Source organism: uncultured Gilliamella sp. (assembly GCA_945271295.1).
Taxonomy (GTDB): Bacteria; Pseudomonadota; Gammaproteobacteria; order Enterobacterales; family Orbaceae; genus Gilliamella.
The window spans coordinates 1-115,343 of the sequence record CALYPG010000004.1 but is presented as its reverse complement, the minus strand read 5'-3'; the positions used below and the strand labels follow the sequence as shown (position 1 = coordinate 115,343).

Genomic DNA, 115,343 nt, shown 5'->3' with positions numbered 1-115,343 from the left:
GAAAAGGATGATTATCCAAGAGACTTTTTTTTAGTGAGTTTTCAACTTGAATAGTGCACAGATCTTCATCTAAAAAGTAGATGGAAGTCTCTTCTATGTTATAAATAAAAATCATAGAAAAAATTAGCATGGTCAAAAAATTTAGTCTTAAATTCAAACAACAATCCGCTGATTATGCACTGATAAATGCACACCTTTTTTATAAGTAAACTAACCAATCATTTTGGCATAGGTAATCAACCCTCGATCAATAAACTTGCCCCCAATAAAATTAGTCGCTGCGAATTAACGCCAGAGGAGCAACGGATTATTGCGCTTAGAAAAGAAAAGTAAAAGAAGCTGAAGCTGGCATTCCGGTTAAGGAGCTTTGCCAAAAATATGCCATAGGAAACTCAACTTTTTACAAATGGCGAGAAAAATAGGACGGTATGGACACCTCAGATATCAAGCGATTAAAGGAATTAGAATCAGAAAATCGTAATATTAAACAAATGGTTGCGCAATTGAGTTTAAAATCACAGTTACAGGAAGAAATCATGAAAAAGCTGTAGTGCCAACTAAGGCTCGTAAGAGATGGGCAGAGAAATTACAAACCATTAAATGCCTTACTATAGCCCTAAGTTGTGCAATTGTTGGCTTAAGTCGCTGTGCTTACTATTATCAACCTAAGTTACAGGATGATTCGAGATTATTTCAATACTCAATACGATTATCGACCAGCATTTACGTTGGGGTTTTCCTAAATGTTTTAATCGCATCAGAAAGCTTGGTTATAAATGGAATTGACTATATTGAACGATTTAATCGTATTTATCGAATAGAAATATTGGACTTATATCTTTTTAACAATCAGAAGCAAGTAAGGAAAATAACTGAGGAGTGGTTAACCATTTATAATACCGAAAGACCCATGAGGCATTAAATAATATAACGCCGATTAAATATAAAACACTAAAACATCCGGAGTAATTTTCAACGTGAGTTGTGTACTAAGAATGGGGTATTTACAAGGATATTTTTACTGATGATATCTTTTGGCTTGGTTCGGTGACACTGTAAATAAGGCTGCCATGGATAACGTAAATCCAGTAATTGTTCTACCACGTCAACGGTTTGACAGAATGGGGGAGAACAACAATTTGATTTTATGATAAAACTGGACGTTATAGGAAATATTGGCATGAAAACTTGGAGCGGGAAACGAGGTTCGAACTCGCGACCTCAACCTTGGCAAGGTTGCGCTCTACCAACTGAGCTATTCCCGCATATGAGATGTTAATTAAGTGGTGCCCGGGGCGAGACTTGAACTCGCACGGCCAAAAAGGCCGAGGGATTTTAAATCCCTTGTGTCTACCGATTTCACCACCCGGGCTCAAAACAGATATTTGTTACAACATCGCTTTGAATGCTGTGCATTTTACCCATCTTATTTATTCAGTCAATAAAAAAATGAAAATAATTGATTAATTGCTCAATGTTTGTCTGGTTTTTTAATTAATTAGCTACATTTTGGTATTTTAATAAAATAGGATATAAGCAACTATTCGTCATCAAGTAAATCGCTATGTGCTATCCATAAATATTGACACATTGAAAGTAGTGTTAAAATGGTTGCAATTAATAACGCTATTAAACCTGCATAAATGACTAAATCACAAGGGCGCCAAAGTAACCAAGTTAATGCAGTCATTTGAGCAATGGTTTTAATTTTACCTATTGAGGACACTTTTACATTATTTCGTTTACCCATTTCAGCCATCCATTCACGTAAGGCTGAAATAACAATTTCACGAGAAACAATAATAATAGCCGGAACTGAAATCCACCATGCTTGATAATATTGAGTGATGAGTACTAAAGCGATAGTAACCATAATTTTATCAGCAACAGGGTCTAAAAATGCACCAAATTTGGTTGTTTGGCCTAAGCGACGAGCAAGGTAACCATCTAAAACATCTGTCACTGCTGCTATTAAAAATAATAGTGCAGAAAAAAAGCCTGACCATTCATCAGGGAATAGATAAAATGCCAGCACAAAAAAAGGAATTAAAATAATTCTAAATAATGTTAAGATTGTTGGAAAATTGATTTTCATGTGACATATGCTCTTTTTGTTTTATTAATCAAACCATTAGCGATAGTTAAAAAAACAGTATTTTCTTGATGCTTATGTTGCCTGAAAAATGTTAATTTTTCAATGTGTTATTGTTGTAAATTTAGATAAATTTTTTCAGCTAATGATTTTGAAATACCTTGAACTTGTGCAATTTCATCGATACTCGCATTTTTTAGCTCTCTTAACCCGCCAAAATGCTTAAGTAATGCCTGTCTCTTTTTCGCGCCGATGCCTTCGATATGTTCCAAAGCACTATCTGTCAGTTGCTTAACACCTTTTTTACGTTGTCCAACAATAGCATGATCATGCGAAGCATTACGAATTTGCTGAATTAATAATAGAGCAGGGGAATGTTCATCTAGATAATGTCCAGTGCCATGTGCTTCAAAAAAAAGCGTTTCTAACCCTTCTTTACGTTCCGCACCTTTTGCCACCCCAATTAAAATTGGGTGTGATTTATCCCAATTTACCTCTAATTGTGCAAATACGTGTAATGCTTGATTTAATTGTCCTTTGCCACCATCAATGAATATGATATCTGGTATTTTTTCATCTGGTAGATCTTTTTTGCTATAGCGACGTGTTAAGACTTGTTCCATTGCTGCATAATCATCACCAGGAGTGATACCAGTAATATTATAACGACGAAATTCAGATTTAACTGGACCAGTTTCATCAAAAACAACACAAGAAGCTATAGTATTTTTACCCATAAAATGGCTGATATCAAAACATTCCATACGATTGATTTTATCAATACCTAAGAAGGTTTTAAGCGCATCATATCGTTGTTTTATTGTGGAATTTTCTAGCAACTTATTTTTGACTTCAGTTTGTGCATTTATGGTGGCAATATTTAGTAATTTTAGATTATCACCTTTAGGCTCATCCACCAATTTTACCTGATGCTCGGCTAAAAGTGACAGTGTCTCTTCCATAGGTTGTTTGTCGGAAAGAGAAAAGTTAAGTAAAATCTTTTTCGGGATATTACGATTTTGATTGCCTTGTAGATAAAATTGTCCTAAAAATGTTTCAATCACTTCTTCCAATTCTGTATTAGACGGTACTTTAGGAAAGTAAGAGCGATGACCAAATGTTTGACCATTGCGAATAAATAAAACATAAATACAAGCTAAACCTAATTCATAATGGAAGCCGATCACATCAAGGTTGTCGTTATTATTATAGATTGCTTGTTTTTCATTAATATGCTTGATAGCTTGTAATTGATCGCGCAGTACTGCGGCTTTCTCGAAATTTAACTCACTACTTGCTTTATGCATATCTTCTGTTATTTTTTGTAAAATTTGTTCAGATTGTCCTGATAGAAATAATCTTACATAATTAACTTGTTCTTCATAATCTTCATCACTGACTAAACCCGGTACACAAGGCCCTAAACAACGTTTGATTTGATATTGCAAACATGGACGAGTTCGATTGCGGTAAGTAGTGTTTAAGCATTGCCTTATCGGAAAGGTTTTTTGTAATAAGGTCAATATTTGTTTGACAGCATATCCACTTGGATATGGACCAAAAAATTCGTCTTTTTTGCGATTAATTGCACCTCGATAAAGTGATAGTTGTGGATGTCGTTCTTTGCTGAGTTTAATAAAAGGGTAACTTTTATCATCCTTCAAAAGTACATTATAACGAGGTTGATATTTTTTGATGTATGTTTGTTCAAGCAATAATGCTTCAGTTTCGGTATTAGTTATCGTAAATTCAATTCGATGAATATGACTCACTAATCTATCAGTTTTTATTGTTTTTTTACTGCTATTGAAATAACTTTTTAGACGATTCTTAAGATCTTTGGCTTTGCCCACATATATAATCGTCTCTTTATCATTAAACATCTGATAAATACCTGGTTTATGTGGGACAGTTTTTAAGAAGGCTATTGAATCAAATTGGCTCATATTAGTTTTCAAATGTGAGGGCTTTTTTCTCTATTAACCTCATAATGGTGCTTAATAAACCGTTTATCAAGAGGTATATTAGTCCAGCCACGATAAAAATAGAAAAATCATAGTATTCACCATTTAATAGACCACTATATCCCATAACATCCATTACTGGGATCATTGATGCTAATGCGGTTCCTTTTACTACAAAAACGACTTCATTGGAGTAGGTTGAAAGCGCTCGTTTCAAGGCATATGGTAATACTACTTTCAGCGTTTGGCATTTATTCATACCTAAAGCTTTACAAGCTTGCCATTGACCTTGTGGAACAGACTTTAATGCTCCATAAAAAATTTGCGTAGTATAAGCAGCGCTATTTAGTGTTAAAGCTAAATAAGCACAAAACCAAGGTGAAGAAATGATGTTATAAAAAGTTGGTACTTTACTTAAAATATTACCAAATTGTGATGGTCCATAATAGATTAAAAATAGTTGTACAAGTAATGGAGAACCAGTAAATATCGTAATATAAATACGAATGATTTTAGACGAAATATAAGAATTCAATGATAATAAACAAGAAAAAATAATCGCTAATAGTCCTGCTGATAAAATACCCAAAACGCTCAGACTTAATGTATCAGGAAGACCTTGAATAATGATTTTAAGATAGTAGATAAAATTATCTGACATACTATTACCTATTAACTGAATTAGATTGTTCAAAATAAATTGCTCTTTTTTCAATTCTTTGAATTACTTTTTGGCTTAAAACCGAAATTATTAAATAAATAATCATAGCAATAAAATACCAGATAAATGGTTGATTTGTTCTGGCGATTATCGTTTTTGTTTGCATCATTAGGTCGTCAATAGCTATTGCTGAAACTAATGCAGTATCTTTTAATAAAATTAACCATTGATTACTTAATCCAGGTAAAGCATGACGCCACATTTGCGGCATAATAATGCGAAAGAACGTACGGGATTTGCTTAATCCAAGAACTTGAGCAGCTTGCTTTTGCCCACTTGAAATAGCTTTAAATGCACCGCGCAGTGTTTGTGAAGCATAGACAGCATAAAGTAATGATAATGCAATCACACCACATAAAAATGGATCTGGCTGAGTATTAGTAATATTAATTTGTAAAATAAAAGATGTAATACCAAGAGAGATAGTAATTCCATCATTTAAGGCCTTCAATAACAATGGTAATCCATTATAAATTGCTAAGACAATTAATAATTCAGGTAATGCACGAATCGTTAAATTAAATAACGACATTAACCAGGCAACAGGTTTGAACGGCGCCGATTCTAATAGGGTAAAGACAAAAGCCAAGATCATCCCAATGATTAATGACACAGTTGCCAATGATATTGTGATTAACGTTGCTTGGGCTAATGGTAAAATGTATCCATCAAAAATGGACAAGAGCCAATTCATTCCATTTGCTAAAAAATCTAACATAAAAAAACCATAGTTAAATTAAAAAATAAATTCGCCGCAATATAATGCGGCGAGATCACACTAATATAGTGAATTAAATATATAAAATTATTGGTTAAACCATTTTTTATAAATGGCATCTAACTCACCATTAGCTTTTAGTTTATCTATCGCTTGGTTGAATTGATCTAGTAATTGCTCATTACCTTTACGCAAAGCAATACCTAAACCTTCACCAAAAAATTCACGATCAGTTATTTTATCACTTAATGGCATAATATCTGCATCTTTACTTAGCCAATCACCAGCAACGAATGAACTAGCTACAATTGCATCAATACGTTTAGCTTTCAAATCTAAAAATGCAAATTGATAGCTATCATAACTAACTGGTTTAACATCAGGGTATTTTTCGTTTATATATTTTGAATAAGTGGTACCTTTTTGAATACCTACACGTTTACCTTTTAATTGATCTAAGGTAGTTAATGAGTCTTTTAATGTAATAAATTGAATTGAACTATCATCATAATAAATTTTGGTGAAATCAACTTGTTTTTGGCGTTCAGGAGTAATATCAATACCTGCAATTGCAGCATCAATACGACGTGTTTTTAAACTAGGAATTAAACCATCGAAAGATTGATTAACGATTTTGCAAGAGACTTTCATTTCATCACAAATTTTATTGATTACATCAATATCAAATCCAATGATTTCATTTTTGTCATTAGTAAATTCAAAAGGCGCATAAGTCGCTTCAGTGCCAATAATTAGATTTTCAGCTGCCTGAGCAACAAAAGCTGTGCTTGCTAGTAAGATAGCTAATAAAGTTTTTTTCATATATCCACCCAATTTCATATTAATTAATGCGATAAATAAGATTTAAATTGTTCTGTCTTTGGATGAGCAAAGCTATCTAGTTGTCCTTGCTCAATAATTTTACCTTGTTCCATGTAAATTACTTGTGAGGCAACTTTGCGTGCAAAATCGACTTCATGAGTAACAATAATTTGTGTTATGCCTGTTTGTGAAAGCTCATTAATAATTTCAGCAATTTGTGATGTAATCGCTGGATCTAATGCGGCTGTAGGTTCATCAAACAATAAAATCTGTGGTTCCATCATTAATGCTCTGGCAATAGCTACTCGCTGTTGCTGCCCACCGGAAAGATGAAGTGGATAGCGGTGTGCCATTTCATCAATTTGTAATCGCTTTAAAATCGACATTGCTTTATCACTAGCTTCTTTCTTAGATAGTTTCAATACTTGACATGGTGCTTCAATTAAATTTTCAGTTACTGTTAAATGCGGCCATAAATTATAATTTTGAAAAACCATACCAACATTTTTCCTAAGTTCTCGTACTTTTGGTTCACTGATTTTTTCTGTAAAGTCAAAATGCGAATTTGCGATAGTCATTTCCCCTGAAGTTGGGATTTCAAGTAAATTAAATACTTTTAATAAAGAGCTTTTGCCTGCACCACTTTGACCTAATAAAACAATCGTTTCGCCAAGCGGATAACAAAGAGAAACATCATTTAATGCTTGATGGCTACCATAAAAGCAGTTGATATGCTTTAATTCTATATTCATTATTAATTATTGCTTAATGTTTAAAATTGACTAAATATTACTTTTTATTGCATAAAAATGCAATCTAAAATATGAGACAATGCATTTTTTAGATACAATTTATACTGAAACGTATAGCTGACCTGAAACATTTTGGCAAGAACATTAATTAGGAAAATTAATGTTCATGATTGATAATAGGAATAACAGGGCCTAAATATTTAGGTTCTTTATTAATAATATAAAGATCAATAAAGGTAGCAACACGAGCAAACATTTCTCGAATGCGAACTAATTTCATTTTTCGGGGAGCCGGTACTGCAAAACATTGAGCTTCAATCCCTTGAGCTAAAGCGATAAAGATTGCCCGTTCACAATGAAATTGTTGGGTAATAATTGTAAAGTTATGAGCATCGAAGACTTTATAAGCACGAACCACCGAATCAAATGTACGAAATCCTGCATAATCTAAAACAATTGAATCTTGTGGAATGCCTGCTTTAATTAAATCTTTTTGCATTGTTATTGGTTCATTATAGCTTAGTAAAGCGTTATCACCACTTAGTAATAAGTAATCAACCTTGCCTTGCCAATAAAGATCAATAGCACCATCTATGCGATTTCTGTAAAAACCATTTATGCCACCACCACGTACATATTTTGATGTACCTAGAACAACACCAATAGCTCGGTAGGGGAGTTTATTTTCGTCATGATAGATATAAGGAGCGGTTTTATAACTTATCCAATAATCAAGACCGATAATGATAGACATTATAATCAAACATAAACTAATAAAATAAGTGATAACCCTTTTCAACTTCATACTAAAACCAATCAAAAATAAATACCATTGTCGGGAATATAAACGGTGCTATTAATGAAGTAATTATACCACATAGTACTAACGACAAAGAACTATACGCGCCTTCATTATAGTCAACTTCAATACATCTAGCTGTACCGACAGCATGTGATACAGCACCGATAGATAATCCACGTGCGGCTACTAATTTTATCCGGAAAAAGTTCAATAATTGGTGACCAAATATTCCACCTAAAGTACCAACAAATATAACACAAAAAGCAGCTATGGATTGTATACCACCTTGACTATCAGCAATGGTTACTGCTATTGCTGTTGTAACCGATTTAGGTAACACTGATGCTGCGATTTCATGATTACCACCCAACCAAAAAACGATACTAACACCAGTTATCATTGACGCAATTGAAGCAGTAAAAGTAATAATCATTATAGATTTCCAGCGAGCTTTAATTTGAGGAATTAGCTCATATAATGGGTAAGCTAATGCTACTACAGAATAAGGTAATAACTCATTAATAATTCGTACGTTACCAACATATTCCGTGTAAGTTGTTTGGGTGATTAATAATATAGGAATTAAAATAATAACAGAAATTACTAATGGATTGAATAATGGTGTTTTTATTTTAAATGATAGTTTACGAATAATAAGAAAAACACAAATGGTTAATGGTAACATCCATATCATGATTGATTTTCCTTATTATTAGTTGCAGTAATTGCTGGTTTAATACGAGGTTTGTGCAAAGATTCAGTTAAAAATGCTGTTAAAAATAATACGATTATTGATCCACCAATGCAGCCAAAAATAATTGGTACCCAGTTGTCCAATAATAGTGAATAAGTATCCATTATACCCATTGCTGCTGGAATAAATAGTACTGTCATGTAACGCATAAATAAATTACAACTGTTTTTAATCCAACAAGTAGGAATCAACTGAAATGCTAGTAAGAAGAACAAAATTAATAAACCAATAATACTGCCGGGTATCATTATAGGTAATGTTTTAGAGATGATATTACCGATCCATAAACAAAAGGTTAAGATGATTAACCCTCGTCCGTAACTGAAAAGTGTGTAGTACAAAGAATATAGTCTATGCTTTATTGTAGCGTGTTTAGCTAAAAAGTGTTTCATAATATATAAGTACTAATTATTTTATTTTTTAATGATGAGAAATTATATTGATATATAAAAAGGAATAATAATGTTCGCACGTTATCATACGCCCCTCAAATTCAATTATCCAACTAAATAATAGCAATAATTATATAAATTTTTAATAATTGTTAATTTTTCTGGTTGTTGATTATAAATTTCTGCCAGTTGTTCTAAATGTAATAAATAGTCTCGTATTTTGTTTGTATTAAGCTTGTCACGACAATAATCTTTCCAAATTATTTGTTCTTGTTCGGTTAATGTTTGGGGATAATTACGAGCTTTGTATCTAAAAAATAATGTTGTTAGCCGAGAATCATCAAATGTCATTGACAAAGTGTCTAATAAATTAGGTGATGTAGTTCGAATAGTTTCACAACGTGATTTATCTTGATTATTTAAAAATCTATTGTAAATTTGGGCTTCCACGTCCAGATCGACGGAGTAATCATTATTTGTATTAAATAATTCTCTCATTTTATCTTGTAAAATACTTTGATGCTGTAACAATTTTTGTTGTTTATGTAAGCATTGTTCCACATTAATATCAAATCGTTTAGCATTTTCAGACAATAGAGTTTTAATTGGTGCAACAATAGGACATTTATTAATATGAATTAACTTTAAAGGAATACGTGATTCATCAAGATCAAGGTTTTCAGTTTTGGTATAAAGCTTTTCTCTAATGTATTCGACAGGTAAATCGATAATTGAATCAATATCACCAGTAAGATCGCAAACTATAACAGCATTATTTTGTACAGGATGCCAGGCTATAGGACACACTAATGATAAATTACCACGATAACTACCTAGCATTCCTGAAACATGAACAAGAGGTGTCATATTGACAATATCAATAAGCTCGGCGACTTTATTTTTATTACGTAATGAGAAAAAATAATTAAATAATTTTGGTTGTTTTTCTTTAATTAATTTAGCCATAGCAATAGTTGCATAAACATCGGACATGGCATCATGAGCATGTTCGTGAGTGATATTATTTTCTTTAGATAAATGTTCTAAACGAAAGCTTACCAACCCCGCATCATTTATTGGCCAATTAATACCTTCAGGACGTAAGGCATAACAAGCGCGAACAATATCAAGAAGATCCCATCTGGAATTTCCATTTTGCCAACTATAAGCATAAGGATCATAAAAATTACGATATAAAAGATTACGTGTCACTTCATCATCAAAACGGATATTGTTATAGCCTAATATACAAGTATTGGGTTTATTAAAAGCTTGATGAATTTGCTTAGTAAATTCTGCTTCACAAAGTCCTTTTAGATTGGTTTCTTGAGGCGTTATGCCTGTAACTAACACCGCTTCCGGGTTGGGTAAATAATCTTGAGATTGCTGACAATATATAACTAGTGGTTCTTCAATAATATTAAAGTTACTATCTGTGCGGACGCCAGCAAATTGAGCTGGTCTATCTAAGGCAGGATTAATGCCAAAAGTCTCATAGTCATGGAAGTAAAAAGTTAACTGTCGGTCATTATTTTTCATTATACAGTTGTGCTCATGATTGTTATTTTATTGATTTATTCTCAATAAATTATAATTGTTTTTTTACATTTTTATTTACAAGTAATTAAATATTATTTATTTGTAAACTTGCAAATATTTTAGCTTCTAAAAATTCGCATTACTTAAAATAAAATTTATTATAACTTATAAAAAATAATTACCAATTTTAAGGTTGTTATCTATCTAGGTCTTTATTTTCAACAGGAGGGTGAAGTTTGAATAATATTTGCTAGCTTTTCAAGAGTTAGTCTTAAATACTTAGGCATTGCTTCTAATTCTATTGAGTCCATAAGATTTTTAACATAAAGACCCAATTCAGTATCGCCTTCAACGATTAAACGACGTTGAAAGAATAGGGTATCAGGATCCTGACGTCTGGTTGCTATCATAATGAGATCATTGGCATTTCCAATAAAACTCACATCAGCAATTTCTTCTCGACTTACCACAAGTTTGTTATCAATCAGACTAACAAACCAAATTAATTGCAGATCAACAACTTGAATTTTAAGCCAGCGATTCTCAAGAAAATCAAGATCACCATCTTCAAGCGAATTTTTAAATTGTAATTGCAATAGTTGCTCAATAGCTCTTTTTTTGATCTCGAAGGGTATATAACGTAATGTTAACCCCAGCATTTGTGGGGTTTTATTGACAAATTGTGAGTGGAGAAACTTAAGAAATTGATGCTCTTTTTCAATCATTTAGGCATCTCCAGAAATCATTTTCTCATAAATATCTAAATCTGTATTTAAATGTTCAAAAGTCTCTTCACTTACTTCGCTACGAATTTTCATTTGTAATAAAGCTGTACGTTCAGCACCTATTGCGACTAGACGCATACGTCTTTCTAGATTTTCAGCTTCTAATGCTTTTTTTTCTAAATCTTTAAGACCTGTACGGCGTCGCAAAGAGCCAATAACACGGGACCCAACCTCATGAATAATTTCTTGATCTAAACCATCTTCAGTTGTTTCTTGTAATAAATTATTTTGCATTTTTTCAAGACTTACAATGGCTTCTTCAGCCATATAGCCTTTAACCGTTAAGATTTCATTATCTTGTTGAGAATTATCTAAAATAACCCTTCCACGTAGTAATATCGGTAATATTATTACTGCTGTAATTAATGAAATCAATATTATTCCAGTTGCAATAAATACAAGTTGATAACGTCCCCCAATTGTCATTGGGATAGATAGCACACCAGCAAGCGTAATTGCACCTCGAACGCCAGCAAATGTTGATATTAATAAATCTCTTGTGGTATATGATTTAAAAGCAAGAGGGCGTCGGGTACCAAATGGCATGGTAGGCATATGTTTCATTGCCCATAACCAAGCAAACCTAGTTCCCATTAACACAATGAATACAAATAAAACGATTAAACAAAGTTGCCATACTTCAATTGATGAATCTCTTTGGTTTTCAGCAAAGGTACTAGTCAAAATACTTGGTAATTGAATACCTAATAGAACAAAAACAAAACCGTTAAAAACAAAAGTTAGCATTGACCAGGTACTGTCAGATTGTAAACGCGCTGTCAGCGGGGCGTTTCTCATCATTCCTGATTGATTCACTGTCATACCTGCGCTTACGGCAGCTAAAATACCTGAACAATGGCATTCTTCTGCAATAATATATGCCGCAAATGGTAATAGGAATAGTAATACAATTTGAATAGCCGAATCGTTATGGGTTAATTGATTTATTTTGCGTAGGATTCGTGCATATAGCCAAGTAAATAATACACCAATAGCTAATCCACCAATAGCTACAATGATAAAACTTAGACTAATTTGTAATAAATCGAACTGTATTGATCCTATTGCAATTAGGATAGCAAATTTTAATGAAACTAAGCCTGAAGCATCATTCATTAGCGCTTCACCTTCGATAATTTCCATTTTTTCTTTATCAATACGACCTTTCCCGACAATCCCACTTAATGCAACCGCATCGGTTGGTGATAATACTGCGGCTAATGCAAGAGCAGGTGCTAATTCAATTTCTTCTGGTAACATCCAATAAAGTAGGTAGCCTAAAGCAACAACAGTAATAACGACTAAAACCAATGCAAGCCCAACAATCTCTCTAACATTGTATACAAAATCTTTAACTGACGTTTTGCGGCCATCGGCAAATAATAATGGTGGTATAAATAACACTAGGAATAAAGTCGGATCAAATTTAACATAAATTCCGAAAGCAGCTAATATACATCCAAGTAATATTTGCATTAGTGGTAAAGGAATTTGCATAGGTAGCATTTTAATAAATACACCTGAAAGTGATACAATTAATACTATGAGTAATATTGTTGAAAAAAGTTCCATCGTTATTCTTTGGGTTATTTAAAATTAGTTACTGATTATATCGGAATTTTAACTAAATTTCAGGTAAAAATTTTTAAAATGACTCATTTTTTAGCCAGATGCTTTATTACTCTAAAAAGCAATGTTATAAACTGAGATGGTATTTTTAAATGAATAGTTGGCAAAGAGCTTTTATATTACACACCAGAACTTATACTGAAAGCAGTTTATTAGTGGATCTGTTTGTTGAAAATGCTGGAAAGATAACCGTATTAGCTAAAGGCGCTAGACGGAAAAAATCCCCATTGAAAGGAGTGTTACAACCTTTTACCCCACTAATTGTGCAGTATTTTGGTCATGGAGAAATAAAAATTTTACGCCAAGTGGAAGCTATGGCATTAGCTTTACCTCTTGTTTCAAACTCGTTATATAGTGCTTTTTATCTAAATGAGTTATTGCATCGAGTATTAGTTGCTGATAGTGATACCACTACACTGTTTGAACATTATCTACATAGTTTACAACAGTTGGCAAAACAAGACTCTGCTGAAAATGTGTTGCGATCTTTCGAACTCGCTTTATTAGAAAATTTAGGCTATCACGTTGATTTTTTTCATTGTAGTGTCACTGGTGATGATATCGTTGCCGCTATGAATTATCAATTTCAATCAGAAAAAGGATTTATAAGTAGCTTATTGCAAAATAGTACCAGTTTTACCGGTGAGCAAGTTTTAGCGTTAGGCTATCGTCAATTTGATAATCAAGATGTTCTTAAAGCAGCAAAACGCTTTACTAGGATGGCTTTAAAACCTTATGTAGGTGCCAAGCAATTTAAAAGTAGAGAGTTATTTTTGAAAATATAACGGGTATTGTTGCTTAATTATGTGTGAGGATTTTTTTTGACAATTCCGCCAACTAAGTTGACGGAAAGGTAATTGCTTCTAACTCAATAAACGGGTGATTGGGCATAAGTACCATTAGCTTTATTTGCAGGGAAGGCATTTGGACTTACTTTTTGATAGTTTTTATTGTTATCTTCTAACTGGAATATTGCCGTGCCAATAACACCAATATTTCTTGACGAACCTTCAGTAGTATGATTAGCATAGGCATTAGAACTGTCAGAGAAAGTAAAAGCGGCTACTTCATTATTACTTTTACGGAAGCCTTTAATTACAAGAGTATCAAATGGTCTTAAAATATAGCCACCATTTGAGAATGAACCAGCTTTACCATTAATAACGTCTAATCCATCAACAGTTGCTATGATTTCATAGGTATTACCGGAGTAATTACGGTAGAATAATTGGTAACTTTGTCCGGACTTACCTTGCAGCCTAACATTGTTATTTTGCTTAGTTAATGGCCATTTATTGTCGCGATCATCAAGAAAAGCCATACCAACCCTGCCATTATTTAGCATAACTTCCGAAATCGTTTTTCCGTTATATTGATGCCCTGAATAATTAATAGTAATAACATCGATAGGACTAAAACTGGTGCGTTGCATACTTACTTGTTGAACATGTGATTCAATGCCATCGCCCCATTGAGTACCCAAGGATCTACTAGTAGTGATATCCCGACTAACATCAGATGTTACAGTGTCACTATGGCGACCTGATTGACAACCTGTTATAATTAAAGTCAGCAAAGATAAAATAGTGATAAAATATTTGGTGTATAATTTCTTCATAATGATTTTCATTCCTTTATATCTAGTTAACCAGATGTATCGCAATTATATATAATATTTTTTTAGTTAACTATGCATTTGTTACTCGCATTTATAATTTATTGTTATTAAATAATTCATATTTAATATTTGTTATAAAATCTTGCGTTAATCTAAGATATTCTATTTTAAATCCTTATGATAGGTGGTAAGATACGCCGTCTATTTTATTATTGTATGCATGTGCGCTTTCGTAGGGCGCACCACTGTTATAAGGATTAATTTAATTATGCCAATTATTACTCTTCCTGACGGATCTCAACGTCAATTCGACAAACCAGTTACTGTTTTAGAAGTTGCTCAAAGTATTGGAGCTGGTCTAGCTAAAGCTTGTATTGCAGGGCGTGTGAATGGTGAACGTAAAGATGCGTGTGATGTAATCGATAAAGATGCCACAGTAGCTATAATCACCGCTAAAGATGATGATGGACTGGAAATTATTCGTCACTCTTGTGCTCATTTATTAGGTCATGCAATTAAACAATTATGGCCAAATACGCAAATGGCCATAGGACCAACCATTGAAAATGGTTTTTATTATGATGTTGATTTAGATCACTCTTTAACACAGGAAGATATTGATGCATTAGAAAAGCGAATGCATGAGCTGGCTAAAAAAGATTATGAAGTAAAAAAAGAAGTAGTAAGTTGGGAACGCGCAAGAGAAGTATTTTGGGATCGAAAAGAACCTTATAAAATTGCTATCTTAGATGAAAATATTCCTAAAGATTCAAAACCTGCACTTTATCACCACGAAGAATATATAGATATGTGTCGTGGACCGCATGTTCCTAATATGCGTTTTTGTCATCATTTCAAATTACAAAAAGTTGCAGGTGCATACTGGCGTGGTAATAGTGACAATAAAATGTTACAACGTATTTATGGCACAGCTTGGGCTGATAAAAAGCAACTCGATAGCTATTTGCAACTTTTAGAAGAAGCAGCTAAACGTGACCATCGTAAAATTGGTAAACAACTTGATTTATACCATATGCAAGAAGAAGCACCCGGCATGGTATTTTGGCATAATGATGGCTGGACTATTTTCCGTGAACTTGAAGTCTTTGTTCGTACCAAATTAAAAGAATATGATTATCAGGAAGTTAAAGGCCCATTTATGATGGATCGTGTTTTATGGGAAAAAACAGGTCATTGGGGCAATTATAAAGACTTAATGTTTGTTACCTCATCGGAAAATCGTGAGTATTGTATTAAACCAATGAATTGTCCAGGGCATGTCCAGATTTTTAATCAAGGTTTGAAATCGTATCGTGATTTACCTTTACGTATGGCAGAGTTTGGTAGCTGTCATCGAAATGAACCATCTGGTTCTTTACACGGATTAATGCGTGTTCGTGGTTTTACCCAAGATGATGCGCATATCTTTTGTACTGAGGAGCAAATCCGTAGTGAAGTCAATGGTTGTATAAAAATGGTGTACGACATTTATAGTACTTTTGGCTTTACTGATATTACGGTTAAATTATCAACTCGCCCAGAAAAACGTATTGGTAATGATGAAACCTGGGATTTGGCCGAAAAAGATTTAGCTGAATGTTTGACTGAAAATGGCATTAAATTTGAATATTTACCTGGAGAAGGGGCATTTTACGGTCCAAAAATTGAATTCACATTATATGATTGTTTAGGTCGAGCATGGCAATGTGGTACAGTGCAACTTGACTTTATGTTGCCAGGCCGATTGGATGCAACTTATGTAGGTGAGAATAATGAACGTCATGTTCCGGTAATGATTCATAGAGCAATTTTAGGTTCAATGGAACGTTTTATAGGAATTTTAACCGAAAACTGTGCGGGATTTTTCCCAACATGGCTTGCACCATTGCAAGTTGTGGTTATGAACATTACAGATAACCAAGCTGAATATGCAAAACAATTGACCGAACAATTACAAAAAGTTGGCATTCGAGCAAAAGCAGACTTGAGAAATGAGAAAATAGGGTTTAAAATTCGCGAGCATACTTTAAAACGGGTTCCATACATGTTTGTTTGTGGTGACAAAGAAATGGAATCTGGTACAATTTCAGTTCGAACTCGTCAAGGTAAAGATCTTGGTAGCTTTGAAGTGAAACATGTTATAGAATTGTTGCTTAATGAAATTCATAACCGTTCATTAGAACAAATGAATTAGAAATAAATTAATTTGGAGGAATGAGATATTAAAGTCAGTAAACGTATTCAGTCAACTCGTGCACATAAAATTAATGATGAAATTACTGCACGTGAGGTAAGATTAACAGGTGTCGATGGTGAACAACTTGGTATTGTTAGCTTAGATGAAGCAATAAAACAAGCAGAAGAAGCGACTTTAGATTTAGTTGAAATAAGCCCTAATGCAGAACCACCTGTTTGTCGAATTATGGATTATGGCAAATTCCTCTATGAAAAGAGTAAAGCAACAAAAGAACAAAAAAAGAAGCAAAAGGTTGTTCAGGTTAAGGAAATAAAATTCCGACCTGGTACAGATGAAGGTGATTATCAGGTAAAACTCCGCAGCCTGATTCGCTTTCTAGAAGATGGCGATAAAGCTAAAGTTACGTTGCGTTTTCGTGGACGTGAAATGGCTCACCAACAGTTAGGTACTGAAATGCTTGATCGCATTAAGGAAGACTTGGCTGATTTGGCTATCATTGAATCTTATCCAACTAAGATCGAGGGTCGTCAAATGATTATGGTGTTAGCGCCGAAGAAAAAATAATGGTTCTGCAAGTTAATTTTTGATTTTTATTGAAAATTACACCATTATTTTATTATTATCAACAATGCGAAGTGGGAATTAATAAAATGCCTAAAATTAAGACGGTAAGAGGCGCAGCAAAGCGCTTTAAAAAAACAGCATCAGGTGGCTTTAAGCATAAACAAGCTAACAAGAGTCATATCCTAACTAAAAAATCAACTAAACGTAAACGTCATTTACGTGGTTTGACTACAGTGTCAAAAGGTGATTTAGGTTTAGTTACAGCGTGTGTTCCATACGTTTAAATTATTGGTTAATTATTTAGAGGATATAATTTATGGCTCGTGTTAAACGTGGTGTTATTGCTCGTGCACGTCACAAGAAAATTTTAAAACAAGCGAAAGGTTATTATGGTGCACGTTCACGTGTATATCGTGTTGCTTTCCAAGCAGTAATTAAAGCAGGACAATATGCTTATCGTGATCGTCGTCAGCGTAAACGTCAATTCCGTCAATTGTGGATTGTGCGTATTAATGCAGCTGCTCGTCAATGTGGTCTTTCTTATAGCCGTTTCATCAATGGTTTGAAAAAAGCATCAATTGAGATCGATCGTAAGATCCTTGCTGATATTGCTGTATTTGATAAAAATGCATTTGCAGCATTAGTTGAAAAAGCAAAAGCAGCACTATAATGTCTTGATAAGAGCCGAGTTATCTCGGCTTTTATTTATTAGATGATGATATTAATTTAAAGAATTATTGATTATGAAGTTAGTTATTTTTCGTTTCTTTTTTAGCTTCTTTAAAAATATTCATTTTGAGGCAAATGAAAAACGAAAAATGATTATAAAAGCCTCGACTGAGGCTTTTTTTATATATTGAACAATAAGCAGGAGAACTGTATGTCTCAATTAGTTGAACTAGTAAATAATGCCAAATCCGCTATTGAAAGTGCTAATGACATTAATACGATCGAACAGATCCGAGTGGAATATTTTGGTAAAAAAGGGCATTTTACAATGCAAATGGCTTCTTTACGTGATGTTCCTGCTAGTGAACGACCAGCTGTAGGTCAAAAAATCAATGATGCAAAACAAGAAATTGTTGCAATATTGAATCAAAAACGCAATTATTTAGAACGTCAGGCTCTCAATACTAAATTAGCCAATGAGACGATTGATGTTACTTTACCAGGTAAAACTCTTGAAATAGGTGGATTACATCCGGTCACCAAAACGATAAATCGCCTAATTGATTTTTTTGGTAAACTTGGTTTTGTGGTTGAAACGGGCCCTGAAATTGAAGACGATTATCATAATTTTGATGCGCTAAATATTCCAGCTTATCATCCAGCTAGAGCGGATCATGATACATTTTGGTTTGATGCTAAACGTTTATTACGTACGCAAACTTCTACGGTACAAATTCGAACCATGGAAAATCAAAAACCACCAATCCGCATAATTGCTCCGGGTCGTACTTATCGTAATGACTACGACCAAACACATACACCTATGTTCCATCAAATGGAAGGTTTGTTGGTAGATAAAGACATTAGCTTTAGCCATTTAAAAGGGTTATTACATGATTTTCTTCATTGCTTTTTTGAAGACGATATGGAAATTCGATTTAGACCTGGGTACTTTCCATTTACTGAGCCTTCTGCCGAAGTTGATATTAAAGCTAAAAATGGTAAATGGTTAGAAGTTTTAGGATGTGGAATGGTTCACCCTAATGTATTACGTAATGTAGGTATTGATCCAGAAGTGTATAGTGGTTTTGCCTTTGGTATGGGAATTGAAAGGTTAACTATGTTGCGTTACAGTGTCACCGATTTGCGTTCATTCTTTGAAAATGATTTACGTTTTTTGAAACAATTTAATTAGTTCTGGAGATCAAAACATGAAATTTAGTGAAAGCTGGCTACGTGAATGGATCAATCCAGAAATTAGTAGCGAAACATTAACTGACCAATTAACTATGGCCGGTTTAGAAGTTGATGACGTTGAAAAAGTTGCCGGCGATTTTACCGGTGTAGTTGTAGGTAAAGTTGTTGAATGTATGCAGCATCCTAATGCAGATAAATTGCGTGTCACCAAAGTAGATATAGGTAAATCTGAATTACTTAATGTAGTTTGTGGTGCACCTAATTGTCGTCAAGGATTAATGGTGGCTTGTGCCACTATTGGTGCAGTATTGCCAGGGGATTTTAAAATTAAAGCTGCAAAACTTCGTGGAGAACCTTCTGAAGGCATGCTTTGTTCCTATTCCGAATTAGGTATAAGTGATGATCACAATGGTATTATTGAGTTACCTCATGATGCACCTTTAGGGCAAGATATTCGTGAATATCTAAAACTTGATGATGTTATGATTGATATTAGTGTAACGCCTAACCGTGCTGACTGTTTTGGTATTGTTGGCGTAGCTAGAGATATTTCAGCAGTAAACAATATACCTATGCGTGAAATGCATATGGATGACGTTGCCACAACTATAACTGATACCATATCAATTCAAGTTGATGAACCAAGTGCGGCACCTCGTTATTTAGGTCGAATTATTAAAAATATTAATGTTAATGCAACAACACCACTATGGATGAAAGAAAAACTCCGTCGTGGTGGAATTCGTTCTATTGATGCAGTAGTAGATGTGACTAATTATGTTTTATTAGAACTTGGCCATCCTATGCATGCATTTGATTTAGCTAAAATCGAAAAAGGCATTGTAGTCCGTTATGCCAACACTAATGAAAAATTAGTTTTACTCAATGGTAATGAAGTTACAGTTAATGACAACACTTTAGTTATAGCTGACCACCAAAAAATATTAGCATTAGCTGGCATTATGGGTGGTGAACATTCAAGTGTAACGTCAACAACTAAAGATGTTCTTCTTGAGGCTGCATTTTTTGCACCGTTAGCAATTACCGGTAAAGCTCGTGAATATGGTTTACACACTGAAGCATCTCATCGTTATGAACGTGGGGTAGATTCCGATTTACAAATGGTGGCAATACAGCGAGCAACAAAATTATTAGTTGATATTTGTGGTGGCGATGTTGGTCCTATTATTGATAAAACTAATCTAAATGAATTACCTATTCAATCAGTAATTTCATTACGTCGTAATAAAATAGATCGAATTATCGGTTGTGAGATTGAATCGCAAAAAATAACCGATATTTTGACAAGACTCGGTTGTCAAGTTAAATATAAGGACAATATTTGGCAGGTAAAAACACCTAGTTGGCGATTTGATCTACAAATAGAAGAAGATTTAGTGGAAGAAGTTGCTCGCATTTATGGATATAACAATATCCCAAATGCTAATTTGAAAATAGAAACAGTAATGAAAGCAGTACCTGAAGGACAGATTTCACTTATAAGAATAAAAGAGTTATTAGCTGACTTAGGTTATCAAGAGGCTGTTACTTATAGCTTTGTTGATCCTAAAATTCAACAAATGTTACATCCTGAGCAGCAACAAATAATTTTACCGAATCCAATTTCAAGTGAAATGTCTACAATGCGTTTATCATTATGGTCTGGATTGTTAGGTGCGGTTATATATAATCAAAATCGCCAACAATCTCGCATTCGATTATTTGAAACAGGTTTGCGTTTTATACCAGATGAAAATTCAGAATTTAGTGTACGGCAAGAGTTAGTGCTTTCGGGTGTAGTAACCGGGAGTCTTTATGAAGAACATTGGAGCTTGCCTAAACAGCCAGTTGATTTTTTTGATTTAAAAGGTGATTTAGAATCTATTTTTTCACTTTTAGGTTGTGCTGATGAGATTCAGTTCAAAAAATCAGAACTACCATCTTTACACCCAGGACAAAGTGCTTCATTATATATTAATAATGAGTTGATTGGTTATTTAGGTGTCTTACATCCAGAAATTGAAAAAAAATTATCATTAAATAGTAAAGCGCTTGTTTTTGAGATAAATTTAGCTAAAATTAATGATAAAAAAATTCCTGTTTTTCAAGATCTATCTAAATATCCATCGAATAAGAGGGATATAGCAATTATTATTAAAAATTCTATTCCTGCAGCAGATATTATTTCAGTATGTAAAGATGCTGGTGGTCAGCAACTTATAAAAGTTAATCTCTTTGATGTATATCATAGTGATAATATCAAAGAAGATCAGAAGAGTCTTGCTATCAGCCTGATTATGCAAGATAAATTGCGTACACTTGAAGAAGAAGATATAACAAATATTGTAAGCAGATGTGTCTCAGCCTTACAACATCATTTTAAAGCCCTATTAAGAGAATAATCACTATGACATTAACTAAAGCTGATATTGCAGATCGTCTTGCCGAAAAATTTAGTATTGATCGTCAAGAATCTAAAGTCCTTGTAGAACTTTTTTTTGAAGAGATTCGAGTGGCGTTAGAAAAAGGAGAACCTGTTAAATTATCTGGATTTGGTAATTTTTCTATTCGTGACAAAACTTCAAGACCAGGTCGTAATCCAAAAACAGGTGAAAGTGTTGATATTTCCGCGCGGCGAGTCGTTACATTTAGGCCAGGTATAAAATTCAGAGAACGTATAGAGAAGAATTTAACATTATAATTCTTCATTTATATTTTACTTTTTAAAGTACAAAACCTCTAAATTGTTATTTAACAATTCGGAGGTTTTTTTGTTAGATTTTTGTAAAAATGATTGTATTCATTTACTGATTCGAGGATAATAATGCTTCTCTTATGGAGGCTCTGTGGGTCCTCTTGCAATGTTTTTTTGCTCATCAGGTCAGGTTCGGAAGAAAGCAGCCAAAGTAAAAAATACGTGTGTGGGATGTGGCTGATAGGGTCTCCTCCAGAAATTTTCCTCAATTCAAAAAATCAATTTCTCAGTGTTTGGTATTATATTAAATTTAGATTTAACGCTAATAAAATAAGTTTAATATTAAATAACATTACACTTAATTTCCATTATTCATCTACCAAAAGAACCATTAATTAGCTAATAATGTTAACATTCTATTTGTTGCTTTGTTTTTTTCGGTAGTTTATTAAATACCAGATTATATGACTGCTTTAAAAGGTCAATAACCATAGTTTGATCTATAGGATTAGGTGTATCAAGGATGATAGAGATCCAATGTATCTTATTAGCATAATAACCTTCAGTTATATTTTCATACATTTCAATCATTAACCGGTTATTAGCTGGATCACCTTTTAAGGTAATGATATCTTGGTTATGATTGTTTTTGCCTGCATAGGCAAACATTTTATCTGCAATTAAAAATTGAAAAGCCTGCCATTCTGGTTTAAAGATTATTTTGCTACCTTTTAGATTTAACGCTGCATGTTCTATCCATTGATATTTTGCTAACATATTTATTCCTTTAGAGTATGATTACCATTAGACAAAAATATTATATATTAGTCATTTACAAGTTGGTATTTGGCCTTAAAAAAAGCCAAATGTTATTATTTTGTGGCGGTGAAAACAGCACGTATAGGTGCAGGGTAACCTTCAATTGTTTTGGTTAGATCGTTTGGATCTAGGAAATCAGCTAGAGATTCTGATGTCATCCACTCGGTTTGCCGTTGTTCATTTAAGCTAGTTTGAGAAATATCAACCACTTTAACTTCAGAAAATCCACATTTATGTAACCAATTAATCATGGTCGGTACTGATGGAATGAAATAGACATTACGCATTTGTGCATAACGTTCGCCCGGCATTAACGCTTGATGTTCCTCACCATCGATAACTAATGTTTCTAGTACTAATTGACCACCATTAACCAATTGATCTTTCAATTGCAACAGATGATCAAGTGGCGAACGACGATGGTATAACACACCCATTGAAAACACAGTATCAAAGGCGTTAAGCTTAGGTAATTCTTCAATGCCAAGCGGTAACAAATGAGCTCGTTTATCATTACCAAGTAATTTACGGATGGCTTCAAATTGGCATAAGTAAAGTGCCATCGGATCAATACCTATAGCCAGTTTAGCACCAGCGCCTATCATTCGCCAAAGATGGTAACCGCTGTTACAACCTACATCTAAAACCATTTTGCCTTCTAAACTTTCAATATGATTAATTAAACGTTCCCATTTCCAATCAGAACGCCATTCGGTATCAATATGTACACCATATAAATGAAAAGGGCCTTTACGCCATGGCAGCATATTTTTTAATAACTGGGTGATGCGTTGTTGTTCACCACTAGACAATGGTTGTGCAGTTGTTGCGGTAACACTATGCAATAAATCCAGTTGATTGGGGGTAATTGCTGGTAAATGTTTAATGCTATTTAACCATTGATTAAAACGGCTATCTAAATTTTGCTTTTGCCAATTTGCGAGTTGGGCAGGTAAGACTTCAAGCCAACTAATGAGTTTATTTTTTGCGATAATCTGGTAAAAATCACCAAAATCAATCATGCGTTAATCCTTATTGTAGTTATTAATTTACTATTTAATGGCAATGATGGAACCAAAATTGAAACATTGAAACCAAGTATCCATATGTTTAAATCCGGCATTGGTTAAGCGTTGTTTATGGGTTTCGATAGTATCAGTTAACATAACATTTTCTAACATGTTACGTTTTTGGCTAATTTCAAGTTCACTATAACCATTGGCGCGTTTGAAATCATGATGCATATTAAAGAGTAATTCATTGATGGTGGTATCATTAAAACTAAATTTTTCTGATAACACTAATATACCGTTTGGATTCAAGGCTTGATAAACGTTATTTAATACTTGCTGGCGATTTTCGGTAGTTAAAAATTGTAACGTGAAATTAAGTACCACCATCGAGGCATTGTGCATTGGTATATTGCAGATATCTTCACAGATTACCTTAACCGGTGTTTTTGCTTTGTAAGCATCAATATGTTTTTGACAGCGGTTAACCATCGGTAAGGAATTATCGACCGCAATGATTTGACAGTTATCTTGAGTGATATTACGGCGAATTGATAATGTTGCTGCACCTAATGAGCAACCTAAATCATAAATCATGGAATTAGGTTGGACAAATCTTTCAGCCAACATACCAATCATCGAAATAATATTAGAATAACCAGGAACTGAACGTTGAACCATATCAGGAAAAACTTCGGCTACTTTATCATCAAAAGTCCAATCGCCTAATTTATCGATAGGAGTAGAAAATAGTTGGTCTTTTTTAATATCCATAAAAGTTATTGGTACTAATAGAAAATAATTCTGCTATGATACCATTTTTATAGTTAATTTAGCGGATAATTATGAGTTTTGTTGCTATTATTGCCATTATTGTTAGTCTTTTAATCTCCATCTATTTAGGAAAACGCTGGCAATTTTGGTTCAATTTTGAATTAACTGGCTATTACCAAATAGCTTATTGGATAGTTGTGTTTGTGGCAGGATTATCCTTTATTTTGTCAATAATTTTTAGTGGTATTTCAACCTATTGGCTACCACTAATTAGTAATGTGATTTTTGGCTTAATTATCTGTGCGATTTTTGTCACATTAATCTTTGATGCGATTAGGCGGTTGAGTAAAGGGCATTTTACAGCCAATTTACTCAATAAGATCCTATATATTGCATGTGTAGTTGGCTTATTTATTTTCGGCAATGAAATGGCGATTAATCCAAAAATTGTTGAATATCAAGTTAAAATTGACAAACCAGCTAATGTTGACCATTTACGTTTGGTGCAATTAACAGACATCCATATTAGTGAACTCACCACCCATAAATCTATTCAACTGATGATTGATAAAGTTAATCAATTAAATGCAGATTTTATTGTGATCACAGGTGATACATTGGATCGACGTTTAAAACCATTCACTGAGCTAGGTTTTGATAAGCAATTCCAGCAACTAAAAACAAGATACGGTACCTATATTGTTTTTGGTAATCATGAATATTTAGGCACCACTCAAGCTAATAATAGTGAACAAGATATTATTAAAGCCTTTCAACAAGCTAATATGAAGGTTTTAAAAGATGATATTGTGTATTTGGATGATGTTGGCATCACCTTAATTGGTCGTGATGATTTATCATCTTCGCGTTATGATGTAAAACGGGCTTCACTAGCAGATCTGATTATGTTTGCCGATACTACTACACCTATAATTTTATTAGATCATCAACCCAAAGATCTGGATGAACCCGCTAACTTAGGTATTGATTTAATGATTTCCGGGCATACCCATCGAGGACAAGTATTCCCCATTAATTTAGTCGTAGCGGCAATGTATAAAAATTCTTATGGAATGTTTCAAAACCCAGAGCAGCATTTTACTAGTATTGTCAGTAGTGGTTATGGACTATGGGGGCCACCGATTCGTTTAATGACGCGTTCCGAAATTGTTGTTATTGATATTACTTTTAATAATCAACAAAAATTAACAAATTCACCACAATAAGGAATCCGTTTTGTCATATCAGTTTATTATCAACAATGAACAACTAGCTGCCTTTTGTTTGCAAATAGCAAACAGTCCTGCTATTGCCTTAGATACTGAGTTTGTGCGTACGCGCACCTTTTATCCTCACTTAGGATTAATTCAAGTATTTGATGGTCATGTTGCAGCCTTAATTGATCCTTTAGCCATTACTAATTGGCAGGATTTTATTGCTATATTAATTAACCCTAAAATCGAAAAATATTTGCATTCATGTAGTGAAGATATTGAGGTTTTTCAGCACCAGTTTAATTGTATCCCGACCCCAATTATTGATAGCCAAATTTTAGCTTCATTTTTAGATAATCCTTTGAGTAGTGGTTATGCTAGTTTGGTTAAAAAATATTTAAATGTGGATCTTGATAAGAGTGAAACCCGAACCGATTGGTTAAATCGCCCCTTAACGGAAAAACAATGTGAATATGCAATCAATGATGTGTTATATCTATTGCCATTAATTGAAAAATTAAAAGCATTGTTAATCACCACTAATTGGTTAGAGGCAGCTTACCAAGAATGTCAATTACTTACAGGGCGTAAAGCGATAATTACTAATCCTGAGGATGCCTATTTAACCATCAAAAATAATTGGCAATTAAAAGGTAAAAATCTAGGAGCCTTAAAAAAGTTGGCTCATTGGCGCTATGACATAGCAAAAACTCAGAATATTGCGTTAAATTTTGTAATACATGAGGAAGTCTTATGGAAAATTGCCAATTATTTTCCAACTTCATTAGCTGAATTAGAAAAATTAGGTATGAAGGGCAAAGAAATCCGCTTATATGGTCAAAAAGTTCTGGCTATGTTAACCGAACCATTGCCAGCTGTTCCAGCTATTAAACGCGTTAATACATATCCAAATTATAAACAAATAAGTGAGCAACTTAAGCAAGCCACTCAAACCATTGCGATGCAAACAGGGCTTAATCCTGATCTGTTACTTTCACGCAAACTGATTAATAACTATGTAAAATGGCAAGCTGAACATAAAGCAAAAGAACCCGAAATTATAAGCGGTTGGCGAAAACCATTATTCGCGAAATTTGTGCTATGATTCTTGACCTTGATTGGTTGTAAGCACTAAATAAGATACCAAAATATTTAGTGCTAAGTTTTTTAATAAAAGCTATAACTCAATAGCGTAAAATTAAACCGCAACTTGTTTGGCTAGTTCACTTAGCATGGATTCAACTATTAACGATGATTGCTTGGCGGCTAATTTTAAAAATGACTGGAAGTCAACTGCAGATTCATTATCACCATTATCTGAAATTGCTCTTACTACTACAAATGGTACCTTAAACAACCAACAGACATGACCAATTGCGGCGGCTTCCATTTCCACAGCAATAGCATTAGGGAAGGTTTGCTTAATATTAGCCAGTGTTTGTTTACCATTAATAAACGCATCGCCACTGCCAATAGCACCCTCAACTGCATTTACACCATGTTTTTCAATGCAAAATTTGGCTAATGATTGATAATGTTGATCGGCAGCAAAAGTAACCGGACAGCCCGACATTTGCCCAGGCTGATAACCAAAGGCAGTTAAGTCAACATCATGATAAAAAACATCTTTTGAAACAATAATATCACCAATATTCAGTGTAGAGAATAAACCGCCAGCAGAACCAGTATTAATAACAGCATCGACCTTATAGTTATTTAATAACAAGGTCGTTCCTGATGCAGCTGCTACTTTACCTATTCCGGATTGTAGTAACACAATATCGCAACCGGCTATTTGCCCAAGATGAAAATCGCAACCTAAATAACGTTCAACCTGATAATTGGTGATTTTACTTTTTAATATAGCAACTTCTTCTTCCATTGCTGCAATAATCGCGATTTTCATAGAATCCTCATGCTGTTTAACTAACTTCAATCTAGATGTGCTATCATAATTGCTATACTTAAACTTGACAATATATGAATCTTACGGAGCTATTCATTTGCGCACAATATTCATTACAGGCTGTTCAAGCGGAATAGGGCTTATTTCAGCAATTGCCTTAAAAAAACGTGGTTATCGAGTCATAGCTTCTTGCCGTAAAAGGGCAGACCAACAAAAATTGATAGAGCAAGGCTTTGAAACGGTATTACTTGATCTCGATGATCCTGAGTCGGTTAATCAAGCAGCTCAAGAAGTTTTAACTTTAACTCAGGGTAAATTATATGCATTATTTAATAATGCAGGGTTTGGGGTCTACGGTCGACTAACAACCATTAGCCGTGAACAATTAGAATCACAGTTTGCAACCAATTTTTTTGGTGTTCATCAATTAACCCAATTGTTGCTTCCTGCTATGTTGGAACAAAATGAAGGTCGTATTATTCAAACCAGTTCAATTGTAGGCATTATTGCTACCCCTGGACGCGGTGCTTATTCAGCTAGCAAATATGCATTAGAAGCTTGGTCAGATGTGCTAAGATTAGAATTAGCAAAAACCAATATTAAAGTCAGTTTAATCGAACCGGGACCATTAAAGACCTATTTTTCTAATAATGTTAATCAAACAGAAAAACAGAATCTTGTCAAAAATCCCCCTATAGCTAAACGTTTTACTTTACCTCCAGAAGCAGTGTTACCAGTATTAATTCATGCATTAGAGCATAAATCACCCAAAATACGTTACAGGGTAACCAAAATAACTAAAATTGCCAATCTAGCTAAACGTTTGCTTCCGGATAGATTAATGGATAAAATTTTAGTAAATAAATAACCAATTAAATTTTTCAGGACATTATATGCAAAGCCAATTCATTTTTGATGTTAATGAACAAAATATTAGTGAGATCATAGAGGGATCTTTTAAGCAACCAGTACTATTTTATTTTTGGTCGGCAAGAAGTCCAAATCATGAGGCTATGACGCAAACTTTGAATAAATTAGCCAATGAGTACCATGGACAATTTATTTTAGCCAGTGTTAATTGTGATGACCAACAAATGCTAGCTGCGCAATTTGGATTAAGAGCGATTCCAACTGTTTATTTATTCCAAAATGGTCAACCGGTTGACGGTTTTCAAGGACCACAACCAGAAGAGACGATTAAGGAGTTTTTAACTAAAGTGTTGCCTAATGAAGATGAACTTAAACTGATTGAAGCGCAAAAATTACTTGCTGAGGCCAATTATGAACAAGCTTTACCTTTATTAAGGCATTGTTGGAAGACTTTAACTGATCATCTAGGTAAAGCTAGATCAGATATTGGGTTAATGCTAGCGAAAACCCAGATAGAATTAAAACAACTAAGTGAAGCGAAAGACGTGTTAGCAACCATCCCTCTGCAAGATCAGGATTCAACTTATCATGGTTTACAAGCCGAAATTGAATTGCTTGAGCAAGCAGCCAATTCACCGGAATTACAGCTTTTACAAGCTGAGTTAGCAAAACAACCCGATAATATTGAATTAATGATTCAATTATCGTCACAGCTTATGCAAGTAGGGCGACATGAAGAAGCACTAGAACTACTATATCAACCTTTAACTAAAGATCTTAATGCTGGTGATGGACAAGTGAAAAAAGCTTTGCTTGATTTGTTAGCAGCATTGGGAACCAGTAATCCATTAGCCGCTAATTATCGTCGTAAATTGTATACTTTGTTATACTAAATTAGTGCTGCTTTAGAATTGAATGATTCAACAATAAATTTTTACTGTTGAATCATTTTTATTAATGTTCAATGATTCGAGGAAAATCTTCATTACTACGTAACGTCAATACTTCAACACCATTATCAGTCACTAAAAGGGTATGTTCATATTGTGCTGATAAGCCATGATCTTTAGTTTTAACTGTCCAACCATCTTTCATCGTGCGTGTGCGCCAATCACCGGTATTGATCATCGGCTCAATAGTAAATGTCATGCCTGGTTTTAAAATTACTCCGCCATCATCAGCGTCATAATGAAGTACTTGTGGTTCATCGTGATAGACTTCACCAATACCATGACCACAATATTCGCGCACTGATGAAAAACCAAATTTACTAACATAGTTTTGGATGGTTTTACCAATTTCTTTTAACCGTATGCCTGGTTTAATAATCTTGATTGCTTCATACAGGCTTGCTTGCGTAACCTCACATAATTTTGCTCCAGTCACCGTTGGTTTCCCTGCAATATACATTTTTGAGGTATCGCCATGATAACCATCTTTAATTACCGTTACATCGATATTTAAAATATCCCCATCTTTTAGCTTCTTTTCAAAGTTAGGAATACCGTGGCAGACCACATCATTAATAGAAATACAGCTAGTATGTTGATAGCCACTGTAGCCAATATTGGCCGGAATGGCTTTTTGAACATTAACAATATGGTCATAACAGATTTTATCTAGCTCACCAGTACTAATCCCTGGTTTAACATAGGGTTCAACTATTTCTAGTACTTCAGCTGCGAGTTTACCCGCAATACGCATTTTTTCAATTTCAGTGGTAGTTTTTAACTTAATAGACATTAGATTGTTCCTGTAATTATTATCGCATTATCCTATCATATACCGCAATTTCGTCAAATCATAGCAAGATATGACTCCATTGGTTGGGCTAGCTTAAATTAGTTTTGTAAAAATGTTTAAGGAACACTATACGTTTAAGTATAAAATTTAAAACTGCTGCTTATTGAAATAGTTTAAGTATATAATATTTGATTATAAAAAGAGGCTTTATTACTATGCAATGTCACTATTATCAGCAACAAAAATGTTTATCGTGTAATTGGATCAATTATCCCTATCAGGCACAACTTGAAAAAAAACAGCAGCAATTATTACAGCAATTAACTCAATTCAATCCGCAAAATATTGTTAATCCTTTTGCTAGCGCTGAGTCAGCTTTTCGCAATAAGGCTAAAATGGCTGTCCTTGGCACGGTTGAAAAACCAATATTAGGTATACAAAATGGTGATGAAGCGGTGGATTTATGCGATTGCCCACTTTACTCAAATAGCATGCAAAATATTCTTAAAATTGTGCGAACTTATATCCGTAACCAAGGTTTGGTACCTTACAATATTAATAAGCGCAAAGGTGAATTAAAGTACATTATTGTTACCGAAAGTACAAATCAAGAAACGCAGCAATTTATGCTGCGGTTAGTGATTAAATCCCATAAATTGGTAGAAAAAATTAAAAACTCGTTTAAACAACTTCAAGACAAAATCCATAATTTAGCAGTTGTGTCGATTAATATTCAACCTAATCATGCTGCTATTTTAGAAGGCGATGAAGAAATCGTGCTAACAACTACGCCATTTTTACCGATCATGTTAAATCAGATTCCTCTTTATATAAAACCTAAAAGCTTTTTTCAAACCAATACTCGCGTAGCTGAAAATCTCTATAAAACAGCAAGTGACTGGGTCACGGATTTTCCTATTCAATCTATTTGGGATTTGTTTTGTGGCGTAGGTGGTTTTGGTTTACATTGTGTCAATCAGTTACCTAATCGTAGTATTGAATTAACAGGTATTGAAATTAGCCCGGATGCAATTGCATGTGCATCTAAGTCGGCAGGTAAACTTGGTTTTGAGCAATTATCATTTAAATCCTTAGATGCCACGCATTATGCTATTGCCCAGCAAGCTATTCCTGATTTAGTACTACTTAATCCGCCCAGACGTGGAGCGGGGACCGCTTTGATGCAATATTTAGAACAAGTGCAGCCAACTTTTATTATATATTCAAGTTGTAATTTACACTCATTAGTTGATGATTTAAAAATACTGCCAAACTATCAACTCACTAATGTTCAGTTATTTGATATGTTTCCCCATACAGCGCATATGGAAGTGTTAGTGCTATTAACACTGAAACATTTTAAAAAATAAAATTAGATGATTGATTCAATTATCAGGGAATCAATCATTATGATCTGTATTGCATCTCATTATGTTTATTAGGTTCATTGTTATGAGTCTTTGTGATATTTCTAATTGCATAATTATATATGAGTATTTTGTCATGTATAAAAAATTATCTTGTTATACAATTCAATATATTGCTGATCAACTAATCGATTACTGGCTTGTAAAAATTCCATCGTTATTAACTAAAAGATATTGATGAGCTCTGTTACCCAACAATGATGGTATCAAATCAATTTTCACCTTTAAGATCGTATTAAAATTGCCTATGGTTAATAATAAATTATGTTAATATAAAACAATTCTAATTCTATTTTGGGAAAACAAAATTATGATTCCTGATGTTTCAAAAGCACTCAATTGGTTAGAAAAACATTATACCATCTTGCAGGGTATTCAACGTGGAATTGAGCGAGAAACCTTACGTATTTTACCTGATGGTTCATTATCAAAAACACCTTTTCCTACCAAAATAGGCGCTGCACTTACACATCCTTGGATCACTACTGATTTTGCAGAATCTTTATTAGAATTTATTACACCAGTTAATACCAATATAGATTATATGTTGACATTTTTACGTGATTTACATCGCTATGCTAGTGCGAGTATCAATGATGAAATGATGTGGCCATTAAGCATGCCATGTTTTGTTGCTAATGAGGATGATATTATTTTAGCCCAATATGGTAGTTCAAATGAGGGGCGTTTTAAAACCATCTATCGTGAAGGACTTAAAAATCGTTATGGCGCTATGATGCAAACCATTTCTGGAGTGCACTATAACTTCTCACTACCAATCGCTTTTTGGCAAGCAAGGGATGGAGTTAAAAATACCGAAGAGGGGAGAACTGTTATTTCCGAAGGCTATTTTACCTTAATTCGCAATTATTATCGTTTTGGCTGGGTAATTCCTTATTTATTTGGCGCTTCTCCATCTATGTGTTCTTCATTTATTCAAGATCCTCAAAAGGCCAAAGCTTTTATTGAACAAACCAATGGTAATTGTTATTTACCTTATGCAACTTCATTAAGATTGAGTGATATTGGCTACACCAATAATGCTCAAAAGCAATTAGGTATTACCTTTAATCATTTAGATACTTATGTTGAAGGATTAAAACGAGCAACGCATACCAAATCAGCTGAGTTTAGTTGTTTGGGTATAAAAGTAAACGGTCAATATCGTCAGTTAAATGATAATATATTACAGATTGAAAATGAGTTTTATGCTCCGATTCGACCTAAACGCGTACCTAGAGCTAATGAATCACCATCTGATGCACTGTTACGTGGTGGAATTGAGTATATCGAAGTGCGAGCCTTAGATGTGAATCCTTTTTCAGCGGTGGGAATTACTGATGAACAGATTCGTTTTATTGATTTGTTCTTAATTTGGTGTGCATTAGCACCAGCACCAGAAATGAGTAGTGATGAACTTGAATGTGCTAAACGCAATTGGAATCGTGTTATTATGGAAGGTCGCAAACCTGGACTTGAAATTGGTTTAGGATGTGATAGTTACCGCGAGCCGCTAGCAAAAGTAGGGCATGATCTATTTAGAGATTTACTGCGAGTTGCTGATGTTTTAGATCATCAAGATGAGAAACAAAACTACCGTAAAGTTTGTGAACGACTAAATATAATGTTCGATCAACCTGAATTGACTCTATCAGCAAGAACATTACAAGCTATTAGTGATTTAGGAACTGCCAAATTTGGATTAGTATTAGCTAATCAATATAAAAAGCAACTAATGTCTGAACCACTTGAATTACTTACCGACAGTGAATTTATACAGCAATGTAACTTATCTGTTGAAAAGCAAAAAAAGAAAGAGCAAAGTGATACTATATCATTTGATGAATATTTAAAACAAAAAAATAAAATATAAAAATGTTTAAGCAAAGGGATTACACGTTAAGGTATCAAGCAGATTGTGATGTTGAATTAATTTTGCCAAATCAACATATAATGGTTAATAAACCGTTAATTGATCAGGAACCATTTACCGTTCTGATTTGGAATATTTTTAAGCAAAAAAAGGCTGAAAGCATCCATATATTAGAACAATATGTTAATGAAGCTAAACTCATTTTATTACAAGAAGCTCAAACAACATCAAAATTAATTAATTTTATTACACAGCATAAAAAAATAGCTGATCATGTACCAGCTTATGCTTTTAATGATATTTATGCAGGTGTAATGACAATTTCTAATACATTACCAACAGTACTTTTGTCATTTAGAGAAAAAGAACCGTTTATTCGCGTACCGAAATCTGCTTTAATTACTGTTTATTCCATTGATAATTCAAATCAACAATTATTAGTTGCCAATATTCATGCTATTAATTTTAGTTTTGGTATAAAAATCTATCAACAACAAATGCATATATTATTACATCGTATAAAAGAACATAATGGACCTGTTATTTTAGCAGGGGATTTTAATGCATGGAGTCGACAACGTTTAAACCTATTGTATCATTTAGTAAGATCAATCGAACTTAAACCAGTAAATTTCAGCATCGACATTCGAAAAACATTTATGGGAAGACCATTGGATTTTGTATTTTATCGAGGATTACAATTAGATGCAGCGCAAATAATTAGCACTACCGCATCTGATCATAATCCTTTATTAGTTAAATTTAAATTGGATTTGCGTTCGCAAGATTAATGGTTAAGATATCTCCCTCTTTTATTCTAGGATTTTTCAATTTGTTCCATTCTAATATATCGGTAATTTTTACTCGATAATTTTGAGCAATAGAATAAAGATTGTCTCCTGCTTTAACAAGATAAGTTATCTGCTTTTTCTGCTTTTTCTGCTTTTTATTTGTCTTAATGATGGAATTAAAATTATTATTAACACTGCCACTATATTGAATAGTGCTTGTTTTTATTTCAAATGGCATATTGGAATGCGGTACATCTTGTAAAAGTTCGGTAATTTCAGAAGTTACAAGGTTTTTAGCTTGTAATTTTTGGAATAAATCCTCTGCATAGGTATATGGTATTAGCAAATGAAAAGGACCATTTACTGTTTGTTGAATATAACCAGCATTGAAACTTTTTAAATCATTAAGAGGTATATCTGTATATTGCGCAATTTTAGCTAAAGAAATATTTTTTGATATATCGATTCTAACAAGCGAGTTTTCATAATTGCAATCTGGTAATTTAATACCATATTTTTTATTATTTTTGACAATATCAATAATAGCTAAAATTTTAGGTACATAATGCATAGTTTCTGAAGGAAGATCCAGAGACCAATAATTTACAGGTAATCCACTAGCTTTGTTTTTTTCTATCGCTTTTCTTATCCGACCTTCTCCAGCATTATAAGCCGCTAAAGTTAATAACCAATCTCCATTAAAACGATTATTTAAATTCTGTAATAGAGATATAGCTGAAGAAGTTGAAGCAATAAGATCGCGCCGAGGGTCAAAGGTTCGGCTTTGTTTCAATCCATATTCTCTTGCTGTAATTGGTACAAATTGCCATAATCCTGCCGCATGGGCAGAAGAAGTCGCAAGTGGATCATAAGCACTTTCAATTAAAGGAATCAAAGCTAATTCAACCGGTAACTGGTTGTTGCGCAACTGATTGATTATATAATAGACATATGGCTCAGAACGTAAAGCTATAGTTTCAAATTCCTGAGGATTGCGCAAAAAACGTTCTCTTTCCGCTTTTACACGATCATTTTCTGGAACATTTACATTGATCTGACTTAGCATATACTGCCAAGGATTTTTCGTTATAGATGTAAAATTACTACTATTACTTTTGCTGCTAACTTTTGTCCCGATATTCTGCGTTTTAAAACTATTATTTGTTAGGGAATGATGATTTTGGCAACCATCTAAAAACAAACTTAACACTATAAATATTAATAATTTTCTCATTATCTCATATATTTTAATAAAACCTAAGTCGTATATTATATCAAAAAAATGTCATTTTGGCTTCTAAAAAAATAATAACGATAACCCATTGTAAGAATGAAATTTATTGTGTAAAAATAAATCTATTTTCATTGTTAATGAAAATTATTTCGCTTTATTAACAGAAAAAATACTAAAAAATAACACAATTACTATTTTTAGTATTGATAATAAAATAAATTTTAAGATTGTTCAAAATTGATATCTGTTAAAGTCGGTGCTTCTGCTTTGGCTTTCGCTATGATATCACATCGTTCATTTTCTAAATGTCCTGCATGACCTTTAATCCAAATCCAATTAATTTTATGTGGTTGCACTAATTCATCTAGTTTTATCCACAAATCTACATTTTTGACAGGTTGTTTATTGGCCGTTTTCCACCCATTTTTTTTCCAACCGTGAATCCAATTTAAAATGCCATTACGTAAATACTGGCTATCTGAATATAAATCAATTTGACAAGTTTGTTTAAGTTGTTCCAAAGCAACAATTGCTGCTAATAATTCCATTCTATTATTGGTCGTTCGAAAAAAACCGCCAGATAAAACTTTTTCAGTTTGTTTATATCTTAAAATAACTGCATAACCGCCTGGTCCAGGATTGCCGAGACAAGAGCCATCTGTAAAAATTTCAATTTTTTTTAGCATTGGTAAATTATCTTTTTTAATTTATGATAGTAAATCATCAATAGATGATAGGTTTATAAACAAAAATAAATTGTTGTAATGTGATAATTATAACAAACTGCATAATATTTTGATTTATTCAAGGTATCAACATTAAGTAATTTTGGTGTTAAACTATAACATACCATCCGTATTTTTTCCCAATTGTTAATAAAATAGAGAATAAAGTGATAAATAATTCTACTCGTCAAATTGTTTTAGATACTGAAACAACAGGTATGAATCAAGAAGGCAGTAATCATTATGAAGGCCATAAAATTATAGAAATAGGTGCAGTTGAGGTCGTAAATCGCCGTTTAACCGGCAATCATTTCCATGTTTATATTAATCCTGAACGTCTTATAGATGAAGACGCATATAAAGTTCATGGCATTAGTGATGAATTTGTTAAAGATAAACCTATTTTCAAAAATATTGCTCATGATTTTATTAAATTTATCGATGGTGCTGAATTAGTCATTCATAATGCTTCATTTGATGTAGGATTTATGGATTATGAGTTTCGTCTTTGTGGTCTGGATTTTAAAACCGCTGATCATTGTATTGTTACCGATACTTTGGCTATGGCCAGACGATTATTTCCTGGTAAACGAAATAACTTAGATGTTTTATGTGAACGCTATCAAATTGATAATTCTCATCGAACATTACATGGAGCTTTATTAGATGCAGAAATCTTAGCTGAAGTTTACTTAGCTATGACAGGTGGACAAACCACTCTTTCTTTTGCTACTGATGAAAACAATTTGTCTTTTACCAATGAGGGAGCTATAAATAAAATAGAACGAACAGGTGGATTATTGAAAGTCATAAAAGCTTCAGATTATGAAATTTCTCAACACGAAACTATTTTAAAAAAAATTGATAAAAAAAGTGGTGGGGCATTATGGCATTCATCTTAATGATGGATTTCTATTCAGTTAATCGCATTTATAAAAAATTATGTTGACGTCGATAAAAATAATCTTTAACATCACGCCTACTTTAAGTTACTTATATTAAAGTTATCAATAAAAGCGGAGCGGTAGTTCAGTTGGTTAGAATACCTGCCTGTCACGCAGGGGGTCGCGGGTTCGAGCCCCGTCCGTTCCGCCAATTCTTTTTGGTCAGATTTTATTGACTCCCATAAATATCTATTAATTCTGATTTGATCTTATTATCAGTAAATAGAATTATCTTAATTTGCTTAATATAAAAATTGATACATTTGCTTAATCAAATTCATTGTGCAGAATTTAATGGATTGCATGATAAAATAGGTTCTTGCAAAAGCAAATAAACAACATTAATACAATCATGGTTGGATTGGAGGCATTTGTGTTATGAAAGAAATTATGGCAACTATATTAGCTATTTTTTTTCGTTCCTTCATTGTGATTGTTGAGTATTGGTTTTTTTTCTAATAGCTGTATTGATTTTACTTATTTTTTTTAAATCAATTAACTTCTTTCAACGAGGCTTTCATAAAAAGGGATGTATTATTTTACTAATCAATTTTTTTATCTTTTTTGCTAGTTGGTTTTTTACCGGTTATATTATTTATCCCTTTGATGATAAACCAATACCTCATTTTTTTCTTAAAAAAAATCCTACGTTTCAACTGAAGTTTTATGATATTTATTTACAAGATGGAGGGATTCCTAAATTTGAAAATTTAAGTAAAAAACAGAAACAAAGACAAATTAATTATTGTAAATATCGGTATAATATTCATATAAATAATGATAATGAATTAATTAGTTGTATTAGAAAGATACATCCTTATACTGATGTTAATAACCCTAATGGATGATTCTTGATCAGGAGAAATAATGTTATTTGAACTGTTATCATTTCTTCATCTTATTTATTCTGTTATTTCTGATTAAAATAATATCAAATTGCTGTATTAATTCAAATTAACAACTTTACTAATGTAATAACGGGCACAATTAAGGTATCTAAGTCATGCTTAAAAAATGGGTTTTTATTATTTTAGGTGGTTTGACCTTTGCACTTGGAACTGTCGGAATTTTTGTTCCAATTTTACCCACTGTGCCATTTTATTTATTGACCGCTTATTTTTGGTTAAATAGCTCAAATCGGCTTTATTATTATTTTACTCATACTCGTTATTATCAAATTTATATTCAACAAATGATTTTGGAGAAGAAGGCTACTAAGTCAGGATTGTTTAAAATGTTGATGATGGTATTTCTTGTTTTATTTATTCCATTTATTATTTTTGATTCGTTACATGTCCGAATTATTTTAGTTGTTGTTTTTCTAGCACATCTTATTTTTGGCTATCTTTACTTTCGTAAACGCTAACCCCCTACACTTGATAAAAATACAGGGACAAGCCCTGTATCATTATTGTTAACTATAAATAGTCTTCATTAATTTAAATGTTATTTTTAAAGACTTTTTTTGATTTCAATAGCAAGTAATGGGTTCCACATTGCACCGGTGGCACTCATAACGGCATCTGCGCCACTTTTTAAAAACTGGTGATAATGCTCACTATTACTCACGCCTCCAACGCCAATAATAGTAAATTTTAAATCCATTTTTTGACGATATTTAGCCAAACGACTTACCATATCTAAACCTGCCCAACGTATAGCTTCACCACATATTCCTCCTTCAGGTCTCTTTTCGCCTAAAGCAGGATGGCCTGATGCATCAACAGGTTTTGCTGAAAGAGTATTAATCGCACTTAACCCATCTACAATTGAACCGACCCGGCTGAGTAATGAGATAATCCTTTCATCATCTGGAAAATAAGCAAGTTTTAAAATAAGTGGTCTATCAGGTACTGCAGTTTTAATTTCTTTAACAATTCGTTCAACTTTATCTACATCAAAGCAAAGTAGTTTGCTTGCCCCCTCGTTGGGACAACTTAAATTTGCTTCTAAAATTGGGGCATTGGTTTCTCTGACTAATTTAGCTGCTAATGCATAATCTTTCTCTATTTCACCATTACCTTTTGTACCTTGAAAACTACCAATTACATATTGTCCTTTGCTTGCAGATTTTACAGCATTTTCCATATCAGGTTGCCAAACATCAGGGGAGAAAGAGGGCACACCAAATGAATTAGTAATAGATAAAGGTTGATCATAATTCGTATCTGCCAAAACAGTATCAAGATTACTGGATAATCTACCTTTTGGATGAACGGATAAGACATTTGGTAACGGATGGCATTTTTGTAATTTAGTTCTTACTGTTTTGTATACACATAAATCAAATCCATAAGCAAAAGCGGCTTTGATATAATTGGCATTTAATAATGGTCCAGCCGGAATACCAAATGGTAAGTTCACATCAAGATTTAAAAATTTACTTGGTTTAGTATCGACTTTTTCCGCTTTATCTGATTGTGCAAAAAGTCCAAATGGTCCTTGGGCATAATTATCTTCATAACTAATAGTTGGATTATAAAATGGAATCAACGGTTTCATACTGTCTCCTGTTTGTGGATGATATTGAACTGATGCTTATCAAAAAGATGTGGTGATAATAAAATGTGAAATTTTTTGAGATAAAAAAAATCCTCCATTTAGGAGGATCAATAAATAGATTTGCAAGAGAATAATTTTTAGGTTTTAAGACATGTTGGTATATTACGTTCACAGTTAAATTCTCTTTGCATAAAATTTTACTGCATTTTATCCAATAAAAAATAAAGTTCAAGTCGTAATTTATTATAAATATCTAAGTAAATGAAAAGGTTAAAGTGTTTTTTTTTAGATTTTTATGACGATTTCTTAATTCTTATTATGATTTTTTTCAAAAAGTCAGATAGAACAAGTTCAGCATTACTAACTAACTATGTAATTTATTAATAAATATAGAAAATTGTCTGTCGAAAAATTGATACTTAATTGCATTAATAGGCTTAATGTTATTAAAAATGACTATAAGTGATGTTATGATTACCGGTAACATGTGAAATTTAAAGACAATTAGGTGCAATTTATGAAAAATAATATCGCTTTTAAGCCATTAACATTACCAAATGGTGTGGAATTAAAAAATCGAATAATGATGGCACCAATGACAACGTGTTCTGGTTTTTATGAAGGCTCTGTTACTCATGATTTAATTGAATATTATCAAGCAAGAGCTGGAGAAATTGGCACAATTATTGTTGAATGTGGATTTGTTGATAATAAAGGTTTAGCTTTTCCTGGTGCTATAGGTCTAGATAATGATGAGAAAATTGAAGGATTAGCTAAAATAGCTCAAGTTATAAAAGAAAAGGGTTCAAAAGCTGTGATTCAAGTTTATCATGGTGGACGAATGGTTGAACCTAAATTAATTGGTGGGCAATCCCCTGTAGGACCTAGTGCCATTGCCGCTCCTCGACCTAATGCTCCTACACCAATTGAATTAACACCAGAAGAAGTTGATGCAATGCTTGATAAATTTGGACAAGCTGTTCGTCGAGCTATTCAAGCGGGATTTGATGGAGTGGAAATTCATGGTGCAAATACCTATTTAATTCAACAATTTTATTCGCCAAATTCCAACCAAAGAACCGATAAATGGGGTGGTAGCCGTGATAATCGAGCTAGATTCCCTTTAGCAGTATTAGATATTACCCATGATATGGTTAAGAAATATGCTAACCAAGATTTTATTGTTGGTTATCGATTCTCACCTGAGGAATTAGAAGTTCCTGGTATTCGTTTTGATGATTCAATGTATTTATTGGAAAAATTAGCTGAAAAAGGTATTGATTATGTGCATTTTTCAATGGGAGCAATCCTTAGACCATCAATTGTCGATACGCAAGATCCAACTCCTTTAATAAATAAGTATGTGGCAATGCGATCTGATAAATTAGCTAAAATTCCTGTAGTAGGAGTAGGTAATGTTATCAACCAAAGTGATATAGATGCAGCTATTGACAACGGTTATGATTTAGTCGCGGTAGGGCGAGCATGCATTGCTTATCCTGATTGGATTAACCGCATTGAAAAAGGTGAAAAATTAGAATTAGTTATTAACAGTGATCAACGTGAGGCACTAAAGATCCCTGAGCCATTATGGCATTTTTCTTTAGTTGAAAGCTTGATTCGTGATGTTAACCTCAATGTCAAAAAATTCAAACCGGGAAGTTATCAAGAAAAAGTCAATGATGAATCTTATGAATTCCTCATTAATGTTGAATTAGGTAAAGACTTCATAAAAGATATGCAATTGGTGAATGCTAAAGAGTTTGATCACGAAGTCCTCGATAATTTCTCAGTAATTAAAAATAGAATTATTGATTCAAATAGTCCTCATGTAGATGCAGTTTCTGGTGCCACCACACAATGTGAAGCTTTCAAAAAAGCTGTCACTAAAGCTATGGCAAAATCTAATAAAGAAGCTATTTTAGCTGAAGGTGGTGATCCTAATGATAAATCATATGATATTGTTGTTGTAGGTAGTGGTGGTGCAGGACTTGCCGCGGCAATCAAAGCTCATGATTTGGGGGCTAATGTTATTATTGTAGAAAAAATGTCTGTTATAGGCGGAAATACCAATAAAGCCTCAGCAGGCATGAATGCTGCTGAAACAAAATTTCAAAAACTAAAAGGTATCGTTGACAGTAAAGCACTCTTTTATAAAGAAACCATGACAGGTGGTAAAAATAAAAATAACCCAGAGTTATTGCATTACTTTGTTGAAAATGCCCCAGATGCTATAAATTGGTTAGACGATAATGGTATCGAGTTGAGTGGTTTAACTACAACTGGTGGTATGAGCGTTGATCGCACGCATAGACCAGCAAGTGGGGCTGCAGTTGGCGGTTTCTTAATTAGTGGTTTGGTAAAAAATATTAATAAAAGAGGTATCGAAGTTATGTTAGATACTTCTGTAACCGAAATTGTAACAGAAAATAATAAAGTAGTTGGAGTTAAAGTTTCTGATGAGGATGGCTCAGTTCAAATTATAAAAGCTAAAGCGGTTATTATTGCTACAGGTGGATTTAGTGCTAATAAGGAAATGGTTGAAAAATATCGTCCGGATCTTAAAGGATTTGTAACGACAAATCATAAAGGGGCAACAGGTTCAGGTATTCTAATTTTAGAAAAACTGGGAGCAGGGACAGTTGATATGAGTGAAATCCAAATCCACCCAACAGTTGAGCAGACTACTTCGTATTTGATTTCCGAATCAATTCGTGGTGGTGGAGCTATCCTTATTACTCAAAATGGTAAACGTTTTGTCAATGAATTAGATACGCGTGATAAAGTTTCTGCAGATATTATCAAATTACCTGAGCATTATGCTTACATCCTATTTGATCAACAAGTTAGAGATGAAAACAAAGCTGTTGAAGAATATCTATCTCATGATTTAGTCATCCAAGCCAATACCATCAATGAATTAGCACAAAAACTAGCTATAAATAGTGCCGAATTAATAAAAACAATTGAACGCTATAATCAATTTGTTATTAAAAAACAAGATGATGATTTTGGTCGAACAACCGGAATGCGCCATCCTATAAATAAGGGGCCATTTTATGCAATCAAAATTGCTCCTGGTGTTCATCATACTATGGGTGGCATCACAATAAATACGCAAACACAGGTATTAGATACTCATAAAAATATAATACAAGGTGTATTTGCAGCCGGTGAGGTTGTAGGCGGCGTACATGGTGCTAACCGGATTGGTGGTAATGCGGTTGCTGATATCATTATTTTTGGTATACAAGCGGGTAAACAAGCTACCGATTATATCAATGGCTGATTTATTTTGTTTGATATGGAAAACACGACTTACGAATATAACAAAACTTTACTGGGAACCACGGTTTCATTAACACTTTTAGAACCTAATGAAACTGTAGCTAAAATTGTTTTTAAAACCATTAGTATGCTTGAGGATAAATTGACAGTAAATCGTCAATTATCTGAAGTTATGTCAGTTAATTTAGCTGCAGGAAAACATCCAGTCATAGTTAGTCAAGTTGTGTTTTCTTTAATTGAACAAGCATATAAAGTGAGTCTTATACCTAATAATTGCTTTAATTTAGCAATTGGCCCGTTAGTAAAACTTTGGAAGATTGGATTTAAGGGACATCAAGTTCCCAATGATGAGCAAATTAAACAACAATTATTATTAACTAAGCCAGAGGACATTGAACTTAATTCAGCAATACAATCCGTTTTTTTGAAAAAAGAGGGAATGGAAATTGATTTAGGCGCAATAGCCAAAGGTTATATAGCCGATATAACTAAGATTATTCTATGTAAGCATAATATTCATCAAGCCATAATCAATTTAGGTGGGAATGTACTAACAATAGGACAATCACTTTTAAGTGAAGATGGATATTGGCATGTAGGATTGAGAAAACCATTTTCGTTTAATAATGAGTTAGTGGGTATTTTTAACGTTAATAATAAATCAGTCGTGACCTCTGGTATTTATGAGCGTTTTTTTATTCAAAACAATCGTTTATACCATCATATTTTTAATCCTACAACAGGATATCCATTAGACAATGAATTAGAAAGTGTCACAATTATTTCAAATACCTCACTAGAGGGAGATATTTATTCAACTATTTTATATGGATTAGGCATTGAAAGAAGCAAAAAATTTTTGCAAAAACATCAAAATATATCAGCCATTTTTTTATTAAAAAATAAAACGATAGCATTGGTAAATCATGAAAATATTTCTTTCAAATTGCTAGATAAACAATATTTAATCAGCTATTACTAATATCTAATAAATGAATAAAGGCATTGTATACAACATATAATATTTGCTTATGAATAAAATTTGAGTGATTTAAAATTGAAAAGGAAAATACTATGAATATAGTGAAAAAACCGTCAGTAAAATGGTTTCCATTGATTATTATTATTGCAGTTTCTGCAATATTATGGCTATTTATTTCACCTCCGGAAGGTATAACGATCCAAGGTTGGCGAACTAGTATCGTTTTTGTAGCAACAATTGCCTGTATTGTCGCTGAAATAATGCCGATTGGCGCAATTGGATTATTAGCTATTACTGTATTTGCAATATTAAGACCATCGGGAGCCACAAATGCAACTGAATCAATCAAAATATCTTTAAGTGAATTAAACAGTAGTCTTATTTGGCTTATTGTTATTGCTTTTATGATCGCTCGAGGATTTATAAAAACAGGGTTAAGTAAACGTATTGCTTACTATTTAGTTAAAATTTTGGGGAAAAATACACTTGGATTAGCATATGGCTTGTCAGTGACAGATATCGCATTAGCACCCGCTATTCCAAGTACAACTGCTCGAGCCGGAGGCGTGATTTATCCAATTGCCGAAGCTTTATCAATTAACTTTAATTCTAATCCGAAAGATGAATCAAGAAACCGAATTGGGACATTTTTAATGTTGACCATTAGTCATGTTAATGATATTACATCGGCAATGTTTTTAACGGCATTTACCGGTAATTTATTAGCTGCAAAACTGGTGACCACAAATTTAAATATCACTTTAGGGTGGGCACAATGGTTCATTGCGGCAATTGTACCTTGTCTAGTATCTTTTATTGTTATTCCTCTAGTTATATATTTTTTAACTAATCCAGAACTTAAAAAAACTCCCGAAGCACCTAGAATGGCTGTAGATGAACTCAAAAAAATGGGTGGAATAACCACTAAAGAAATAATCATGGGCATAACGGTGATTTTGTTGTTAGTACTTTGGATTTGTGGTGGTAATTTTGGCATTGAAGGAACTACAACTGCTTTTATTGGTTTGACTATTTTGTTATTAACTGGAGTGTTGAGTTGGGATGATGTAAAAGGTGAAAAATCAGCTTGGGATACATTAATTTGGTTTGCTGCGTTATTAATGATGGCAGGGCAAATTAATAAACTTGGTGTAACTAAATGGTTAGGAGATACTATTGGCAAACTAGTACAGAGTAATTTGGGTGAAAGCAGTTGGATTCTTGTATTGGTTATTTTATGCGTTGCTTATGTTTATTTACACTACTTCTTTGCCAGTGGAAATGCGCACATTGCAGCATTATTCCCTGTGTTTTTATCAGTAGCAATTTCGCTTGGGGTACCAACTTTTATTGCTATTTTTGCATTAGTTATTTGTACTAACTATTTCGGTTCAATTACTCAATTTGCTAATGCTAGAAACCCATTATTATTTGCTGAAGGATTTGTACCAGTAAAAACATGGTGGAAGGTTGGTTTTATATGTAGTGTGGTAAATTTATTAATAGTATTTACTGTTGGAATTTTATGGTGGAAGATATTAGGCTTAAACTAATATCCTATCATATAATATTTATTTCCTTATTTATGTCGTCAACATATGTTGGCGATATTTTATTTAATGACAATTTTATAATAATAACTAATCTAATTATCTATAAAGGTTATTAAAAGTTAGTGCGTTTCAATTAATAATTTCCAGTGATTGACTGAGTTCCAATATTTCTGCTCTTGTTCTAAGTCTAGTAAAATAAGTTTATTATTTTTGATAAATATTTTATTAATTTCTAGGGTAATTTCTGTTAGTTTATTATTAGCTAATTTTAAATGAAAAGCATGTAAATCAAGTTCTGCATTTCGTTGGTTATTGATCAAGATTGATAATCTAAGAATTTGTAAAAGTGGAATGATATGCTTATATTCAAATAGACTAAAATAGGGTAATTCATCGATATTTATTGATTTTCTATGATAACGAACTAGTGTAGCTAATAATAATTGTTGTTCTTCATTAAATCCAGGTAGATTGCTATTTAATAAAATATAACTGGAATGTTTATGAATAGATGAAAAATTAATTTTCAATCCAACTTCATGTAATTGTGCGGCCCAATATAAAATTGCTTCTAAATTAATTGGAATAGTTAAAGATGACTGTTCTTTCCATTGGGAAAAGAGATATTTAGCTGTCTTCACAACTTGCTCAGCATGACGTTTATCAATATTATAATGTTGGGCAAGTGATAGGGCAGTAGTTTGTCTTATATCACCATAATTAGGTTTATCAATTAATTCATATAAAACACCTTCGCGTAATGCACTTGGACTATATTGTAATGCTTCTAACCCTAAAGCATCAAAAACACCATTGAATATAGCTAAGCCACTGACAAAAACAGTTTTTCTTTCTTTAGAAAGAGAAGGATAATCAATTTCTTGAGAAGATTTAAACTCTAGTACATAACTGATTAAATCATTTAATCTTTTAGGGGTAATTATGCCATCACTTACACCAAGATCTAGCAATATATTATAGATACTTTTTATGGTACCAGATGTACCAAATGCAATTGTAATATTTTGTTTTTTTATAATATTTATCATGCATTCTATTTGCTGTTCAGCAGCTAATTTTGCTTGTTGAAAAGCATTTTTATTAATCTGTTGATCTGGGAAAAATTGTTTCGCGTATGTTACACATCCCATAGGGCGACTGTCTACAATTATTGGTTTCAAGCCATTTCCTTTTCCTATTGCAATTTCAGTTGACCCCCCTCCAATATCTATCACAAATTTAGTATCAGATGCGGAAGTAGGTTCCATAATCATGGTACCTAAGTAAATTAAGCGAGCTTCTTCTTGACCGGAAATAATTTCTACCGGATAGGGTAATATCTTTGCTGCTGCAGTTAAAAATTGATGTCTATTTTTTGCAACTCGTAAAGTATGAGTCGCAACAATTCTAACATTGTCAGCAGGGAAACCATTTAATCTTTCTGCAAATAAAGTAAGACAATCTATACCACGTTTAAGACTAGATTCACTCAATTCTTGATTGGAATTTAGCCCCGTTGCTAAATGGACATTTTGTTTATTTTTATAAATAATTTGAATTGCTCCATCAATGCAACGCGCAATTACCATATGAAAACTATTTGAACCTAAATCAATTACCGCATATTCATTAAATTTATTCACTATGAAACATCCTTATTGTGGATTTCTAATTGTTTCAAATAATCGTAAATTGCATGTTGAGCTCTTATTTTTTTCTTATTGCCTCTTTGTACATAGTTATTCATGTTATCTTTATCAATAATACGAGCTTTAACATTATCATTACATTGAATATTGAAAATATCATGAATAGTTGATTTTATACTAGGATCAAAAATTCTTACACCAACTTCAATGCGATTATCTATATTACGAGGCATCCAATCTGCTGACGAAATATATGTATCTTTTTGTCCATTATTTTCAAAAATATAAACACGAGCATGTTCCAAAAATTGATCTACAATACTTGTAACAAATATATTTTCACTTAAATTTGGTATTTTTGGTACTAATACGCAGGTACCTCGCACGATAATTCTTATTTTTACTCCAGCACATGAAGCACGATATAGCTGTTTTATCATTTCTTTATCGGTAATAGCATTAAGTTTGAGATAAATGCCTGCTACTTTGCCTGATTTAGCATTTGCTATTTCACGTTCGATAAATTCATGAAAGCGTAAACGTGTATTTTGTGGTGATACTAATAAATGATTAAAGGATACGGGTTTGAATGGATTTTCAATAAAGTTAAACACTTTAATCACTTCGTCAGTAATAGCCGGATCTGCAGTTAATAATGAAAAGTCTGTGTAGACACGAGCAGTTTTTTCGTTAAAATTTCCGGAACCAATATGAGCATAGCGGACAATTTGCTCCTCTTCCTTACGATCGATTAAAAATAATTTGGCATGAATTTTCAGTTTTGGTTGGGAATAAATGACCTTAATGCCACTACTGATCAATCTTTTTGCCCATTTAATATTCGCTTCTTCATCAAAACGAGCCTGTAATTCAACCACTACCGTCACTTTTTTACCATTATTAGCAGCATTAATAGCAGCATGGATAAAACGCGAATCTTTGGCTACTCGATAGATATTCATTCGTATATGGGTGACTGCTGGATCGAACGATGCTTGACGCATAATTTCTAATACATGACCAAAGGAATAATAAGGGTAATAAAGTAAAACATCTCGATTTTTAATAGTAGCAAAGGCATTTCTAAACTGTTTAAATCGATTATAAGCAAGGCTTGGCAATTTTTTATTTAATAAATTTTTCCCACCTAAATCAGGGAATTTGACAAGATCTTTAAAATTTGGATAACGTCCGCCTTGCATTGCATCTTGTTCGGTTAATCTCAATTTATTAATCAGTAATTCAAATAATGCTTTAGGCATATCCTTTTGATACGTAAAACGTACAGGTTGAGCAGTCAAACGTTGTTTTAAACCTTGGGACATTAATTCAAGTAAGCTATCCAATTCGGTATTTAATTCGTATTCAGCGTCTCGATTAATATTAATGGAATAAGCATTTAATTCAGTTGCATCGAAAAAAACCTTAAAAATATCAGATAAACAATAGCGTAAAATATTATCCAGAAAGATGATTGATTTATTTTTAGTTGAAACTTCAGAAGGTAACAATACAAAACGAGGAACATGATCAGTTGGTAATTCAAGTAAAGCATAACTAATATTATCGTGACAGATGATTTCTACCGCTAAATAAGCATGATCATCTTTTAAAAATTGAATAAGTTCTGTATGGCTATCAAGGAGAATAGGGGTGATGAATTGTCTCAAATTTTGTTTATAATAATTTCTAATCCAATTTTCTTGATACGAAGATAATTGTCGTTCATTAATCAAAAAAATCTGGTTTCGAGCCATTTCTAGTAGTAATTCATTATAAAGTTGATCAAATTGCAATTCTAGTTGAATAACTTTCTGATTAACTTGACGTAATAAATGTTTAGCATTAGATGAAGACGAATGTCCTTGTTCTTGTTCTATTAGGACATATTTTTTTAAGTTAGCAAATTGAACTTTATAAAATTCATCAAGATTACTTGAATAAATACCTAAAAATCGAATTCGCTCAATAAGAGGATTAGTCTTATCTGCGGCTTCTTGTAAAACTCGTTGATTAAAAGATAGCCAACTGAGTTCCTTAGGTATATACATTTTTTCTTCACTCATTTTTTTCTCTTACAATTCATGTAATTCAATTTATTACAGCATAACTTAAGTTAAAAAAAAAGCTAGCAAATAGCTAGCTTTTTTATTTTGTCATGCTTTTGTTAATCAAGTCATCAAATATTGTTATTGATAATTGAACATACAACACAATATAAATTTAATTAAATACGATGAACAGAGGTTGTATTTGTTGTTCCACTTGGTACAAGAGCACCGGATACCATGACAATAATATCCCCTTGTTTTAAACCACAAATTTTCATTGCCATTTCTTTACCTAAACGATAAAAGTCGTCAGTCGAATTAATTGCATCAATTAATATTGGTTCAACACCTTTTGATACAGCTAATTGATTAACGGTTTTTTGACTAGATGAAAGAGCTAAAATACGAGCCTTCGGAAAATAATGACGAACTTCACGAGCTGATTTACCACTACGAGTAGCAACAACGATTAATGGAGCATTTAAGCGTTCTGCAATTTCAACCGCACCACAACAAACCGCAGCTGTAATACGTAAAGTTTCTTCTTTTGAGTTTAATTCTAAAGATGCAGGAATTGTTTTGTCAGTTCGTTTACAGATAGTAGCCATGACATTAACAGTTTCAAGTGGATATTTTCCTTTAGCACTTTCACCCGAAAGCATGACAGCATCAGTACCATCTATGATTGCATTAGCCACATCTCCAGCTTCAGCGCGAGTAGGGCGTGGATTTTTGATCATTGAGTCTAGCATTTGTGTTGCGGTAATAACAGGTTTTGACGCTCTGTTACATTTATGGATCATCATTTTTTGAGCAAAAATAACTTCTTCAACAGCGATTTCAACACCTAAATCACCGCGAGCAACCATAATGCCATCAGAAGCTTCAAGGATTTCATCAAAATTATCTAAACCTTCTTGGTTTTCAATTTTAGATATGATTTTGATATCTTCACCACCATGAGCTTTCAAATGTGAACGAATGTCTTCAACATCTGAACGTTTACGAATAAAAGAAGCAGCGATAAAATCAACACCTTGTTCACAACCAAAGATAAGATCATTTTTATCTTTTTCAGCCAGTGCTGGTAATTTGATAGAAACACCCGGTAAATTAATACCTTTATTTTCACCTAAATCACCATTATTTAAAACAGTACAAATAACTTCGTTGCCTTTAATTTCTTTAACATCCATGGCTATTAAACCATCATCAACTAAAACACGATTACCAGGTTTAAGATCATGGGCAAAGCCATCATAAGTTACGGCAACACGCTCTGAATTACCAATCACAGATTTATCGGTTGTGAATGTGAAAGTTTGGCCTGCAGTAAGTGAGACATCATTACCACCTTCTAATTTAATGGTACGGATTTCAGGACCTTTTGTATCCAACATGATTGCTGCTTTTAATCCAGTTTCTTGCATCACTTCACGTAAGTTTTTTATTCGGTTACCATGCTCTTCATAATCACCATGGGAAAAATTTAAACGCATAACATTCATGCCAGCGTTCAATAGCTTTGTCAGCATTTCTTTTGATTCAGATTTTGGTCCAATGGTACAAACAATTTTTGTCTTTTTCATAATATCATCTACTAAGTTGTTAAGGTTAAAGGTTAAAGGTTAAATTTTAAATAATCCAAGGTCAGAGTATCAGAATGATTGGCATATAAAAGGGCATAAGTAACAGAAGAATAGTTACCGAATTCACATATAATATATGAGGAATAAATCAATTTCATCAATAATATGGAGCCATAAAAATTGTAGTTATTATAGTCTTTACTATTTTCTAAATAAAGTTATTTATGTATAAATATGCTTTATGTTTAAGCAAATAATGTTGTAACTATTAAATTGATTCATTAAACTATTGAATAGGTTTATCTACATTAAGTCTTTAAGTTGATAAATAAGTTTGTCATTATCATTTTTTAAAATTAATTGATCTTTATTTAGCGAGATATGTGCGCCTTTGGAAATAAGTTGTTTGATGGTCAAGTCTAATTTGTCTAATTGTTCATCATTACATAACATCTTAGTCATAGCAATTGCAGATCCTTTGATTATACCATCTTTAAGACTTACTTGACTGCTGAAATGATTACACATTTTACCGGTTATATGCATATTTTCTCCAAAAACTAGTTCAAGCTGATTTTCTGATGAAATATTATGGTTATTAGCTTTGATTAACACAAAACGATGATGCAAAAGATCTGTCTCAGATATTATATTAGATTTATTACATCCTGATAAAACAGTTATACCGACAACTAATGCAACCGCAAGACCGTTTTTTTTCATATAAGCACACTCCTAAGAAAGGTAAGATTTGTTATAATTAAAAGTAATTATTATAAAACTAATATATTTAATTCTTTATGTTAACTCAACCACAATTAAAACTACTCGAATCGATGACTTACCTTGATAAGCAGAAAATAAGTAAATTGATTCGAAAAACTCAAAACATAGATGAAGTCGATTCAGCCATACAGCAGGCGATTATTCATTATGAAGCTCGAGTACAATCGTTACCCAAACAAATTGATTTCCCCAGTAATTTACCGGTAGTTGAAAAAAAAGAGGATATTTATGCTGCTATCAAAAATCATCAAGTGGTAATCATTGCCGGTGAAACAGGTTCCGGTAAAACCACTCAAATTCCAAAAATTTGCTTGGAGTTAGGTTTAGGTGTTAAAGGTTATATAGGACATACTCAACCACGGCGATTAGCGGCACGTTCTGTTGCTAATCGGATTGCTGAAGAGCTGAAAACGGAAATAGGGGATCTGGTTGGTTTTAAAGTTAGATTTTCTGATCATGTAAGCGATACAACATTAATCAAATTAATGACAGATGGCATCTTACTTGCTGAAATTCAAAAAGATAAACTATTATTACAATATGATACTATTATTATTGATGAAGCGCATGAACGTAGTTTAAATATTGATTTTATCTTAGGTTATTTAAAACAATTATTACCTAAACGACCAGACCTAAAAGTTATCATTACCTCAGCTACAATCGATGTTGAACGTTTTTCAAAACATTTTAATCAAGCTCCTATTATTGAGGTTTCAGGACGAACTTATCCTGTTGAAGTTAGGTATCGACCTTGGCTTAATGAAGAAAACGATAGTGAAGATGAAAAAAATAGTGATTTTCAACCTATTGTTAATGCTATTGATGAACTTTCACAGGAAAGTGATGGAGATATATTAGTTTTTTTGACAGGGGAACGTGAAATTCGTGACTTAGCTGATATTCTCAATAAATTTGAGCTACGTAATACTGAAATTTTACCATTATATGCAAGATTGTCGGCTTCTGAACAAAATCGTATATTCCAATTACACTCTAAAAGACGCATAGTACTGGCCACTAATGTTGCTGAAACCTCATTAACTGTTCCAGGAATTAAATATGTTATTGATCCGGGCTTAGCCAGAATCAGTCGCTATAGTTATAGAACAAAAGTACAACGACTACCCATTGAACCTATATCACAAGCCTCAGCTAATCAGCGTAAAGGAAGATGTGGTCGGACTTCTGATGGTATTTGTATTCGTTTATATGATGAACAAGATTTTTTATCACGTCCCGAGTTTACCGAACCGGAAATATTACGTACCAATCTTGCATCAGTAATATTGCAAATGACTTCATTGGGACTAGGGGATATTGCGGCATTTCCTTTTGTTGAATCACCTGATTCTAAATACATTCGCGATGGAATTCGATTATTAGAAGAACTAGGTGCAATTTACACCAAAAATCATCAATATCATTTAACCGAAATCGGAAAAATTTTAGCTCAACTGCCGATCGATCCACGATTAGCGCGAATGCTTGTTGATGCAAGACGTTTAGGTTGTAGTAAAGAAATTATGATTATTACTGCAGCATTGTCAATTCAAGATCCAAGAGAAAGACCTTTTAACAAACAACAAGCATCAGATGAAAAACATCGTCGATTTGCCGACAAAGAGTCTGATTTTATTGCATTTATTAACCTTTGGAATTATATACAAGAACAACAAAATACATTATCAGGTAATCAATTTCGTCGTTTGTGTCATAAAGAGTTTTTAAATTATTTGCGTATTAGAGAATGGCAAGATGTCTACACACAAATAAGACAGACCATTAAGCAATTAGCTTTTCCAATTAATAGTAAAGCAGCTGATTATCGATCAATACATATGGCTTTGCTCAGTGGTTTATTATCCCATGTGGGTATGAAAGAAATTGAAAAACATGAATATATTGGTGCTCGAAATATCAAATTTTCTATTTTTCCTAATTCAGCTCTTTTCAAAAGTCAACCTAAATGGTGTGTAGTTAGTGAGTTAGTTGAAACTCGTCGATTATGGGGTAGAACGGCAGCCAAAATTGAAGCAGACTGGCTTGAACCCATTGCTAAACATTTAGTTAAATATAGTTACAGCGAACCAAGATGGTCTAAAAAGCATGGTACCACTATGGCTGATGAAAAAGTGACTTTATTTGGCTTACCAATTGTCACCAACCGGTTAATCAATTATAGTAAAATTGATCCAGTTTTAAGCCGTTCTCTGTTTATCCGTCACGCACTTGTAGAAGGTGACTGGGTAACGAATCATCAGTTTTATAAACATAATCAAAGATTGATTCATGAAGTTGAAGATCTAGAACATAAATCTCGCCGGCAAGATATATTAATTGATGACGATGAATTATATGATTTTTATGATCATCGGATTGATAAAACAGTTATTTCAGTAAAACATTTTGATTCATGGTGGAAACAGAAGCAAAAAACGGCACCTGATTTTCTTAATATTGAAAAAAGAGAGTTAATAAAACCTTCAGCTCAATTAATCACAACTTCAGATTTTCCTGACTTTTGGTATCAAGATAATATTAAATTACCGTTAACATATCAATTTGATATTGGACATAACCGTGACGGTGTCACGATTAATATCCCAATAGATCTTTTAAATCAAATTAAAAATAATGGATTTGATTGGCAAGTACCAGGATTTAGAAGGGATTTAATCATAGCGCTAATAAAGTCATTACCAAAATCATTACGCCGAAGCCTTGTTCCGGCGCCTAATTATGCTGAAGCATTTATAAGTAGGGTAAATACAACTGATAAACCTTTATTAGAAACGTTAACAAATGAATTTAGGAAAATGACAGGAGTGAAAATTGATGATAATGATTGGCAAATAGAGCAAGTACCCGATTATTTAAAAATGACTTTTGCGATCATTGATAACAATAATAAAGAAATTGCTGCAGGTAAGGATTTAGATATACTTAAAGAGCAGCTTAAAGTTCAAGTACAACAAGCCTTATCATCATTAAAAAACAAGTCAACAAATAATCTAGAACAAACTAATCTAACTGATTGGAATTTTGGTTCATTACCAACTATTTATGAAAAAAAACAAAAAAATTATACGATTAAGGCTTATCCCACAATCATTGATAATCAAAATTCAGTCAGTATTAAATTAATGGATAATCCCCACGATCAACAACGGCTTAGCAAACTTGGAATAAGACGCTTGCTCATGCTTAATATTCCTTCCCCTATAAAATATTTACATGAAAAATTACCTAACAAATCTAAATTAGGGTTATATTTTAATTCGTTTGGTTCTGTGTTAATGCTGATTGATGATTGCATTGCTTGTGGTGTTGATCATTTGATTGAAATATATAATCAACCCATACAAAATTCAACACAATATCAAGAACTACTAAATTATACCAAAGCTCATATTAACGAAACCGTTGTTGATATTGCCAAACAAGTAGAATCAATTTTAACGTTACATTTTAATATTAATAAAAAATTGAAAGGGCGAGTGGATTTGTCATTAGCTTTTGCTTTATCTGATATAAAGAAACAACTCAATAATTTGGTATATAAGGGCTTTGTAGCTAACACAGGATATTTAAGACTACATGATATTCAACGCTATCTATTAGGTATTGAAAAACGCATTGAAAAATTAATGTCAAATACAAACAAAGATAGACAATCAATGGCAATAATTGAAGATATTGAAAACCAATATCAAAATTGGATAATTAGTTTACCCGAAAATCAAAGGTTAAGAGAAGGTGTAAGTAATATTCGTTGGATGATTGAAGAATTAAGAGTAAATTTATTCGCACAACAATTAGGAACACCGTACCCAATTTCAGCTAAACGCATAAAGCAGTACATTGAAAATGTGAAGTCAGAATTTTAAATTAAATTTATATTTAAATTAATAATAAAGAAGGGCGCTAAGCGCCCCAATTATAAAATTTCAAAAAAGTATATTAACGATACAAATCGACAAAAACAGTGATATTTGGACCATTGGTATCTTGAGCTATTCGTGCAATATGATAATACTTAGCCCCATTATCTATAGCACGTTTCCCTGCTTGATAGGAAATTTCTTGATCTGTTACATAATAACCACGGAATTTGATAGTATCAAAGGCTACCATTTTAGCTGCAGTTGCATCATTTAATTCTTGAATCTTTCTACCATCAGGAAGTGTGACAGTGTAACGAGTAATCCGTTGTGGTTCAGCAGCAACAGTTGATGTTGTAGATTCTGAACTTGCAGTAGTTGCTGTTTTAGTATCACTAGTCGTGGTTTTATCAATAACTTTATTATTAAATTTATCAGCATAGAATTTTTCATTAAAAGCTGATGGTGAATAATAGCCAGGTCTTTCAACTTGCATTGCGGCTTCACCACCTTGAGCTAGAGCTAGTTGACCCGCTTCAGAATCATATGGAATAGCATTTTCAGGTTGTAATTTACGTTCAGGTGCATCTTTTTTGAATAGATAAGCTGCAATTTGTAAATTACTTCCTAGTTGTGAACGGCTATCAATATAAAATGCATATGCACCTTTTGCTGATGCTTCTTTGGCTATAGCTTGATTTATTTCAAGTTCATTTGTAAAGTAACCTCGGATACGAACAATATCAAAAGGTTCAAGTCGAATAGCTTTAGTTTTTGGGTATTCAAATACACCTTCAAATCGACGAATATTTTCAACTTTCTCAGCTGCTTTTGGCGCATCAGCTTTATATAATTTAGCGTAGACTATACGTAAAGTATCATTTGAAGGACTTATATTAGTGGTAGTGATGTAAAAAGCGGCTGCTCCTTCTTTATCAGCTGCTTTGGACATTGCCATTATATAGTCATTATTGGTATAAAACGCTCCACGCACAGAAATTTCTTTAAAAGACTGTAAGCTCGTTGCTTGTTCTTCATTCAATTGTTGTGCGGCAAAAGAACACATAGGAATAATTGCTATAGCTGTAGCAATGATAGTTTTCTTTATACTTCTCATATTTGATAGACCTTATAATAAATTTCACATGATTATAACACATAATAAATTCAATTACATAAATCGATCAATGCATTTAGATTTCTAATAACTATATATTTTCCTCGAGCTGATAATATTTGTTTTTCTTGAAATTTAGATAAACTTCGACTGACTGTTTCAATAGTCAAGCCCAAATAATTAGCTATATCAGCTCTACACATTGTTAATTTTATATTTAATGAAGTATGCCCTCGTTGTTCATAACGTGAATAAAGAGAGTATATAAAAGCAGCTAAGCGCTCATCAGCCTTTTTTTGTGAGTAACAAAGCACTAATTTCTGATAATTATAAATATCGCTACTTAAAAGCTTAAAAATCATATCTCTAACATTTTTATTGGTCTCAACTAATGACATTAATTCTTCATAATTTAGTTCACAAACCAAAGTATTAGAAAGAGCTTTTATATTATTGTTATAAACCTTGGTCGATATCGAATCTAATCCAACGATATCTCCAGGTAAATAGAAACCATTTATCTGTTCTTTATTATCTGGAGTTATATCATAAGTCTTTAAAGCGCCAGAATGTATAATATAAAATTGAGTAAATTCAGTATTTTTCTTTACTAAAATTACATCTTTTAAGTAAGATTTTTTCCGTTCTAAAACGGTACCTAAGGTATTATTGTATAACATAGGAAGACATAATGATCCGATACTACACAACTGGCAGGGGACCGAGTAGCTATTTGAACGTAATGGCTTATAAAAGTTTGGCATATGTTTATATATATATTAATACAAGAGAAATGATAAGAATATCATTTTTAAGAAAAAACAACAATTGTATAAAAAAAAGAAGGTAGTGGCGAAGAATGTAATAAAGTAAAGGGGATATTATTGAATGTTATGTAGATGATATAACACACGCCAAAAACGCTATATATAAAAATAAGCCGAGTAGCTAAATAACACATGCAATTTAACATAATATACATATTATGAAGTTAACTATTTGAATTATATATATTATTTTTTGATGATTTATTTATTTTTTATAATTACTGTGACATAAATCACAATACAAATATTTAATTTTTGAATTACAAATTATATTCGTTATATTAAATGAACTACTTGTTTATTTAAAGTAGTGGATTGTTACCGAGTTATTCGGGCAAAACCTAAAAAATAGATAATTATATCTATTTTTTAGGTTTTTTTTTGTCTCAGTTTTAGCAGCTTTTTAGTCATTTATAAATTAATTAAACGATAATTAGGAAAGAGAAAATGAGATATTTATTAAAAACAAAACCAAAACCAAAACGAATTACTTTAATTACCATGCTTGGTTTATTTTATTTACCTAATGCTCTTGCTATAGATACTACTCAAATTGAATTAGAAGCAAGAATTACACAGTTAGAACAAAAATTACTAGAACTTAGTCAGGAATCAATAGAATTAAAAAAACAAGTTATTGAATCCAACAAGCAACTTGCTCAATTGAATAATAATCTGCAACAACAGCAATTAGTCATCAAAACTCAGGAAAAAGCCTTAAAAAAACAAACTAATGTAGTTATGAAGCAAAATATAACTAATAATTCTAAACAAACTAATAATCAAGCAACCATTTCAAATAAAAACTCAGAAATAAATCAGATTGTTATAATTAAAGATACTAAAGAAAATGATACTTTTACAACTTCTAAGCCTGTAAAATCAACTTTTACATTAACTGAATTTAAAGACTTCATAAAAGATGAAATTGGATTCTCATACAATGGTTACTTTCGTGGTGGCTGGTCTACAACAACTAATGGTAAACCTAAAAATTATGCGGAAGGAGCATTGGGTCGTTTTGGTAATGAATATGGTGGTTGGTATGATATGATCTTTTCACAAAAAGTATATGATCAAGATGGCCATAGAGTTGATGCAATTGTTATGATTGATGGTAATGTTGCAACTAATAAAGCTGCAGGATTATTTAATACACAAGATGATAATATTATGCAGTTTTCAGATATTTACTTATCAACTAAAGGATTTGTTCCCAACTTTCCCGAAGCAAAATTGTGGGTAGGTAAGCATTCTTTACCATATAACGAAATACAAATGCTAGATTGGAAAACGCAAAAAGCACCTGCTGGTGGTGGTGTAGGGATTGAAAATCTAAAAATCGGTGTAGGTATACTTGATCTGGCCTTATTACGTGCAGACGTTAATGTAAAAGCAACCAAAAAAAGCAATGATCACAATAGTCAAACCCAAACTGTACGTGATGAAGTAGATGTAAATGAATTTGAAGTTCGATATCATGATATCCCTTTGTGGAAAAATGCTACTTTTGGTATAAATGCTAGATATTCTGCAGCAAATAAATCAAAGCTCCAAGATAATATTAATGTCAATAATGCTTGGTTAGGCAGTTTTATTTTACGACAAAATAATTTTTTTGGTGGCTTTAATCAATTCACATTACAAACAGCTACCAATTCTGTAGCTGCACAATTAGCTAATATTAATACAAATAATCCGGAGTTTGCGACCAATTCTGATAATGACTATTTAGGTAAACATACAGGGGGAAAAGCGTACCGCTTAGTTTCGGAAGGGGAAGCTTATTTAATGGATAAAGTTATAGTTGCTCATGCATTAGCTTTAACAACTGGAGAAGATGTTTATTCTTATGATCTTCAATTACCACATACTGATTTTACTAGTTTTAAATCAGCTATAAGACCTGCTTATATATGGGATAATTATAATCAAAGTGGGATAGAGGTTGGTTATTTTAAACAACGAAATAAATCCAAAGGGAAAACCTATAATGAGGAAGGATATAAAACAACACTTTATCATTCATTTAAAGTCGGAGAAAGTATCTTATCATCAAGACCAGATATTCGTTTTTATGTTTCTCACATAGAATCATTACAAAATGAAATTAGTAAGTTTGATTTTAATGGTGAATCTCATCAACTCAGTTTTGGTGTTCAAACTGAAGTTTGGTTTTAAAATCTTTCATAAAACATTAAGTTCGGGTGCTACGGCATCCGAATTTTAACACTATGGTAAATTTTAAAAGTTTATGTTGGTACGCATATTTTTAAATACTGGCGAAACAAGTTGTTTAGTTCAATCAGATTGTCCGATCCTGAGTTATGAAATGCTAGAAATTTTTAAATTAGCGTCAGGATTTTATTGGTTACCTTAATAGAATCTTCGTAAATCTACATAGGTGCGCATAATGTATATTATGTTAAATTGCATGTGTTATTTAGCTACTCGGCTTATTTTTATATATAGCGTTTTTGGCGTGTGTGTTATATCATCTACATAACATTATTTTTTCCATTAAAAAGTTACTTTTAATGGTAAGTATCTGGTATCTGAAATATTTGACATTAACCTTTTCTAACATAGGCTAATAATATTAAAAAATATAAAAATGCTTCGGATATACTTACATTTTTTACTATAAAAATATAATTATAAATAGTTTCAAACCATGTCTTGATATTAGGAAAAGAGGAAGCGTAATGGAATTACTTAAATTTATTTTGCAATTACCGTTTAATATTTTGCAAATAATATGGGAAATAATAAGTTATTTTGTTATTTTCCTATTAAGTTTAGTAAAAGGAATTATTTGGTTATTTGGTCCTATTATTGGTGACATAAAATGGTCAACCCCCAATTGGTGGCCTACTGTAAAAACTATCTATCATTCAATTGGTGCAATACTCAATAAAGCAAAAACATTTATTGGTTCGTTTATCATTTTTGGTGTAATAGCTTTTTTTACTGGCAACTATGCTTACCATTGGTACCTTAATCGTCCAAAACCAATTGATCCTGCTCCTATAATTACTACATCCTATTATGCTAAATTTTACCCGCCTAAAAAAAATAATGATACATTATTAATTAATTTTTCCGGAAATAATCGTTCCCCTGCTCCGCTTGAACTAATAAATAAAGAGATAAAAGAAGGTATTAACATTACACCGCATATTGAGGGAAAATGGATTTGGTATAATGATAAAACCATTCGTTTCACACCATTAAATAATAGTTGGCCACTGGGTATGGAGTATAAAATAACTTTGGATGATTCCAAATTATTTGCAGACAATAATTTTTTACAAACTCCATCAACTAATTATTCATTTATTACACCTGATTTTAGATATAGTTTCAAAAATTATGGTGAACTTTATTCAGATCCAAATGAATCCAATATTAGAAATGTTATCAATACAATTACTTTCACTAATCCTGTAGATAAGAAAAGCTTCGAAAAAAATATAACCTTAAAACTTTATGAAAGTGTACCTGATAAACAAAAAGATAAAGACAAATTTATTGACAATATTGATTTTACTGTTACCTATACTAATAATGATACTATTGCTTATGTAAAAAGTAGCCCTATTCCACTACTAGAAAAAGCTGGCTATTTAAACATGACTATAGATAAAGGTGTTGAATCAACTGTAGGCGGAAATCCTAGTAGTGTATCCATAAGTAATGCTGTTTCAGTACCAGACAAATATAATTTAAGTGTAACCAATTCTGAATTGACTCTTGTAGATCAAAGTGATAATAAAATCCAACAAGTTTTAATTCTTTCATTAACTCATTCGGTTAAATCAGAGGATCTTGCAAAAACAATTAAGGTTTGGCAATTACCTAAAAAAAATCAGAATGATGAAGATTATAAAGTCAAATATTATGACGAACTAACACGTAACTATAAATTCAAATACAATATTACACCAGATGTATTATCAAAATCTAAACCTATATCACTAAAATCAATTGATACAGAACTCACTTACCAAACTCAAATCAGTTTTGAACTTAAAGTTGCTCAAAATTCAGAACTATATATAGAAGTAAATCAACCCTTATCATCTCAAAATGGTTTTTTATTAAAAAATACTTACCAAAATATACTTAAAGTTCCTAGTTACCCAACCCATTTAGATTTTGCTGCGCAAGGCTCCTTATTAACTTTATCAGGCGAAAAGAAATTACCAATTGTTTCGCGTAATATAAAAAAAATGAAGCTTGAAATAGATCGTGTTATACCATCTCAACTTCAGCATTTAGTCTCATTCAATGAAAGTGATGAATTTCAAAATATGGACTTTGGTGAAATTGATGGTGATCATTTTGTCGAAAAATATACTTATACAAAAGAATTCACTGAACCACTTGAAGATGTTAAATATTCAGACATAGATCTTACTCGTTATTTAACTGCCAATACTGACGGTAATAAAAACCGGGGTGTGTTTTTATTGAGATTATATGGACAAAATGAAAATAATAGTCAATACAATTTTATGAGTTCACGTTTTATTGTAGTGACTGATTTAGGAATCATTGCTAAAAAATCTCTTGATCAATCAAATGATCTATTTATTCAATCAATTAGTTCTGGCCAACCAATCAACAATGCTAAAGTTACTGTAATGGGAATGAATGGTATTGAAATTATCTCCAGAAATACTGATAATTCCGGTCATGTTCACTTTGCCCCATTATCTGAATATTATCAAGGGATTAAACCTCTTTTATATGTTGTTGAGAAAGATAATGATTTATCATTTTTACCAATCAAAAGTTATGATAGAAACTTAAATTTGTCACGTTTTGATATTGGTGGAATTCGTGAAACAGTTGAAGGTGGAGAATTACGTTCACATATTTTTTCAGATCGAGGCATATATCGACCAGGTGACACATTTCATATTGGAACTATTGTCAGAGCGCAAAATTGGGCTCATTCTTTAGCTGGTATTACTTTAGAAGCTGAAATATACGATCCTAAATCAAATTTAGTATTTAAAAAGTCAATTATATTAGATAAATCAGGATTTAATGAAATTAGTTATAAGACTAATTATGCATCACCAACTGGGGATTGGTATATCAATCTTTATTTGAAAAATGATGATAAAGAAGAATCTAGAATATTATTAGGCACTAGTTCTGTTGTTATTCGTGAATTTGAACCAGACAAAACCACGGTATCTTTAAAAATACTACCTCAAATAAAAGATGGTTGGCTAAAACCAGAACAAGTGCAAGCTGAAATTCAAGCTAAGAATTTAATTGGTACTGTAGCCGCTGATCGCCGTGTTACTAATACTTTAATTCTTGAACCGTCAGCTCCTTACTTCCAAAAATATAATGATTACTATTTTTATCAACGTACAACACTCAAACGAAATAGTTTCAAAGTAGAGTTAGATGAAGAAAAAACTGATGATAATGGCATAGTTAATATTAATCTTCATGATAATATGGAAAGTTTTGAAGGTAATTATACACTTAGAATGCTTACAGAGGTTTTCGAACCCGACAGTGGTCGAAGCGTTGCAGCAACAGCAACCACATTTGTATCACCTAATGACTATCTCATTGGTGCTAAAGCCGACGGCAACTTAAACTATATTAATCGGGATTCAATTCGTCATTTAGATTTTATTGCAATTAATCCATCACTGGAAAAAATAGCATTAACTGATTTAAAACTGATCACACTAGAAGAAAAATATCTTTCAGTACTGGTAAAACAACCATCAGGCGTTTATAAGTATGAGTCACGTCGAAAAGAATTATTAATATCAGAACAACCTTTTTCAATCGATCAAGATAAGACAACCTATCAATTAGATAGCAAAAATCCTGGCAACTATATAGTACAAATTAAAAATAAAGATGATGAACTACTCTATCAAAGCAATTATTCTGTTGTCGGAACTGCAAATATAACACGAGATCTCGATAGAAATGCTGAATTGTCACTTAAGATCAACGACAATCAATACAATCCAGGTGATGAAATTGAAGTAGCAATAACCGCTCCTTATGCTGGAAGTGGTCTTATTACAATTGAGCGAGATAAAGTTTATGCATGGCAATGGTTCCATACCACAACTACCAGTTCAGTGCAAAAAATAACTTTACCTACAAATATCAGTGGTAATGGATACATCAATGTTCAATTTGTGAGAGATCCCAATTCAGATGAAATTTTCATGAGCCCATTAAGTTATGGCGTAATACCATTTAAAATTTCTAATAAACAGTTTAATGATAATATCGAATTACAAGCGCCAACATTAATCAAACCAGGAGAAACATTACCAATTACTTTATATACAAATACACCACAAAAAGCAGTTATTTTTGCTGTAGATGAAGGTATATTACAAGTTTCCAACTATAAACTAAAAGATCCTTTAACTAGCTTTTTGCGCAAAAAAGCACTGTCGGTTAGAACATCTCAAATACTAGATCTTATATTGCCAGAATATCGTCACATACTTACACTCTCTGCCCCAGGTGGCGATGGTGATGAGGATGATGCTTTATCCGGACATTTAAATCCATTCAAACGTAAAGTTGATGACCCTGTTGCTTATTGGTCTGGCATTATAGATGTTGATGGCGAACAAACTGTTGAATATAAAGTTCCAGAGTATTTTAATGGAAAAATTCGTATTATGGCCGTTTCAGTCGGTGACAAGACCATGGGGCACACCCAAATGTCAACAACAGTCCATAATGATATAGTGTTACAACCTAACGCCCCTTATTTTGTTGCTCCAACTGATGAATTTGAAATTCCTGTTAAGGTAACAAATTTAATTGAAAATATTGGTGATGACCCTGTTTCAATAAATATTGATGTTTCAGCCTCTCCGCACCTAACTATAATTGGTGAAAACAAAAAAAATGTGGAACTGGCAAAAACAAAAGATGGTGTAGTGAAGTTTAATTTCAAAGCAAATGATAAGCTTGGAAATGCTACTATTTATTTTACGGCAAGTTATAAAGATATCATCATAACACGTAATATTAGTACTTCAGTGCGCCCTGCTTCTGAATATCGTTTAAAAACTCAAATGGGGAGAATTGATGGTCACAAGCAAACCTTAACAAACTTAAGAGATATGTATTTACCTTTCAGTAAACGAGATGTAGCAACTTCATATTCACCATTTGTACTAAGCAAAGGATTAGCAACTTATTTACAAGATTATCCACATTATTGTTCAGAACAAATAGTTAGTCGTGCTATACCGATTTTATTTGCAACTAAATATAATGAATTTAATTTAGTTTCTAAAAAAGGCGCAACATCATTATCTGATCTTTACCAAGTATTACAATCACGTCAAAATAGTGAAGGCGCAATTGGTTTGTGGTATTCAACTTATAATGTTAATCCTTTCATCACACTCTATACTGTCAACTTTTTACTTGAAGCTAAAGATGCAGGACAACCTATTCCGCAAAAAATGCTAAATAATGCCAATAAATATTTAAAAACAATTGCTGAATCGGAACGAACTGATTTTTACGGTTTACGATTACGCGCCTATGCGATCTACTTATTGACTCGTCAAAATCAAGTAACGACTAGCTATTTAGCTACACTAATAAGTGATCTTAATAATCTTAATAACAAATCCTGGAAAACAGATATTACGGCCATGTATCTTGCTTCATCCTATCAGATGCTAAAAATGAATAAAGAAGCCAATAAGTTATTAAAACCAATCTGGCAACAATTAGAATCTGTTTATGATAAGGCATGGTGGACCAATTATTACTATGACCCACTTGTTGTGAATGCTGGTAATATTTATTTAATAAGTAAGCATTTTCCAGAAAAAGCAAAAAATATTCCGGCACAGGCTCTTGAAAATATGGTTATTATGTTGAATAAACAAAAATACACCACTCAATCTGCTGCCATGACTATTTTAGCTTTAGATAGTTATTCAAGTGGTATTGATAAATCGAATCTCACAGAAGATTCATTACAAATTAAAACTGTAGCACAAGATGAAAAAACACCAATAATTATTGCTAAATTAAAAGACATTTTGGCTAAAGGTCAACTTACCGCTCAAAATACAAATGTGAATTTTGTTAATAATACTGATTTACCTGCTTGGTATATGCTTTCAGAACAAGGGTTTGATGTAAAAATGCCAAAAGAGCCAATTAAACGTGGACTTGAAATTTATCGTGAATTTACAGATGATAAAGGTAAACAGGTCGATCATGTAAAATTAGGTGATAAAATTAATGTTACCGTGCAAATTCGTACTCTTTCTGAAGAAGGTGCTAATAATATTGCAATTGTTGATCTATTACCTGGGGGCTTTGAAGTTGTTCAACAACCTGTAACCCCACCTACAGATCAAGAAAATGATGAATATGTACAAGGTGATGAAGAATATGATGAGGAAGATGAATATTATGGTGATGATGATTATTCAGAATGGATTTCACCTATAGCCTTTCAAATAGGTAATAATACTTGGTACCCTGAATATACAGATGTTCGTGAAGATCGCGTGATAATTTATGGTTCTACCAGTAATAAGCAAATTCAGAAGTTTACTTATCAAATTAAAGCAACTAATGTTGGAACCTACATTATTCCACCAGCATATGGTGAAGCTATGTATGATAGAGATATCCATGCTGTTTCAAAAGGAGGACAAAAAATAGTTATTGAACCACAACAATAATAGCTATTTTTTAATATAATTAATATTAAACGGGCGAAACAGCCCGTTTTTTTATTTTAATAATTGTTTTATATAAAAAACACTTCATCAAACCATCAATCCTTTTACTAACTTGATTTATATTTAAATGGTGAATGTAGGTTTTATAATAATTTCAATATAAGATAACAAGTTAAATATTACCTATTTACATTTTAAACAAGATCAAAAAAAGGTAACACTGACGGTTACCTTTTAGTATCAAATAATAAAGATTTAACTATTTTTTATTTGGATGAGGATCTTTTGCTGAATCACCTTGCCCCGTCATAATATACCAACCATTTTTGGTGTGTGGTTTTTTATTGTGCTCTGGACATGGTGGTAAGGACTTTTTACTTTGGTTTGAATAAATATATCCGCAATCTGCACATTTATATGTGCCTGCTGAAACATCACTACCATATGAAGCAAATTTCTGTACCATTATAAGCTCCTCAAGTTAAATTATATTTGTGATAAGTATAGTACTTATCTATTATAGATATAAACTTAGATTCAATAAAAAGCAAGTTGAGTTTACCTATTTCATTGATTATATATTTCGCTTTGTAATAAATTTTATATTCGTTAAATAGCCCTTCTCATTGAGTGTTTAATCCATAGCTTTTTTCTTAAAAATTATATTCTTCAGGTAAGAAATCTGGTATCTTTCTTTTAAGATAAGTTGTTAATATTTCATAATGTTATCTCACCTTTAACCGATGACAGATAAATCAATTATCAATGACTTACCTTTTTTAATGTCACTATTATTTTTAGAATTCTACTTATTATTTGAATCCAAGAATAATATTGACTAGATAACGAAATACGCAAATAAAAGGAACACTCAATGAAAAAAATCTTACTAACTTCAATAATTTCTTTTGTTTTATTAGGTTGTGATGCCGATTTAGAAACAACTGTGACAATGTCACAGCTAGATGCTGAACCATCACTTGTTACTGGTAATTTATTAATAGAAGTACCTATTTGTTCTGATCGTCAAGACTCAACAAAAGAGTCATCAACATTAATTAAAACAAAAAAAGAAATTACTAACCTTTTTAAAAAGGTTGAATACAAAGAATGTTATAGCAAGAAAATGAAATCATTGGCTTCATTTGAAATACCTATTTTGGTTGGTAAAGATGTATCCAAATCAGAACTATTAAAACAAGTAGATATTGTTGCAGCTAAATATGACACGGGAATAGTTGCTATTGCTAAACAAGATTTCAGACAAAAATTGAACCAATTTAAGAAAAATAATGTATCAAATATGAATTTTAAAGTAACGGTATCAATAGTTAATGACACAGATAAAGAAATTGATAACTTTACTTTAACAAAAGCTTATTTAAATGACGAACCATATGATAATGTAAATTTTTCTTTATCTAAAAATGATAAAATCACTGTAACACTTAGTGATGTTTCTACACAAATATTATTAAGCCCAACAGTAAATAGTAATGATGAAAAAGGTGTAACTGAAATAGTAGGTTTTAAATAAAAAAACATACCCAGCCGCCCATAAAGCGGCTTTTTTATATCAAAAATTTAAATAAACAATTATAAAAACAATGCTCTATTACAAACCTCATTTTCTTGTCTACAATATAAAAAAATGTATAAACCTTTAGATTAAACCTGAAAAATAAGCAATTAAGCAATAACACAACAAATTTAAGTAGTTAAGAAAATTTTAGTAGCAGCTGAAATGAAAGTGAAGTTGTTTAACAAAATAGCAAGAATGTGGTTACGATATTGATTGATATGTGACATTGTCACAATATCATAATATATACCTCATATTTAATCATTTCATTTTTTTTAATATATGTTTTGTTGCTCATAATCCAGCCTCTTCTGATAAATATGTGATAACGGTTTACCGGATCTTTTAAAAAAATACTATAACTACATTTGGCAATAATTATTATCTACCCAATCACTTTATAAAGTTATCATTAAAGTAATAAACGTAATTTTATAGATGGTTAGATTGTTGTCGTTATATTAAAATGAAAAACACTTTTAATGATTTTAGCAATAATCAAAATAAAATAGGAAAAGCAGCGCGAATTGGTATAAAGTGAATAGATAGAATACAAAAACACAGGTTATTTTTGTAACTTCTACCGTAAAATATATTGGTAGTATCCTTAGTGTCAGTTTCTAACACAAGTAATATACCAGGAGTGACAATGCAAATTTAATCAATAAATTAATAATTGAAATAGATCGATTTTTTCTGACATTAGATTAAATAGACTTAATTGCTTTAAAATTAGATAGATTTGCTGATAAAGTTTCCAATGTTTGTAAAAATTAAAAGTAATGAAAACTTATAGCAAATTCATTTAACGCAAGCAGTAATTAAATTAGTATTAAAATTTAATTACCTGATTTATTCTCACCACAAAAAAGAAGGCAAATACAACTAAATATATTGCAACATTAATGATGATTTACTATTTTTGAAAGATTTTTTTGACATTGAATACTAATATTTTCACGAATTGTTTCTCTTTTCTTAAATTCACTTCTTTTACTGCTTTTAATATTTTCAATAGATTTTGATGGTTGATTATATGGTAATTTAAACCATGCTTTATTGTAAGATACACCATTAAGTTCTTGCCAAAAGTTATCATAGTCAAAATCGAACTTACCTAATTTAACATGAGCCTTATTTTTAACAGCATATATATTTCCGACTTTAAAAAAATACGCTATTTCATAAATAAAAGCCATTATGAGATTTTTAGGCCTAAAACCAAAAAAATCTTTGGTTAACTTTTTAAAAACTTCATTACTAGTATGACCTTGCACCCCTGCAATATAAATCTCACCAGAAAGTGTTATAGTAAAATGAACTGAAAAAACAAGTTGTTCATCAAAATACATAGTGATTCTTAAATCACCTTCCCTAGGGTATAATGCAGAAGTCAAATATAACGATATTTTTGTTTCGTTTTTTCCTTCAACTTCTGCCAGAAGAACTCCACGATGAATGGGAGAGTAAAGTTTGTCAATTGCATTTGAATTTATTTTCTGATCAATAAAATCAATATGGGAATTTAGAATAGATAATTTTTTATTATATGAAATTTTTTCATTGAGATATTTATGAAATAATTTTTGAGCCATAGGATAAGGCATATCCAACTTATCATAGGCTAATGGGTAAGCACTTAATTTACATTTTTTCTTAAAATCTGAATAGTTAGATTTGTTTAGCGATATTTTTATAAAAAACAGAGTTAAACGTGACTTCACTTGAAACATTTCCTTAAATGTAAGACCAACAAAAAATAAAGGTCTATAAGGTGATTTTAATAAATTCCTAAAGCTCGAAATATAATATTAATTCGAGTTTATAATTTATCACTTTTGGAACATATGCACTCAATGATTAGATGTGGTCTTTAATTTGCACATATCTCTATTTATTAATGTATTTTTTTAATAAATTATACAATCCAACCGCATAAATTTAAATAGCTTGTATAATAAAATGCGACTCAACATATATTCAAGGAATGGATATACAATTCTACTTGTTGATTAACAGATAAATACTACTTCTAATTACTTTAATAAAGAGCAATAGTATATAGCCAGCAATACTTGAAACACATGGCAAAAATGATAATAACATAAAACCAAGCCCTTTTAAGCCCCAACTATTGTAATTAAAATAAGCCATCAAGATACCAAACCAAATAAAGCATATAAAAATACCAATAAATAATCCAAGAAAAGAAGTTAATTGGTGAGTATTTGGTTTAGTGAACAGTTTTATTAGCATCGACAAAAATAAAATAACTTGCACGGATAGAGTAGCAACTAAAAAAATAATAATAAAAGGATCGAAATTTTCAGAATAGCTTTGAAAACTGCCTCTGCCGAATCCCATGGAAATCCTAAAAATTATGAACATAAATACATAAAAAAAACCGTGCGCATAAAGTAAATGTCGATCTTTGAATATAAAATTAATTATTTCTTTTTCAGAATATTTTTTTGCTGACATAAATTAATTTTCCTTTTAATTCACTAATTTCATATTAACATAGGATCATAAAAAATTTTCATGTTAAATATAAATACCTTATAGAAATATAACAGATGCAATACAGTTAAAGGATTTTCGTCTACACTGAAATCGAGTTAATTATATCATTTTTATTATCTATTCAATTTTATGATAAATGCACAAGAGCTAAATTATTAATTGGTTTATTATATAAATGTTCAAACCGAACAGGAATGGCTTATGGTAAACTATCTTAGATTAATAATAATGGTAGCCTAATTTAATTATGATAAAAATCATTGGATTATTTATACTTACAGCTTTAGCTGAAATTTCGGGTTGTTATTTTGTATATATCTGGGCTAAAAAAGTAGTTTCTGCGTGTTTTTTGATACCGGCTGCATTATGCCTCATGTTATTTGCTTGGCTGCTTACTTTACACCCTGAAGCTAGTGGTAGGATCTATGCAACTTATGGTGGTATTTATGTTGTTACATCTCTTATTTGGCTTAGGTTAGTTGATCATGTCAAACTATCAACTTTTGATTTAATCGGTGCCATAATTATTCTACTCGGGACTTTAGTTATTATTTTGGGCTGGAGAACATAAATTTACCTTTAGATAGATATTCCGCATTAATTATTAATGCTGTTAAGTTTTATCTTGACCAAATAGTTTTTTAATTTAGACTTTTTTGAAAATTCAATATATCACGATGTTCTTGAGGAGTTAATTCGTTAAGGTATCGTCTTGGATTACCACACATCCAACAAGAACAGCTTGTAGGAATTATTCATGCCTTTTCTGCAACTTTCTGGAATCTCCAGAACAAAAATCATTTTTTCTGTTATTTAAGCATCTTTTAACTTGATGGCGGTTGGACTGCGATTTAATATTAACATCTTACATTTAATTGTGGGATGCACATCCCCTTCTATTAATAATTCGAACCTGTTTATATAATAGAACAATAAAACCGTATTTACGGTGAAAAATCTTCGTAAATTGAAAAGATTAAAGCTAGTATTTCCCTAAATTTCACATATCAGGAATTTATGATACGCTATTACGATAATTTTGTTGTTAATAATAAGAAATCTATAAGGAAATTATTATGATAAATAAAATCAATTTAACAAAATCAACGCTAATACTAATATTTACTCTATTTTTTCAAGTGTCTTAGTCTAAATCCCATGAAAAATACATTGGTTATTGGAAATTAGACTCTGCTAATAGTTTAGTCGTAATGGAAATCACTAAAGATAATAATATTTATAAGTTAAATGAAAATATAATAAGAGAAAATAGCAAATCCCATGTCTCAGAAGAATCTGGTGACGAATTAGTAAAAACTGTTCCTGATTGCAAATTATAAAATCACCTCTCTCTCATTACCTTGAAGTCTTTCTATCGGCCCGTGACGGCGGCACTCTCTTTGGGTTGGAAGAATAAGCTGATTCCATTCTTTCATTAATTTTTTTTCTGATTCTAATAAAGTAATGCCATATTTATCAGCCATATAAAGATAGGTACGAGCTATTGTACCTTCAATTTCTATAGATGGTTGAAATTTTCTGTTCTTGAAATCAACTGCAATACTACATGATCCATATTGATTGTGTTCAAGAGTAAAAATAATCAAATATAAGCATCATCTATTTCTGTATATTTTAACTTAAGAATTAATATAATGTATTATTTTTTAATAGTTTATCTACAATCTTCCAAAAAATATATATGTATGCAAAAGTAAAAATAATAGATGCGTATAAAATTACATACTCATCTTTTAATATAATCTTTGAATAGTGAAGAAAGATTGTCCCATATTTCCAAATACCAGCCTGTATTGCTCCTGCAATAAATAGCATAAAGAGAGTTATTAACAGAATAAATTTCGCTTTATACCGTTTACAAATAAATAAAGCAACCAGATAAACTAAGGTAGAACATATAATATAAACTAAATGAAATATCATAATTAATTATCTGGAGTTATAATCATTATAACTTGCATTGGATTATCCGGGAAAATATCTTTTTTTATTTGCATTACAATCATAATACTCATATGATTCATTATTAACAACCCCTTATACATATTTACAGCATGGGGATTTAATTAAATCAGAAACACTTTTTCTAAAGGATGAATTAACTTAACACGAGCAATAAAGTCCAAATATTTTAAGATTTATTTTGTTCGAAAGTTTGAACCATCACTTCCTTGTCGTAATCAAGTAACCAGGCATTATATTTCTCATAAAGTATTGTTAGCTCCATGGAATTACGGCAGATCACATCTAGCCCTCTATCATCGTATGGGTGAATAAGAATGCTCTTCTCTGGATTCACAAGATAAATCAGACAATGTGGATTCGGGTGGAAGGATGGAAAGTCTGTCACCAGAGCACACCAAAGCAGGTTTTCCATACAGAATGCCTGCATTTCAAATACACAATTTATCCAGAATCCATCCTCATACTCGTCGCTTTCATAAACTTCTTCATACCAAACATCGCGTATTTTTGGGATTTCAATTCCAGCAAGACGAAGCTCACGTATAGTGTCGCGTAGTTCAAAACCTGATGAGAATATAAACTGTTGCATATGAACTAAGAAAGGGTTCCCTTTACCTAAGGCATCTTCACAGATCATAGTTGCTTTACGTAAGGCTGTCAGTATTTGAGTAAGCGAACTACCGTCTTTCGACAACTCGAATCGAAGCCCACCAGGAAATTGATAGAACAATGCATGCCGGTATGTTCTTGTTTCTGTCAATGTATGAATGATATTTCTATAAGTCATGATCTGTTATCGAAAGGTTAAAGTAAGAATAATTCATCATAATATAGCCATATAATACAGATAGCTATAAACTTTCTTTAATCTTTCTTGCCATAGCTAAAGATAATTCAGGATAAGATCCAATACCTAACGCAGTCCTTTTTTGAGAATTAGGATTTATATAATTAAAACGCCATAATTTAGCACCAGTTGGCTTTATTAATAAAAAAAGACCTTTACCATCAGACAATTGGTATTGTTTCACTTGAGGTTTAGATGACTGAATTTGTTTATCAGTTAATGGTTTTACTACTCTAGCCATGCATCACCTCATTTTTAGTAATACATTTTTTATTACCTATGATTTGTATTACTAAATATATTACTAAAATCGGTAATAACAGCCAAATTAACACGAATGGAAATGAACAATAAACATGCTTTATTTTATATAAATAAATGATTTTATTTACTAAAATGAAAAGTGATGAAAGGTGATAAAACATTTAATGGTGGCCCCTACTGGACTTGAACCAGTGACCAATCGATTATGAGTCGACTGCTCTGACCAACTGAGCTAAGGGGCCTTTATGAGAAGTGCTACTGTGTTACTAGGGTTGCGATTATAATAGAGTTATTTAGAATTTGCTATACTTAATTAATAAAATAGGTTGGTTTGATTATTTATTAAACTGGAATTAATTAGTTTTTAATCTCTATTAAGAACTGATATTTTTTAATGAATTAACCTGTTACAATAGATTAAGTTAAATAATTATTCGTTGTTTTATTGGTTGAGGAAATATTATGTCTATCAAAAAATTGTTATTTATTAGTGTCGCCATCTCCACTTCGCTACTCTTGAATGCTTGTAGTAACTCTAAGTATGAACTTACATCAGCAGGTCGACAAGTGCAATTTGTTGATACAAAACCATCAGCGACTTGCCAACTTTTAGGTAAAGCTGAAGGCCGTCGCAGTACTTTATTTTCAGGGTTAAAAACCCATAGTGAACTCATTCGTGATGCGGCAAATGATTTATTGAATAACGCTGCAGCAATGGGTGGTAATGTAATTTATGATGCACAAGATGCTTCAGTGAAATACCTCTCTGATGTGGCTCCAACTGATGCAGTTATGGTTGGTGAAGTTTATCGTTGTAAATAAGTTTTAGCTATATAAAAAGGGAAAATTATTTTCCCTTTTTTTAGATTTATCCTAATTAACCATTTTGTTTTTCAAATTGTTTCATAAAATCAATTAAATAATTTACACCATCAAGATCCATTGCATTATAAATTGATGCCCTCATCCCACCTGCAATTCGGTGCCCTTTAATACCTATTATATTAGCTTTAGTTGCTTCACTAACAAATAGTTTATCTAGATTTTCATTTGGTGAAAGGAAAGTGACATTCATAATTGAGCGATTAACTTTAGCAACAGAATTATGATAAAAATCAGATTGATCGATGTATTGATACAAGCGTTGAGCTTTAGCTTGATTGCGTTGTTGCATCGCAGCTAATCCGCCTAAATTTTTAATCCATTTAAAAACTAACCCTGACATATACCATGCAAATGTAGGTGGCGTATTAAACATAGAATCGTGATCCATTAGGATTTTATAGTCTAAAACTGAAGGTAATATTTTTTGTGCATAACCAATAAGATCTTCTCGAACAATAACAATGGTAATACCTGACGGTCCAATATTTTTTTGCGCACCGGCATAAATAATTCCGTAAAGACTAACATCTATAGGTTGTGACAAAATACATGAAGATAAATCAGCAACCACTGTTTTATCACCAAAATTGGGTTGTTCAAATATCTCAATACCATCAATAGTTTCATTTGGACAATAATGAACATAAGCACTATCTTCACTTAAATTCCATTCAGACATAGGTTTAACTGCTGACAAACCATCCTTTTTAACGACTACATCTTGCTGGGTGACGTGACAATATTTTGATGCTTCTTTTGCCGCGCATAAACTCCAATAACCACTATTAATATAGTCAGCAGTTGTTTTGTCACCTAAAATGTTTAGTGGAATAGCGGCAAATTGAGCTCTAGCCCCACCCTGGCAAAATAGAATTTTGTAATTGTTGGGTATGTTAAGAATATCTCGAAGATTATTAGTTGCTTCAACGGCACAGGCATCAAAATTTTTCCCTCTATGACTTAACTCCATAACTGATGCACCAGTGTTTTGCCAATCTAATAGTTCAGCTTGCGCTTGTTTTAATACATCAGCAGGTAACTTAGCTGGACCGGCACTAAAGTTGTAACATTTATTCATCAAAATTCTCTTTAATTCATTTAAAAATTATGTTGTATTTTTACACTGTCTGATGAGATATACAATCACATTTTTGTAAAAATGTTTCAGGTTAACTATATGTTTCAGCATAAAATGCCGACTATTGTCGGCAAAAAGATTGAATTACATTGATAATTGTTGTTTAGCTTTTATTATAGCTGATTTTACTTGCTCTGGTGATACACCACCTTTAGCTGAACGCTTTGATAAACAAGAAGTTAACGATAAAATTGAATAAACATCATCATCAATAACTGAACTAAATACTTTTAATTCTTCTAAAGTTAGCTCTTCTAACGCTTTTTGTTTGGCAATTGCATTAACAACAACTTCACCCACAATATGATGAGCTTCTCTAAATGGAACCCCTTTGGCAACTAAATAATCAGCTAACTCAGTTGCATTGGAATAACCTTGTTTGGCAGCTTCTTGACAAGAATCTTTATTAAGTTTGATATCTTCAAGTACTAATGCTGCCATCGCTAAACATTCGGACCAAGTATCAAGCGCATCAAATAAATGCTCTTTATCTTCTTGCAAATCTTTATTATAAGCCAGTGGCAAACCCTTGAAAGTAATAAGCGCGCCAGTTAATGCGCCTATAACCCGCCCTGCTTTACCACGAATAAGTTCTAAAGCATCGGGATTCTTTTTTTGTGGCATTAATGATGAACCCGAAGTAACCCGATCAGATAGTTCCACAAAATTAGCTTCACCACTATTGAAGATAATCAAATCTTCAGCAAAACGCGATAAATGAATCATACCTATTGAAGCATTATTCAAGAGTTCAAGTACGTGATCACGATCGGATACCGCATCTAAACTATTATTGGTTGCTGATGAAAAATCAAGCCAATTTGCTAATAAGTCTCGATCCATTGGATATGCCGTACCAGCTAGAGCTCCACTACCTAAAGGACAAACATCTAAACGTTTTAGCGTATCTTGTAAACGGTTTTCATCGCGGGTTAACATCTCATAATATGCAAGACACCAATGAGCAAAAGTTATTGGTTGAGCTCTTTGTAAATGCGTATAACCAGGCATAATACTATCTTGATGGTGTTCGGCGGTAATAACTAAAGTTTGACGTAAATGACGAATAATATTAATCAATTGTGTAATTTCATCTTTACACCATAATTTGAGATCTGTTGTTGATTGATCATTACGACTACGTCCGGTGTGCAATTTTTTACCTAAATCACCAACTTTTTCAATCAGTTTTTGCTCAACCCAACTATGAATATCTTCTGCATCACTTAACAAAATTTGTTTTGGATCTTGTTGAACAGCAATTAATAATTCATTTAGAGCATGCTCTAATTTTTGCTGTTCATCGTGAGATAACACATTTACAGTGACTAATGCTTTAGACCAAGCAATAGAACCGATGATATCTTGCTCAGCAAGACGGTAGTCGAAGCACAATGAATCATTAAAATGCTTAAATCGTTGATCTGCTGCTTGACTAAAACGCCCACCCCATAATGCCATAACTACCTCAAATACTTTTAACTTATATTAGACGCTTGTGATTTAATTAAATTGTTTTAAATAATTGTAATTTAAATTAAATCCATAATTGTAAAAGCAATATATACAAGTTTTACCTGTATATATTGTTTGTTTTATTTTATTGAAAAAACGATATTAACCACTATTTTTTCTTTTTAGTTGCCGTTTTTGTTATTTTAGCTTTTGAGTCAGCTTATTTAGTTGGATTTTTTTTCTTTTCTTCATTTAATGCACGAATACGTGACGATAATGAGAATAATCGGATAAATCCACCAGCATGGCTATGATCATAGACTTCATCTTCGCCAAATGTGGCAAACTCTTCATTATATAGACTATTAGGTGATTTTTTCTGTATTGCTGTTGCATTGCCTTTATAAAGTTTAACCACCACTTCACCGGTCATATCTTCAGCTAATACGTCTGCTGCTGCTTGTAATGAGCGACGATATGGAGCAAACCAACGTCCATCATAAACAACATAAGCCATCTCTAAGCCAAGTTGTTCACGCCATTTGAAGCTGTCACGATCTAAAATTAATTGTTCTAAACCACGTAAAGCCGTCATCATAATAGTACCACCCGGCGTTTCATAACAACCACGTGATTTGATACCCACAAGACGGTTTTCAATAATATCGACCCGACCAACACCATGTTTAGCACCAATTTTGTTCAAGGTAGCAACGCAGTTATAGGGTGATAATTGTTTGCCATTAACGGAAACTACTTCACCTTTTTCGATGCCAATAGTTACTAGCTCAGGTTCATTAGGTGCATCTTCAGGTGAAACAGTCCAAGCCCAACAATCAGCATTAGCTTGGTTCCAGGTACTTTCAAGTACACCACCTTCAGTTGAAATGTGCCATGCATTTTCATCACGACTATAAATTTTTTCCACAGTTGCTGTAGTTGGAATGTTACGAACTTTTAAGTAATCAATTAAGGCTTCACGTGAACGTAAATCCCATTCCCGCCATGGGGCAATAACTTTAAGTTGTGGGGCAAGTGCGGTGTAGGTAGTTTCGAAACGAACTTGGTCATTTCCTTTACCGGTTGCACCATGACAAAGTGTATCTGCTCCTACTTCTAAAGCATATTCAACTTGTGCTTTGGCAATAATTGGACGAGCCATAGACGTTCCAAGATAATATGTTCCTTCATATAAAGCGCCAGTTCTTAAAACAGGGTATACATAATCTTTAACAAATTCTTCTCGTAAATCAACAACTTTGCATGCAACAGCGCCGGATGCTTTGGCTTTTTTCTCTACATCTTTTAATTCATTAGGATCTTGCCCTACATTCGCCACTAAAGCATAAACTTCACATCCACCATAATTTTCTTTTAACCAAGGAATAATAGCTGATGTATCTAAGCCACCTGAATAAGCTAAAACCACTTTTTTTGTTCCACTCTTTTTCATGTTATACCCTTTCTTAATTAACTTATTATATATAAATGTGTTAAAGACGTTTTATTAACTAAAGTAAATAAAATAGCCAGTTTACTATACTAACGGACTTGTCATTAAGCAATAATTCTTGTACCTGTTATTCCTGATTTCCCATTAAATAAATCAGGTAGTTTATCTGCCGCTTTCCAACTAGCAATATCTATAGAATGTCCTAGTGTTGTTGCGGCTTCAAAAGCTGATTTTACTTTAACTATCATGCCATCAGTAATGATACCGTCAGCAATTAGTTGATCTGCTTGCGATTCAGTCAAAGATTCTATCAATTGTTTATCGGCATTTAATACACCAATAACATCTGATAATAAAATTAGATCAGCATCTAACGTTTTTGCTAATGCAACAGCAGCATGATCAGCATTAACGTTCATCATTTGTCCTTCCTCGGTAATACCGATTGAACTTATAATTGGCAAATAATTGGCGTTAAGCAATAAGTTGATTAAGGTTGGATCGCCAACTTTAGCTTCTCCAACATATCCTAATTCTTCAGAAATTTGTTTAACTTTCACACTATTGCCATCAGCTAAACAAAGTCCAACACTGGCTATATTTTGTTTTTTGGTTTCGGATAATAATTTAGTGTTTGAACTACCTGCAAGACTACCAACAATTACATCTATTTGATCGGCAGGAGTCACTCTCAATCCATTTCGTCTTACTACTGGTAATGATAATCGATCCATTAAAGCATCAACCATGCTACCCCCACCATGAACAATAACTAGAGGCCGTTGATAGTTCTTTTTATATTTACTAATAACAACAAACAACTTTGTTAAATCTTCTTTATTATCGAGTAATGCACCGCCAAGTTTAATAATTAATGGTCTCATCTTTATTTCCTTTACAGTAATGCTGTCGTTTCATCGTAACCAAATCGGATGTTCATACATTGTACGGCTTGTGCTGCTGCACCTTTTAATAAATTATCTATAACTGAAATTAGTATTAAATGTCGCCCTTTAAGCACATAACCTATATCACAATAAGGTAAACCTATGACAGATTTTAATGCTGGCCAATCTTTTTGATAAACTCTGACTAAAGGTTTATTTTGGTAATATTTATTCAATGCATCAACAATATCATCTGCCTTGACGCCCTCTTTAACCCGACAAGTAATCGTGGCATGAATACCTTGTTTAAAACTACCTAAATGAGGCGTGAAAATAACTTCTTGTCCTAAATGATTGGCTATCTCAGGTTGATGTCTGTGAGTAAATAAACCATATGCATGCACACTAACCTCACAAAAATGATTTTTAAGTGAAGCCTTACGCCCTGCACCACTAACTCCACTTATGGCATTAATAACCGGCCATTGAGTGGTATCTAATAACCCTTCTGCAATTAATGGTTTCAATGGTAATTGTGAGGCAGTTGGATAACAACCAGGAACGGCGATAAGTTGTGCTTGCTTAATTTGATTAAAATTCCATTCAGCTAGACCATAAACAGCTTTATCTAACCATTGTTGATGTTGATGAGTAAAATCATAAAAATCTGTATAAAATGAAGGAGAATTAACTCGAAAAGCGCCAGACAAATCAAAAACAGTACAACCATGCTCTAAAAAATATGGCGCAATATTATGACTAACTGAATGTTCGGTTGCTAAAAAAACAATATCTGTATTCTTAACAAGATCTGAATAATCGTTGGTTGCAATAAGTGGTAAATCAACAACGCCTTTCAATTGTGGATATAAATCATAATCTGATATTAGTTTACCCGCATCTTGGCTATTTGCGGATACTGTTAAAGTGGTAAGTTCGATATGTGGATGTTTTTGTAAATAATAAGCTAATTTAGCGCCCGCATAACCACTCGCTCCAACAACCATTGCTTTTAACATAACTATTTCCGTATATTTTTATAGAATAATAGGTATATAGTAGGTGATTTATTTGATTAATTCAATATCAAAATGAATTTTTATTCACTTTTTTTGAATTTATTTTCATTTTAATTTTGATTTGTTTTATATAATTAGCTCTTAGGTAAAAACATCTCAATTAATTTATCTAATGATAATAATTAATTTGACTGCTCAATTTGAAACTCTTTTATAAGATTGTTCAAGATCTATTTTAGTTTCCTTAACATCTTCAATGCTCATAATAAACCTATTTTATAAATTCATTTGCTCTGATGATTCACCCATCAGAGCGCTATTTATCCAATTACTTTCAATCTATTCCTAAAGAAATGTTTAGTTTTTCTGTAGGTGTGCTTTTTATGTAAAAATAATTCAGGAGTCTATACCGTTTAATTTTATCCGAACTTAATAGCGACCTACAGATTTTGGGTACTTACTTGCTCCCTTTCCTATATCTGATTTTGATATTGTTAATCTTTCCAAAAGCGCTTTTCTTCTTTCGGAGTAAATTGAAAGATAATTTTCAAAAGCATTTATTTCAGATGTTTCGCTGATTTTAGTATTGCAATAAGTAGCTCCCAATAACGATATACACTTGTGATATTTACTTTTTCATCCGGTGAATGAGGAGAAACAATAGTTGGTCCGATTGAAATCATATCCATTTCTGGATAAGCTTTTTTAAATATTCCACATTCAAGACCAGCATGAATCACCATAATTTTGGGATGTTCTGAAAATATTTCGTAATATTTATCTTTAGCTAGTTCTAAAAGATTTGATGCTAAATTAGGTTCCCAACCCGAATAACCACCACTTATTTCGTAATTAGCATTGATTAACTGACTGTGTGAAATAAGTGAAGAAACAACCGCATCTTTGGCACTATCAATTTGTGAGCGAATCAAAAAATTAGCAATTATTTGGTTTTCTTTAATATTTACAATTCCTAAATTAAGTGATGTTTCAACCACGCCATGGATCTGATCACTCATACGAACTACACCATTTGGAGCTGTGTGTAGCCAATTGATGATTTTATTTTGGTTTTCGGCCGTTAATACACGTTTAATTTTATTAGGTTCAACTTCAGATAAAGTGATATCTATATTCGGTTCTACATGTTTCAATTCATTGTTTAATATATCTTTATACTGATTAATAATAGATTTTAATTTAGGTAAATCTTCTTTATTTAATGAGATTTCAGCAAAAGCTTCTCGAGGAATCGCATTTCTTAACGATCCACCATTAATATTAGCTAATCTAAATGAAATATCTTGTAGATATTCAGCTAAAAGTCGAGTCATTAGTTTAATCGCATTACCACGACCAAGATGGATGTCACAACCAGAATGCCCACCTTTTAAACCCTTAAGCGAAATTTTCAAATAGCAGTCATGCTTTTCTGGCATTACTGTATAAGTAACAGGAAATGAGGAGCTAAAATCAACCCCACCAGCACAACCAGTAAAAATTTCACCTTCATCTTCAGAGTCGGTATTGATCAAATATTTACTTGTCAGCCAATTTGGTTGCAAACCAAAAGCACCTAACATACCTGTCTCTTCTGAAACAGTAACTAAAACTTCAATCGGTCCATGTTCTACTGCTGGATCAACAAGTATCGCTAACGCTGATGCTAAGCCGATGCCATTATCTGCACCAAGTGTTGTACCTTTGGCTTTCACCCATTCACCATCCACATAGGCTTGAATAGGATCAAATAAAAAATCATGTTCCGTTCCTTCATTTTTTTGAGGAACCATATCCATGTGAGCTTGTAAAGCAATGGATGGACAATCATCCATCTCTTTAGTTGCAGATTTAGATAATAAAATATTACCAACTTTGTCAATTTTGCAATCAATACTATGAGAATTTGCAAAATCAACGATATATTTAGTTATCATTTGTTCATGATGCGAAGGATGTGGAATTTTACAAATATCGTTAAAAATCTGCCAAACAAATTTTGGTTTTAGTGTTGAAAGCATAATATAACCTCAATATTAAGTGCGTTATCAATTAATGAGTAGTTTTTTTTGTCTAATCAGTTTATAATAAGGTGCAATTTTACATCTATTTTTAGTCCATTAATATTACTTTATTATATTAGCACATTCGATTAAAATTGCAGGTCACACATGTCAATAGAACAAACATTATCTGAACAAGAAATTAAAGCCAAAAAACAACATAAAGCAGAACTTATTGCAGAAAAGAAAAAATTTACTGTCACTTGGGAAATGTTACAAGCTTATGGACGGGAACTTTCAAAACGCTTATTACCCGCCAATCAATGGAAAGGTATTATAGCTGTAAGTCGTGGTGGATTAGTTCCGGCTGCCATTTTAGCTCGTGAGTTAAGTATACGTTATGTCGATACAGTTTGTATCTCAAGTTATGATCATGATCATCAACGTGAAAAAATAGTATTAAAACAAGCAAATGGTGATGGTGAAGGTTTTATAGTCATAGATGATTTAGTTGATACAGGTAGTACTGCGCATACTATTCGTGATATGTATCCTAAAGCACATTTTGTGACTATTTTTGCTAAACCAGCAGGAAAACCATTGGTTGATGATTATATTATTGATATCGCACAAGACACTTGGATTGAACAACCATGGGATACAGGAGTAGTTTTTGTTAAACCTGTAAGTGATTATAAATAAGAAATTTTAAGGAAAGAAAGGTTTCTATGACATCCACTGAAAATCTGTCTGAACAAATATTCAAACCACAATATGATTATCCGGAGACATCAACATTAATTAATCGTATTGATGCTGAAAATAATAAAACAGATAGTAATATAAACAATTATGACAGTGATTTTGACTCTTGTTGGTACCGTATAGTTACACCAATTTTGTGGTATTGGCGTGGATTGCCAACATTAGAAGTTGAAGCGGTATTATCCAAAATTGCTGTATCAATTAAACAACATTCAAATAATAAGTGGTTAGATTCAGTAGCAGGTTACCAACCTGGTAATTGGATTTATGAGTTTTTAAATCAAGCCGCCGAGTGGCAAGCTAAAGCGGAATCAATAGACAAAGCTGATATTACTGACGAAGACAAAAAAAAAGTCTGTAACTATTATTTGATTGCTAGTGAATATTGTAGTATTGCTAGCTATCCTCATTTCAAAAATGATGAATTAGCTTTATATGCACAAACTTGTGCATATCAAAATTATTTTAAAGCACTTAGTTATTCACCTTTCACAATTAAAGAGCTTGAGTTTAAAGTTCAAAATCAAAATGTGAAATCAATCTTACATTTACCACAAACTGAAGGTGCTTGCCCAGTAGTTATAATGTGCTGTGGACTTAGTAATTTGCAAATTGATTTTTATCGTTATTTTAGTGAATATTTGGCACAAAATGGTATAGCAATGCTAACTGTTGATATACCTTCTGTAGGTTACAGTCGAGGTTTTGATCTGACACAAAATAGTAGCTTAATTCACCAAGCAATACTAGAACAACTGCCAACAATTCCTTGGGTTGATGATAGTCGTGTAATTTTAGCTGGCTTCCGATTTGGCTCACATATTGCAACACGTTTAGCGCAATTAATGCCAAATAAAGTAAAAGGCTTGTTTAATTTTATGCCGCTAATTCATTATATTTTTATTGACCAAATACGACAAAAATATTTACCTAATGTTTATAAGGATATATTTGCTAGTCGTTTGGGATTACCTGCTATCTCCAATCAACAATTAATTGCTGAGTTAAATTATTTTTCATTGAAAAATCAAGGTATTCTAACTCATTCTTGTGTTGTTCCGGTAATGAATGTAATTTTTGAAGATGATAGACTAAGCACATTTAATGAAGCCAAATTAATCCATTCTTTAAAACAAAATAAACTTATTATTATACCAAAATCACCATTACAAGTTAACTTGCAAAATGCCTTAGAACAATCGGTAAAATGGATGATTTCGATTTTATAAGAAGATGTTATGACTAATAAAAAACAACAAATTGTCGTTGTTAAATTAGGTACCAGCGTTTTAACTAGTGGGACAAAACAGTTAGATCGTGCGCAAATAGTTGAACTTATTCGACAATGCTCTGTGTTACATCAAAATGGACACAAAATTATTATTGTCACGTCCGGTGCAATAGCTGCTGGGCGTGAATATCTTAATTTTCCCATTCTTCCTAAAACAGTTGCTTCCAAACAATTGCTAGCATCTGTTGGGCAAAGCAAATTGATACAACTGTGGGAACAACTTTTTTCAATTTATAAAATCTACATTGGACAAATGTTATTAACCCGAGCAGATCTCGAAGATCGAGAAAGATTCTTAAATGCCCAAGATGTACTTAAAGCAATGTTAGATAATAATATTGTTCCAGTTATAAATGAAAATGATGCAGTTGCTACCGCAGAAATTAAAGTGGGTGACAATGATAATTTATCAGCACTTACAGCAATTTTAGCTGAGGCAGATAAATTAATTTTATTAACTGATTTAGATGGACTTTATACCGCTGATCCCAAAAAAGAACCTAATGCTAAGTTAATTCAACAAATCGACCATATTGATGATAATTTGCGAAATATTGCTGGTGATAGTGTTTCTGGACTTGGTACTGGTGGTATGAGTACCAAACTGCAAGCAGCCGAGGTGGCTGGTAGCGCAGGCATTGAAGTTATTATTGCTGCTGGAAATAAAGCAAATGTTCTTATTGATATAGTCAATAACCAACCTATTGGTACCCGTTTTTTACCACAAAAAACGCCTTTAGAACATCGTAAACATTGGTTATTTGGTGCACCAAATGCTGGCAAGGTATATTTAGATGATGGAGCAGTTAATGCTATTTTAAATAACGGAAGTTCATTATTACCAAAAGGGATTATCAAAGTTGAGCTGAATTTTTGCCGAGGAGAAGTCATCGATATTTATGATAAATCCGGGAAGAAAATTGCTCGTGGTGTAAGCCGTTATAATAGTGATGCTTTAAGGCAAATTGCTGGACACCACTCACAAGAGATTAGTCAGATTATTGGTTACGAATATGGCTCGGTAGCCGTTCATCGTAATGATATGATTGTTAATTAGCTAAAATATAATTTAACGGTGACTATTATGTTAGAACAAATGGGTAAAGCAGCAAAACAAGCCTCATATCAATTAGCCCACTGCCCTACTTCAACCAAAAATCAGGTTTTAACAGTTATCGCCGATTTACTGGAAAAGCAATGCTCATTAATATTAACAGCCAATGAAAAAGATATTATAGCAGCTAAAGCACAAGGTTTAAGTGCAGCTATTTTAGATCGCCTATTACTTACATCTGATAGACTTACAGATATTGCTAATGATGTGCGTAAAGTCGTTAATTTAACCGATCCTATTGGTAAAATTATCGATGGTGCTATTTTAGATAATGGTTTAAAGTTACAACGTCACAGAATACCATTAGGCGTAATTGGCGTAATTTATGAAGCTCGCCCAAATGTCACCATTGATATTGCTGCACTTTGTTTAAAAACTGGTAATGTAGCAATTTTACGAGGAGGTAAAGAAACTATTCACACCAATGCAGCCATGATTGCTATTATTCAACAAGCATTGGCACAAGTAGGATTACCAGAATTTGCTATACAATATATTGATAATCCAGACCGAAAATATATTAATGAATTACTCAAGCTTGATAAATATGTTGATATGATTATTCCACGTGGTGGTTCGGCTTTACATAAACTATGCCGCGAACACTCAACCATTCCTGTAATAACAGGTGGAATTGGCGTCTGTCATATTTTTATGGATGAAAGCATGGATTTTGATAGTGCTTTTCCAATTATTGTCAACGCTAAAACACAGCGCCCAAGTACCTGTAATACGGTGGAAACCTTACTCGTACATACAAAAATTGCCAACACTTTTTTACCCAAATTAAGTCAAATAATGGCTGATAGTGGTGTTATTCTGCATGCTGATCAACGATCATTTGCAATCTTAGAATCAAGTGCAGCTAATGTTTTTCGCGTGGAAGATGATGAACTTCGTCAAGAATGGCTTTCGAAAGATTTGAATGTAGTCATTGTTGATTCACTCGAGCATGCCGTTGATCATATTCGTGAATATGGTAGTAATCATTCAGAAGCAATTTTAACAAGAAGTCTTGCTAATGCTGAAAAATTCGTTAATTTAGTCGATTCAGCGGCTGTTTATGTTAATGCTTCAACACGTTTTACCGATGGAGGGCAATTTGGCTTAGGAGCAGAAGTTGCAGTGAGTACTCAAAAATTACATGTTCGAGGGCCAATGGGATTAGAGGCTTTAACCACCTATAAATGGGTTGGTTTTGGTGATGATTTAATTCGCAAATAAATGTTCTAAATTAACTGTTCGCAAATTACGAACAGTTAGGAATAAATAATTACTCAAAATTACGCATAAGTAATGCATAATTCAAGTCAATATTTTCAGGTATTGGAATATAGACAATATGTCCATCCCCTAACCCTGCAGGTACAGGTTGACCTTTTTTATTTTCCATTCGATCAATTATAAACGTTTTATTTCCTTTTGGTGTCATCATTTCTACATTATCACCGACTGAAAATTTATTTTTAACAATTATTTCAGCTAGTCCATTTAATCGTTCACCACTGAACTCACCGACAAACTGCTGTCGATCTGATACCGAATGACTATGCACATAGTTTTGCATATCTTCATGTTTATGGCGACGCAAAAAACCTTCGGTATAACCACGGTGAGCTAACGAATCAAGTTCTGCAAGTAAATTAGGATCAAATGGTTTACCTTCACTAGCAGCATCAATAGCTTGGCGATATACTTGTGCAGTTCTCGCACAATAATAAAATGATTTAGTTCGACCTTCAATTTTTAAAGAATGAACCCCTATTTTGGTTAAATCCCCAACTAGCTCAACAGCCCTTAAATCTTTTGAATTCATAATATAAGTACCATGTTCATCTTCAAAAGCTTGCATGTATTCGCCTGGTCGTCCAGACTCTTCTAGCATAAATAACTTATCAGTAGTTTGGCCAATCCCTAATGTTGGTTCAACTTGTTGTACTGGGATGGGTTCACATTTATGAACAATTTGCCCTACTTCGTCTTCCTTTCCTTCAGACACTTTATACTCCCACCGGCAAGCATTAGTGCAAGTTCCTTGATTTGAGTCTCGCTTATTAATGTAACCAGAAAGTAAACATCTTCCCGAATAAGCCATACAAAGTGCACCATGAATAAATACTTCTAATTCCATTTGCGGTACTTTTTCACGAATTTCAGCAATTTCTTCCAATGACAATTCACGAGATAGCACAACCCGAGTTAATCCTACTTTATGCCAAAATTCAACAGTAGCCCAATTGACTGCATTAGATTGTACTGATAAATGAATTTCCATTTCAGGAAAATGTTCGCGTACTAACATAATTAATCCTGGATCGGACATGATAAATGCATCAGGTTTCATATTGACAATCGGTTCTAAATCACGAATAAAGGTTTTTAATTTAGAGTTATGAGGTGCAATATTTACCACGACATAGAATTTTTTGCCTTGCGCATGAGCTTCATTAATACCAATGGCTAAGTTTTCATGATTAAATTCATTATTTCGAACACGTAAACTATAACGTGGTTGACCGGCATAAACGGCATCGGCGCCATAAGCAAACGCATAACGCATATTTTTAAGAGAACCAGCAGGGGAAAGTAACTCTGGTTTTTGATATAACATTGTCATTTAAAAATGCCTCTGATTTCAAGTCAGTATTACCTATAGGTAATAGATTAAGCAAAAATAGGATGGGCATTTTACGCTTTAGCGTAAGTGTTGGCAAATTTATTCGGTACTGTGATTAATATCTTAAGCTTAAAATAAATTAATTTTAAACTTAAGCCATCACATAATACTTTTTAGTAATATTATAAAAATTCCATTGAAAATTAATTTTCATTATTAATTAACGACAAATATTCATCCCAACGATATTCTCTAATTGGCATCGGCTTAGCATCTTTAAAATATAAAACCAATGCTGGCTTAATACCATTCCAATTATCCACAAATTCATATCTAAGGAGTAAACCATCTTTAATTAATTTTTTTGCTTTAGCATGATAATTAAAATAGCTCATAATAAATTCTACTATAATTGAATTGAATTAGTGGCTCAACGATTTGATTTTAATCATGATAACTTAATTTAAACAATGAATTTCCGTATTAAATAACATTACTTACAAAATGTTGATAAATGACAAACTTTTATCAATCTAATAAATGCTAAAATAAATAATGACTATTAATTGCGATATATATCATAATTAATATTATTTATAGTCCATAGATTTTTAAAATGATGAAAATTTCAAACCATGTTCTGACAACAGGCTTGAAATTTTAACTCATTACTGATTTTTTATTATCATCTGAACTGGATAATGATCTGAATATTTATCCGTAAAATCATCTTTTAATACTGTTACATCAATTATGTTATTTTTAAGCATAGGTGAAACATAAATATAATCATAACGTAACGGTGTAGAAGCTTGATCATAAAACACTTTGGTTGGTGCTGTCGCGATGAATTGTTGGTGTTTAAATTTTAACGCATCAATAAAACCCGCATCAATAAGGTTTTGTTGAACCGTGTAACTTAATTTACCGTCAACCAAATTTTCCAGAATTGGTCTTTTTTTCTCTTTTTCTTTTATATCATTAAGAAGATTACTTTTATCATAATCATTTTTATCTGCTGGTGAGAATGAATTTAAATCACCAGCGATAATCCATTTACCAGCTGGATCGCGACTATATTTTATCGAATCAATGAGTAAATTAATCTCATCAATTCTTTTGGCTGTCCAAAACGGATTCATATGTGTAACAATAAAATGATAGTTGCCAATATCTGCATATAAAGCACCATGCCATAAATTGTCGACCACTTTATTAACATTGACAATTGGGTATTTAGAAGTAATAGCAACCGGGAAAAAAGCAGCATCTTCTGGTGACTCTTTTAATAAAACAGCAAATTTATGGCCATAACTTGCTGCAAATTTTTCAAGTTTTTCTCGGGTAAAAAAATTCATTTCTTGCCATGCAATAATATCGGCATCTTGCATTTTAGCCCACTCAATAAATTTTTGTTTCCCTTCTGACTCATCTAATTTCATGCCATTATAAACATTATAGCTAATAATTTTTAAATCTTTCGCATCTTCAACTGATGCAAAAGAAGCGGAAGTACTTAAGAGCATACCACATAAAACCGCTGCTATTTTTAGCTTTGTTTTATTCATAAAATTTCCCTCTCGTTATTTTTAATATCATTGTAATAAGTATTATCTTGATTTAAATTCTGGGAAAGATTTTTTTAGCTTTTATGTGATTTGGGTCAAGAATATTATTGACATACTGTGCTGTAGGAAAAAATTTATAATTTAAAAAATATAATTTAACGCCTAATTAATAAACAAATTTAGAGGGGTTGTAATTATGTGATTTGGTTAAATAGCCAACTGTATTAAATGGATGCAGCTTAAATGGTTAATAACTGGTATTCCAATGATTAAGGCATAATATCATTTAAATGATACTATGCCCTTTACAAGATTAGTTTAAAATAAATACTATAAGCTAAATATAAAAATAAATATTTTATTATTCAATAACAAAAAAATTCAAATATGATTTATGCGTATAGGTTTCCTGAATTTTCTCTATAGCTTCTTTATAACTCTTATCTTCATTATAATCTTGATAACATTTATTTTCTAAATCTCTTTCGGCTACAGCACTTTTTATTGAAGTCAAATTATCATATTCTTCAGCAAAATCACTACCAGATAAATTAAATATCTTATTCCAAGCAGCTATTTTCTTTTCAACATCGACTCGGCCTTCAGGACACTTAATAGTATCTAAATCAATTGTAGGAATAATAGTTTTCGGGAATTCATTGAATTTTTTGCGATTAGATGGAAAACTAATTTGCTGATCAATACCATCTTTCTTTATGTATTTAAGGAAATCACTTTCGCGAAATAATTTGGCTTTTATATCTTTAACATTATCTCGTAATGTTATAGTTGTTGGCAAATCTTCATCAAGAAAATAATCCCAAGCATAGGTATCTTTTTCAATAAATAAATCATTAACTACCTTAAAAGGAACTTCTATTACTTGCAATTCACCATTTACAATTACTTGTGTTTTGTATTGAATATCTTTTTCTAGTCCATCAATAAAACTGTCGGTGGCTATCTTATTGGATTTATCAATATAGATTAATTTGTAAAAAACATAATTACTTTGAGTGGGATTAATAAAGCCTTCTCGTTTTGAAGGTTTAACTACAAAGTTAATTGATTCATTATTGTACGATAACGTATGTTTACCATACCCAATTTTATATTTAATACCTGATTTGGCGGGTATAGTTAATGGATTATCATCAATGTTTAACGTTATCTCTTTATCGGTCGGGTTATCGATCCAATGTTCAACTGAATCAGGTTTAGAACAAGCAACTAAAGTTAGTATACTAATTAGAATAATAAGAAAAAATTTTATTTGTTTCATCACATTCATTTATATATATAAAAATTAAAAGAGTTAAAATTGTATCACTTTTTGTTAAATGCTTAAATTATTATTTATTGATTTAATTAGATTTTGTTTTTTTAGTGAGGGGTAAAAATACTATTCACTCTAGTGTAATTTAATGGCTTTCATACCCTTAGAATATTGACGTCATAATATTTTAGCAAATATCAATGTGAATACTTTCACTAACAATTATCTGTTGTTTGCTGTACTATTTTAGGGGGGATAGTTACAAACCGCACAAAACATTACACTACCGATATCGTAGTTAAGCCGTTAAATGGTGATGATTTTCAAATATTAGTTAATGGGAAGTAAAGAGAGCCACAATCGAACTAAGTTAAACCATCAACACAAACTAAGTCCAAAGATTTTATAGATGACGATATTCATTTTTAAAATTCAATTAATTATAAACATACCCGCTTATGTAGCAGGTTTCATTGCAAGTTATATTATGAAACATCTACCAAGACAATTCCTCATTGTCAGCTTTAATGTTTTCTTCATACATCATTTGTATGTCGCTATAATCACAGATATCTAAAACACTATTACAATAATCGTTAATGACCTGATCCATTATTTTTCTATTTTTGGCCTTAGTAGCTTTTTTAAAAGCATTTAAATTTTCTTGCTCCATCATTCTTAAATCGTATGCTTGGCATATACCTAATTGATCACAATAATCTTTTTTTACATTAGCTTTAATATATTCAATAACTTCTTGCTTTTGAGCTTCTGAACCGTCAAAGTCCATAGGATGAATAAATTTAGCGTGTGCAGCAGTAGAAAATAACATCGAGACTACTATTATTTTTTTCAACATAAGAATTCCCTCTCTTGGTTGTAGGTTTTTATTAATAATACATTTTTAATATTATTTCTGAAAGTTAAAAAATTAAAAATGAAATAAATTTCACTATCTCAGAGTACAAAATAGAGCGTTTATTGAATCAATTTTTTATCCCCCAAACCTGTTAATAACTCGTTTGATATCCACCCTATCCTATTAATTTTACGAATATTCTTACGCTGATTATTTAGCGTGCAATTACTCTTGGTGAAAATATCATGCTAATACTAACTAAAGTGCTAAACAACTACTGGTTATATGATGTGGTATCTAGTAGCCAAATTCAATACTGAAGCTATTTTGTTAACTGTTCAAGATATGATTGAATCAGGTGATTATGATATTAAAGATATTCATAATGAAGATAACTGATAATAAAAAACCCGCATTTGGCGGGTTGTTATGTGATTCGATAAAAAATAAATAGTCAATATAAAATTTAGGCTGGATCAATACGATATAAAATAATTGTCTTTAATTTGTTTATATCTGTTTTGGTTGGATCAGATAGATATATTTCCTCATGACTATTTTCAATTATTTTCATTCCATTTGAAGAAATATAATCCAATAAAATTTTTATTGTTTTGTCTTCATTTGTATAAGATCCAACATGCAGAATATAGGCAACTTTCCCATATTTCCATTCTTCTAGTCTTAAATTATTTATATCTTGATCGCTAGTAGGTAGTTTAGCAACATCATTTGGTAACGGTAATGCATAAGTTCCGATCCAATCGCTTTTGCTTTTGGTTATGTTAATTTGTGGCCAACGACCTCTTAATTTGTCTACTTTAAAAACACGTCCGTTTGCTTTGTATATCTTCCTCACTCCATATGCGGCTGTATATAACGGCTTCATGAGTTTGCTAGTTTCTGTATTTGGATCTCCAACAACATTAATAGAAACCACTTTTTGTGTTGGCATATTACCGATTGTTGGTATTCCTTCCTTTATCTTATAATCTAATCCTTCATGCATATTAATTTCATCCATAAAACACCCTTAATATTAAATAATTGTTTATATCATTCTTTCATTATTAAATAAGATTATACTACTTAGATAATTTACACAATAAAAACCACTCGAAGGTGGTATATCAGCCTATGCGGCGGTAATCTAGATTATATCAAACATAACACATTGTTATAAATGAAAATTAATCAATTATCCAAAAATAACCCTTTTTTATTACATCAAAATTAATTAATAATAATCAATATTATAAAAAAGTCACTAAAAAAAGGGTTAAGCTAACGTCTCAGAATCTTCTACCAATCGCCGAGCATGCGGTTCAATAACAAACGAACAATCTATTTCATTGAATTAATTGATATTTATGTGGTGCCAGTGGTCGGACTCGAACCGACACGCTTTTAAGGGCGGCGGATTTTGAATCCGCTGCGTCTACCAATTTCGCCACACTGGCATTTGAAGTGTAAATAAGTAAACGTTGGCATTATACTAAGCTCTAAAATATCTGCAACTGATATTATAATAAATTGCTTTAGTTGCCTAAAAATTCCACTACCATTTACGTTTCCAAGCCGGTAATTTTTTGAGAATAGTACAAGCTGTTTCTTTAGCTATAGCATAATCAATATTATGATGATTAACATAATGCAAGGTTAATTCTTGCCATTTTTCTTCAAATGTTTTCATTGTGCCATCTTTATGAGCACAATGCTTACAATAATTCTTAGATATATCATGTAATGGATAATCACCAATAGCGGTCATAGGCATACCACATGCGATGCACATTTTCATAGTTTTAATCTCATTTAATTAATATAGACAATTAATTATGTGTCACAACTAATATGGAAAATGCTACTCCGTGTTAAGTTTGATTACAAGTATCCTTGTAAAGCTGGAAGATTAAATTAGAAGTTTAAATCAATTTGCATTGCTACTTGATTGGATTGTTGCTTTTTTTGTTTTTGCAAATAGCCACGCCTTAACATTCGTAGTTTACATAAATATAATATTCTGCGTTTTTGAGCATCAGAAAATGTTAACCAATTAAATCTCTCTTCTCGTGAGCGATAACACTTACAACAGTATCCTCGTTTATCTGTTTCACAAACACGTTGACAAGGACTTTGAATATCAAAAAGCTCCATCTGATCCAATCGTTACTTTCCTTTTAATGAACGCATAACTTATTCGTTTTTATTTTTTTAAACCTAATCCTTTACTTAATATTTCAAAACAATCATCACAATTGTGCGTTGCAGCTTGCAGTAGTGTTTGAGTCGGAGCATGAATTAATTTATGAGTTAGCTTATGTGAAAATTCGGCAAAAACTTCATTTATATTCGCACCTTGATTGATGGCATTTAAAGCTTTAAGTTCTAATTGATGTTTAATAGTTTCAGCATTACTACGATATTGTTTAATAAAAGCCACTGCATTACGAGATTTGAGCCAATCAATAAAATGTTCAGCTTGTTCCTGAATGATATATTGTGCCTGACTAGCTGCTATTGCTCGTTGTTCGAGATTTTTAGCCACCGTTTTGTGTAAATCATCAATAGTATACAGGTAAACGTTATCTAATTTATCAATTTCCGCTTCAACATCACGCGGTACGGCTAAATCAATAAATAACATTTTCTTATTATTTCTAGCTTGCATAGTTCGTTCAACCAACCCTTTGCCAATAATCGGTAATGGACTTGCGGTTGAACTGATAACAATATCAACTTCATTAAGCCGATTAGCAATATCTGGTAACGAAATGATTTCAGCATTATTTAATGATGCCAATTTTAATGCCTTTTCTCGAGTACGATTAGCAACAATTACATGATTAAAGCCGTGTGGTTTTAGGTACCGTGAAATTAATTCAATCATCTCCCCTGCGCCGACTAACATTACATTTAATTGTTTAGTATCAGTAAATAGTTGTCTAGCAGTTAAGCATGTAGCATAAGCAACTGAAGCTGTATTTTCACCTATGTTGGTTTTAGTTCGGACGAGTTTAGCAACATGAAATATTTTTTGAAATAATTTGGCTAATTCAATTGATAAACAAGCATTTTTTTGAGCAAATTGATATGCTTGTTTAACTTGACCTAAAATTTGCGGTTCACCTATAATCATTGAATCTATGCCACTGGCAACAGACATAAGATGTTCGACTGCCTCTTGCCCCTCATACCAATAAAAACAATCTTGATAAAACTGTAGATCAAAATGATGATACTGGGCTAACCAATTTTTGACCGATTGTTTTAACCGTAGGTAATCAGTTGCGTGTTGGTAACTTACATAGATCTCTGTTCGGTTACAGGTAGACAAAATAACACAACCATCAACTAGAGGATGTTGGTATAAACTATAGAGTGCCTTAGCAACAATTTCGTTAGGGAAAGCAATTTTCTCCCTGATAGCAACTGGCGCTGTTTTGTAATTAACACCTAATATTGAGATTGACATTGTATTACTTCTTATTAAGAATTTTGTTTAATATAACTATTTTATTAAGCGTCCAAGTGCCAATATTATACATAAAAAATAATGTAAGGTTAATTTACAGTAACTTTTTCTATTCTGTTAATTATCAGTTATAATGCCGTATTCAATTGTTCTTGAACAAATTAAGAGTCATTATATGTCTAAAATCAAATACATTTTATTAGTAACCTTGCCACTCTTACTAGTTGCCTGTCAAACAGATAAAATAAAAAACACCAACTCAATTCAACAACAATGGCTAATTCACCAACAAGATCTCAAACAAGTTAATGTATTCCAAGTTAATGGTAGTATAGCTTATTTTAGTGATAACTCGCGTAATTATGGTCGCTTTTTAATTATTCAACAATCGGCTGATAACTACGAAATTAAATTGAGCACCCCAGTGGGAACCAACATCTTAACGCTAAAAGCTAGTAATAATTATGCTGAACTTATTGATAAAAACGGCAAAAGTTATACTGACACCAATGTTGAAAGTTTAATGAGTAAGATCTCAAACATTAATATTCCTCTGGATTCGTTACATAATTGGTTAAAAGGATTTTCAGATGATGTTAATGCCGACAAATTGGATAGTTCAGGCAGATTAGTGGCTTCAGAATTTATGCAAAACAATAATAAATGGAATTTAAAAATTAACAATTACCTGACGCGTAATTATAAACATAAAAATATTGATTTACCGTCTATAATTGAACTAACGCATGGTGACCAACGCATACGGTTGAAGATTGATAACTGGGTATTGCGGTAATAGGAATCAGTCATGAAACAATGGTTTGCACCGGCTAAATTGAATTTATTTTTATATATTACCGGTCGCCGTGCCGATAATTATCATAATTTACAAACGTTGTTTCAATTCATCAATTATTGCGATGAGTTGAAATTTAACGTTCGTCAGGATAATCAAATCCACTTATTAACGACATTTAAAAATATTCCTCCATCCAAAAATTTGATGGTTATTGCTGCAGAGAAATTGAAAGGCTATACCGGTAGACAAGATTTGGGTGTTGATATCACTATTGAAAAAAAAATCCCGATGGGTGGAGGGCTTGGCGGAGCATCATCCAATGCCGCAACAGTATTAGTTGCGCTTAACCAGCTATGGCAACTTAATCTGCCAACTCAAGAATTAATGGATATAGGCAGAGAAATCGGTGCTGATGTACCTATTTTTATTTACGGACATGCATCTTTCGCGCAAGGTATTGGTGATCAATTTCAAGCATTAACGCTGCCAGAACATTGGTACTTAGTCACCTGCCCTAATATCGAAATTTCAACGGCAATAGTTTTTAATGATTCTGAACTTAACCGCAACTCAGCAGTTCGAACTGTCGATGATTTAATGGCGATACCGTTTAATGAGCACTACAATGATTGTGAAAGTGTGGTGCGCAAACGTTATCCTGAAATTGATAAAATCATTAGCCAGCTTTCACAATTTGCTCCAACTCGCTTAACCGGAACTGGGGCGTGTGTGTTTAGCCAATGTGAATCGCAACAACAAGCCCAAGCCATGCAAGCCCAACTTGCTGCGATGTCGATACCGAGCATTATTGCCAAATCGCTAAATAAATCGCCACTTTATACCAGTTAAATAGATGGTTGTTTTGAGTTTACCGGCCTTGCTTTGGGTTAGGTAAACTCATAATTGAGAATAATAACCGCAGGCAATCATACTAAAATCTAATCAATTAATTAATTGACTGATTCACTGGGTATAACAAATAAACGCTGATCATAGTATTCCACACAATATAAACCTTCATAAGAATGATAACCTTGTGCTGACAATTCAGACTTCAACCAGACCTCATCTTTACCCATATTTTCTAAAACATCAGTTAACGGTTTTTCATCTTCTAGCACTATTACTGAGATATCTTTATCCCCTTTCTTAACTACGGTTAATTGTCCATTAGGCTCAAGTATGGCTTTGTCAACGGTATTGATGGTAAAAATATTTTTCATTCTTAGTAATACAGCAAAACTTGAAATATCCATATTAATAGAGGCAAAAGCATCTAATTTTAATTTCCCTTTATCCATTAGTATAATCGGATTACCAACAATAAATGCCTTGGCATTTTGACTTTTTTGTTTTAAATAATTTGAGGTATACATAATAATGGTCCATATCACTATTACCACTAAAAAATCCAATACCGTCAATTTAGGATTATAAATTATGCCTCCAGCTATACCACCTAAAATCATATTACCAATAAAATCAATGCTGGACATCTGTGATAATGAGGTTTTTCCTGTTATTTTCAAAAATAAAATAATACAAATAAATACAACCAATAATTTCAACGCAATAACCAAAAAATCGTAATAATTCATTTTAGTATTACTCCAATAATATTATTGATACTTAATTGTTAAAAAAGGAGGAAATGGGAATTTACATAATAGGAAGTAATCATACCTGTTTGTAAATAGTTTGTCTTGTTATATAAAAAATACCTGATTTAATCGCCAAAAAATGTCTGATTTGTTGCTTAATTTTAGTGGCTCATAATACCCCCCATCTCACCGTGATTTGTTCTTTATTTGAAGTTGGCAGGCATTTATTGATTATATTAATTAATCGCTCACTGCCAGACTCTACCATAATGATTAATAGAATAATTTCTCAATTAAATCCTTAATTGCCAAATATACTGGTTAGGTAAAAAGGTTTGATTGAACTTCCAAAATGGAAAGCCTCGCTTTGTAATACTAATTAAATATCATAATGATGAACACCTCCTGCTCAATTATTTATTAAAGTGTGATCTATATCTTTCAATAATGTGTAACTGCCCTAATTTTTGAATAAAAATGGGCAAAAATATGTACGATTTAATATTGTAACAACACCTTCTTTAATGTGATATTAAAGCAAATTTAATTAATAAAGGTGATTATAAATGAGAATTGAGTCAATAAAAGTTACTACATTTACTTACCCAACTAGACGTTGTTCTGATAGTGCAGGTCACTCTCATCCGGGGGACGAATCATTAGCAAAAATGGCAATGTTGACAATAACCGCTGATGATAATTCCCAAGGCTATGCTTTTGTCGCTCCCGAAATTATTAGACCTTACATTGTTGATTCCTTTTTTAAAAAGGTCCTCATTGGCCAAAATCCATTTAATCGTGAAAAAATATGGCATGAATTAGTTCATTGGCAAAGAGGAAGTGCACAACAATTAACTGATAGAGCAATTGCAATTGTAGAGCAAGCTATTTGGGATTTGATTGGTCGAAAACTAAATATGCCTGTACATAAGTTACTGGGTGGTTATCGTGAAAAAGTCCCCGCATACGGAAGTACCATGTGTGGAGATGAATTAAAAGGTGGTTTATCAACCCCAGATGAATATGGCGATTTTGCCGAAAAACTAGTTTTAAAAGGATATAAAGCAATCAAAATTCATACATGGATGCCTCCAGTTTCTTTCGCTCCGAGTCCAATAATGGATGTAAAAGCTTGTGCAGCTGTGAGAGAAGCTGTAGGGCCTGATATAGCATTAATGATTGATGGATACCACTGGTATAGTAGAAGTGATGCTATTTATATAGGTCGTGAACTACAAAAATTGAACTTCACATGGTTTGAAGAACCAATGGAAGAACAAAGTATGGACTCTTATATATGGTTATCCAAAAATTTGGATATAGATATTGTTGGCCCGGAAAGTTTATCAGGTAAATATTTAAGTAGAGCCGATTGGGTCAAGCATGGAGCATGTGATATTTTACGGGCGGGAGTAAATAGTGCAGGCGGCCTTACCCCTTGTTTAAAAGTTGCCGCTTTAGCTGAATCTTTTGGAATGGATTGTGAAATACATGGAAATGGTGCACCAAACTTGAATGTTATCGGAGCTATAAAAAATTGCCGATGGTATGAAAGAGGCCTACTACACCCGTTTTTAAATTATGATGAACCGCCTGCTTACTTAAATAATATCGTTGACCCTATGGATGAAGATGGATTTGTTCACTTACCAACACTTCCAGGTTTAGGCGAAGATATTAATTTTAACTATATTGCAACAAATACACTTACTGTTGAATAGTTTTATGATTTTTTTATTTTATGGATGAGGTGTGGCAATGGAATCAAAATATTTATTGAAGTTTTTATTCATTTTTTTAATACTTTTTAGCTCTAATAGTTATTCAAAAACCCCCAAAGATCAATTAATTATCGGGATGAGTATGAATAATATATTCACCATAGATCCCGCTGCAATGGCGAGTAATGATACAGTAAGTATTATTTCCAATTTATACGATTCCTTGATTGAATTAGATGCTACCGATAGAACTAAAATTTTGCCGGCCATTGCAAAAAGTTGGGATATTAGTGAGGATAGCAGCAAAATCACATTTCATCTTCGTGATGACGTTAAATTTAATTCAGGAAACCCATTAACAGCTGAAGATGTTGTGTGGTCAATTGAACGACTACTCAAACTAAATTTATCTCAATCAACTTTCTGGAAAACCTATGGTTTTTCAGCTAAAAATATATCTGAATTAGTCAAATCTATTGATAATTTTACTATTGAAATTACCCTTCCCCAAGCTACAGATCCTAAATTAGTTATGTATTCAATAGGTGCTTTAGGTAGTATGTCTATTTTGGACAAAAACGAGATCCTAAAACATGAACAAGATAATGATTTAGGTAATAAATGGTTGACTACGAATGCTGCAGGTTCTGGTGCGTACTATTTAACTAAATGGGAAGCTAAAAATATGCTAATAATGGCTCGAAATGAGCATTATTGGAAAGGCACACCCAAAATGAAGCGTATTATAATGCGTCATATGACTGAGTCACAATCATTACGCTTAATGATGGAAAAAGGTGATATTGATATAGCTTCTGGTATGTCAGTTCCAGATATTAAAGCCTTGTCGAACAATCCTAACATTACCATTGAAAGTGTTCAACGCGGAACTTTGTATTATGTTGCACTGAGCAACAAAAATAAATATTTTGCCAATCCAAAAGTTAGAGAAGCCATTCGCTATTTAATTGATTATCAAGGTATTAATGCAACTATTATGCCTGGATTTGGTATCTTACATCAACGACCTATTCAAAAAGGAATGCCAGCAACCTTACCCGACCAAGGCTATACATTAAACGTCGAAAAAGCCAAAAAATTGCTTTCTGAAGCGGGTTATCCTGATGGTTTCGACACGACAATAAGAGTGTTATCTGACACTCCATTCATTGATATTGCTACAACTATTCAAGCAACTTTAGTACAAGCAGGAATCAAGGCTAAAGTGATTGCCGGAACAGGCAATCAGATCTATGGAGCAATGAGAGAACGTAATTTTGATATTGTTGTTGGTAGAGGCGGAGGTGGTGTCGAACCGCATCCTCATGCAAATTTACGCTCAATGGTCTACAATCCAGATAATAGTGATGAAGCAAAATTAACTCCTTACATTGGTTGGCGGTCATCATTTTATGATGATAAGTTAAATAAAATGATTGAAACTGCTTTGATTGAACGCAATGAAACCAAACAAACTCAATTATATAAAGATATTCAAAACTACTATGATGAACTTTTTCCTGCAGTAATTACTATCTCACAAATGATTGATTCTGTAGCTGTTCAAAAAGATATTCTAAATTATAAATCTCATCCTTCAGCAACAACACGATATTATCTTGTTGAAAAAAAGAGATAAATATTTAGAAATCATTTCATGTTAGTGATTCAATATAAATAGGAGTGGGCATGCATATATCAAATTGGATGAATACTAATGGCAAAGCCTCCAAGTTATTAAAACGGTTAGTTCAAATTATTTTAACTTTATTTGGATTATTGTTATTAACATTTATTATAGGCAGAGTCATGCCTATTGACCCTGTTCTATCTATTGTTGGTCCAGAAGCAGATCAAAGTACTTATGATCGTGTATACCAACAATTAGGACTAGATAAGCCCCTATGGATACAATTCTTTAATTATCTTACTTCGTTATTACATGGTGATCTTGGATTATCGTTATTAACCGGTAGAGCCGTATCATCTGAGATTGCCAGAGTATTTCCTGCAACACTTGAATTAGCAACTATAGCAATTATTGTTGGTGCAGGCATTGGCGTGCCTTTAGGGGTATTAGCCGCGGCAAGAAGAGGAAAAGTTGCCGATTATGTTGTCCGTTTCATTAGTCTTGTTGGATATTCAACACCTATCTTTTGGGTCGGCATGATGGGGTTATTGATATTTTACTCATGGCTTGATTGGGTTGGAGGCGTTGGTCGGATTGATTTAGCCTATGACGGCATGGTTGAAGAACGTACAGGTTTTCTACTGATAGATTCATTACTAGCAGGTGATATAGAAATTTTTAAGAATGCATTTAGCCATTTAATATTACCCGCTACTATTCTTGGTTTTCATTCTCTAGCCTACATTAGCCGAATGACTAGAAGCTTTATGTTAGCACAATTATCCCAAGAATATATTATTACAGCCAAAGTCAAAGGATTATCTGAATTTAAAATTCTATGGAAACATGCTTTTCGTAATATTTTGGTTCAATTACTTACAATAATAGCATTAGCATACGGAACTTTATTAGAAGGTGCGGTATTAATTGAAACAGTATTTTCGTGGCCTGGATTTGGTTCATTTCTAACAGGCAGTTTATTACTCGGGGATTTGAATGCTGTTATGGGATGTGTATTATTAGTAGGTTTAATTTTTTTAGTCCTTAACATTCTATCAGATATGCTTTATCAAATCTTTGACCCAAGGACCAAAACATCATGAATATTCAATCACAATCATTAACCAAAAAAGTATCTATAACTCCAGGTAAAATTAGGTCTAAAGCAAACAACCTTATTAGCAACTTATATGCAATTTATAGTCAACTTTTAAAAAACCCATTAACTGCGATAGGCTTATTTATCATTCTTTTTTTAATCGTTGTGGCAATCTTTGCACCTTTAATTGCCACTCATGATCCTATAAAACAAGATCTTGCCAATGCTTTACAAGCACCTAATTTCCTACATTGGTTTGGTACTGATGAATACGGAAGAGATGAATTTAGTTGCATAGTTTATGGCTCGCGAATTACTCTTTATATTGTAACGCTTGTATCTATCACTGTTGGTCCAATTGGGCTCATTTTAGGGGTAACTGCAGGTTACTTCGGTGGTAAGGTCGATACTATATTAATGCGTATTACTGATATATTCATTTCTTTTCCTAGTCTTGTGCTCGCATTAGCTTTTGTTGCAGCCTTAGGGCCTGGCCTAGAGCATGTTGTTATTGCCATTACTTTAACCGCCTGGCCACCTATCGCTCGTTTAGCTAGAGCAGAAACATTATCAATAAGGAACGCAGATTTTATTTCAGCTGTTAGGTTGCAAGGCGCATCCTCATTAAGGATTCTAATTTTTCATATAATTCCATTGTGTTTACCTTCAGTTGTAATTCGAATCACGATGAATATGGCTAGCATTATCTTAACTGCTGCAGCACTTGGTTTTCTTGGTTTAGGTTCTCAACCTCCAACACCTGAGTGGGGAGCAATGATTTCAAGTGGAAGAAAATATATGCTCGAATGCTGGTGGTTAGTTGCATTTCCAGGAATGGCTATATTTATCAATAGTTTGGCATTTAACTTTTTAGGAGATGGATTACGTGACATACTTGACCCAAGAACAGAATAATTCCAATCTATTGGAAGTTGATAACTTAAAGGTTGATTTCATCAATGGTAAAAAAATTACCAATGCAGTAAAAGGTGTCTCATTTAATTTGCAAAAAGAAAAACTTGCCATCGTGGGAGAATCTGGTTCAGGTAAATCAACAATTGGAAGAGCTATTTTAAAACTTCACCCGAGTAGTGCCATTATCACCGCCGATAAACTTCAGTTTAAAGAGGTAGACCTACTCAATGCCAACGATAAGATGATGCATAAAATTAGAGGTCGGCGAATTTCTATGATTATGCAAGATCCTAAATATTCACTCAACCCACTTATGCGAGTGGGTGACCAGATTGCAGAATCTTACCGACAGCATAATAAAATATCTAAATCTGAAGCCAAACGCAAAGTACTAGATATTTTAGATGAAGTAAGAATTCGTGATCCACAACGAGTTTATCATTTGTACCCCCATGAAGTTTCTGGAGGACAAGGTCAAAGAATTATGATAGCAATGATGTTAATTACTGAACCTGAAATTATCATTGCCGATGAACCTACATCAGCACTCGATGTGTCAGTTAGATTACAGGTTCTAAATATGTTGGATGATTTAGTAAAAGAACGAGGACTAGGACTGATTTTTATTAGTCATGATATTAATTTGGTACGAAGCTTCTGTGATAGAGTTCTAGTAATGTATTCTGGCCGAATAGTTGAATCAATTCCAGCAAGAGAGCTTGAAAATGCTCAACATCCTTATACTAAAGGATTATTAGATTCACTCCCCGATATTGATAACAAAAGGGAAAGGCTACCTGTACTGGTTAGAGATCCCAATTGGCTTGTAAGTTAAGGAGTTAGTATGTCAAAGTCAAATATGATTGAAATAAAAAATCTTAACTTAACTTTTGGTCATGATAATAAAAAAAATCAAGTTTTACATGATATTAATTTATCGGTAAGTGACGGTGAAATTTATGGATTGGTTGGTGAGTCAGGTTCGGGAAAAACAACTGTTTTAAAATGCCTCGCAGGCCTATTCAACCACTGGACTGGTGAAATATCCCTTGATGGAAAGCCACTTAATCATAAAATAGATCAAGAAAATTGTAAAAAAGTGCAAATGGTTTTTCAAGATCCTTATGGTTCGTTACATCCAAGGCATCGAATTGATACAATATTAACCGAGCCATTAAAAATTCACAACATCAATAACCGTAATGATCGTGTCGAGGAAATATTATTAAAAGTTGGACTCGATACTTCATTTCGCAATCGTTATCCTCACCAATTATCAGGAGGTCAACGACAACGTATAGCTATTGCGAGATCATTAATATTAAAACCTAGAGTATTACTACTAGATGAACCTACTTCTGCATTAGATGTTTCAGTTCAAGCTGAAATTCTAAATTTATTATCCGATTTACAAAAACAAGAAAAACTTACTTATTTAATGGTCACCCATGATTTAGGTGTTGTTTCTCATATATGTCATAAAGTTTCGGTTATGCAATATGGAAAAATAATAGAGACACTAGCAGTTAGTGATCTTATATCTGATAGTAAAAAAGATGAATATACCACAATGTTAGTAAATTCTAGCCGAGAATATCATAGATAAATAACCTTAAATTGGTAATATATTTTGTATAATCTAATCTGACAGTTATCAGTTTTTATTAAGTATCTGTCAGGTTAAATCTATTTTAATTACTACTGTTTCAAGAGCTGTTTATATTGTATCTCAATCTAAATTCGCTTTAACAAGCAGAGCGTACATACATAAAATCGTTTTATGGTCCGATCTAAAATTACTTTGGTACTGGTGTTAATTTAAATTGTTTAGGAAATAAAGTAATACTACCAATACTGCTAATTTATTAGTTTACTATTCCCTTCTCCCTATCAGTTGGTGCCGAAAAATTATATTAATTAATTTTGGATTACCTATCTCAACAAATCTACTTTTGTTACTTAAATGAGTTAATATGAAATTTTATATCGCTCGATTTAGTCATCTATTTTTTAAATACGTGGAGCGAATTAAAAAAAATAATTAACCTAAATAGTTGTCAATTTTTCGGTTGGCATGGTTACTATGGTTTGTTTAATATGCAATTAGTATTTATGGTTAAAACCTTAACTCGGTTTAAATTCAATTAATAGTCACATTTTTCAAAGTAAAAAATCATGAATAAAATTAAAACAATGCAAATTAACGATCCCAAAAAAATTAAACGTTATTATCAAGCTTTACTGGATAAAGATTCTCGCTATATTGGTATTTTTTATGTTGGCGTTAAAACTACCTCGGTTTTTTGTATTGCTACTTGTCGAGCAAGAAAGCCCAAATTGGAAAACGTTGAATTTTTTACCACCTTTAAGGCGGCACTTGATGCTGGTTATCGTCCTTGCAAAATATGTAAACCAACCGAAAATTCCAATGAAGCCCCCAAAGAGGTGATAAAGGCCATAACCATTATTAACCAAAATCCTAAAACCAAAATATCTGATAGTTATTTGCGAGAACAACAAATCAATCCAGAGAATATTCGCCGCTGGTTTCAAAAACACTATGGCATTACATTCCATGCCTATCAACGAATGTATCGCATAAATAACGCCTTTCAAGAATTGAAGATCGGTAAAAATATAATGGATACGGCTTTTGATAGTGGTTATGCATCCTTAAGTGGTTTTGGCTATACTTATAAAAAACTCATGCAGTCAGCACCTTCCATCAGTGTTACTAAAGCAGTAATAGTGATTAATCGATTAACAACGCCATTAGGACCTATGTTTATTGCTGCTACTGATGAAGGGATCTGTTTATTAGAATTTGTTGATCGCCGCATGTTGGAAACTGAATTTCAACAATTACAAAAATTACTTAATATGCAGATAATTTATGGCGAAAACCAGCATATTTTGCAAGCCAAGCAAGAAATTAATGAATATTTTCAAGGTAAAAGACACATTTTCCAAGTTAAATTACACACCCCCGGCACCGATTTTCAACAACAAGTTTGGCAGGCTTTACGACAAATTCCTTTTGGTGAATTGTCCACCTATAAGCAACAAGCACAAAAAATAAATAAGCCACTGGCAGTGCGTGCGGTTGCTAGTGCCAATGGTTTTAATAGAGTTGCCATTATAATACCTTGTCACCGTGTAATTGGCTCTAATGGTGAGTTAATTGGCTATGGTGGAGGGCTTGAACGTAAACGTTGGTTAATTGAACATGAACAACAATATGCAGTTAAAAAGTAATGGTATTGACATAGAATAAAATAACCTAATCCCCAAAAATCTTGGTTAGGGTAAATTAGCTGCATAAGCATCGAAATTTAATAACGATACCCTACTCCATGAATGGTTTTGATCAACACCGGATTGAGAGGATCGATTTCAATTTGTTTGCGTAATTTAGAAATGTGTTGATCAAGGGTACGACTATTGGGGGAATAATCATAGCCCCACACATAATCGAATAACATGTCGCGAGTTACCACTTGGTTTTTATTTTGGTACAAACACTCCAAGATTTTTATTTCACGCAGTGATAGTTCGATGACTTGATCGTGGCGTTTGGCACATAGTTCGATTGGGTAAATTGTTAGATCACCAAAATCAAAAAACTCATCCACCGTTTTATTTGCTCTTTGAGATTTTAAATAGCGCTTAGCAATGGCTTTAATTCGAGCTCGCAGTTCGTGCACGCCAAAGGGTTTACTCATAAAATCATCAGCACCCAGTTCGAGCCCGACTACGCGATCAATTTCTTCATCTTTGGCTGATAAAAATAAGATAGGTACATCATCATTTAATTTACGAATTTCACGACAAACACTATAGCCATCAAGTTCCGGCATCATAATATCTAAGATAATAAAATCGGGCTGATGTTGCGCAAATAGTTCTAAGGCTATGTGGCCATTTTCAGCCTCAATAATGGCGTAACCCTCTTGTTCTAGCAAAATTGCCATGCCTTTACGAATATGTTGATCATCTTCGGCAATTAAAATTTTCATCGTTTACTCCGTTAAAACTAGTGTGAAAGCCACACCCGGCTGACAATTGGTCACTTGAATGGTGCCATGTAATTGTTCAGCTAATTGATTGGCGATAGTTAAGCCAATGCCAGTGCCGGACACCCCTTCAGTTATTGATGATTTAATCCGGTAAAATGGTTTGAAAATTTGTTTCAATAAGTGATCGGCAATGCCATTACCATAGTCACGCACACTAATGGTGACTTGACAATCCTTGTGATTAAGTGACAAATCAACTTGCTTACCCTGTGCGGCATATTTTTCAGCATTACTCAGGAAATTATTAACAATTTGCATAACACTATCGGCATCAGTATTAATAATGCATGGATTATGCTGATCTAAAAGCAAATTAAGTTGTAATGACTTAGTTGCTAACACCGGTTTAAAGGTAGTATATATTTGTTGGATTAACTCAGTTAAATTAACCGGTTTAATGTTGAGTTTAGCTGATTTATTAAAACTGAGTATATTTTGCACTAACCGCGTTAAGCGTTTACTTTCACTGCTAATCACCTCGATATAATCAGCAACGGGCGGCGGCTCGTCTTTTAAATGCTCTTTTAGCATTTCCGAATACAATGAGATGTTAGTTAAAGGGGTTTTAAATTCATGCGAAACCTGACCCACAAAGCTAACTTGTTGCCGAGCTAACCGTAACGCCCTGGTATATTCACGGTACCAATAGCTGATGAGGCTAATAATCACAATAACCAAAAATACAATAATCGCGCAACCCAATAAATATAAGTTAACTAAACTAGGTTGTTGATAATAATAGGTTAATTGCCAATTTTGTAACGGGTAGTCAAGCACAAACATGACATTATCGGCATTTTGATCGCCATGGGTATAAATTAATTTGTCATTATTAAATAAGGTAAAATCATCGGTTAGTGACTGATCATCGAATAAATTAACCACCTCTAAGGCAAAATTGATCTGAGAAATCTCAAAACCAACTATGGTACCGGAAAATGTCGACCAATAAATCAAATGATCATAAACTTGATACCACCCCGACTCGGGGCGATATTGTTCCGATTGGGTATTATTGTTAATTAAAATAGAATTATCATATTGAATTGAATCAATGATTTTAGACCATTGTGAATCACTGTTATTAGTAAGGTAAGCAAGCTTATGGTTTTTGATAATAAATATATTTTTTATATCGCTTTCCGTTCGCTGTAGATTATCTGCTTTAGCTTGATCGGCATTAATAAATTGCGCTAATTTATTAAGGTAAACACTACGCTGGTTTAACAGCGATTCAATCATTGATTTTATATTATTACCCCGACTTTCGGCTAACATTTTGACATGAGTTTGACGCATTACTACCTCATGTTCAATGGTGCGCCAACCTAAATAGCTAAATACGGAAATTAATATAAAAATCGTGAAAATCGCTGCTAATTTTTTCATCGTTTATTTTAGTATTTTACTTTGTTTTGAATCATATTGCATTTCTGTTGATTGTTTACGATACACTTTTTCATCAGTTGTTTCAATTGCAGCCGCCATGGCTTTATTTTTGCTAGCTTGTTGACTTAATCTAGCTTTTGCCTCTGATGAATCTGAACTCATTGATGCACCTATACTCATGAGTCTATTGCGATTATCTTCCAACATTTTTTGCGCAGCTGCCTTATCACCAGCATTATACATTTCTAATGCTTTTTCGTTCTCTAGTGTTACTTTTTGGATTTCAGTTTCTGCCACCACATCCTCAATAACTGAGTCTTTTACTACTTCTGGCTTATTGGTGTAGCCAATTTTAACCTGTTGCGTTTCATTTTCGGTTTCATTAGTCAATAAATTATCATATTTTAATTCTATTTGCGCTAAGGTTTTATCTTCTCCAGTATTACCTTTACTTGGGATCACTTCTAATAAAAGGTATTTTTCTTGATTGGAGTATAGTTGATTCATTTTAACAGTAACTTGATTATCTTTTATTGAACCATCACGACCTAATAAACGTACTGGTTTAACACCATCTTTTAATTGAATATTAATTACTACATCTTGAGCAACCACAGACATAACATCTTTAAATTCTCGTACGAACACGTTTTCCAGATCATAGGTATTATCAACAAACACATGATTACCATCACTATAACTGGCAATGGTTGACATTAATACTTCATTATAATCAGCACCAATACCGAAGGTAGTAATGGCAATATTTTTTTTTGCGGCTATGACCGCTAGTTCTGACAGTTCTCCAACTGAGGATGGGCCAACATTAGCTTGACCATCAGAGAGTAAAATAATGCGGTTGACTTTATCTTTAGAGAGTTGTTTTTTGACTTGATTAATCCCTTTACTTAAGCCAGCAAATAATGCCGTTCCCCCTCTGGCTGTTACGTTATTATTGATTTGATTAATTAGTCTTTGTTTGTTGGTCACTTTAGTTGCTGGAATAATGATTTCCGCATCACTATCAAAAGCCACTACTGAGATAGTATCATCTTCATTAAGCATATTAATGGCTAGGATGGCTGCTTCACGAGCTTTTTCAATCCGATTACCGGACATTGAGCCGGAACGGTCAATAACTAGTGCTAGATTAATTGGTATGCGTTTGTCTGACTCAAACTTAACACCAGTTAAAGATACTTTTAGATAGTTTTTATCTTGACTATTTTCAAGAATAATTGGTGAAGCTAATTCAGATCGAATTTGAATTTGTCCTGATGGTTTGGCATGACTAAAGAAACTGAATAAAGATAGCCCGACTATGGCTAAGGTTTTTATAAATTTCATGGCATTATCCTTTGTTATGAAGTTTATTCAATTATCTTCTTTCTGCCAATTTAACTGTCTAATTATTGTATTTATTTGTAAAAGTTTGTAAAAAACTGAATTATACTCTAGATGATGGTTAAAATTAAACTAGCACCTTACCTATTTTAGCAAATACCAATTTAGCGGTTAACAATCCTAATGCTCAAAATACCAGTAATTAGCTGCTTTTATCGCCATGTTTTGGTTTGCATATTGCAACAGCAAATAGCAGCAGTATATAATGAAAGATTGCCACTCTTATAGTAAATAAGTTGAGACTATTGAAAATGAATCAATTACAAGAAAAACTCACGTTAATAAAAAATAGTATCGTTACCATCCCTAATTATCCAAAAGAAGGGATTTTGTTTCGGGACATAACCAGTTTACTTGAAGATCCTATTGCATTTAAAACCGCTGTTGATCTGCTAATTGAGCACTATCGTGATAAAAAAATTGATAAAGTTGTTGGTACTGAAGCGCGTGGTTTTATCTTCGCAGCCCCAATAGCACTCGCTTTAGGGGTTGGTTTTGTACCAGTGCGCAAACCGAAAAAGTTACCGCGTAACGTATATAAAGAAGAATATCAACTAGAATATGGTACTGATAGTCTTGAGATTCATACTGATGCAATTAAGTCAGGAGAACGCGTTCTTATTATTGATGATTTACTGGCTACTGGCGGTACCGTTGCCGCGACAGTGAACCTAGTACATAAAGCAGGTGGTATAGCAAAAGATGCCGCATTTGTTATCAATTTGCCTGATTTACAAGGTAAAACAAAATTGACTAATATGGGAATTGATTGTTTTACATTGGTTGATTTCGAAGGCGAATAATCATTCATGTGGGGCATAATCTATCTATGCCCTATTTCATTCCACTATTAGCAATATATCCCTTTTTCTGGATTTTTAATCATCACAAACTTACTTCTATTATAGATAACCATTAATATTCACTTCCTTTTCGCATTTGTTTAAAGCCCTTTAGTCCTTTTTTAAAATTACTAAACTAACGTTATGAATTAACAACAGCATTTACATGCATAAAAAATCATTTTAACACTTGATTAAGTCAATAAAGTGAATTATTATTCATTAATAACGCATATTTATTAATTTAAAAGGGTTTGAAAATGAAAAAATTTAGTCACATTATTACCAGAACGCCAGCTAAATCACTTATTAATGGATTAACTTCTGCTAACTTAGGTAAACCAAATTATCACACCGCATTAGATCAGCATAACAACTATATTCGGGCACTACAGCAATGTGATGTAGATATTACTATTTTACCTGCAGATGAACGATTCCCTGATTCAGTTTTTGTTGAAGATGCGGTGCTATGCACCCCTCATTGTGCCATTATCACCAGACCGGGGGCAGAAAGCCGTCGAGCAGAAACCGAAATCATTAGTGATACTATTGAAAGATTTTACCCCAATAAAGTCGAAAAGATCACAGCTCCAGGTACAGTCGAAGCCGGTGATATTATGATGGTTGAAAACCATTATTACATTGGCTTATCTGCGCGCACCAATCAAGCGGGTGCTAAGCAAATGATTGCCATTTTAGAAAAATATGGATTAACAGGTTCTGTGGTAACGTTGGAAAAGGTATTGCATCTTAAAACTGGACTGGCTTATTTAGAAAATAATAATTTACTGGCTGCGGGTGAATTTATTACTAAACCTGAATTCCAACACCTTAATATTATTGAAATTCCCGAGCAAGAAAGTTATGCGGCTAATTGTATTTGGGTCAATGATCGAGTCATTATGCCATCTGGTTACCCTATCACTAAAACCAAAATTGCTGCATTAGGTTATCAAGTGATTGAGGTCGATACTTCAGAATATCGAAAAATTGATGGTGGCGTAAGTTGTATGTCATTGCGATTTTAATTAGTTGTAAATTTACCCTAATAACCGCTAAATCAAAGAATAAGAAACGACTATGAATATACCGATGAAAAAAAAACTAGGCATACTCCCTTTGACACTTTTAGTCATGGGCAGCATTGTTGGCAGTGGTATTTTCAGTTTGCCACAAAACATGGCCGAAGGTTCTGGGGCCGGCGCCATTATTATTGCCTGGATCATTACCCTATTTGGCATGTTAATGCTAACCCGAATATTCCAATATTTATCAATTCGTTTTTATAAAATTAATGATGGATTATATGGTTATGTCCGTGCTGGTTTTGGCGATTATATTGGCTTTAATGCGGCATGGGGCTATTGGATATCGGCCTGGATGTCATGTGCAAGTTATTTAGTCATCCTATTTAGTGCCTTAGGTTCATTTGATTGTTTGAGTTTTTTTGGTGATGGTACGACTTTTGAATCAGTAATTGGTGGGCTTATTTTTTTATGGCTAGTACATATTATTGTTTTAAAAGGGATCTATCGTGCTTTTTTATTAAATTGTCTAGTGACCCTAGCCAAAATTGTTCCCATTGGATTATTTATTGTTTGTATTATTCTAGCCTTTAAAGTTTCAACTTTTAAAACTGATTTTTGGGGAACACCACAATTAGGTTCAATCATTGATCAAGTAAAACACACTATGCTTTACACTGTTTGGGTATACTTAGGTATTGAAAGTGCCACAGTTTATGCGGCTAGAGCCAAGAATATTCTTAGTATTAGCCGCGCAACGTTTTTTGGCTTTGCAATCAGCAGTCTATTATTAATTTGTGTTTCTGTTTTATCATTGGGCATTGTGCCCCAACAAGAACTAGCTGCGATGAAAAATCCCTCTATGGCTTTAGTAATTGAACATGTTGTTGGTCGATGGGGAGCAATATTGATTAATATTGGCTTAATTGTCTCTGTCAGTGGTGGATTATTGTCATGGTTAATGCTAGCGGCTGAAATGCTATTTTTAAGCGGTCAAGGAAAGCAACATACTGTGCCTCGTTGCTTTGGTAAGCTCAATAAAGCTAGCACACCAGCTAACGCACTTTGGTTAACTTCAGGTTTAATTAGTGTATTAATTATTCTGGCACATTTTTACCAATCTGGTTATAACACCCTAATACAATTGTCTACTTCCATGGTGCTTATACCTTATTTATTATCGGCTCTATTTGTTCTGAAATTAGCTATACAGCGAGGAAAAGCCTATTTAATCATGATTGGGGCTTGTGGTTCCATTTATGGTTTATGGCTGATTTATGCTGGTGGAATGTCCTATTTATTACTGTCAATGATTCTCTATAGTGTTGGGCTAATATTTTATCTTTATGCTAGAAAACAAAGATCGTTGTCTGCTTTTAGCTATTTGCATGACAAAATTTATGCTGTAATTATCATTGGATTAGCAATTATGGCTGTTTTATATTTTTATGTTATCCCACAATAGTTTATCAACTAGGCGTTATTTGCGAAAAAGATAAAAATCCGTTAAAAGTTCTCTAAAATCTTGCGAATAACGCCCATCATCATCACGCATGCAAAGTTGCTGTTCAAAAGGACTATTATTGGCTTGCAGTGAAAAAGCCATTAAAGTTAATGAAAAATCTTTATTGGCATTGTACCTAACATTCATTATTTGCTGTAAATAAAGTTGATTAGCTTGACATAGTAACTGAAATTGATCTGATAAATGATAAGGTAAAACTAAACAAAATAACCCTGTTGGTGTTAATAAACGTTTAACGGCATCAATTAATTGTTGGTAGTTCAAACTTTCAGTGTAACGAGCCAATTGCCGTTGCGAACTGCGGCAATCCACCGCTACATCAAAATAAGGGGGATTGGTGACAATAAGATTGTAATGCATGGCTTCATTAATACCAAATTGATTAATATCTGCATGGTAAGCATGCACCCTAGCAAAAGGAGCGTGAGTAATATTTTGCTGACTTTGTAGGACTGCATGTGGATCAATATCAATAGCATCAATATAACTATCTTTATTTTCCAATCGCTGCGCTAACATTAACGCAATAACACCACATCCGCTGCCAATATCTAATATGCGTTTAGGTGCCGAATTTAGTGGTGTCCATGCCCCTAGCAAACAACTATCGGTGGTTACCTGCATGGGACTTTTATCATGCGCCACAAAAAAACGTTTAAAGGTAAAGCCACCTTTTTTTAGATCGGTCGACTTATTGGGCATTAAGAAACTTCTTAAATAATGGCTTGTTAGAGGCGATAGCATCAGCCCAACGAGTTGGTTCAGGCAAACGATAACCGCGTAAACATTGCTTTACCCATTGCAAAGCACTATCTTGACTAACGCGATGCCCTGCTGAGACAAATAAAGGATTACAGTTATTTTTGCTTTGTAATACCCAACCAATTTGATCTTGTTTATCAACTAATGGCGTAACTTCGCCTGCTACTTTAACCAAAGGAGCATATTGGCCACAAAGTCGTTTTTTCGCTACCCCAATAGTTGGCATATTTAGCAACAAACCTAGATGGCTAGCAATACCTAATCGCCTTGGGTGTGCAAAGCCTTGCCCATCCACCAATAATAAATCAGGCTTTTGTTTAATTTGTTGCCATGCAGCAAGTAGTGCTGGATATTCCCGAAATGATAAATAACCAGGAATATAGGGGAACTCGGTAGCAATCCGGGCGATTTGATAGTCAACGACTTTAAACTCTGGATAGCTGAGTATAACTATTGCAGCTCGTGTGATGGTACCATCTTGTTCAAAACCAACATCCGTCCCCCCAATTAAGCGAATCGATTGACTAAAATCATCGGTTAATTTGACCTGTTGGGATAGCGATAATTGCGTTTGTTTTAATTGTGCTAAATTGATAGACATTTCGATTCTGTTTAGTATTATTATTTTCAATAATTGATTTTAACAGAATTAGCATGCCATATACATTAGTAAATCCAATTGATCTTACTGAAGAAATAAAAAAAAGCCGTTTTGTTGTCAATGCAGCACCAATTAACACTGCTGAACAAGCAACAGCTTTTATTACCCAAGTGAGTGATGTTGGTGCTACACATAATTGTTGGGCTTGGAAGATTGGTCAACAATATCGCTTTAATGATGATGGAGAGCCAACCAGTACTGCTGGTCGCCCCATTCTATCAGCAATTGAAGGACAAGACTGCGATCAAGTTGTCGTGGTTGTCACCCGTTATTTTGGTGGTATAAAATTAGGTACCGGAGGCTTAATCCGCGCCTACGGAGGTTCGGCAAGTCATTGTTTACAACAAGCTGAATTAATCGAACTTATTGCTCGTATTCAACTGCAATTTCATTGTTATTACAATGAATGGCCCATCATTGAAAATCGCCTTAAAGAGTTAGATGCAGTAATTGAGAAGCAGGATTTTGACGCTGAAGGGGTAACGGTTAATATTGCCATTACTCAAGATAAATCACTATTACTTAAAAAAAATATCAGTGATATTACTCGCGGACGAGTATTGATAAGTTTATAAAATCTAGCGACTTTGTAAAGATGTTTCAGGAATGGCATACGTTTGAGTATAAAACATACCCTACATTCAACATCTAAGTGCGAATCCAGTCAGTAAAAGGCTTCATAAGGTG

The 115,343-nt window shown here is 32.7% G+C and carries 98 protein-coding genes, 5 tRNA genes, 1 other RNA gene and 2 pseudogenes (1 of these 106 running past the window's edge); 48 read left to right on the top strand and 58 right to left on the bottom strand.

The window, feature by feature from the left end:
* The 3 genes and pseudogenes from Q0K76_RS03930 to Q0K76_RS12990 all read left to right on the top strand — a co-directional run.
* Nucleotides 1-54 carry the end of a hypothetical protein gene (locus Q0K76_RS03930; protein ID WP_294611668.1) on the top strand. Its footprint begins 573 nt before the window's first position, so 54 of the gene's 627 nt are visible here — the last part of the coding sequence; its start codon lies off the left edge, out of view; the stop codon is at nt 52-54.
* A 287-nt stretch (nt 55-341) separates the two neighbouring features.
* Nucleotides 342-422: pseudogene (locus Q0K76_RS12995) on the top strand (hypothetical protein); the annotation flags it as partial.
* 128 nt (nt 423-550) lie between these two features.
* A complete protein-coding gene (locus Q0K76_RS12990; RefSeq protein WP_363322389.1) occupies nt 551-922 on the top strand; it encodes an integrase core domain-containing protein in 372 nt (123 codons plus the stop codon).
* A 267-nt stretch (nt 923-1,189) separates the two neighbouring features.
* Here the strand turns inward: Q0K76_RS12990 and Q0K76_RS03925 are convergent.
* From Q0K76_RS03925 to Q0K76_RS03860, 14 genes and pseudogenes are all read right to left on the bottom strand, one after another.
* Nucleotides 1,190-1,265, bottom strand: a tRNA-Gly gene (locus Q0K76_RS03925).
* 19 nt (nt 1,266-1,284) lie between these two features.
* A tRNA-Leu gene (locus tag Q0K76_RS03920) sits at nt 1,285-1,372 on the bottom strand.
* A gap of 168 nt (nt 1,373-1,540) precedes the next feature.
* Nucleotides 1,541-2,095 (bottom strand): CDP-diacylglycerol--glycerol-3-phosphate 3-phosphatidyltransferase, encoded by a 555-nt coding sequence (pgsA, locus tag Q0K76_RS03915; RefSeq protein WP_294611665.1) that lies wholly within the window; start codon nt 2,093-2,095, stop codon nt 1,541-1,543.
* 107 nt (nt 2,096-2,202) lie between these two features.
* Entirely contained in the window at nt 2,203-4,038 is a 1,836-nt protein-coding gene (gene uvrC, locus Q0K76_RS03910; protein ID WP_294611662.1) for an excinuclease ABC subunit UvrC, read from the bottom strand.
* A gap of 1 nt (nt 4,039) precedes the next feature.
* The gene (artM, locus tag Q0K76_RS03905; RefSeq protein ID WP_294611659.1) at nt 4,040-4,717 is read right to left on the bottom strand and encodes an arginine ABC transporter permease ArtM; all 678 of its coding nucleotides are present in this window, start codon (nt 4,715-4,717) and stop codon (nt 4,040-4,042) included.
* A gap of 4 nt (nt 4,718-4,721) precedes the next feature.
* The gene (gene artQ, locus Q0K76_RS03900; protein ID WP_294611656.1) at nt 4,722-5,495 is read right to left on the bottom strand and encodes an arginine ABC transporter permease ArtQ; all 774 of its coding nucleotides are present in this window, start codon (nt 5,493-5,495) and stop codon (nt 4,722-4,724) included.
* A gap of 87 nt (nt 5,496-5,582) precedes the next feature.
* Nucleotides 5,583-6,317, bottom strand: coding sequence for a transporter substrate-binding domain-containing protein (locus tag Q0K76_RS03895; RefSeq protein ID WP_294611653.1), 735 nt, complete (start codon nt 6,315-6,317; stop codon nt 5,583-5,585).
* Nucleotides 6,318-6,340: 23 nt separating this feature from the next.
* Nucleotides 6,341-7,069: an arginine ABC transporter ATP-binding protein ArtP gene (gene artP, locus Q0K76_RS03890; RefSeq protein ID WP_294611650.1), complete on the bottom strand. Its 729-nt coding sequence runs from the start codon at nt 7,067-7,069 to the stop codon at nt 6,341-6,343.
* Between the two features lie 175 nt (nt 7,070-7,244).
* Nucleotides 7,245-7,874 (bottom strand): annotated as a pseudogene (locus Q0K76_RS03885) (ElyC/SanA/YdcF family protein); the annotation flags it as partial.
* 1 nt (nt 7,875) lies between these two features.
* Nucleotides 7,876-8,565, bottom strand: coding sequence for a CidB/LrgB family autolysis modulator (locus tag Q0K76_RS03880; RefSeq protein ID WP_294611644.1), 690 nt, complete (start codon nt 8,563-8,565; stop codon nt 7,876-7,878).
* Complete coding sequence (locus Q0K76_RS03875; RefSeq protein ID WP_294611642.1) at nt 8,562-9,017, bottom strand: CidA/LrgA family protein; 456 nt, start codon at nt 9,015-9,017, stop codon at nt 8,562-8,564. Before Q0K76_RS03875 ends, Q0K76_RS03880 begins: the two co-directional genes overlap by 4 nt.
* 105 nt (nt 9,018-9,122) lie before the next feature.
* Nucleotides 9,123-10,556, bottom strand: coding sequence for an exodeoxyribonuclease I (gene sbcB, locus Q0K76_RS03870; RefSeq protein WP_294611639.1), 1,434 nt, complete (start codon nt 10,554-10,556; stop codon nt 9,123-9,125).
* A gap of 218 nt (nt 10,557-10,774) precedes the next feature.
* Nucleotides 10,775-11,281 carry an SCP2 domain-containing protein gene (locus tag Q0K76_RS03865; protein ID WP_294611637.1) on the bottom strand — a complete coding sequence of 169 codons (507 nt, stop codon included), beginning with the start codon at nt 11,279-11,281 and terminating at the stop codon, nt 10,775-10,777.
* Nucleotides 11,282-12,913 (bottom strand): Na+/H+ antiporter, encoded by a 1,632-nt coding sequence (locus tag Q0K76_RS03860; protein WP_294611634.1) that lies wholly within the window; start codon nt 12,911-12,913, stop codon nt 11,282-11,284. It lies immediately after the preceding gene.
* Nucleotides 12,914-13,062: 149 nt separating this feature from the next.
* Between Q0K76_RS03860 and recO the strand changes: the two genes are divergently transcribed.
* Nucleotides 13,063-13,755 carry a DNA repair protein RecO gene (recO, locus tag Q0K76_RS03855; RefSeq protein WP_294611631.1) on the top strand — a complete coding sequence of 231 codons (693 nt, stop codon included), beginning with the start codon at nt 13,063-13,065 and terminating at the stop codon, nt 13,753-13,755.
* Nucleotides 13,756-13,838: 83 nt separating this feature from the next.
* Here recO and Q0K76_RS03850 read toward each other — a convergent pair whose 3' ends face one another.
* Nucleotides 13,839-14,588, bottom strand: coding sequence for a hypothetical protein (locus Q0K76_RS03850; protein ID WP_294611629.1), 750 nt, complete (start codon nt 14,586-14,588; stop codon nt 13,839-13,841).
* Between the two features lie 268 nt (nt 14,589-14,856).
* Here Q0K76_RS03850 and thrS point away from each other — a divergent pair, with 268 nt between their 5' ends.
* The 8 genes from thrS (at nt 14,857) to ffs (ending at nt 22,156) form a co-directional block, all read left to right on the top strand.
* On the top strand, nt 14,857-16,782 hold the full coding sequence (thrS, locus tag Q0K76_RS03845; protein WP_294611627.1) for a threonine--tRNA ligase: 1,926 nt from the start codon (nt 14,857-14,859) through the stop codon (nt 16,780-16,782).
* A gap of 27 nt (nt 16,783-16,809) precedes the next feature.
* Nucleotides 16,810-17,349, top strand: coding sequence for a translation initiation factor IF-3 (infC, locus tag Q0K76_RS03840; protein WP_065618204.1), 540 nt, complete (start codon nt 16,810-16,812; stop codon nt 17,347-17,349).
* An 86-nt stretch (nt 17,350-17,435) separates the two neighbouring features.
* A complete protein-coding gene (gene rpmI / locus Q0K76_RS03835; protein WP_065555852.1) occupies nt 17,436-17,633 on the top strand; it encodes a 50S ribosomal protein L35 in 198 nt (65 codons plus the stop codon).
* 32 nt (nt 17,634-17,665) lie between these two features.
* Nucleotides 17,666-18,019, top strand: a complete 354-nt coding sequence (gene rplT / locus Q0K76_RS03830) for a 50S ribosomal protein L20 (RefSeq protein WP_024496189.1) — start codon at nt 17,666-17,668, stop codon at nt 18,017-18,019.
* A gap of 210 nt (nt 18,020-18,229) precedes the next feature.
* Nucleotides 18,230-19,213 carry a phenylalanine--tRNA ligase subunit alpha gene (gene pheS / locus Q0K76_RS03825; protein ID WP_294611559.1) on the top strand — a complete coding sequence of 328 codons (984 nt, stop codon included), beginning with the start codon at nt 18,230-18,232 and terminating at the stop codon, nt 19,211-19,213.
* A 16-nt stretch (nt 19,214-19,229) separates the two neighbouring features.
* Complete coding sequence (gene pheT / locus Q0K76_RS03820; protein WP_294611557.1) at nt 19,230-21,617, top strand: phenylalanine--tRNA ligase subunit beta; 2,388 nt, start codon at nt 19,230-19,232, stop codon at nt 21,615-21,617.
* Between the two features lie 5 nt (nt 21,618-21,622).
* Entirely contained in the window at nt 21,623-21,916 is a 294-nt protein-coding gene (locus Q0K76_RS03815) for an integration host factor subunit alpha (RefSeq protein ID WP_294611555.1), read from the top strand.
* 144 nt (nt 21,917-22,060) lie between these two features.
* Nucleotides 22,061-22,156, top strand: an RNA gene (gene ffs / locus Q0K76_RS03810) — signal recognition particle sRNA small type.
* Nucleotides 22,157-22,318: 162 nt separating this feature from the next.
* Here the strand turns inward: ffs and Q0K76_RS03805 are convergent.
* From Q0K76_RS03805 to cmoA, 3 genes are all read right to left on the bottom strand, one after another.
* Nucleotides 22,319-22,687: an MmcQ/YjbR family DNA-binding protein gene (locus tag Q0K76_RS03805; RefSeq protein WP_294611553.1), complete on the bottom strand. Its 369-nt coding sequence runs from the start codon at nt 22,685-22,687 to the stop codon at nt 22,319-22,321.
* 95 nt (nt 22,688-22,782) lie between these two features.
* On the bottom strand, nt 22,783-23,751 hold the full coding sequence (gene cmoB, locus Q0K76_RS03800) for a tRNA 5-methoxyuridine(34)/uridine 5-oxyacetic acid(34) synthase CmoB (protein WP_294611550.1): 969 nt from the start codon (nt 23,749-23,751) through the stop codon (nt 22,783-22,785).
* A gap of 30 nt (nt 23,752-23,781) precedes the next feature.
* On the bottom strand, nt 23,782-24,513 hold the full coding sequence (gene cmoA, locus Q0K76_RS03795) for a carboxy-S-adenosyl-L-methionine synthase CmoA (RefSeq protein ID WP_294611547.1): 732 nt from the start codon (nt 24,511-24,513) through the stop codon (nt 23,782-23,784).
* Nucleotides 24,514-24,584: 71 nt separating this feature from the next.
* Here cmoA and Q0K76_RS03790 point away from each other — a divergent pair, with 71 nt between their 5' ends.
* Entirely contained in the window at nt 24,585-25,739 is a 1,155-nt protein-coding gene (locus Q0K76_RS03790) for a metallophosphoesterase (RefSeq protein ID WP_294611545.1), read from the top strand.
* Between the two features lie 10 nt (nt 25,740-25,749).
* Nucleotides 25,750-26,832 carry a ribonuclease D gene (gene rnd, locus Q0K76_RS03785; RefSeq protein WP_294611542.1) on the top strand — a complete coding sequence of 361 codons (1,083 nt, stop codon included), beginning with the start codon at nt 25,750-25,752 and terminating at the stop codon, nt 26,830-26,832.
* Between the two features lie 93 nt (nt 26,833-26,925).
* On the opposite strand, the gene mtnN is transcribed toward rnd, so the two are convergent.
* Nucleotides 26,926-27,633 carry a 5'-methylthioadenosine/S-adenosylhomocysteine nucleosidase gene (gene mtnN / locus Q0K76_RS03780; RefSeq protein ID WP_294611539.1) on the bottom strand — a complete coding sequence of 236 codons (708 nt, stop codon included), beginning with the start codon at nt 27,631-27,633 and terminating at the stop codon, nt 26,926-26,928.
* 97 nt (nt 27,634-27,730) lie between these two features.
* Here mtnN and Q0K76_RS03775 point away from each other — a divergent pair, with 97 nt between their 5' ends.
* Nucleotides 27,731-28,501, top strand: coding sequence for an SDR family oxidoreductase (locus tag Q0K76_RS03775; RefSeq protein ID WP_294611536.1), 771 nt, complete (start codon nt 27,731-27,733; stop codon nt 28,499-28,501).
* A gap of 25 nt (nt 28,502-28,526) precedes the next feature.
* Complete coding sequence (locus Q0K76_RS03770; RefSeq protein WP_294611534.1) at nt 28,527-29,396, top strand: co-chaperone YbbN; 870 nt, start codon at nt 28,527-28,529, stop codon at nt 29,394-29,396.
* Nucleotides 29,397-29,457: 61 nt separating this feature from the next.
* On the opposite strand, the gene map is transcribed toward Q0K76_RS03770, so the two are convergent.
* Nucleotides 29,458-30,246, bottom strand: a complete 789-nt coding sequence (gene map, locus Q0K76_RS03765; RefSeq protein ID WP_294611531.1) for a type I methionyl aminopeptidase — start codon at nt 30,244-30,246, stop codon at nt 29,458-29,460.
* Between the two features lie 215 nt (nt 30,247-30,461).
* Here map and rlmC point away from each other — a divergent pair, with 215 nt between their 5' ends.
* The 3 genes from rlmC to Q0K76_RS03750 all read left to right on the top strand — a co-directional run bounded on the left by rlmC (nt 30,462) and on the right by Q0K76_RS03750 (nt 34,337).
* On the top strand, nt 30,462-31,616 hold the full coding sequence (rlmC, locus tag Q0K76_RS03760) for a 23S rRNA (uracil(747)-C(5))-methyltransferase RlmC (RefSeq protein ID WP_294611529.1): 1,155 nt from the start codon (nt 30,462-30,464) through the stop codon (nt 31,614-31,616).
* A gap of 367 nt (nt 31,617-31,983) precedes the next feature.
* Nucleotides 31,984-33,546, top strand: coding sequence for a glutamate--cysteine ligase (gene gshA, locus Q0K76_RS03755; protein WP_294611526.1), 1,563 nt, complete (start codon nt 31,984-31,986; stop codon nt 33,544-33,546).
* A gap of 2 nt (nt 33,547-33,548) precedes the next feature.
* Nucleotides 33,549-34,337, top strand: coding sequence for an endonuclease/exonuclease/phosphatase family protein (locus Q0K76_RS03750; protein ID WP_294611523.1), 789 nt, complete (start codon nt 33,549-33,551; stop codon nt 34,335-34,337).
* On the opposite strand, the gene Q0K76_RS03745 is transcribed toward Q0K76_RS03750, so the two are convergent.
* Entirely contained in the window at nt 34,309-35,571 is a 1,263-nt protein-coding gene (locus tag Q0K76_RS03745) for a transglycosylase SLT domain-containing protein (protein WP_294611520.1), read from the bottom strand. The genes Q0K76_RS03750 and Q0K76_RS03745 overlap by 29 nt on opposite strands.
* Before the next feature lie 221 nt (nt 35,572-35,792).
* On the bottom strand, nt 35,793-36,257 hold the full coding sequence (gene rnhA / locus Q0K76_RS03740) for a ribonuclease HI (RefSeq protein ID WP_294611517.1): 465 nt from the start codon (nt 36,255-36,257) through the stop codon (nt 35,793-35,795).
* Between the two features lie 206 nt (nt 36,258-36,463).
* Between rnhA and dnaQ the strand changes: the two genes are divergently transcribed.
* The 3 genes from dnaQ (at nt 36,464) to Q0K76_RS03725 (ending at nt 38,606) form a co-directional block, all read left to right on the top strand.
* Nucleotides 36,464-37,198 carry a DNA polymerase III subunit epsilon gene (dnaQ, locus tag Q0K76_RS03735; protein ID WP_294611515.1) on the top strand — a complete coding sequence of 245 codons (735 nt, stop codon included), beginning with the start codon at nt 36,464-36,466 and terminating at the stop codon, nt 37,196-37,198.
* A 116-nt stretch (nt 37,199-37,314) separates the two neighbouring features.
* Nucleotides 37,315-37,391: transfer RNA gene (locus Q0K76_RS03730), tRNA-Asp, on the top strand.
* Between the two features lie 852 nt (nt 37,392-38,243).
* Nucleotides 38,244-38,606 (top strand): YbaN family protein, encoded by a 363-nt coding sequence (locus tag Q0K76_RS03725; protein WP_294611513.1) that lies wholly within the window; start codon nt 38,244-38,246, stop codon nt 38,604-38,606.
* Nucleotides 38,607-38,692: 86 nt separating this feature from the next.
* Here Q0K76_RS03725 and Q0K76_RS03720 read toward each other — a convergent pair whose 3' ends face one another.
* Complete coding sequence (locus Q0K76_RS03720) at nt 38,693-39,742, bottom strand: hypothetical protein (protein WP_294611511.1); 1,050 nt, start codon at nt 39,740-39,742, stop codon at nt 38,693-38,695.
* Nucleotides 39,743-40,259: 517 nt separating this feature from the next.
* On the opposite strand from Q0K76_RS03720, the gene Q0K76_RS03715 reads away from it, so the two are divergent.
* From Q0K76_RS03715 to Q0K76_RS03705, 3 genes are all read left to right on the top strand, one after another.
* Nucleotides 40,260-43,031, top strand: coding sequence for a flavocytochrome c (locus Q0K76_RS03715; RefSeq protein ID WP_294611508.1), 2,772 nt, complete (start codon nt 40,260-40,262; stop codon nt 43,029-43,031).
* Nucleotides 43,032-43,046: 15 nt separating this feature from the next.
* The gene (locus Q0K76_RS03710; RefSeq protein ID WP_294611760.1) at nt 43,047-44,012 is read left to right on the top strand and encodes an FAD:protein FMN transferase; all 966 of its coding nucleotides are present in this window, start codon (nt 43,047-43,049) and stop codon (nt 44,010-44,012) included.
* Nucleotides 44,013-44,104: 92 nt separating this feature from the next.
* A complete protein-coding gene (locus tag Q0K76_RS03705; RefSeq protein ID WP_294611505.1) occupies nt 44,105-45,565 on the top strand; it encodes a DASS family sodium-coupled anion symporter in 1,461 nt (486 codons plus the stop codon).
* 119 nt (nt 45,566-45,684) lie between these two features.
* Here the strand turns inward: Q0K76_RS03705 and Q0K76_RS03700 are convergent, their stop codons facing one another.
* From Q0K76_RS03700 to Q0K76_RS03685, 4 genes are all read right to left on the bottom strand, one after another.
* Nucleotides 45,685-47,154, bottom strand: coding sequence for an exopolyphosphatase (locus Q0K76_RS03700; RefSeq protein ID WP_363322394.1), 1,470 nt, complete (start codon nt 47,152-47,154; stop codon nt 45,685-45,687).
* 53 nt (nt 47,155-47,207) lie between these two features.
* Nucleotides 47,208-49,280 carry a polyphosphate kinase 1 gene (gene ppk1 / locus Q0K76_RS03695; RefSeq protein ID WP_294611500.1) on the bottom strand — a complete coding sequence of 691 codons (2,073 nt, stop codon included), beginning with the start codon at nt 49,278-49,280 and terminating at the stop codon, nt 47,208-47,210.
* A gap of 161 nt (nt 49,281-49,441) precedes the next feature.
* Nucleotides 49,442-50,854 (bottom strand): pyruvate kinase PykF, encoded by a 1,413-nt coding sequence (gene pykF / locus Q0K76_RS03690; RefSeq protein WP_294611497.1) that lies wholly within the window; start codon nt 50,852-50,854, stop codon nt 49,442-49,444.
* A gap of 303 nt (nt 50,855-51,157) precedes the next feature.
* Nucleotides 51,158-51,577: an META domain-containing protein gene (locus Q0K76_RS03685; RefSeq protein ID WP_294611494.1), complete on the bottom strand. Its 420-nt coding sequence runs from the start codon at nt 51,575-51,577 to the stop codon at nt 51,158-51,160.
* 77 nt (nt 51,578-51,654) lie between these two features.
* On the opposite strand from Q0K76_RS03685, the gene hrpA reads away from it, so the two are divergent.
* Nucleotides 51,655-55,530 (top strand): ATP-dependent RNA helicase HrpA, encoded by a 3,876-nt coding sequence (gene hrpA / locus Q0K76_RS03680; RefSeq protein ID WP_294611491.1) that lies wholly within the window; start codon nt 51,655-51,657, stop codon nt 55,528-55,530.
* Between the two features lie 73 nt (nt 55,531-55,603).
* Here the strand turns inward: hrpA and Q0K76_RS03675 are convergent, their stop codons facing one another.
* Both Q0K76_RS03675 and Q0K76_RS03670 read right to left on the bottom strand, forming a co-directional pair.
* Nucleotides 55,604-56,641, bottom strand: coding sequence for a YdgH/BhsA/McbA-like domain containing protein (locus Q0K76_RS03675; protein WP_294611488.1), 1,038 nt, complete (start codon nt 56,639-56,641; stop codon nt 55,604-55,606).
* Nucleotides 56,642-56,691: 50 nt separating this feature from the next.
* Nucleotides 56,692-57,321, bottom strand: coding sequence for a helix-turn-helix domain-containing protein (locus Q0K76_RS03670; RefSeq protein WP_294611485.1), 630 nt, complete (start codon nt 57,319-57,321; stop codon nt 56,692-56,694).
* A gap of 594 nt (nt 57,322-57,915) precedes the next feature.
* Here Q0K76_RS03670 and Q0K76_RS03665 point away from each other — a divergent pair.
* Entirely contained in the window at nt 57,916-59,649 is a 1,734-nt protein-coding gene (locus Q0K76_RS03665) for a carbohydrate porin (protein ID WP_294611482.1), read from the top strand.
* Between the two features lie 524 nt (nt 59,650-60,173).
* Nucleotides 60,174-66,197: an alpha-2-macroglobulin gene (locus tag Q0K76_RS03660; RefSeq protein ID WP_294611479.1), complete on the top strand. Its 6,024-nt coding sequence runs from the start codon at nt 60,174-60,176 to the stop codon at nt 66,195-66,197.
* A 259-nt stretch (nt 66,198-66,456) separates the two neighbouring features.
* Here Q0K76_RS03660 and Q0K76_RS03655 read toward each other — a convergent pair whose 3' ends face one another.
* On the bottom strand, nt 66,457-66,663 hold the full coding sequence (locus Q0K76_RS03655; protein WP_294611476.1) for a hypothetical protein: 207 nt from the start codon (nt 66,661-66,663) through the stop codon (nt 66,457-66,459).
* A 408-nt stretch (nt 66,664-67,071) separates the two neighbouring features.
* Here Q0K76_RS03655 and Q0K76_RS03650 point away from each other — a divergent pair, with 408 nt between their 5' ends.
* A complete protein-coding gene (locus Q0K76_RS03650) occupies nt 67,072-67,734 on the top strand; it encodes a hypothetical protein (protein ID WP_294611473.1) in 663 nt (220 codons plus the stop codon).
* Nucleotides 67,735-68,681: 947 nt separating this feature from the next.
* Here Q0K76_RS03650 and Q0K76_RS03645 read toward each other — a convergent pair.
* Both Q0K76_RS03645 and Q0K76_RS03640 read right to left on the bottom strand, forming a co-directional pair.
* The gene (locus Q0K76_RS03645; RefSeq protein ID WP_294611470.1) at nt 68,682-69,503 is read right to left on the bottom strand and encodes a DUF535 family protein; all 822 of its coding nucleotides are present in this window, start codon (nt 69,501-69,503) and stop codon (nt 68,682-68,684) included.
* 277 nt (nt 69,504-69,780) lie between these two features.
* Nucleotides 69,781-70,260, bottom strand: a complete 480-nt coding sequence (locus tag Q0K76_RS03640; RefSeq protein WP_294611467.1) for a hypothetical protein — start codon at nt 70,258-70,260, stop codon at nt 69,781-69,783.
* A 289-nt stretch (nt 70,261-70,549) separates the two neighbouring features.
* Here Q0K76_RS03640 and Q0K76_RS03635 point away from each other — a divergent pair, with 289 nt between their 5' ends.
* Entirely contained in the window at nt 70,550-70,873 is a 324-nt protein-coding gene (locus Q0K76_RS03635) for a YnfA family protein (RefSeq protein WP_294611464.1), read from the top strand.
* A 763-nt stretch (nt 70,874-71,636) separates the two neighbouring features.
* On the opposite strand, the gene Q0K76_RS03630 is transcribed toward Q0K76_RS03635, so the two are convergent.
* The 4 genes from Q0K76_RS03630 to Q0K76_RS03615 form a co-directional block, all read right to left on the bottom strand.
* Nucleotides 71,637-71,909 carry an endonuclease gene (locus Q0K76_RS03630; protein ID WP_294611461.1) on the bottom strand — a complete coding sequence of 91 codons (273 nt, stop codon included), beginning with the start codon at nt 71,907-71,909 and terminating at the stop codon, nt 71,637-71,639.
* 545 nt (nt 71,910-72,454) lie between these two features.
* Nucleotides 72,455-73,075, bottom strand: coding sequence for a DUF3885 domain-containing protein (locus Q0K76_RS03625; RefSeq protein ID WP_294611458.1), 621 nt, complete (start codon nt 73,073-73,075; stop codon nt 72,455-72,457).
* A 64-nt stretch (nt 73,076-73,139) separates the two neighbouring features.
* Entirely contained in the window at nt 73,140-73,376 is a 237-nt protein-coding gene (locus Q0K76_RS03620; protein ID WP_294611455.1) for an integrase arm-type DNA-binding domain-containing protein, read from the bottom strand.
* Between the two features lie 188 nt (nt 73,377-73,564).
* Nucleotides 73,565-73,641: transfer RNA gene (locus tag Q0K76_RS03615), tRNA-Ile, on the bottom strand.
* A 220-nt stretch (nt 73,642-73,861) separates the two neighbouring features.
* Between Q0K76_RS03615 and Q0K76_RS03610 the strand changes: the two genes are divergently transcribed.
* Nucleotides 73,862-74,221, top strand: coding sequence for a DUF4156 domain-containing protein (locus Q0K76_RS03610; RefSeq protein ID WP_294611451.1), 360 nt, complete (start codon nt 73,862-73,864; stop codon nt 74,219-74,221).
* Between the two features lie 55 nt (nt 74,222-74,276).
* On the opposite strand, the gene serC is transcribed toward Q0K76_RS03610, so the two are convergent.
* The 6 genes from serC to Q0K76_RS03580 all read right to left on the bottom strand — a co-directional run bounded on the left by serC (nt 74,277) and on the right by Q0K76_RS03580 (nt 82,257).
* Nucleotides 74,277-75,362 carry a 3-phosphoserine/phosphohydroxythreonine transaminase gene (serC, locus tag Q0K76_RS03605; RefSeq protein ID WP_294611448.1) on the bottom strand — a complete coding sequence of 362 codons (1,086 nt, stop codon included), beginning with the start codon at nt 75,360-75,362 and terminating at the stop codon, nt 74,277-74,279.
* Nucleotides 75,363-75,506: 144 nt separating this feature from the next.
* Nucleotides 75,507-76,883 carry an argininosuccinate lyase gene (argH, locus tag Q0K76_RS03600; protein WP_294611445.1) on the bottom strand — a complete coding sequence of 459 codons (1,377 nt, stop codon included), beginning with the start codon at nt 76,881-76,883 and terminating at the stop codon, nt 75,507-75,509.
* Nucleotides 76,884-77,097: 214 nt separating this feature from the next.
* The gene (locus tag Q0K76_RS03595) at nt 77,098-78,330 is read right to left on the bottom strand and encodes an argininosuccinate synthase (protein ID WP_294611443.1); all 1,233 of its coding nucleotides are present in this window, start codon (nt 78,328-78,330) and stop codon (nt 77,098-77,100) included.
* 104 nt (nt 78,331-78,434) lie between these two features.
* Nucleotides 78,435-79,214 carry an acetylglutamate kinase gene (gene argB / locus Q0K76_RS03590; protein WP_294611441.1) on the bottom strand — a complete coding sequence of 260 codons (780 nt, stop codon included), beginning with the start codon at nt 79,212-79,214 and terminating at the stop codon, nt 78,435-78,437.
* 11 nt (nt 79,215-79,225) lie between these two features.
* Complete coding sequence (gene argC / locus Q0K76_RS03585; RefSeq protein ID WP_294611439.1) at nt 79,226-80,236, bottom strand: N-acetyl-gamma-glutamyl-phosphate reductase; 1,011 nt, start codon at nt 80,234-80,236, stop codon at nt 79,226-79,228.
* 557 nt (nt 80,237-80,793) lie between these two features.
* A complete protein-coding gene (locus Q0K76_RS03580; RefSeq protein WP_294611436.1) occupies nt 80,794-82,257 on the bottom strand; it encodes an aminoacyl-histidine dipeptidase in 1,464 nt (487 codons plus the stop codon).
* Nucleotides 82,258-82,407: 150 nt separating this feature from the next.
* Here Q0K76_RS03580 and gpt point away from each other — a divergent pair, with 150 nt between their 5' ends.
* Genes gpt through proA form a run of 4 tightly spaced genes read left to right on the top strand, consistent with a single transcriptional unit; the run spans nt 82,408 to nt 86,633 of the window.
* Complete coding sequence (gpt, locus tag Q0K76_RS03575) at nt 82,408-82,941, top strand: xanthine phosphoribosyltransferase (protein ID WP_294611433.1); 534 nt, start codon at nt 82,408-82,410, stop codon at nt 82,939-82,941.
* Between the two features lie 26 nt (nt 82,942-82,967).
* Complete coding sequence (locus Q0K76_RS03570) at nt 82,968-84,233, top strand: alpha/beta hydrolase (protein ID WP_294611430.1); 1,266 nt, start codon at nt 82,968-82,970, stop codon at nt 84,231-84,233.
* Nucleotides 84,234-84,242: 9 nt separating this feature from the next.
* On the top strand, nt 84,243-85,352 hold the full coding sequence (gene proB, locus Q0K76_RS03565; protein WP_294611427.1) for a glutamate 5-kinase: 1,110 nt from the start codon (nt 84,243-84,245) through the stop codon (nt 85,350-85,352).
* Nucleotides 85,353-85,379: 27 nt separating this feature from the next.
* Complete coding sequence (gene proA, locus Q0K76_RS03560) at nt 85,380-86,633, top strand: glutamate-5-semialdehyde dehydrogenase (RefSeq protein WP_294611424.1); 1,254 nt, start codon at nt 85,380-85,382, stop codon at nt 86,631-86,633.
* 49 nt (nt 86,634-86,682) lie between these two features.
* Here the strand turns inward: proA and yegQ are convergent, their stop codons facing one another.
* From yegQ to hemA, 10 genes are all read right to left on the bottom strand, one after another.
* Nucleotides 86,683-88,020, bottom strand: a complete 1,338-nt coding sequence (yegQ, locus tag Q0K76_RS03555) for a tRNA 5-hydroxyuridine modification protein YegQ (protein WP_294611757.1) — start codon at nt 88,018-88,020, stop codon at nt 86,683-86,685.
* Nucleotides 88,021-88,229: 209 nt separating this feature from the next.
* Nucleotides 88,230-88,421, bottom strand: a complete 192-nt coding sequence (locus tag Q0K76_RS03550) for a hypothetical protein (RefSeq protein ID WP_294611421.1) — start codon at nt 88,419-88,421, stop codon at nt 88,230-88,232.
* A 273-nt stretch (nt 88,422-88,694) separates the two neighbouring features.
* A complete protein-coding gene (locus tag Q0K76_RS03545; RefSeq protein ID WP_294611418.1) occupies nt 88,695-89,594 on the bottom strand; it encodes an endonuclease/exonuclease/phosphatase family protein in 900 nt (299 codons plus the stop codon).
* Nucleotides 89,595-89,955: 361 nt separating this feature from the next.
* Nucleotides 89,956-90,876: a hypothetical protein gene (locus Q0K76_RS03540; RefSeq protein WP_294611415.1), complete on the bottom strand. Its 921-nt coding sequence runs from the start codon at nt 90,874-90,876 to the stop codon at nt 89,956-89,958.
* 490 nt (nt 90,877-91,366) lie between these two features.
* Nucleotides 91,367-91,729 (bottom strand): hypothetical protein, encoded by a 363-nt coding sequence (locus Q0K76_RS03535; RefSeq protein WP_294611412.1) that lies wholly within the window; start codon nt 91,727-91,729, stop codon nt 91,367-91,369.
* A gap of 466 nt (nt 91,730-92,195) precedes the next feature.
* Complete coding sequence (locus Q0K76_RS03530) at nt 92,196-92,753, bottom strand: GyrI-like domain-containing protein (RefSeq protein WP_294611409.1); 558 nt, start codon at nt 92,751-92,753, stop codon at nt 92,196-92,198.
* Nucleotides 92,754-93,102: 349 nt separating this feature from the next.
* Nucleotides 93,103-93,189 (bottom strand) — tRNA-Leu (locus Q0K76_RS03525).
* 98 nt (nt 93,190-93,287) lie between these two features.
* Nucleotides 93,288-93,530 (bottom strand): zinc ribbon domain-containing protein, encoded by a 243-nt coding sequence (locus tag Q0K76_RS03520; RefSeq protein WP_294611406.1) that lies wholly within the window; start codon nt 93,528-93,530, stop codon nt 93,288-93,290.
* A 116-nt stretch (nt 93,531-93,646) separates the two neighbouring features.
* Nucleotides 93,647-93,886, bottom strand: a complete 240-nt coding sequence (locus Q0K76_RS03515; RefSeq protein ID WP_294611403.1) for a DUF1289 domain-containing protein — start codon at nt 93,884-93,886, stop codon at nt 93,647-93,649.
* Nucleotides 93,887-93,935: 49 nt separating this feature from the next.
* On the bottom strand, nt 93,936-95,204 hold the full coding sequence (hemA, locus tag Q0K76_RS03510) for a glutamyl-tRNA reductase (protein WP_294611400.1): 1,269 nt from the start codon (nt 95,202-95,204) through the stop codon (nt 93,936-93,938).
* Nucleotides 95,205-95,379: 175 nt separating this feature from the next.
* On the opposite strand from hemA, the gene lolB reads away from it, so the two are divergent.
* Together lolB and ispE are read left to right on the top strand one after the other, a co-directional pair.
* On the top strand, nt 95,380-96,000 hold the full coding sequence (gene lolB / locus Q0K76_RS03505) for a lipoprotein insertase outer membrane protein LolB (RefSeq protein WP_294611397.1): 621 nt from the start codon (nt 95,380-95,382) through the stop codon (nt 95,998-96,000).
* A gap of 12 nt (nt 96,001-96,012) precedes the next feature.
* Nucleotides 96,013-96,852 (top strand): 4-(cytidine 5'-diphospho)-2-C-methyl-D-erythritol kinase, encoded by an 840-nt coding sequence (gene ispE, locus Q0K76_RS03500; RefSeq protein ID WP_294611395.1) that lies wholly within the window; start codon nt 96,013-96,015, stop codon nt 96,850-96,852.
* 101 nt (nt 96,853-96,953) lie between these two features.
* Here the strand turns inward: ispE and Q0K76_RS03495 are convergent, their stop codons facing one another.
* Nucleotides 96,954-97,601, bottom strand: a complete 648-nt coding sequence (locus tag Q0K76_RS03495) for a YetF domain-containing protein (RefSeq protein WP_294611392.1) — start codon at nt 97,599-97,601, stop codon at nt 96,954-96,956.
* Nucleotides 97,602-98,170: 569 nt separating this feature from the next.
* Here Q0K76_RS03495 and Q0K76_RS03490 point away from each other — a divergent pair.
* From Q0K76_RS03490 to Q0K76_RS03460, 7 genes are all read left to right on the top strand, one after another.
* Entirely contained in the window at nt 98,171-99,325 is a 1,155-nt protein-coding gene (locus tag Q0K76_RS03490) for a mandelate racemase family protein (protein WP_294611389.1), read from the top strand.
* A 37-nt stretch (nt 99,326-99,362) separates the two neighbouring features.
* Nucleotides 99,363-100,964, top strand: coding sequence for an ABC transporter substrate-binding protein (locus Q0K76_RS03485; protein WP_363322388.1), 1,602 nt, complete (start codon nt 99,363-99,365; stop codon nt 100,962-100,964).
* Nucleotides 100,965-101,032: 68 nt separating this feature from the next.
* On the top strand, nt 101,033-102,058 hold the full coding sequence (locus Q0K76_RS03480; protein WP_363322393.1) for an ABC transporter permease: 1,026 nt from the start codon (nt 101,033-101,035) through the stop codon (nt 102,056-102,058).
* A complete protein-coding gene (locus tag Q0K76_RS03475) occupies nt 102,055-102,969 on the top strand; it encodes an ABC transporter permease (RefSeq protein WP_294611380.1) in 915 nt (304 codons plus the stop codon). Before Q0K76_RS03480 ends, Q0K76_RS03475 begins: the two co-directional genes overlap by 4 nt.
* A 10-nt stretch (nt 102,970-102,979) precedes the next feature.
* The gene (locus Q0K76_RS03470; RefSeq protein WP_363322392.1) at nt 102,980-103,804 is read left to right on the top strand and encodes an ABC transporter ATP-binding protein; all 825 of its coding nucleotides are present in this window, start codon (nt 102,980-102,982) and stop codon (nt 103,802-103,804) included.
* A gap of 24 nt (nt 103,805-103,828) precedes the next feature.
* A complete protein-coding gene (locus Q0K76_RS03465; RefSeq protein ID WP_363322391.1) occupies nt 103,829-104,575 on the top strand; it encodes an ABC transporter ATP-binding protein in 747 nt (248 codons plus the stop codon).
* A 587-nt stretch (nt 104,576-105,162) separates the two neighbouring features.
* Complete coding sequence (locus Q0K76_RS03460) at nt 105,163-106,224, top strand: methylated-DNA--[protein]-cysteine S-methyltransferase (RefSeq protein WP_363322390.1); 1,062 nt, start codon at nt 105,163-105,165, stop codon at nt 106,222-106,224.
* A gap of 77 nt (nt 106,225-106,301) precedes the next feature.
* Here Q0K76_RS03460 and Q0K76_RS03455 read toward each other — a convergent pair whose 3' ends face one another.
* The 3 genes from Q0K76_RS03455 to Q0K76_RS03445 are packed head-to-tail and all read right to left on the bottom strand — an operon-like array spanning nt 106,302 to nt 109,781.
* Complete coding sequence (locus tag Q0K76_RS03455; RefSeq protein ID WP_294611369.1) at nt 106,302-106,985, bottom strand: response regulator transcription factor; 684 nt, start codon at nt 106,983-106,985, stop codon at nt 106,302-106,304.
* Between the two features lie 3 nt (nt 106,986-106,988).
* Nucleotides 106,989-108,434, bottom strand: coding sequence for a HAMP domain-containing sensor histidine kinase (locus Q0K76_RS03450; protein ID WP_294611366.1), 1,446 nt, complete (start codon nt 108,432-108,434; stop codon nt 106,989-106,991).
* A 3-nt stretch (nt 108,435-108,437) separates the two neighbouring features.
* Nucleotides 108,438-109,781: a VWA domain-containing protein gene (locus Q0K76_RS03445; RefSeq protein WP_294611365.1), complete on the bottom strand. Its 1,344-nt coding sequence runs from the start codon at nt 109,779-109,781 to the stop codon at nt 108,438-108,440.
* A gap of 308 nt (nt 109,782-110,089) precedes the next feature.
* On the opposite strand from Q0K76_RS03445, the gene apt reads away from it, so the two are divergent.
* The 3 genes from apt to Q0K76_RS03430 all read left to right on the top strand — a co-directional run bounded on the left by apt (nt 110,090) and on the right by Q0K76_RS03430 (nt 113,173).
* On the top strand, nt 110,090-110,641 hold the full coding sequence (apt, locus tag Q0K76_RS03440) for an adenine phosphoribosyltransferase (protein WP_294611363.1): 552 nt from the start codon (nt 110,090-110,092) through the stop codon (nt 110,639-110,641).
* Between the two features lie 299 nt (nt 110,642-110,940).
* On the top strand, nt 110,941-111,711 hold the full coding sequence (gene ddaH, locus Q0K76_RS03435) for a dimethylargininase (RefSeq protein WP_294611360.1): 771 nt from the start codon (nt 110,941-110,943) through the stop codon (nt 111,709-111,711).
* Nucleotides 111,712-111,775: 64 nt separating this feature from the next.
* Nucleotides 111,776-113,173, top strand: coding sequence for a basic amino acid/polyamine antiporter (locus Q0K76_RS03430; protein WP_294611356.1), 1,398 nt, complete (start codon nt 111,776-111,778; stop codon nt 113,171-113,173).
* Nucleotides 113,174-113,188: 15 nt separating this feature from the next.
* Here the strand turns inward: Q0K76_RS03430 and Q0K76_RS03425 are convergent, their stop codons facing one another.
* Nucleotides 113,189-113,935 (bottom strand): methyltransferase, encoded by a 747-nt coding sequence (locus tag Q0K76_RS03425; RefSeq protein WP_294611354.1) that lies wholly within the window; start codon nt 113,933-113,935, stop codon nt 113,189-113,191.
* Nucleotides 113,925-114,596: a deoxyribonuclease V gene (nfi, locus tag Q0K76_RS03420; protein ID WP_294611351.1), complete on the bottom strand. Its 672-nt coding sequence runs from the start codon at nt 114,594-114,596 to the stop codon at nt 113,925-113,927. Before nfi ends, Q0K76_RS03425 begins: the two co-directional genes overlap by 11 nt.
* A 53-nt stretch (nt 114,597-114,649) precedes the next feature.
* Here nfi and Q0K76_RS03415 point away from each other — a divergent pair, with 53 nt between their 5' ends.
* Entirely contained in the window at nt 114,650-115,231 is a 582-nt protein-coding gene (locus Q0K76_RS03415; RefSeq protein WP_294611348.1) for a YigZ family protein, read from the top strand.
* Nucleotides 115,232-115,343: the final 112 nt, after the last annotated feature.

Excerpts from the sequence above, each read along its gene's own strand:
- artM (WP_294611659.1), bottom strand. The coding sequence starts at position 4,717 with ATGTCAGATAATTTTATCTACTATCTTAAAATCATTATTCAAGGTCTT.
- hrpA (WP_294611491.1), top strand. The coding sequence starts at position 51,655 with ATGTTAACTCAACCACAATTAAAACTACTCGAATCGATGACTTACCTT.
- cmoA (WP_294611547.1), bottom strand. The coding sequence starts at position 24,513 with ATGGATATTAAAAAAGACCAACTATTTTCTACTCCTATCGATAAATTA.
- pheS (WP_294611559.1), top strand. The coding sequence starts at position 18,230 with ATGTCTCAATTAGTTGAACTAGTAAATAATGCCAAATCCGCTATTGAA.
- Q0K76_RS03710 (WP_294611760.1), top strand. The coding sequence starts at position 43,047 with ATGGAAAACACGACTTACGAATATAACAAAACTTTACTGGGAACCACG.
- rnhA (WP_294611517.1), bottom strand. The coding sequence starts at position 36,257 with ATGCTAAAAAAAATTGAAATTTTTACAGATGGCTCTTGTCTCGGCAAT.
- Q0K76_RS03545 (WP_294611418.1), bottom strand. The coding sequence starts at position 89,594 with ATGAATAAAACAAAGCTAAAAATAGCAGCGGTTTTATGTGGTATGCTC.
- Q0K76_RS03715 (WP_294611508.1), top strand. The coding sequence starts at position 40,260 with ATGAAAAATAATATCGCTTTTAAGCCATTAACATTACCAAATGGTGTG.
- Q0K76_RS03675 (WP_294611488.1), bottom strand. The coding sequence starts at position 56,641 with ATGAGAAGTATAAAGAAAACTATCATTGCTACAGCTATAGCAATTATT.
- Q0K76_RS03720 (WP_294611511.1), bottom strand. The coding sequence starts at position 39,742 with ATGAAACCGTTGATTCCATTTTATAATCCAACTATTAGTTATGAAGAT.
- Q0K76_RS03430 (WP_294611356.1), top strand. The coding sequence starts at position 111,776 with ATGAAAAAAAAACTAGGCATACTCCCTTTGACACTTTTAGTCATGGGC.
- Q0K76_RS03750 (WP_294611523.1), top strand. The coding sequence starts at position 33,549 with ATGTTTAAGCAAAGGGATTACACGTTAAGGTATCAAGCAGATTGTGAT.
- Q0K76_RS03475 (WP_294611380.1), top strand. The coding sequence starts at position 102,055 with ATGAATATTCAATCACAATCATTAACCAAAAAAGTATCTATAACTCCA.
- rlmC (WP_294611529.1), top strand. The coding sequence starts at position 30,462 with ATGCAATGTCACTATTATCAGCAACAAAAATGTTTATCGTGTAATTGG.
- Q0K76_RS03865 (WP_294611637.1), bottom strand. The coding sequence starts at position 11,281 with ATGATTGAAAAAGAGCATCAATTTCTTAAGTTTCTCCACTCACAATTT.
- Q0K76_RS03540 (WP_294611415.1), bottom strand. The coding sequence starts at position 90,876 with ATGAAACAAATAAAATTTTTTCTTATTATTCTAATTAGTATACTAACT.
- artQ (WP_294611656.1), bottom strand. The coding sequence starts at position 5,495 with ATGTTAGATTTTTTAGCAAATGGAATGAATTGGCTCTTGTCCATTTTT.
- proB (WP_294611427.1), top strand. The coding sequence starts at position 84,243 with ATGACTAATAAAAAACAACAAATTGTCGTTGTTAAATTAGGTACCAGC.
- Q0K76_RS03660 (WP_294611479.1), top strand. The coding sequence starts at position 60,174 with ATGGAATTACTTAAATTTATTTTGCAATTACCGTTTAATATTTTGCAA.
- cmoB (WP_294611550.1), bottom strand. The coding sequence starts at position 23,751 with ATGATTGATTTTGGTGATTTTTACCAGATTATCGCAAAAAATAAACTC.
- Q0K76_RS03705 (WP_294611505.1), top strand. The coding sequence starts at position 44,105 with ATGAATATAGTGAAAAAACCGTCAGTAAAATGGTTTCCATTGATTATT.
- nfi (WP_294611351.1), bottom strand. The coding sequence starts at position 114,596 with ATGTCTATCAATTTAGCACAATTAAAACAAACGCAATTATCGCTATCC.
- thrS (WP_294611627.1), top strand. The coding sequence starts at position 14,857 with ATGCCAATTATTACTCTTCCTGACGGATCTCAACGTCAATTCGACAAA.
- Q0K76_RS03805 (WP_294611553.1), bottom strand. The coding sequence starts at position 22,687 with ATGTTAGCAAAATATCAATGGATAGAACATGCAGCGTTAAATCTAAAA.
- rplT (WP_024496189.1), top strand. The coding sequence starts at position 17,666 with ATGGCTCGTGTTAAACGTGGTGTTATTGCTCGTGCACGTCACAAGAAA.
- pykF (WP_294611497.1), bottom strand. The coding sequence starts at position 50,854 with ATGAAAAAGACAAAAATTGTTTGTACCATTGGACCAAAATCTGAATCA.
- Q0K76_RS03640 (WP_294611467.1), bottom strand. The coding sequence starts at position 70,260 with ATGTCAGCAAAAAAATATTCTGAAAAAGAAATAATTAATTTTATATTC.
- Q0K76_RS03485 (WP_363322388.1), top strand. The coding sequence starts at position 99,363 with ATGGAATCAAAATATTTATTGAAGTTTTTATTCATTTTTTTAATACTT.
- Q0K76_RS03495 (WP_294611392.1), bottom strand. The coding sequence starts at position 97,601 with ATGAATTATTACGATTTTTTGGTTATTGCGTTGAAATTATTGGTTGTA.
- Q0K76_RS03450 (WP_294611366.1), bottom strand. The coding sequence starts at position 108,434 with ATGAAAAAATTAGCAGCGATTTTCACGATTTTTATATTAATTTCCGTA.
- mtnN (WP_294611539.1), bottom strand. The coding sequence starts at position 27,633 with ATGAAAATCGCGATTATTGCAGCAATGGAAGAAGAAGTTGCTATATTA.
- Q0K76_RS03490 (WP_294611389.1), top strand. The coding sequence starts at position 98,171 with ATGAGAATTGAGTCAATAAAAGTTACTACATTTACTTACCCAACTAGA.
- pheT (WP_294611557.1), top strand. The coding sequence starts at position 19,230 with ATGAAATTTAGTGAAAGCTGGCTACGTGAATGGATCAATCCAGAAATT.
- argC (WP_294611439.1), bottom strand. The coding sequence starts at position 80,236 with ATGTTAAAAGCAATGGTTGTTGGAGCGAGTGGTTATGCGGGCGCTAAA.
- Q0K76_RS03850 (WP_294611629.1), bottom strand. The coding sequence starts at position 14,588 with ATGAAGAAATTATACACCAAATATTTTATCACTATTTTATCTTTGCTG.
- Q0K76_RS03595 (WP_294611443.1), bottom strand. The coding sequence starts at position 78,330 with ATGAAAAAGAGTGGAACAAAAAAAGTGGTTTTAGCTTATTCAGGTGGC.
- Q0K76_RS03650 (WP_294611473.1), top strand. The coding sequence starts at position 67,072 with ATGAAAAAAATCTTACTAACTTCAATAATTTCTTTTGTTTTATTAGGT.
- Q0K76_RS03455 (WP_294611369.1), bottom strand. The coding sequence starts at position 106,985 with ATGAAAATTTTAATTGCCGAAGATGATCAACATATTCGTAAAGGCATG.
- proA (WP_294611424.1), top strand. The coding sequence starts at position 85,380 with ATGTTAGAACAAATGGGTAAAGCAGCAAAACAAGCCTCATATCAATTA.
- Q0K76_RS03520 (WP_294611406.1), bottom strand. The coding sequence starts at position 93,530 with ATGAAAATGTGCATCGCATGTGGTATGCCTATGACCGCTATTGGTGAT.
- Q0K76_RS03670 (WP_294611485.1), bottom strand. The coding sequence starts at position 57,321 with ATGTTATACAATAATACCTTAGGTACCGTTTTAGAACGGAAAAAATCT.
- Q0K76_RS03610 (WP_294611451.1), top strand. The coding sequence starts at position 73,862 with ATGTCTATCAAAAAATTGTTATTTATTAGTGTCGCCATCTCCACTTCG.
- Q0K76_RS03535 (WP_294611412.1), bottom strand. The coding sequence starts at position 91,729 with ATGTTGAAAAAAATAATAGTAGTCTCGATGTTATTTTCTACTGCTGCA.
- uvrC (WP_294611662.1), bottom strand. The coding sequence starts at position 4,038 with ATGAGCCAATTTGATTCAATAGCCTTCTTAAAAACTGTCCCACATAAA.
- Q0K76_RS03550 (WP_294611421.1), bottom strand. The coding sequence starts at position 88,421 with ATGAGCTATTTTAATTATCATGCTAAAGCAAAAAAATTAATTAAAGAT.
- ppk1 (WP_294611500.1), bottom strand. The coding sequence starts at position 49,280 with ATGAGTGAAGAAAAAATGTATATACCTAAGGAACTCAGTTGGCTATCT.
- Q0K76_RS03445 (WP_294611365.1), bottom strand. The coding sequence starts at position 109,781 with ATGAAATTTATAAAAACCTTAGCCATAGTCGGGCTATCTTTATTCAGT.
- Q0K76_RS03880 (WP_294611644.1), bottom strand. The coding sequence starts at position 8,565 with ATGATATGGATGTTACCATTAACCATTTGTGTTTTTCTTATTATTCGT.
- Q0K76_RS03515 (WP_294611403.1), bottom strand. The coding sequence starts at position 93,886 with ATGGAGCTTTTTGATATTCAAAGTCCTTGTCAACGTGTTTGTGAAACA.
- Q0K76_RS03655 (WP_294611476.1), bottom strand. The coding sequence starts at position 66,663 with ATGGTACAGAAATTTGCTTCATATGGTAGTGATGTTTCAGCAGGCACA.
- Q0K76_RS03875 (WP_294611642.1), bottom strand. The coding sequence starts at position 9,017 with ATGAAACACTTTTTAGCTAAACACGCTACAATAAAGCATAGACTATAT.
- recO (WP_294611631.1), top strand. The coding sequence starts at position 13,063 with ATGAATAGTTGGCAAAGAGCTTTTATATTACACACCAGAACTTATACT.
- lolB (WP_294611397.1), top strand. The coding sequence starts at position 95,380 with ATGTCTAAAATCAAATACATTTTATTAGTAACCTTGCCACTCTTACTA.
- gpt (WP_294611433.1), top strand. The coding sequence starts at position 82,408 with ATGTCAATAGAACAAACATTATCTGAACAAGAAATTAAAGCCAAAAAA.
- Q0K76_RS03480 (WP_363322393.1), top strand. The coding sequence starts at position 101,033 with ATGAATACTAATGGCAAAGCCTCCAAGTTATTAAAACGGTTAGTTCAA.
- argH (WP_294611445.1), bottom strand. The coding sequence starts at position 76,883 with ATGGCATTATGGGGTGGGCGTTTTAGTCAAGCAGCAGATCAACGATTT.
- artP (WP_294611650.1), bottom strand. The coding sequence starts at position 7,069 with ATGAATATAGAATTAAAGCATATCAACTGCTTTTATGGTAGCCATCAA.
- Q0K76_RS03530 (WP_294611409.1), bottom strand. The coding sequence starts at position 92,753 with ATGGATGAAATTAATATGCATGAAGGATTAGATTATAAGATAAAGGAA.
- yegQ (WP_294611757.1), bottom strand. The coding sequence starts at position 88,020 with ATGTTATATCAAAAACCAGAGTTACTTTCCCCTGCTGGTTCTCTTAAA.
- gshA (WP_294611526.1), top strand. The coding sequence starts at position 31,984 with ATGATTCCTGATGTTTCAAAAGCACTCAATTGGTTAGAAAAACATTAT.
- serC (WP_294611448.1), bottom strand. The coding sequence starts at position 75,362 with ATGAATAAATGTTACAACTTTAGTGCCGGTCCAGCTAAGTTACCTGCT.
- Q0K76_RS03745 (WP_294611520.1), bottom strand. The coding sequence starts at position 35,571 with ATGAGAAAATTATTAATATTTATAGTGTTAAGTTTGTTTTTAGATGGT.
- rpmI (WP_065555852.1), top strand. The coding sequence starts at position 17,436 with ATGCCTAAAATTAAGACGGTAAGAGGCGCAGCAAAGCGCTTTAAAAAA.
- Q0K76_RS03415 (WP_294611348.1), top strand. The coding sequence starts at position 114,650 with ATGCCATATACATTAGTAAATCCAATTGATCTTACTGAAGAAATAAAA.
- Q0K76_RS03725 (WP_294611513.1), top strand. The coding sequence starts at position 38,244 with ATGCTTAAAAAATGGGTTTTTATTATTTTAGGTGGTTTGACCTTTGCA.
- Q0K76_RS03570 (WP_294611430.1), top strand. The coding sequence starts at position 82,968 with ATGACATCCACTGAAAATCTGTCTGAACAAATATTCAAACCACAATAT.
- Q0K76_RS03620 (WP_294611455.1), bottom strand. The coding sequence starts at position 73,376 with ATGGCTAGAGTAGTAAAACCATTAACTGATAAACAAATTCAGTCATCT.
- Q0K76_RS03665 (WP_294611482.1), top strand. The coding sequence starts at position 57,916 with ATGAGATATTTATTAAAAACAAAACCAAAACCAAAACGAATTACTTTA.
- hemA (WP_294611400.1), bottom strand. The coding sequence starts at position 95,204 with ATGTCAATCTCAATATTAGGTGTTAATTACAAAACAGCGCCAGTTGCT.
- Q0K76_RS03895 (WP_294611653.1), bottom strand. The coding sequence starts at position 6,317 with ATGAAAAAAACTTTATTAGCTATCTTACTAGCAAGCACAGCTTTTGTT.
- ddaH (WP_294611360.1), top strand. The coding sequence starts at position 110,941 with ATGAAAAAATTTAGTCACATTATTACCAGAACGCCAGCTAAATCACTT.
- Q0K76_RS03580 (WP_294611436.1), bottom strand. The coding sequence starts at position 82,257 with ATGCTTTCAACACTAAAACCAAAATTTGTTTGGCAGATTTTTAACGAT.
- Q0K76_RS03815 (WP_294611555.1), top strand. The coding sequence starts at position 21,623 with ATGACATTAACTAAAGCTGATATTGCAGATCGTCTTGCCGAAAAATTT.
- Q0K76_RS03425 (WP_294611354.1), bottom strand. The coding sequence starts at position 113,935 with ATGCCCAATAAGTCGACCGATCTAAAAAAAGGTGGCTTTACCTTTAAA.
- Q0K76_RS03625 (WP_294611458.1), bottom strand. The coding sequence starts at position 73,075 with ATGACTTATAGAAATATCATTCATACATTGACAGAAACAAGAACATAC.
- apt (WP_294611363.1), top strand. The coding sequence starts at position 110,090 with ATGAATCAATTACAAGAAAAACTCACGTTAATAAAAAATAGTATCGTT.
- Q0K76_RS03790 (WP_294611545.1), top strand. The coding sequence starts at position 24,585 with ATGAGTTTTGTTGCTATTATTGCCATTATTGTTAGTCTTTTAATCTCC.
- Q0K76_RS03635 (WP_294611464.1), top strand. The coding sequence starts at position 70,550 with ATGATAAAAATCATTGGATTATTTATACTTACAGCTTTAGCTGAAATT.
- Q0K76_RS03770 (WP_294611534.1), top strand. The coding sequence starts at position 28,527 with ATGCAAAGCCAATTCATTTTTGATGTTAATGAACAAAATATTAGTGAG.
- sbcB (WP_294611639.1), bottom strand. The coding sequence starts at position 10,556 with ATGAAAAATAATGACCGACAGTTAACTTTTTACTTCCATGACTATGAG.
- Q0K76_RS03460 (WP_363322390.1), top strand. The coding sequence starts at position 105,163 with ATGCAAATTAACGATCCCAAAAAAATTAAACGTTATTATCAAGCTTTA.
- Q0K76_RS03700 (WP_363322394.1), bottom strand. The coding sequence starts at position 47,154 with ATGGTAATTGCGCGTTGCATTGATGGAGCAATTCAAATTATTTATAAA.
- Q0K76_RS03860 (WP_294611634.1), bottom strand. The coding sequence starts at position 12,913 with ATGGAACTTTTTTCAACAATATTACTCATAGTATTAATTGTATCACTT.
- Q0K76_RS03465 (WP_363322391.1), top strand. The coding sequence starts at position 103,829 with ATGATTGAAATAAAAAATCTTAACTTAACTTTTGGTCATGATAATAAA.
- ispE (WP_294611395.1), top strand. The coding sequence starts at position 96,013 with ATGAAACAATGGTTTGCACCGGCTAAATTGAATTTATTTTTATATATT.
- argB (WP_294611441.1), bottom strand. The coding sequence starts at position 79,214 with ATGAGACCATTAATTATTAAACTTGGCGGTGCATTACTCGATAATAAA.
- pgsA (WP_294611665.1), bottom strand. The coding sequence starts at position 2,095 with ATGAAAATCAATTTTCCAACAATCTTAACATTATTTAGAATTATTTTA.
- Q0K76_RS03685 (WP_294611494.1), bottom strand. The coding sequence starts at position 51,577 with ATGAAAAAAAACGGTCTTGCGGTTGCATTAGTTGTCGGTATAACTGTT.
- map (WP_294611531.1), bottom strand. The coding sequence starts at position 30,246 with ATGTCTATTAAGTTAAAAACTACCACTGAAATTGAAAAAATGCGTATT.